Source organism: Acinetobacter sp. ANC 4779 (assembly GCF_004331055.1).
GTDB lineage: Bacteria > Pseudomonadota > Gammaproteobacteria > Pseudomonadales > Moraxellaceae > Acinetobacter.
Window position 1 is genome coordinate 57,672 of sequence record NZ_SJNU01000007.1, and the last position, 115,343, is coordinate 173,014.

Genomic DNA, 115,343 nt, shown 5'->3' on the forward strand with positions numbered 1-115,343 from the left:
GCTTCGGTTTCTTATGCAAAATTAAACAACAAAACGGATATAAAGGTCACTAACAACAATACTGGAGAGCAGCTTATTCATGCCTCTACCAAAATTGATGTAGATCCTCTTATTACTTATGTAGGTGTAGGTTACCGTTTTTAATTACTGATTTAAAAATTAATAAATATTCCTTGAGGCACTTTGCCACCACACTTAATAAGTGTGGTTTTTTTTACGTAGAGGAAAATATCTTCCAACTCCATCATATGCTCATGAATATATATTTTTGCTTTTATCAAAAAACACTCAGTCCATGTATTTAAAGACTGTGGGCAAAACTTGTAGCAAAAAATAATTCATCAATATTACCTTCTAATGAAAGGCGCCTTAAGATGAGATATTCTTTATTCATGGATCATATAAGCTAGAAATTTTCTTCCATTTCATACAGTATTTCGCTATTTACTACCGTTTTAGACAAATAATAAATTCAACAATGAATCAGGTCATTTATAAAAGGTAAAAGGATACTTTTATTACCAATGACGGTCTTCAATTTAAACAAAATTAATTTTATCTAATGATATTAAAATAGACTGTATTCACAAGCTATTTTAATATCTATATGGCTTACCTATTTATTTTTAATCTCATAATTAATTTGTAACTTTCCACAGTCTAAACCACTCCCTTGCAGCGGTAAAAATTGTGTGTATTTACTATGTTTGAGCATCCCATTTGAAGTTTTTGTAAATTTATAAACATAGTCACTAATATAGATATCATTTTTTTCTAAAACTGTGATTTTTTCTACATCACAACTCATATTCTTGATAGGTAATTCTTCTCCTAATTCTGCTAATTCGATTACATCATCACATGAAGGTTGAAAAACTGTTTTAGGATAATCGGATTGATTTTCCCAACGCAATTGTAAAATAACTTGACTCTCAATTTCATCAGTTGGGCTAACTTCAAGTAATTGATCGTTTTCTACAGTTTCTAGAGACAAAGGATTTAAAAATTGTAAGGTGCGTTTAATGCCTTGACAGTAATCAATTTTTGGCTTGGATAACCATATTGTATAATCCTGATGTAAAGGAACTTTTTCTATTACAATATTAATATCATGTTCATTGGGTTTTCCAGTCCCACTTCCACCTTTGGTGGCCCCAACTGAAAAATTTTCTCCACATCCTGAAAATAATGTAGTACAGACCACGGAAAATAAAATTCTTTTTTTATACATCACTTTGATATATCCCTAAACAAAATGTCTGATTGGCCTCAGATTGACCTTCATCTATTGTGCAACGTTCTATTGCCAGTTTTAATAGTGCTTCAGAATATTCCCCCCATAATTCAATAGAATATTGAGTAAGAATTTCAACCGATTCTTTAGTTAACTCATCGGCCCGTACACTTTCTTCTAAAAAACTCACTTGGTCATCGATAAAGATATTATGTAGTCCCGCCTTAAGATGACTTTGTAAATTTTGATTTAATAATTTGCGTAACTCTTGATTCAGTTGATCTGGAACAAAACTTCTTTTTTGTAAAATGACCTGCTTTCCATTCTGTCGCACAATTCCTAAACGTACTAATTCATTTAATACCGATCTTGGATGCATTTCCAATGAAATATTTTTGACTAAATTTACAAATGAAACTTGTTTGCAATTATAAAATGGCAGCTGTTCGGGCCAGTTTTCTGCAACCCAGAACCCGACGACTCTAGCAGGGATACTAAGAGATTTTTCCAGTTTAGCTTCTTTAATAAGTGTTTCTTCATCGATCATTTCTTTAAAAGCAGTTATATCCTTACGATGTAATCCTGATAACAAACTTATAGCGGACACTGTTGATTTATTCCCTAATCTTTCAATTTCATCAATTGCCTGTTGATAAAATATAGATTTTAGGGCAGCAGAAAAATCTGTATAACCCACTCCGGATCGAATGAGCCATTTTGTTAAGTAATTCATTAACAACAATACTTGTTGTAAATTAAATTCTGCATCATTGGCTGGTAAATTGCTCATAAGATGAATCTTTTCCAACTTCATAAAGTAAAATTTTCTTAATCTCCATCTTTGATGAGGTGTCTCGATTTACTTTAAGAAAGTATAGTGAATTTATCTAAAAACGTGAGCAACCACAATGAAATTTAATAAATATCCAGATTTATTGGATTTTTATAGATCATCTACTCAGCATTTTAATATTGAGTGCGTCCAACTACGTTAGTTATAGATCTGCATGACCACCGATTCTATAGACACTTTTTAACTAGATAAAGCTTGGAATAGTTCCCCCTATTTAACATGATGCAAGTTATACGAAGTCAAATTGTGAACCCGAAATAGAAATGTCCGCTTTTAGCATGTGCTCTTCTAGCCTTGTGTTTGCAACTTTTAGCATCTGTGCATACCTAAGTTGGAAGATCATCCCAAAGGTGAAGTAAGCCAGTACCACGTGCTACACAAATTCGCAGTGGATCGTTTTATATTCAATATATAGTGTATGAAATAAAAACTGCTCTCCTGCTGATTATTCATCGCTATACATGATTTAACCGATAACTGCTGAGTAGATTAAATAGACAGCGACTCCAATCACGGTTGTGGCAAAAATTTTCTGTACCTTATTGCTTTCAATCCGGTGGATTAGACTTCGCCCAATGAACATCCCCCCAATACAGGCCAGAACGAAAGTCAGCGTGACCGAAACAGGATATTGAAAGCCATCCAGCACATGTGCAGAAATACTGACACCCCCAATCATAAAAATAATCATCAGGGAGGTCGCAACGATAGTGCGCATATCCAGATTGGTGAATTTACGTAGTGCCGGGACAATCACAAAACCCCCACCCACCCCGAGCAAGCCAGTCAGCAAACCTGCCACTACGCCAATACCCGCAAGGAACGATGCAGTTTTCACATTCCAAATTAAACGACCGGTTATTTGATTGACCTTGCACGGTGCATTTTCATGATCATGGACTTTATTAAAAAATATCCGATAAGCCACAATCAGCATGACCAGACTAAACGCCAGTGTCAGCCAGACCGGAGAGACAATACCGGCCAGATGCACGCCATAACGTGCTGAAGGAATACTGATCAGCGCAATCCAGAGCGCAGCGCGATAACGTACAATACGCTTGAATAAACCCTCGAACGTTCCAACCAAGGCGGACAGAGTAACTGCAAGCAAACCCACAGGTGCAGCCTGTGCTACCGTCCAACCCTGACTCACCATCAGTGCCGGCACAGCTAGAATACCGCCACCTGCACCGGTCAAGCCTAACAGTCCACCGATCACCAGCCCTTCGAGTATCAATAGCCACATGGCTCCTCTCCATTTTGTACAAAAGTGATTAAATAAAAGTCGACCTTTTTTTTTAATCTCTAAGCAAACTTATTTGAAATAGTTGAGAGGAAGTTTTAAATAAGAAACTCCATTTTGTTCTGGCTCAGGAAACTGCCCTGCTTTCATGTTGATCTGAATCGCCGGTAGAATCAGTTTAGGCATGTTGAGTCCGGAATCGCGCTGGTTTCGCATCTGTGCAAACTCAGCCTTGCGAATGCCTTCGTGAATATGGATATTCTGAGTTTTCTGAGTCTGGATATCAGTTTCACAGACATATGCTTCACGTGTCTCGGGCAAATAGTCATGACATAAAAAGACCCGGGTAGCTGCTGGTAGCTGATATAGGCTTTGTACTGAATCAAAAAGCTTTTCTGCACTGCCCCGCGGAAAATCACAGCGTGCTGTACCATAATCTGGCATAAACAGCGTATCACCCACAAAAACCGTATCCCCAATGACATAGCTTAGACAAGCGGGTGTATGACCCGGCGTTGGAATGTTATAGGCTTTCAGGGTTCCGATCTGAAACGACTCATGATCCTCAAATAAATAATCAAACAGCTGCTGAGTATTCCATTGTTTGATATCCAGATTGTAAATAGCACCAAAAGTTTCTTGTACTATTCCAATTTTCTGGCTCATGGCAATCTTGCCCCCTAACTCCGCTTTAAGATACTGCGCTGCAGTCAAGTGATCCGCATGCACATGTGTTTCCAAAATCCACTCGACTGTTAAATCTTGTTGTTTGATATAGGCAATAATTTTATCGGCATGAAGGGTTGAAGTACTTGCTGATGCTGCATCGTAATCTAAAACGCTGTCAATAATGGCACAGGCTTTGCTCGCCGGATCACGCACGACATAACTAAAAGTATTGGTATCTGGGTGAAAAAAATCTTTTACTACAGGTAAATTTGACATCTTCAAGCTCCTGTCCATTTACGGTGAATCAACACGCCTACAAGCATTGCAACTACAAAATATAGTATTTGATAATGACCCAGACCGATCAGGGTAAAACTGGGTGCTGGACATACGCCGGCAATACCCCAGCCAATACCAAACAACAAACTGCCAGAGATCAGTTTAGGATCAATTTTCTGGTGACGGGGTAAATCAATGGGTTCAGCAAAAATAGTTTTAGGTGCCGAGCTTCGTAGCGCTTTTTGAAAAGGAATGAATGCAACAACGATTGCACCCAGCATGACAAAGCCAAGACTGGCATCCCAGTCACCAAACAGATCAAGGAAATCCAGCACTTTTTCTGGATTGGACATGCCCGAAACCATGAGTCCGACAGAGAAAAGAGCACCAAAAATAAAAGCTAACATCTTTTTCATTTTAAAATGCTCCAAGGATGTGACGAATAACATATACAGTAACAAAACCTGCAAACATAAAGACTGCCGTTGCGGCAATGGAACGTTTAGACAAACGACTGAGCCCGCAAATACCATGCCCACTGGTACAACCTGAACCCAATCGAGTACCGAAACCTACCAGCAGACCTGCAATGATCATCATGAATGGACTTGCATCAAGCTCAATTTCAGGCTGAACAAATAGACCATAAATAAATGGCGTGATAACAAGACCCAGCAAAAACCAGATTGCCGGCGTTTTAAACACCGTCTGCGGATTCAATACTTGTCCGATCATTCCACTGATTCCTGCAATGCGACCATGCACATACAGATACCCCACGACCGAGACACCGAGCATCAAGCCGCCTAAAAAAGCAATCAGAAAATCATGCATATTAAGTCTACTCATTTACAATATATTTATTTATAATATATATTATTAAATATTATTCAAGCAATTTATGATATTATTCTGTAATCACTTCTTAAGCATGCAGGATTGAAGGATAGTGTAATGAATAGTGTAATTAACCAGGCTAAAATTGATTTTTCAGAAGTGGGTATAGTCACAGATTGCTTAAAAGTCTTGTCAAACCCTGATCGGCTCAAAATTCTTTGTGTTTTGGTCGATGGTGAACTCAATGTGCAACAAATTGAGGATTGTACGGATATTCACCAACCGACGCTTTCCCAGCAACTGACGGTACTGCGTAAAAACCATATGGTGAGTACCCGTCGTGAAGGTAAACAGATTTTCTATCAGATTTATGATCCTAAAGTGCTTGTACTGATGCAAACCTTATATCAGCTGTATTGTGCTGCTTAAGCCCATTTTTCACTTCATCCTGGATCATCGAGTGATTTTATAAATTTATCGTTGCTCAAAATCCAACCGCAATATTCATGAACAAATCGGCTGAAGATCATGGCAATGCCCCCTCTACAGCATTCCCATTATTTTATTTAGACGACAGTTAAAAATATGAAGCAGATGAATGTATAAAATTTTTCATCCTTTAAGGAAATCCATAAAATCTCATCTGCACTTGCGAAATTTATTTTTCAAAAATTTCTTTCAGATCTTTGGGCATACCTTGAGTAGATTTAAAATTACCTTTGCTGTCTTTCCATACCACCGAGGGTGTGGAGAAGAATCCATATTTACCCATTAACTCCTGATTAAAATCAATTTTTTCTGAAATCTCAGTAGGTATGGTTGTGCTGGGTGCTAAACTTTTCTTGGCTTTATTCAAGTTCAGATCAGCAAAAGTGGCTGCTGGATCCTTCGACATCAATAAAGTAGCCACCTGACCACGACTTTCTTCACGTATTACGCCCACTTGAATATGACGTAATTGTACTTGGCCTGATTTAATCCAGGGGCGCGCCTGCTGCCAAAGCGTGTGACAATAGGGACAATTTGGATCTGAAAAAATATATACAATGCGTGGGGCCTTTTTGTCCCCATCCTGTATCCAGGTGGACTTTGCTAAAGTTTTCCATACATCCTCCAATACCACATCTTTAGAATGTTTATTCATGGCATCAATGGAAAGATTGCTTCCTTTGACATTGTATAAGTCGCCAACAATGTAATATTGCTCATCATTAGAAATAAATACGGTCCCAGGATGCTGATTGTTGTGTCCCACCCACCCTGTCATACCTGTGGGTGCAGGAATCTGTTTAATGAACTGAAATCCTTCTTGCTCAATTTGTTTTTTAATCGGGGTATTGGCTGAAGTCAATGTCGCACTCGCTGCAAGCAACATGGAAATAAGAATACGTTGTGTCAATGTGTTCATAAAAATTCACCAGAAACGATTAAGGTTGGGTTGATATCTTTTTTAAATATTGCTGCAATATCGCAGGTGTCAGTTCGCCCATATGACGCTCTATCAACTGCCCCTGCGCATTGAAAAACAAGGTGCTGGGCAGTCCAAACATATTCATTTGTTGTGGCATTGCTCCATAGGGATCAAGCAGTACATGTTTAAATTTAAGATCATAACGTGTTAAATAATCCTGTACGGTCCGCAGCTCTTCTCCCTGATTAAGCATGATGAAATTAATCCCAGGATATTGATCATGGGCCTGCTGTAAAACAGGCATTTCACGGTGACAAGGTGGACACCAACTGGCCCACAGATTGATCACGGTCGGCTGCCCGATAAACTGTTTGAGGGGAACTTTCGCTGATGTTTCAGCATTTTGAGTTAAAGAAGAAAAATTTAGCTCTGGAAAATGTAGCTTCGGTTTCAAATGAGTTTGAACAGCAATCCCTATACTCAGCAGCAGCGTAAAAACCAAGATGAAAATCGCTTTAGATTTACCGGGAAGTCGTTTATTTTGCCCAAGGAACCATGCGATACCGGTAACAACTCCCCCGATTAGGTGAAATCCTTTGTCCTGGATCTTTAAGATGTCAATCAGGGATATGGAATAGGCATCCCAATGCAACAATACAAAAACGATGCGTCCCCCAATAAGCCCAAGCAAAAAGCTGCTCCATAAGGCATCTTTAAAAGCTTGGATCACCGCGTTTTCCCATCCAAGCTTTCGACCCAAGATATGGCCCATCATCGCTACACTCATCATTGCAAGCAAAATAATGATGAGTGTCCAAGGCAACATCAATGGTCCAAGGTGTAAGAAATCATTCGCGTTCTCCTGCCTGAAGCTGCGCTAATCGTGTAATTAACTGTGCTGCGCTAAATGTCCCAGTGAGTCGAAGTTCACGCTGTTCCTGATGTGAAGCATCCAGCATGATCATGGTGGGAGGTCCCAGAATCTGCCATTTTTTTAATATCTCATCCTGACTGGAATGATAAGTGCTCAGATCAAGCTTGATTCTTGCGATATTCCCAACAGCCTTTTGTACATCTTCACGTGGTAAAACTTCATGCTCAATCGGCTGACATGCCACACACCAGTCCGCATAAACATCAATCATCACCGCTTGACCTTTAAAGCGAACAAGTGCCCTGCCGAGTTCATCCGCATTTTGAACACGTTGCCATGCTAAGGTCTGATCTGCTTTTGTCACATTCATTTGAACTAGACCCTGGTTAATATGCCATGCGCCTCCTGCGGCAATTATGATGCTCAACATAATCACCATGACTTTGGCTATGCCTCGAGATAGATGAGGCAGTATTTTGAACAGGTAATAGCCTGAAAGGAGGAATAGAATCCCACCGAGCAAAATAAAATACAGCACACTTGGAATTAAAGGGCGAACAAAATAAACCGCTAGAGCCAGCATGACAAAGCCAAAGCTAAACTTAAGACGATCCATCCATACGCCAGGTTTAGGTAAATACTGTGATCCAAATACCGAAGCAATAAATATGGGTAAACCAATACCCAGACCAAGTACAAATAAGTAAGTCGCCCCCATCGCAGGATAATTCAATTGGGAAACAAATAATAATGCTCCGGCAAGTGGCGCACTCATGCAGGGCCCCACAATTAATGCAGCGATCATGCCCATGAGCAGAGCCCCTAGCAAGGTGCCGCCTTTTTGTTTTTGTTGCCATTGATCAAGGCGATGTAACATGGCTTGTGGCAATGAGAGTTGGAAAGCGCCAAATAAGTTAAAAGCAAACAGAATAAACAGCACTACAAACAGGCTAATAAAAACTGGACTTTGAAACCATCGCTGAAAGCTATATCCCAGTTGAGAAACCGCCAGACCCATTACGGCATAAACCACTGCCATACCAACAACAAAAGCCGCTGCGATAAATGCCGCTCGATAGCCTCTTTGACGCTGAATCAAAATCCCCGAAAGAATGGGAATCAAGGGTAATGAACAGGGAAGAAAAGCCAACAAGATCCCGAGGCCTAAAAATACCAGTAAATTGACTAAAATATTCTGATTGGATAACAGGTTAAAAAAGAATTGGTCATTATTCCATTGAGCTTCAAGAGCAGTCGTCATTTGATTCTGTGGTATCTGAGGCTCGGATTGAGAACTGATTTCAGCTGTGGTCTGTCCCCGGTTTTCATCGATGGCTGGTTCAGCTGGTTGTACCGATAGCAGATCTTTTGGCTCTTCTACTGTATTTTTATGGGTGGAATTTTCTGGTTCTAAAGCGGGTATTTTTTCTTGGGTCGCAGTTGGCTCAGAGGCTGGGCTGGGTGGTAAAGCAGAGGCTGAAGTCGCAATTGCATTTAACAGTTTTTTAGTTGGCGTGAGTTTCTGAACAGGCAACAATCCCTCTGCATCAGTGTGTAGAGTGCTACGTTGTACCGGGTAGCATAGACCACTTTCTGCACAGCCCTGCCACTGAATATTCAGTGTCTGGTTCGGCTGTACAGTGATAGGCGTTTTGACCTGACCATAATGAACTTGGGTGCGCCCAAAGGTTGGATCATCTTTGTCTTGCGGTACTGGCAGGCTCAGTTGGAGTGCTTTTTGATCATGGCTAACTTTGAGTTGATCATGATAGAGATAATAACCATCCGCAATTTTCCACCTCAGTTCAGCACTCTCCTGAGTTGTTGAGATCGCCTCAAACTGAAAGGCCTGATCAGGTGGCAGGAAATCAGCATGGGCTGTTCTCATTAAAACAGCTAGCATGATCAAAAATATTCTCAACAGCCACATCATCAATTTCAACATCGTATTTAATCGTAGAGGTTCTATTATTCAAAAACTAAAATTAAGAGAGCATTAACAGTAGCAATCGCTTATAAAATAGATCAACAATCACTGGGAGTCCGCATGTTTGTTGTTTTGGTGGAAGATGATCCATATATTGCACACAGTATTTGTGCGGCGCTGGATTTTTTAAACATTTCTGTCGAACATGTCAGCACGGCAAGTGCGGCCGATTATTTTGTCCGGCATAGCGCTGTTGATCTGTGCCTGCTCGATTTAGGATTGCCGGATCAGGATGGTTTGGATTTACTTAAAAAATGGCGCCAGGATCAGATTCATACCCCGGTACTTGTACTCACCGCACGGATACAGACGCGGCAATGTATTGAAGCACTCAACTTAGGCGCAGATGACTATCTGACCAAACCATTTGAACTTGATGAGCTTATTGCCCGTCTTCATGCTCTCACGCGTCGTCATCGTGGTTTTTCATCCAATGTTCTACAGTTTGAAGAGTTGAGCTTAAATCGGGATACCCAAGAAGTATTTTATCAAAATCAGCCGGCCCAGCTTTCAAGGCGTGAATATAGTTTGCTTGAGACATTGATGAGACATCCCAATCAGGTTCTGAAAAATGAGCAATTGCTCGACAAACTTTATGGATATCAAGACAGTATCGAAAGTAATGCCTTAAATGTGCATATTTATCATTTAAGACAAAAATTAAATGCTGATTTGATTCAGACCATTCGTGGAGTCGGTTATATGTTTAAAGTGTCTGAGTGATAATAGATGCGAAGCTATAGTTTGAAATGGCGTTTGGTCACCAGCTTATTGCTGGTATTTCTATGCCTGTGGAGTATTGTTTTTTCCTGGTTGTATATCGACCTGCAAAAACGCCTACAAAACACCTTGGATCAACGACTTTCCGCTTCAGCACATATGGTCGCGCGTTTAATTCAGCAACTTCCTATGCAAGCGATGAGTAATCAACTGATCCAACAGCCGCATAAGTCTGCGGATGCTGAAAATCTCATTGCCTGCGAAGTATCTTTATTCAGCTCAGACATATCTGTAGGTCAACATGTTGTGGCAAAAACTCGAGGTGCGCCAGCTAACTTAAGTCAACAACAGCTCGGTTTTAGTACCTGGCGGCAAGGTGAGATCGAATGGCGCAGTTATGTGCTACGTAAGAATGATATCCAAGTGGTGGCTGCCGAACGCATGTTCTTACGTGATTCTCTGTTACAACAAATTCTGCAATCCGTCCTTATTCCACTCATTTTATCGCTGCTTATCTGTATTGGCTTCATTATTTTAATAATACGTAAAGAATTTAAAAGTCTGGATAGCATGGCACAGCATTTAAGTCAAAAAGAATTAACACTCAGTGAAGCCACAGAGTATTTGGTGCATCTTAATCCCAAGCATATTCCGCATGAAGTACAGCCATTTGTGGATAATTCAACCCAGTTGATTCAAAAATTGCATCATAGTCTGGAAAATGAAAAAGTCTTTACCGCATACGCTGCACATGAGCTCCGTAGTCCTTTAACCGCAATCAAAACCCATGTGCAACTTGCTCAACTCATGGCACAGCAACAACATACTGCGCAAAATTTACAGGATAATCTTCAACAAGCCAATATCAGCATCCGCAGATATGCACAATTACTTGAACAGCTTTTAGCCCTGACAGCGATAGATCAGGAGACGAGCCAGAAATTAGAAGCAACGGATATTAAATCCGTACTGCAACAAGTGATTGCGGATTTACAGCCCGTCTACCCTAAACTTGAACAAACTTTAGATATCCATTGGGCCAGTTTAACCCATATTGATCTTCCGGATTTTGCGCTTTATAGCGTGCTTAAAAACCTGATTGAGAACGCCGTACTACATGCACAAGCACAAATCATTTCTGTCAAAATGCAGAATAGCTCGCTTTTTATTCAGGATAATGGAAAAACCTTAACTGAAGATGAGCTGAAGCACTTGGGGCAACGTTTCTGGCGAAAGTCCGCAGAGCAACCAGGACATGGACTGGGACTCTCGTTGGTTAAAACAATTCTAAGCAAATATGATTATGAGATTAAGTTTTATAGGGCAGATGATCAGGGCTTAATTATAGAAATCTCCCCCTCTCATTCTTAACTATTTATCAAAGTTCTCTGCTCTGGGATGTGAATAGCCAGCGCTTCTATAGACACTTTTTAACTAGATAAAGCTGGGAATAGCCCCCAATTGCACAGAATGGTCGTTATTCGAAATTCCAGAAAAAACAATGACTAAGTACTACTATGTAGTACAATAAAACCACTACATAGTAGTAGATAGTATGGAAGCTTGATGTATACAATATGTGAAACATCCTTGTTCAGTAAGTTTGATTCAGACTAGTGGACAGAACAAGAATACAACGAGTTTAAAATTTTTCTTGCTTCCAATTCTGAAGTGGGTGATGTAGAACCGAACTCAGGCGGAATCCGTAAAATTCGCTGGGGATCGGGCAAGACAGGGAAAAGCGGTGAAGCTAGAGTAATCTATTACAACCGCTTAGCTAACGGACAAATAGGGTTACTGACCATTTATGGAAAGTCTGCTGTTGATCAACTTGATAAAAAAATACTACGTGCTTTAGTGGAAGCTAAATGAATCACTTAAATGATATTGAAAGCCGTGATACCGAACGAGATATTGGCGCTGAGTTACTTATGGCTGTAGATGAAATGCTTGCCAATAGCCCAGTCAAAACGTATAGCATTACTCAGATAGATGTCGCTTTAGCGCGCCAAAAATCAGAGTTAAGCCAACGTCAATTTGCCGATACTTTAGGTGTATCGGTACGTACTTTAGAAAGTTGGGAACAAGGTGTACGTAAACCATCTAAAGCAGCACAATCCTTAATTAAGCTGTTTATCAAAGATCCTGCTTTTGTCAGAGAAGCTCTTAGATAATTAGAATATATAGTGAAAATGGGAGCCTTAAGCTCCCAGTTTTTTAGCTTCGCATAAGCTGTATTATGGTAATTTTAGAAATATTTAGTGGATCAATTTTTAATTAAACCATTAAGATAGTGCTGGCCAATATTAAACTGAGCTTTTGTATTTCCATCATTTTTAGCTTTTAGAAACCATTTTTTTGCGAGAGCGTTATTCTTTTTTACTCCCAGACCTTTGGCATACATCACACCTAGATTATTTTGCGCTGCAGTGTTCCCCTGTGCAGCTGCCTTACTATACCACTCAAAGGCTTTCTTATAGTTCTGTGGAATGCCTTGACCATTGTCATACATTAAAGCAAGACTAAATTGTGCCGCAGCATCCCCTTGTGCAGCTGCCTCGCTATACCACTCAAAGGCTTTCTTATAGTTCTGTGGAATGCCTTGACCATTGGTATACATTAAACCTAGATTATGTTGTGCTGCAGCATCCCCTTGTGCAGCTGCCTTACTATACCACTCAAAAGCTTTCATATCACTCTGAGGGATACCCAAACCATTGTCATACATCACTGCTAGATTATGTTGTGCTGCAGTATCCCCTTGTGCAGCTGCCTTGCTATACCATTCGAAGGCTTTCTTATAATTCTGTGGAATGCCTTGACCTTGGGAATACATTATCCCAAGGTTATATTGTGCCAAAGCTTCCCCTTGTATAGCTGCCTTGCTATACCACTCGAAAGCTTTCTTGTAACTCTGTGCAACACCCTGTCCTTGGGTATACATCACACCCAGGTTATATTGCGCCAATGCCTCTCCTTGAGCCGCTGCCTTGCTATACCATTCAAAAGCTTTGACATCACTTTTAGTTACGCCCTGACCTTTTTCATACCTTACCCCCAAGTTATGTTGCGAAAGTGCATATCCTTGATTGGCTGCCTTGCTATACCATTCAAAAGCTTTGACATCATTTTTAGTTATACCCTCACCATAGGCATACATCATCCCAAGATCATGTTGTGCTAATGCAAATCCTTGAGCAGCAGCTTTGCCAAACCATTCAAAAGCTTTGGCATAATTTTGACTTACGCCATCACCATAGCTATACATTAATCCAAGGCTATATTGCGCAGGTGCAAGCCCTTGAATTGCTGCCTTGTTATACCATTCAAAAGCTTTAATATAATTTTGACCTGTGCCATCACCATTGGCATACATTACCCCAAGGCTATATTGCGCAGGTGCAAGCCCTCGAGCCGCCGCCTTACTAAACCATTCAAAAGCCCTGACATAATTTTGGGTTACACTCTCACCATCATAGTACGCATTTCCTAGCTTATTTTGAGCAGATACATCTCCTTTCTGGGCCATTTCCTGTAGTTTTTGAAAATTCTCTGTATCCGCAAATGTAGGTTTCATAAATAAGAATACCGTGAGCAATAATAATATTTTTTTAGTGAATTCCATTATCAAATTTCTATTTTATTTAAAGTGATAGAATTTTAGTATAGCTTTAAATCTTTTCCAGAATAACATTACTGAATTAATCAAATCTCTATTCATTTAACATAATGGCGCTTATACGAAATTTAGTTGTAAGCCCCAAGTAGAAATGTCTTAGATAAATAGATGAGCTAATTAACCAATATATTCGGCTCATTACTTGAGCTGAATATGTGCTATATTCAACTCATCTTAGATTTTCAGAGAAAGATTGAAAATGCAGGAATGGATTTGGCAAATACAAAACTGGACAAATTTCACATGGCAAGATTCAATTATCTTACCTAAAACTAGACAGATACATCAAAAAATAGGGATTCTTCTTGGACAAAGTGAGCATGATTTAGCAAAAGAACAATTCACTCTAGATACTCTACTTGCCAATCTTGTTGCTTCATCAGCAATTGAAAATGAAACCATCAATGTTTTTTCATTGCGATCATCTCTAGCTCAACGCCTGGGTGTCACGCTTGAACAGCCTTATCCAAGCTCAGATCGATCAGAAGGTTTAGCCAATATCATGCTAGATGCACTTAACGATGTTAAGCAACCACTGACTGTTGAGCGTCTCATGCAATGGCATCGTTGGCTTTTCAATGATCCAGACTGGACAATGCAACGTTTACGCATTGGTCAACTCCGGGGATCAGAGCCTATGCAGGTCGTTTCAGGTCGATTGGATTACCCTAAAGTACATTTTGAAGCACCTCCAAGAGAATGCTTAGAAGATCGCTTAAATGCCTTCATAGCGTGGTTTAATCAGAGTTTGAATGATTCCTTGCTTGATCCATTATTACGTGCAGGCATTACCCATTTATGGTTTGTTACTCTGCATCCTTTTGATGATGGTAATGGCCGTATTACACGTACACTTACAGACCTTGCTCTCGCTCAAATGGATGAACAGAGCATCCGTTTGTATGCAATGTCTACTGGGATATTAAACAAACGTAAAAGTTACTATGAAGTATTAGAACAAACCCAAAAAAATGATTCTGATATCACAAATTGGCTGATTTGGTTTCTAGACACATTGAATGATAGTCTGGAAAAAACCTTAGCGCAGATCAGTCGAACATTGTTTAAAAGTCAGTTTTGGCATAAATATTCAAATTTAGCCCTGGGTGAAGAACAGCGCAAAGTTCTAAATCGTTTATTAGACGGTGGAGAAAATGACTTTGAACATGGTATTAGTGCTTCACAATATCAAAAGGTTACTAAAGTCAGTAAGGCAACAGCTACTCGCCATTTATCAGACTTACTTGAGAAAGAATGTATCGTCAAATTGGAAGGTGGTGGACGTAATACACGCTATCAGATCAATACTCAGTTATAGATAAGCAATAAAAAACCCCGACATCCTGTCGGGGTTTTTCGTATTTGATGCTTAGATCTAACTCCTGTCGGATCTCACATTCCTTGTTCTGTACGTTGTTCTTTTTATTTGGAGCATCCTGCTCTCTATGTCCCCATAATATGAAATTACAGCGAAGTGGTATAGCAGCAAAGGGCCGAGATTGATGTGAGCAAATGCGTACAAAGCCGGCTAAAAACTGTCCCCTTTTTATCCGCAGAAATTGGGGATATTTTCTGCCCTGGGAAGACTGCTAACATTGAGGAAAGTTTCAATTTAATTAAAAATTAATCAATTTTATTGGCAGAATATATCAAAACAGTTCAAAAAAAAGCCGACTTGTTTCCAAGCCGGGATTCTGCTGATCTGTTAACTTTTTCTTTTAGCTTAACTTATTGATATTGCAGTATTATTACAATCTCGTTTCGTATAAGCGCCATTATGTTAAATAGACTAGGAATTTGATGAAAGCCAATTCTCAAGATCATTAATGAATGTAGGCCATACATCTTCGGGTGCTAATTTAGAAATACCGCCTAAAGCCAAATCAAATTCATCGTCATAGTGAACTATGAAGTCATATAAATCTTCATCTTCAGTGTATCTAGAAATTTCTAGCAATATTACAAATAGATTAGAAATTAGTTCTTTTGAATCTTCGATAGATAGAGGTCTCTCAACATATCTTTTTAATGCGTCACAAAAGATTTTCTTCTTAACAGTAGGCTCTATATTACTCTGTTCAATATTCATGTCATTAAAATAATCTAATATTTCTTTATCTTTAGAGAAAAAACAAATTTCCAAAGCTAATAAATCAGTTGGACTTTTATCTAATCTATTTACAGCCCAGTTTTGAATGTCATTAGTTGATTTTAAGTTTAATGCTAACTCTACTTTTAATTGAAATTTTTCTGCATCATTCATTTCTTATTATTCACTTTTCCTAAAATTAACATAATACAGCTTATACGAAATTAAAAAAAAAGGGAGCTTAGGGCTCCCTTTTTCTCTGATTTTTATTAAATTGCTAAACGTAAATTTAATGCTTCAACCACTTTAATAGCTCTATCAAAGCTTGGGTTTACATCACCTGAAAGTGCTTTATAAAGACTTTCCCCCCCTAAACCTGTGTCTTTTGCTAATTGTGTCATTCCTTTAGCTTTAGCGATATTTCCTAAAGCTTTTGCAATAAATGCTGATCACCATTAGATTCTTCGATACAAGCTTGTAGCTAAGCTTGCATATCTTCTTCTGTTTTAAGATCTTCAGCACTATCCCATTTACGAAGTTTAATAGCCATTTAAACTCCTATTCTAAATCTTGTGCGAATTGAAGGGCGAGTTTTATGTCTTTACTTTGTGTAAACTTACCTCCGCCAGCTAAGAGGATAACTTGCACTATTTGCAACAGGGCCAGTTTTTGCATATCGAGTTAGGTTTAACTTTGTAGGAGATGGCAAAGATTACCAAGTCCCCTAAACTTTACAGAAATTAGAATAGTAAGATAAAGATCCTATCCTCCTCTCTGTGTAAAGTTTTTCTATGCTATTGATTTAACTTTATGGATGAAACGCAATTTGTAGTTCGTTTAAGTGAAATTGATTAATACTTAGGCTATTTAATATGAACTGAATAGCTGAATATGTCATGACATTTTTAATCACGATTAAATCTGGCTTAGAAGTTAGCTGCAATTGTTATATACCCCATTTATTACTCGAGCTTCTAGATTGAGTACTGACGGATCTAGTAAATTCAGATGATGTAAATAGATTTATCATTTCTCAATTTTTTGCCATTACTTATTGGATCTTTTAGTTCATCCCTATTCTTTTTTATAATATTCAAGTTGAAATATTTCACAGAAATAAACCAATCAAAATTTAGGGATTATTTCTTCTGTATGCTAACTGATGAGAGCTGTACCCACACTCAACCTACGTATGCCCGAGGAAATATCTAGGATGAAAAACGTTTGGGTTTTAATCTTAAATTACCAGGTTGTTTAAGAAGCGAATGAATTGAATGAATACAGTGCAAAAGCTAAAATTTTAGTATGAAATGAATGTATCTCAATGAAGGTAGTTCAATAAGTTAAGGGTTTTAAAAAGTCTCAAAGCTAAGCGAGTCAATTTTGCATTTTATAATGTTCGTCGTTTAAAAGGGCGCTCTTAAAATGAAATAGCTTTAGCGAATGTAGTACTAAACTTGAACCTAAAATAGACAACATTAGAAATTCTTCTAAGTAGTCAACTTCTGTTTTTTGTTCTCACTTTTTTCTTCACAGATATTTCAGCGTCTATTTATTTATTTATTTTTCTTCACAAGAATAATGCTGATATTTATCAGCCCAGTATTTTCCCTTCATTTGCGCTTTAACGTATTGTTCTATATTTTAAACTTTTATGTGTAAGTTATGGAAATTGGTCTCTCGGGAGATAACTGCAGCAATATCTAGCCCACTTATACACAACTTTTTATTTTACTCACCTTCTTATCTATCTTGAGTCACAATAAAAAATTTTAAATTTGGTGGCATACCTAAATGATCAAAGTAGACTAAAAATTATAGAAGCAGCGATTTTTTCTAGCGATAATATTTTTAGATTATAGTGTGCTTCAATTGCTATCCTCGAAATTACCCTGCGGGTTTTAGCTAAAAAACAAGTGTAGCAATTTGCTACACTTGTTTTTTAGCTTGGATCAATATTTTTTTCAGCAGACTTTCCAGTTCTTGTAAGTTTTGATCATCAAATTCACTCATTTTTAACGACACTTTTAAGGTATTGTGATCAAATTTGATATTACCTGCGACCTTTCCATCATATTCAATTTTATGCACGATTGAGGTTTTAATCGGCTCTTTGGTTTCTGTTGACTTTAGAATTTTTTCAGCCAATAAGGCCAATTTGGTTTGTTCTACTTCTTTCTTCAGTAGTTTCGCCCAAGCTTCTAACAAAGCTTTTTTAGCATTACCGTAATTACTTTCATAGTCAGATAAAAACTTTTTTACAGCTGTGGCTGCAGTGCGTGCCAACAAGGTCGGTTGTTGCTCTAAATCTGCAATTAGTTCTTCAGGTAATTTTTCGAAAGATAAATATTTATACATATCCTCACGGTTCATACCTAAGGACTTTGCCAGTTTTTGCTTATTCTTTTTCAATTTTTCATTCAAAGAGCTTAAGCCGACATAGATTTCATAATCAGTTAAGTCTTCTCGTTTTAAATTTTCCGCTAAAGTTAACAGTGCAACTTCTTCATCTGATGCATCTATAACGATCACTTCAATGGTGTTTTTATTGAGAACCTGATGTGCTTTTAAGCGTCGTTCACCCGCGATCAACTCATATTTATCCTGTACTCGTCGAACTGCAATTGGCTGTAATAAACCGATTTCGTCAATCGAGGCAGCCAAATCTTCAATATCTTGTTGATTAAACATTTTTCGCGGCTGATTAGGACTAGGCTGAATATCTGTAATTTGTACATTTCGACGTAGTTCTTTTACATCATTAACATGTTCTTTTTGAGCTTGTTGATGCTTTTGAGTATTTTGCTGAAGACGTTGTGCCAATAGCTCTTTTGTACTTACCATAATATTCTCAGAGTGCTTTTATTCAACACGATTGATAATTTCTTTCGCTAATTCTTGAAAAGCTTTACGAACTTTAGCATTTTTATCTACCGCCAATAAGGGTTGTTGCAAAATTGCGGCTTGATTCACTTTGGTACTCATCGGAATTGTTGTTTTGAGCAACTCGCCGACCTGGCTTAATGCTTCATCCCGGATAAGTTTACAAACATTTTGACGTTCATCATGTTTAATTAATAAAGCGCCTAAAAGTTTTAACTCAGGATTGACCCGTCTTATTTTAGTTAAATGGTTAATTAAATCGGTGACACCATATAAGCCATATTGTGAACCTGATTCAATCGGTACCATGACATGTGTAGAGGCAGCCAATGCATTACTGGTCAGAAGTTTTAGACTTGGAGGACAGTCTATCAGGATGTAATCATATAATCCTTTTAACAATTCCAATTTGTTTGCCAGTTCTTCAGACGGTCTTGGAGAATCATCTTTAAGTAGGTCTTCAGTTTTACCTAAAGTAAGTGAACCATAAATTAAAGAAACATTTTTAAAATTGGTTTCTTCTTCTAAAGCTTCAGACAATAGACTTAAATCACCCACCAGTAATTCAGCAGACGTGGTTTCAACTTCACTTGGATGTCTTGATCCGATATGGAGACTTGCGTTCGCTTGGGGATCTAAATCAATCACCAATACTTTATTGCCCAAGTCTGCCAGCTCTGATGCCAGATGAACGACAGTGGTTGTCTTTCCACAACCACCTTTATGATTTGCCACAGCAATGATTTTAGTCGACTTACTTGTCATAATAGACCTCGCTTGAGTTATTGTAATATAAAGAACTTTGTAGCAAGTTGCTACACCTTCTTTATGCTACGTTGAAGTTATAATCTGAACTTGAATAAAAAACAAACAGATTCTTTTTTTTATTCAATATAGCTAGCTAATTATAATTAGTATTAATTTATATAATTAGTTAATTATAATTAGAGCACTTTTTTATCTTTATAAATCAATATTTTATGATTTTAAAAGTGGAAGCTTTGTCACTGAAAAGTGGAAGCTTTGTCACTGAAAGGTGGAAGACTTGTCACTGAAAGGTGGAAGACTTGTCACTAAAAGGTGGAAGACCTGTCACTGAAAAGTGGAAGACTTGTCATTATGGTGGAAGGCTTGTCACCGTGTTTAAATAAAACATGAATTTAAACTATAATTTTTTTTAAAAACAAGTTGTTAATCTGTTGATAAGTGAGTTTATTTGGCTTTAAAGGTGGAAGACTTGTCATTTTAATATTTTTATTCTGTGGATAACCTGTTTGTTCGTAATTTCATCAAGGATAGTGTCGGTTTTTATTTCAGAGTCTGCTAAAAGTGGAAGGTTTGTCACTATTAGGGTGCATTTTTAATTATTCTTTCCACTTTAACCAGTGGTTTGGCACACTTTTTGGCTTTTCATCCACTTTCAAATTGAGCGAAAAATACTAAAAGTGGAAGCTTTGTCACTAAAAAGTGCATATTTTGTTTTATTTTCCACTTTAAGTTTAAAAAGTGTTTTAAATAGCAAAACAAAGTGACATGGCTTCCACTCTTAGGCTTTGCTTAAATTATTTGTTGTTCATTTCTGAATAGGGTCGAATCAAAAGGGTGGATAATTTGCATAGGCTTCCACTTTTGTGTATAACATATAGAAAAGTACTTTTATTTTCCACTTATGAATAAGCTGAACGAAAAAGAAGAAATAGAATATTTACCTTATTGTATTGGGAATATTCGTCATAATGGCGTGGTCAGTACCAGCAACCGCCTGATACGACCGATTGAACTGTCATCCAATGAGTACAAGGCATTGCTTTATGCGATGGCTGTTGCGAATTACGGTGAGAAAAATAATCAGGATCGAGAAATTACCGAGCAAACCTATATTTATTTACATAAAGATGATTTAGGTGAGTTACTGGGTTTAGATAAAAAAAATTCAATCAATGTCGCAATAGACCGGATCTATAAAGAGCTGTCCTCCCGGGTTGCCCATTTTGTTATTGAGGAACCTTTGGATGACAGCAAACGGAAAGTAAAAAAAGTACATTCTGTGGTGCCTATTATTCGAGAACTGCGTTGGGAAGATGATGCCAAAAATGCATTACAGATTCGCTTTACCAGTGAAGTGCTGCCTTACTTTACCCGTCTGGCAAGTGGAAATTTCACCACCTATCAATTAAAAGATTTATTTGCTTTAGACTCGGTGACCAGTATGAGTCTGTATTCCTACTTTATTAAAAATGAATTCAAGTATGCCAATCAGGATTCATACGAAGTTGAACTGTCACTGGAAAATATTAAAGCACTAACCGATATCGGCGAGAAAAAATATGATCGTTGGGTTGATTTCAGACGGTATGTATTGGATAAAATTGTTGAAGAAATTAATGATAGAACCAGTCTGAAGCTGGAATATGACACCATTAAGAAAGGACGACCTATTGTGGGTGTCCGGTTTAAAATTACCAGTAGACATATTGAGGCGGTTATTGCTCAAAGCAATGAAAATACTCAAATCTATTTAGATGTGGATTTTGATGATAATGCCATCGTGAAAGAGCTGGGTGCAAAATTCGATATGACGGTTCGATCTTGGTATATTCACGCCAATGATCCGAATTATAAACAGTTCAGCAAGTGGTTTAAGGCTGAAGGCTGTTTAACCGATTCTCAAGCTAACCTGATTGTGAACGATATCATGTTTCAGATGGAGTTTGCGGTGGCCGGCGTATCCATGAATGATTTTAAAAAAGAGATGAAATACAAGCTAAAAAATGATCCTCACTTTGTTCAAGGAAATCGCGGACGTCTGAATGAAATTTTCGGCAAGGAGATTATTTAACCTGTGTAGCAACTTACTACACATTGTTGATCAAACGATCCCACTCAAGTTCGGTTACATATCCAATCACCGGAATTGAAACGACGTATCAGGCCAGCGGGTGAAAAAGGCTATTCATAGCTACACTACTTCAGGATTAAAATAAGTGTAGGTAGTTGAAATGACCCAGAGAGCATTAGCATAGCGACATAAATCACTTTGGAATATTGTCCATACTTTACACGGTATAATGAGAAGCAAATAAATTTTGGCGTAATTGGTTAATTTTGACAATGAATTGATGCCGCTGGAAGAGGTCAGTTTTCGTGAGTTGAATGGTTGAATTAAAGATACTGGTCATATGCCTTATAGCGAATAAATTAACAGGAATGCTGTTTTTTAGTTAGTAAATAGCCTAAGGATGTTTTTTTAATTTTTACTGTATCAGCCTGGCTTAAAAATATAATTAAGCATAAAAAGAGCTCGAAAATGGCATTATTATTTTTAATAAGCTGTTAATTTTTTAATCCCAAGGACGCGGGGCATATCCAGAAGGGTAGCTACAGCCATGAATAATTACTCTTATAATAGCTTAAAGTAATAGTACTGTTTCTGCAGAAGAAAGTGGGTTTTGTCCAGTCACGGGCCATCTATCCCTTCAGCATGCATTTGCCAATCATCTTCTTGGGATTAGTTATCCCATTTCCCTTAAGAATATCTTCAATTAGAAAAGCCACGCTTTCAATCAGGTTCACTTGGGTTTTTTGGTTAGCACTCAACCTGTGACTAAAAGGCTTGCCATTTCTTAATGACTGGTTCCATCAAAACAATTGGATCTTTATCTTTTGCTCAATCTCCAAATAAAGGACCATATTTTTTCTAAAAAATTTTATAGACTAAGTGAAAAGAGCAGCTTTCTTAAGATTAAGGTTGGAGAAAATATTGAACCTTAATCAATTAAGTTCGTAAAAAATTATTTAAAAGCAAAACAACAAAAATCATCTTAGCGATGATTTGTCAGTATTAAAACAATGCTCATCTATAAAAGCCAGAACGCAAAGGGTATGGTAGGTATACCGGCCAAATTTTTTCATCGGTGTTGAAAGTCGAATCGATTTATCTAATAAGAGGACGGATGTAGAGACAGTGGCTAGACTTTATCAAAGAGATTGAGAATTTTATCTGCAGGCCTTTATTTGGGTAGAAAGATTGAGATCTAAGAATCGCTGTCCTAAGTCTGGAAAAATGTAAGTTAAAACTTGATAAGGAGTTATAAAATGGGAAACATTAAGCAAGAAGTGAATCTAAGCGAGATAGATATTGGAATCTCTAAAGAGAATCGTGCGCAAATTGTCAAAGATCTTTCACGCTTACTCGCAGATAGTTATACCTTATATCTAATGACACATAATTTTCATTGGAATGTGACAGGTCCTCAGTTTAACAGTCTACACACCATGTTTATGACGCAATATACTGAACAATGGAATGCATTAGATGTTATTGCGGAGAGAATTCGTGCATTAGGATTTCCTGCTCCAGGCACCTATAAAGAATTTGCATCTTTAACGGCAATTAAAGAAGTCGAGGGTGTACCAAGAGCCCCAGAAATGGTCAAGCTTCTCGTCAATGCACATGAAACTGTCGCACGCACCGCCAGAGGAATTTTTTCAAATGTGGAAAAAGCAAATGATCAGCCGACTGCAGACATGTTAACGCAGCGACTTGATGTGCATGAAAAGACAGCTTGGATGCTCAGAAGTCTTTTAGAAGAGTAGAAACTTAGCGTCAGTCTGCCCATTATTTATAACTATGAGCAGACAGCTAATGTCTACTTTAATAAAAATGTTTAGCGTTTATTGTTATCTCATAGTCGAGATGGATAGGAAGAGGGCAGTTTAGTCTCACACATCGGGCAAATGAGTTAGGTTTATCCACTTAAGCTTATTTACGCCCTATTTTTATTCACTGATAAAATCACTTGTGAATTGCTATCACGCTTATAAATATCAAATCGTCAGCAAATAGAGCTAAGCTAGACGTTGGTCAGATGGGATGGGTTATTTTGCATCCCATCGACAATACGTGAAAATGAGATTGGAAATGACAACTGCGAATTTGGCTCAAAAACACCCTTTATATATTCCTTATGCGGGTAATACCCTGTTAGAACTGCCTTTGTTAAACAAAGGTTCTGCATTTACTGAACAAGAACGTAGTCACTTTAATTTGTATGGCCTCATTCCCCATGTAATTGAAAGTATTGAGGAGCAGAGCCAGCGTTCCTATCAACAGTATTGTGCTTTTAATGATGATATTAATAAGCACATTTATCTGCGTAATATTCAAGACACCAATGAAACCCTGTTTTATCACTTAATTGAACATCACTTAAGTGAAATGATGCCGATTATTTATACACCTACAGTAGGGGAAGCGTGTCAGCGTTTTTCTGATATTTATCGCCGCCATCGCGGGATTTTTATCTCTTATCCGGATCGCGCACATATTGACGACATTTTACAGAATGTGCATAAAAAGAATGTCAAAGTCATTGTGATTACTGACGGTGAACGCATTTTAGGTTTGGGTGACCAAGGTATTGGCGGAATGGGCATTCCGATTGGAAAATTGTCTTTATATACCGCTTGTGGAGGAATAAGCCCCGCATATACCTTGCCGATTACTTTAGATGTCGGAACCAATAATCAGCAGTTACTGAATGACCCTATTTATATGGGCTGGAAGCAACCGCGTATCAGTGGCGATGAATATTATAAATTTGTCGACCAGGTGATTGCAGCCATACAGCGTCGCTGGCCAAAAGCCCTGATTCAGTTTGAAGATTTTGCCCAAAAAAATGCCATGCCTTTGTTAAGTAAATATCGTGATCAAATCTGTTGTTTTAATGATGACATTCAAGGTACGGCTGCCGTGTCTGTAGGCAGCTTGATTGCAGCGTCGCATGCCGCAGGAAAACAACTGAAAGATCAGACCATTGCTTTCTTGGGGGCAGGATCAGCTGGTTGTGGAATTGCGGAACAAATCGTGGCGCAAATGGTAACAGAAGGCTTAACCGATGCACAGGCGCGTACTCGGGTTTATATGGTTGACCGTTTCGGCTTGATCACTGAAAATCAGCCGAATTTACTTGATTTCCAACGTAGGCTGGCGCAAAAACCTGAAAATTTGGCACATTGGGGTAATGCTGATGAGATCATTTCTTTATTGGATGTGGTTCAAAATGCCAAACCAACAGTGTTGATCGGTGTATCGGGTCAATCGGGTTTATTTACTGAAGAGATCATTAAGACGCTCGCTGCCAATTGTGAACGTCCGATTGTGTTGCCCTTATCGAATCCGACTTCACAAGTTGAAGCCGTGCCAGCAGATATTTTGCAATGGACCGAAGGCAGGGCACTCATTGCGACCGGCAGTCCATTTGCGCCTGTAAATTATCAGGGCAAGATTTACAACATCTCGCAATGTAATAACTCTTATATTTTTCCTGGCATTGGTTTGGGAGTAATTGCTTCAGGCGCAACTCGAATAACCGACGCTATGTTGATCGCATCGAGTAATACCTTGGCAGCATGCTCACCGATGTTACACAATCCAGAAGCAGATTTATTGCCTGATTTGAATGAAATACAACAGGTTTCTAAAATTATTGCGTTCAAAGTGGCTAAGGCAGCGATGGACGATGGTGTGGCACCTGTAATTTCTGATGAGTTGTTAACTCAAGCAATCGAGGCGAATTTCTGGAAGCCTAGCTACCGTACTTATAAGCGGGTGACATTCTGATTTGATGGAAGTAAAGCTTTAGATTACTCTACATAGATCGTTTTTAACATTAAACCGAGTTATAAAAATAGCTCGGTTTTCTAAACAGAGCGTAATTCATTGAGTTGAGGATTGAAGGTGAAATAAGAGGGGAATGCAAATATCGTGATATGTAAATTGCATTGAAATGAAGGATTAAGGTTTAAACATTTAAAGCAGATCAATCATGCTCTGTTTAAATATCTTAATGAATAGTTTAATCTTTTTGTGATTAAAAACATAAATAATCCAGTTTATTACAAATGAATTTGTTAACTAATTTTGCAAATATGTTATAAAGTGTAAACATGGACACAATAATGAGAGATTGAGTTTTTGAAACAGATTCTCCTAGCCCTTAAATTAAATCTGCGTAAACTGATCCTGATTTCGACTATTGTCAGTGTTTCGTGCTTATTTATTGTTTCTATATTTATTCTCAATTATGTAATAAAAGAGCAACTGATTCAGAACTCGCTTTCAGTCAATGAAAAATATGCCTCAAAGGTTGCCATCAGTGCAGGTGAGCATTTCGATGATATGCTGAGAGAACTAAAATATAGCGCTAATTTGTTGGGACAGGATTTTTCTAATCGCCAATTAACTCAAGAAGAAGCCAAGCGGCTTAAAAATCAATCCAATAAATTTAATAGTCTGTTAATTGTTGACAAGCAAAGGAGAGTCGTCTCTTTTGAACCACAGAGCTTGCATTTGAGTACCCATATTTCATATGACACCGTGGGTATTACTGAATCGCTAAAGCATAAAGCGACTTATATTTCTCCTCCTTATTGGTCAGTTAAACATAATCTGGTTGTAATTCTATCTCAACCTATTTATGACCAAAATAAAAATTATCAGGGCATGATTGGCGGCACGATTTATTTACAAAAAAATAATCTGATTCAGAAAATACTGTCCACTGAGTATGACTTTAAAAAAAGTTATATGTATGTTATTGATGAAAATAATCGAATAATTTTTCATCCTGACCCCACCCGAATTGGGGAAGAAATTATTCATAATAATGGTCTGGACTATATGGTGCGTAAACGGATGGGGAATATCCGGTTAATCAATAGTCGTGGGGTCGCAAATCTGGCCGGTTTTGCCTACATTCCGAGTGTAAATTGGATTGTAGTGTCGCAACAGCCGACAGAAGAATTGTTAAAACAGGCCAATCTTATTCTTTTGAAAGTTTCAGTCGGAATTTTTATTTTTTATTTTTTTATATTTTTTATTGTCTGGAAATTGTCGCGTTTTATTTCTTCACCTCTAAACAGTTTGGCTAAAATGGCCAGCATGCTTAATCAGCCTGATATTCAAGACAGAATCAGACAAGTTGATCCTTGGTATTTTGAAGTATTAAAGTTTAGAACATCTTTGCTGCTCAGTTCACACACATTCAGTGAAAAGATTAATGAATTGCGTCAACATGTAAATACGGATCCACTGACGGGTTTATATAATCGACGCGGTATGAATATTTTCTTAAAAGAGTTGGTCAATGTAAAAAGATCTTTTGCCGTTCTTGCAATTGATATTGATTTTTTTAAAAACGTCAATGATCGCTATGGTCATGCTCAGGGAGATGAGATTTTAAAGACACTGGCAAGTTTTATGAAAAGTAATTTCAGGGATGAAGATATTTGTTGTCGTTTTGGTGGAGAAGAGTTCATTGTATTAATGACGACTTCCGATCCTAATGTGGCCTATAATGCGGCTGAGCGCTTAAGAAAAACCATGGAATCAAGCAATATCAATTCTGTCGGTCCCATTACGCTATCTATTGGAATTGCATTCTGGCCTAAACACTCACATGATGTGAACGAGGTTTTTAAAATGGCGGATAATAAGCTTTATCAAGCTAAAAATAGTGGCCGGAACCGTATTTGTTATTAGAGCGTGGCACTGTATTTATTTTCAGCATAATTCAAGTTATTCATAACTTAGCCGGAGCTCAGTAAGGGGGGCCGGTTTAGCAAAATAGTAGCCTTGAAAATGGTCACATTGATATTCTCTGAGAAACTGAGCTTGAGCTGGCGTTTCTATGCCTTCAGCAATCACTTGTAACCCTAGTTTATGGGCCATGACAATAATTGCCGCAACAATAGCCCCATCCTTATCGTTTTCAGGTAAATGTTCAATAAAACTACGATCAAGTTTTATCTCATCAATAGGTAAAGTTCGTAGATAACTCAGACTGGAGTATCCTGTTCCAAAGTCATCCACTGAAACTCTTACCCCCAGTTCTCGGACTGTTTTCAAAATTTCTAATGAGCGATCAGCACCTGCAATTAGCATGGTTTCAGTAACTTCAACTTTTAGCAAACTCGCTGGTAACTGGGTTTCTGCGAGCGTTTGCTGGAGTTCTTGTAAAAAACCTGTGCGTCTAAATTGTAAGGGGGAAAGATTGACTGCTACATTGAGATGAGTCCCATGCTTGTTATTCCAAGCGACGATATCCAGACAAGCCTGCTGTAAAACCCATTGACCGATCGCTACAATTTGACCGGTTCTTTCGGCAAAAGGAATAAAGTCTAAAGGAGAAATAAGCCCTTTCTCAGGATGCTGCCAACGAATTAATGCTTCTACACTTTCAAGCTGCCCTGTACTGGCATTAACAATCGGTTGATAAACCAGTCTAAACTGTTTTTCCTCTAACGCGACCATTAATTCATGACGCATTAGCACATAATCAATTTTAGGGCTAAGGATTGAGGTAAACGCATACCAATGCCAAGTATTTCCACCTTCTTTTTTTGCTTCGCTCATGGCATGAATAGCTTGATGAAGCAATTGTTTAGATTTATCTACCTGAGGGTCATCGTCTGCAATGCCAACACTGGCGCTGATATGGACTTTATGGCCTTGAATATCAAAAGGCACAGATAAGCCTTTTAATATTTTTTCGGCAATCAGGATAACTTGTTTTAGGTCTTCACATTTATTCAGCAGGATAGCAAACTCATCGCCCGAAAAATGAGCGACTAAATCATCTTCTGGAATAAGATGCCGCAAACGATTGGCTACAGCAATCAGCAGTTCATCACCCACGACATGACCCAAGCTTTGATTTAAAGGTTGGAAATCGTCCAGATCCACATACATAATAATCAAAGATTGAGCACGGTCATGTTGTATGCAAAAAGCCTGTTCAAGTGCTTTTTCAAAAGCATGATGATTCATTAACCCGGTTAAACTGTCATGGGTTTGTTGATGCGCTATATATTCTATATTGGCTCGTTGCTGAGTAATATCTTGCTGAATTCCAATAAAATGCTTGCAACGTTGTTGTTCATCGAAAACGGGAGCCAGTACCAGCTGATTCCAAAACCAGCTGCCATCTTTGCGGTAATTTTTGATAGTGACCTGAATTTCTTGCTGATGCCGAATCGCATCTCGAATTTTATTTAGCGTTTCAGGATCGGTATCGGCACCTTGCAGAAAACGACAATTTTGACCCATAATTTCTTCTTTTTTATAACCAGTCAGACTTTCAAAAGCAGGATTAATATACTCAATAGCCTGATCACCGGAAGCTCCGGTTAATATTATTCCATGAGGATTAGCATCCACGCTGCGTTTAAGAAGATGCAGCAACTCTTCGCTTTCCCGCCGATTGGTAATATCACGTGCGATACTAAATATGCCAACCACCTGTTGAGCTTGTTTAATAGGTAAATAAGTCAGATCTACCCAGTAGTTCTGCCCTAAACTATTAACCGCATGTATTTCAAGATGTTGCCCTTCGCCTTGGACAGCTTGCTGAAAAGCACTTTGGGTTATTGCCAGATATTCAGGACAAACCAACTGGGAATAATGTAAGCCCTTACTTTGTTCAAGATCAAATTTGGTTAACTCTTTAGAGGCCAGATTATTATCAATAATAATCCCATTTAGATCGTGTTCAAAAATGGTATCAGGATGATAATTAAAGAAAGAACGATATTTATCATTCAATGCGAGAGTATGTTGACGTTCTTGATGCAAATCTATACTTAAGGCAATGAGCGATGCAGCATGACGAAGTAATTTAATGTCAATCTTGGTCGGGATTTTAGGGGAGGGATAATAAGTTCCAAAAGTACCATAGAGTTTGCCGTTTGCATTAATAATAGGCATCGACCAACAGGCATTTAGTTGATCTTGCTGCATAAATTGCAAAAAATAAAACCAGTTTGGGTGAGTAGCTAAATTTTCACAAATAATTAATTTTCGATAAAAAGCTGCAGCACCACAGGCACCCACCTTGGGTCCTATTTTTAGCTCCTTCATCGCGTCTTTATAACGATCAGAAAAATGTTGTTTACCCGTAATCAGATTTAAAGTTTGTTCAGCTTCTGAGTACAACATAATGGATACCATTGACTCTGGTATCCGTGCTTCTAACCATTGACTGACCGTATCAAAGATGACGGTTAAGTCAGCATGCTGCCCGATTAGATTAAAAATAGATTGAGTATCCAAATAATTCGCTGTTTGACTCATCTAGCATCCCATCCTTGAGTTGTATTACTCATATTTGATAGATTCTCAACTGAAATTCTTTAAATTAAATCCAAATATTGAGTACTCATCTCTGTTAAATAATATACCAAAATTGTGATAATACTCATATCTAATTATCTGTATGTTCGTATAAGGACCAATATAGGTGATAAAAATCATCATAGGCGAACGCTGCCGCGATCATCATCGTTGTCATCACGGCTGCGACCACGATCACCTGAATTATTATCATTTATATGGCTGCGCGTACCTGCTTCTTCTGAAGTGAACTCGTGAGTATATTCACTTTCATACGTGGCTTGGCGGATAAAGGCTATCAGGGGATTTATAATATTTACGCAAACAGTTTAGTTCCGCTGAAAGCAAAATAGGCTGTAAATTAGATCCCCAGCTTAAAACATACACTTGAGAAATCAATAGAACAAGAATAGGTATGGAGCGTTTTTTTGCTGGACTGAAGATCTTTAAAATACTTGCAGAGCGTTATCGAAATAGAGGTAAAAGACGCGGATTAAGATTCAATTTAATTGCTGGAATTTACAACATGGAATTGAGTAAAAAATAAGTTATTTAAGACGTCTATTCATTTAAATATTAAATGCTCAGTAATTTTATAGATGATCAAAAATATTCAAAAAAGTTTTCTCTGAAACAAGTCAGATTTTTTAACCAGAACTGAAATATTTTGCCAATAATATTGATCAATTTTTAACCAAAATAAGGCATTTTACAGTGTTTTCGCTATTTTCAGGGCAAAAACTATCCCCAATTTCTGCGGATAACTCTGGGGTAAAATTGACTTAATACTGGCAGCATTTACCTACAATAATTTTCGCTATTGGCCCCCTCACTGCAATTTTTCCAATGAAAACATGGAGAAAAGTATAGTTTGAATCGTCAGATTGACGATGACTGGCATGCATCAGACCTGAAACACCCGCTTGGTTGAGCTTCTGCAATAACCGGGAAATTTGACGGCTTGAAAGATTCAGGGTTCCTGTAGCCTGTTCTTGGGTCATACCTTGATCTCGAAGGTCTTAGAGCACGGCAAGATGTTGCGTTTTTTTGTGAGAGATAGACACTCCCTTATCAAACCGTCTACTTAGAGAATTACAAAAGCATATATTCTAAAAGCGGACATTTTTATTTGGGCTTACAAATATATTTTGCCTAACAAGGGGCTGAATGCTGAAGAAGCCTTTGGAATAGTACGGTTAGATTTGCTGCATTTAAACGAGTTATAGGGGGTTGTAGTTTTTGCACGAATCTAAACAAGCCCAGATCCAGGGTCTGTTGAGAAGTGACTCTTGTTAATTCTCAACAGACCCTAAAAATTTAATATTTAAGGCATTAAAATTGGGGCTAAGAAAGTTTCATTGACATTGATGCGGCATTTTATTCAGCCAGTTGCTCCACTTTCATACTCTCACGGTAATATTGACAGCCCTTATACAATAACAAGGAACCAATAACTCCAGCCACTGCATTCACAATTGAAATAGAATTTCCCACCATTACGCTGTTTTGAAAGTATTTATCAGTAATTAAAGCAACTGCGGTGGTTCCTATTCCAAGGGCAATCATATTTGAGATAAGCAGGAATTTGGCAGAAACTTGTGCACGTAGTTGGTTTGGTGTCAGCATTTGAGTTGCGGCTGCAGAGGCCGGAATCGGGAAGGTTGAGAAGAACATAGCCACAGAGATCAGGGCAAATGATAAATACATGTTGTCGACCTGGGTAAACAATACACTTGGAACAATCAAGGCCGCACAGCCGATTGCACCGGCACGGATAGCAGCATCACTGTATCCACGTTTAGAGAAGAAGTCGATCAGCCAGCCACAGAACAAGGCACCCGAAGTGTTGGCCACTAAAATGATGCTACCTAAGATATAACCGGTCTGGCTGGCATCAAGGCCGAAGTTACGCATGTAATAAGCAGGTGCCCAGCCCAGAAGTGAATACAACATCATGGTATAAAAAGAAAAACCAATAAAATGACAGAAGAAAGTCTTCTTATGCGTCTTGATAAAGCCAAGCGAGTTCTTGAAGGAAGCCTTAACCACCTGACCGTCAGAACCAACTTTCATCCCCTTACGCGCAGGTTCACGCACCGTCAGAACCATGAGGAGGGCAAGCAATACACCGGGTAGGCCCACAATCATAAAGGTGAGTTGCCAAGTCTTCACTTCACCAATCACCGGTAAGGCCACGAAACTGATATCTTTTAACAGTCCAATCACATAGCCACCAATCAGGAAAGCTAAACCCGAACCAATAAAGGCACCAATCGCATATACACCGAGTGCACGGCCCAATTTCTCCTTGGGAAATAAATCGGCAACAATCGAATAAAATGCTGGGGAAAGTGCAGCTTCACCTGCACCCACACTCAAACGTGCCATAAACATTTGAATGAAGTTTTTACTGAGTCCGCAAGCAGCGGTTGCCAGACTCCAGAAGGCGATACCGGTTGCAATAATTTTAATCCGAGATTTTCGATCAGCGAGCGCGGCAATCGGAAGACCCATAATGGCATAAAACAAGGAGAAGGCGAGTCCTTGCAACAGGCTAAACTGAGTATCACTGATCATTAAGTCGGCTTTAATCGGCTCAATCATTAACGATAAAATTTGACGGTCTACAAATGACAGAATGTAAGCCAGCATACAGATCACCACCACATACCATTGATAGGTACTGCTTTCTTGGGGTGGCTGAGTCTGTTTAGAAACAGGCGACACTGTTTCTATAGAGCTAGGCTCAAAACTTTGATTTTCGGGTTCAAGCGTCCTTTCAACTATTTCTATCGACTTATCATTCATCATGCAACATCCTATGTTGATTGTTTGAGATATTTTGATACTTGTAATATTGATATTATTTTTATTGTGTATCGTATTTTTTAAATCTAGAGTTTAAATTTCTTTTCGTCAATCAATTTCTGTAAAAGGATACATATAATTTAAACTGATAAAAAAAAGGAATCATAATGATTCCTTTTTAGCTAATTTAAAGTTTAGGCTTCACGTTCAACTAGGGTCAAAATATCATAAGTCGCGACCAGCTCATTGCGCTGATTTTTGACTTTAATATCCCAGACCACCACACCATGGGGCTTCTGTGCCGGATCACGCAATGTTTTAGGCGTTTTCTGCTTACAGGTCAGTTCAACCTGCAAGGTGTCGCCAATTTTCACCGGTTCGACAAAGCGCAGATTGTCCATGCCATAGTTGGCAATGACCGGACCTGGAGCCGCATCGACAAATAAGCCGGCCGCAGCAGAAACCACGAAATAGCCATGGGCGACACGTTCACCAAACAGCGATTCCGCCGCAGCGATTTTATCCATATGCGCATAGAAGAAGTCACCGCTCAGACAGCCAAAGTTGACCAGATCAGCTTCTGTAACGCTACGTCTTGCAGTCAGCAAACGTTCACCAATACGTAATTCATCAAATGATTTTTTGAAAGGATGTACTCGGTCTTCAAAGACTTGAGCACCGGCAGTCCAGCTATGTCCCACTTGGGTCATGGCATTTGGCGAGCCTTGAATCGCAGTACGTTGCATATAATGTTTGACTGCACGCAAGCCACCGAGTTCTTCACCCCCACCGGCACGACCCGGTCCACCATGAACCAGTAAAGGTAATGGAGAACCATGTCCGGTACTTTCTTTGGCACTTTCCGCATCCAGAATATGCACACGGCCATGCCAAGGCGCAATTTTGCTCAGCAGCTGTTCAATATTTTCATCGGTATTTCTTACGATGGAGGCGACCAGACTACCTTCACCACGTGCCACCAGCTCAGCAAGCTGCACCAGACCGCTATAAGGCATTAAGGTGACGACAGGGCCAAACGCTTCTACCTTATGAATATGCTGTGCCTGTTCGGGCGCTGTGCAGACTAAAACCGTAGGCGGATAACAGGCAGACTTTTCAGCGTTTTGTACTTGAAGAATAAAGTCCTGCCGCAAGTGACTACCGAATACAATCTCTGCATCCTGGCTGAGCTGTTCAACTTTTTCAGCGACATCATGTTTCTGTTTAACGCTGGCCAAAGCGCCCATGCTGACGCCTTCTTGAGCGGGATCGCCCACCACGACTTTTTTTAGTTTTTCAATCAGTCTGGTCTGTACGGTATGCAAAAGTGCGGCCGGAACAAAGGCACGACGAATTGCGGTACATTTTTGTCCGGCTTTGCTGGTCATTTCCCGGAAGACTTCACGGACAAATAAATCAATGCTTTCGTCATTGGCCTGTTCGGTCAAAATCGCGCTGTTGACCGAGTCGGCTTCCATGGTGAACGGAATCGAGTAGGCATTTAAGTGTGGATGAGAACGCAGTTTTTGCCCGGTTGAAGCAGAACCGGTAAAGGTGACCGTATCTTGAGGATTTAAATGATCAAACAAATCATAGATTTGACCGCAAATGAGTTGCAGTGCGCCTTCCGGCAAGAAGCCGCTTTCATGAATGGCTTTGACCACGGCATGGGTCAGCTCGGCACCTTCAGTGGCCGGTTTAACAATACACGGCACGCCCGCTAAAAGAGCAGGTGCGATTTTCTCCAGCATGCCCCAGATTGGAAAGTTAAAGGCATTGATATGGACGGCGACACCGGCTTTGGGACTGAGGAGATGTTTCGCGCCAAAGCTACCTTGCTTGGACAGTGGAATCCACGCATCTTCAACCCATGCGGTTTCATCACTCAGTTCACGGCGCACCAAACTCGAATAGGCATATAAGGTCCCAATCCCGCCTTCAATATCAACCCAGGCATCTTTACGGGTACAGCCTGTCGCCTTGGCCAGCTGGTAAAATTCTTCTTTGCGTTGCATCAAATACTGTGCCACTTGCTTTAGTGCATTGGCACGTTGATGGAAAGTCCAGCTGGCAATCGTTGCGCCTTTTTGTTTGGCATAGTTCACCACGGCTTGGGTATCGATACCCTGACTACCGACCTGATAAACCGCTTCACCGCTAATGGCATGATAAACCGTACGTAAATCAGCTTGAGCTGTGTATTCCTGACCATAGATCAGTGAGCTTAAGCTTTTGATGGCAATAGGATTATTTTGTGACTCAGTATCTTGATCATCCATTGCGCTTGAGCTGCTAGCTAACTCTAACATGGTAAAACTCCATTTATGATACGTTTTAAAAAGTATTTTGATTTTAATGTTTCATAATTTGTGTTGAAAAAGTAAAAATGTCAATCATAAATCTGTGTTTAAAAATGATTAGGAATAAAATAAAAAATATTAAATGATATAAAACAAATATTTATTAAAAATAAGCTATAAAAATTAAATGATACTAATAAATATATATTGATTTTAATTTCGTATCGTTTTAATTTGAATGTATCAACACTTGGGATAAGTGAGGGAACAATGAATAACCAACAACAAATCTTCGATCAAAAGATTAAAAAGGATATTTCCATCGAGCCGAAGGACTGGATGCCGGATGCTTATCGTAAGACCTTGATTCGTCAGATCGGTCAGCACGCACACTCTGAAGTGGTGGGCATGTTACCTGAAGGCAACTGGATTACCCGTGCACCGACCTTGAAACGTAAAGCCGTGCTGATGGCGAAAGTCCAGGATGAAGCCGGTCATGCTTTGTATCTCTATAGTGCTGCAGAAACTTTGGGTGCGGATCGTGACGACATGATGGATAAACTGATTGCCGGTCGCATGAAATATTCATCCATTTTTAACTATCCAACCCTGAGCTGGGCCGATGTTGCAGCGATTGGCTGGCTGGTGGATGGTGCAGCGATTGTTAATCAGGTTGCGCTGTGTCGGACTTCTTATGGTCCTTATGCACGTGCCATGGTGCGCGTCTGCAAGGAAGAGAGTTTCCATCAGCGTCAGGGCTTTGAGGCCATGATGCAATTGGCAAACGGTACGCCGGAACAAAAACAATTGGCACAGGATGCAGTGAATCGTTTCTGGTGGCCGGCACTGATGATGTTTGGTCCAAGCGACGATAATTCACCGAATAGTGCACAAAGTATGCAGTGGAAAGTGAAGTTGTTCAGCAACGACGAGCTCCGTCAGAAATTTGTCGATAACACCGTGTCGCAAGTCTTGCAGCTTGGGTTAACAGTTCCCGATCCAGACCTCAAGTTTAATGAAGCAACTGGACATTACCAATTTGGTGAAATCAATTGGGATGAGTTTTTTGCGATTCTTGCAGGCAAGGGACCTTGTAACCACGAGCGTATTGAAGCACGCCGCAAAGCTTGGGAAGGCGGCAAATGGGTACGTGATTCAGCGGCAATTTATGCGCAAAAACAGCAGCAACAGGCAAAAGCACAAAAAGTTGCTTAAAACAGTTTGATCAATATAAGGAAATTTGCTCATGAATAACAAAAACAACTGGTCACTTTATGAAGTGTTTGTCCGTAGTAAACAGGGTCTGAGTCACCGTCATGTCGGCAGCCTGCGTGCATCGGATGAGGAAGTCGCACTACAAAATGCTCGCGATGTCTATACCCGACGTAATGAAGGCATCAGTATCTGGGTGGTGAAATCCGAATTGATTACCTCTTCACAACCGGATGAAAAAGCAGAATTTTTCGAACCATCGATGGATAAGGTTTACCGTCATCCAACCTTTTATAACATTCCGTCTGGCATCGAGCACATGTAAAGGAACAGGTGAAGATTATGACAAATCAAGTATTGGCAGAATTTCTTTTACATGTGGGTGACAGTCAACTGATCCTGTCACATCGTTTGGCAGAGTGGTGTGGTCATGCACCTGAACTGGAACTGGATATTGCCTTGGCCAATATTGGACTGGATTTACTCGGTCAGGCACGTACTGCACTCAGTTTGGCGGGTGAAGTAGAAGGGCAGGGCCGTGATGAAGACAAGCTGGCTTATTTTCGTACAGAGCGTGAATACCGTAATTTGCTGCTGTGCGAACAGCCGAATGGTGACTTTGCCCAGACTTTGGTGCGCCAGTGGTTGATGGATCACTACCACGCTTTATTGTTTCGTGCCTTAAGTGCAAGCCAGCATGCTGAGTTGGCTGCCTTTGCAGTGAAGTCACTCAAAGAAGTGAAATATCACCAGCGTTTTTCCACCACATGGATGGAGCGCTTAAGTTTAGGTACAGCAGAAGCGCATGAAAAAACCCAGCAAGGTTTAAACCAGTTATGGCGTTTTACCGAGGAACTTTTTGTATTGACGGCTGAGGAAAAGCAGTTGGTCGAGACTGGGGTAATTCCAGAAATTGAAACCTTAAAAGCCCAGTGGCTGCAGACGATTACAGCTGAATTAGCCCGATTTGAATTAAGTCTGCCAGAGCTGGGCGCTTATCGTAGTGGTGCGAAACAGGGTTTACATACAGAGCATCTCGGTTTTGTTTTGGCCGAACTGCAATATATGCAGCGCTCATATCCAAACATGAACTGGTAATCTGACACAATCACAGGGAGTGAGTCGCATGAATCTGATTCGACACGTAGAAGATCAATGTTGGGACGTTTTGCAGCAGGTTTCTGATCCAGAGATTCCAGTATTGTCAGTGATTGATCTGGGCATGATTCGTGGCGTCGAGCTGAATCAGCAGGATGAAATTGTGGTGCGACTCACGCCGACCTATAGCGGCTGTCCGGCCACCGATGTATTAAAGGCAGAAATTACCCAGGCTTTCGAGGCGAACGGTTTGACGCCAGTCAAAGTGATTGTGGACCTGTCTGAAGCCTGGACCACGGACTGGATGAGTGAATCGGGCAAACACAAATTACAGCAGTATGGTATTGCACCGCCGCAAGGCCAGTCACATAGCTGCGGTACGCATGTCGCTTTAACAGATGGCATCACCTGTCCACAGTGCTTAAGTCATCACAGCAAATTATTAAGTGAATTCGGTTCGACCGCCTGTAAAGCTTTATATCAATGTCGGGACTGCTTAGAAACTTTTGACTATTTCAAATGTATTTAATTGTAACGATTGCGCGGTGGTCAGGGTAAACCAATAACAAGCCTGAACACCGCCAGCTAAAAGAAGGATTTTGCCATGAGCCAATTTATACCATTAACCATTAAATCGATTCAGCCACAAACCGAGCAGGCGATCTGCATTGCATTTGATCTCGCGCCCGAGCAGAGGGATGCTTTTCAATATCAGCCGGGTCAGCACCTGACCATTCGTCATTTAAGCGATGACGGCGAACTGCGCCGCTGTTACTCCATTTGTAGTGATACTCAGGAAGACATGAGTATTGCGATTAAAAAAATTGATCAGGGGCAGTTTTCAACCTGGGCCAATGCGCATCTCAAAGCGGGCGATGTGGTAGAAGTCATGCCACCACAAGGCGTGTTCTTCCAAAAAGCAGCCAAAACGGGTGGCCAAAATTATTTAGGCTTTGCCGCAGGCAGCGGAATTACCCCGATCTTGTCTATTGTCAAGTCGGTACTGAACTGTCAAGCGGATGCAACATTCACGCTGGTGTATGGCAACCGTTCCTGGAAACAGACCATGTTTTCTGAACAGATCATGGACCTGAAAGACCGTTTTAAAGCACGTCTGCAACTGGTGAATATTTTTTCCCGTGAACTGAATGACAGCGAGATCTTTAATGGTCGGATCAATGCGGACAAATTGCAGCAGCTGTTTCAGGCCAATCTGATTTCAGCCGATACTGATCACTGTTTTGCCTGTGGTCCTGAAGAAATGATGGCAGCGGTCGAAACGGTATTACCGACCTGGGGCATTCAGTCCAGCAAGATTCACACTGAACGCTTCAATACCGGTACTGCACCGCGAGCAAGCGCACAGCAAATTGAAAGCCGCAGTGAAGAACGCGTCAATATTATTCTGGATGGCCGTGAGCTGATGGTTGAAGTCTCCAAACAGGATGACAGTATTTTAGATGCTGCGCTACGTGCCGGGGCAGACCTGCCATATGCCTGCAAGGGCGGGGTCTGTGCAACCTGTAAATGTAAGGTGTTAGAGGGTCAGGTTGAAATGGCTGTGAATTACAGCCTGGAGGAAGATGAACTCCAGAAAGGTTATGTGCTGAGCTGTCAGGCACGTCCGATCACGGCCAATGTACGCCTGAGTTTCGATGAATAAAAGCTGAATTTACAGCACTGAGAACAGCAGGAGTTCAAGGATGACCTACATTAAAACCAGCTCACCCAAGCCAGGTGTGGTACTGATTGAGCTGAATCGCCCGGAAAAGCGCAATGCTTTAAACAATGCCACCTTGCAAGACATTGCAGCCTGTTTACAGGACTTGGAAACAGATGCTGCGGTGAAGGCCGTGGTCATCACCGGAAATACGCAATGCTTTGCAGCCGGTGCTGATTTAAATGAGCTGGCGCAGTTAGATGTGGTCAGCATCCAGCAGGATCAGCGTCCGCTGCTTTGGAAAAAAATTGATGAATTTTCCAAGCCTTTAATCATGGCCGTGAATGGCTATGCCTTGGGTGCCGGTTTTGAACTGGCTTTGCATGGCGACATGATCGTCACAGGGGAGAATGCCCAGTTTGCCTTGCCTGAAATTGCTTTGGGAATGCTGCCGGGTGCCGGTGGCACACAGCGTCTGGCCCGTCTGGTCGGGCAGCAATTGACGATGCGCTGGGCCATGACCGGTGAAATGATTTCGGCACAGAGCGCATTGCAACACGGTATTAGCAGCCAGGTCTGTCCGGCAGCTTTAACCGTGCAATACACCCTGGAACTGGCAGAGAAAATTGCCAAGCAGGCACCGCTGGCCATTCGTGCCATCAAGCAATCTTTAAAGTCAATTCATGAAGTGACTTTAAGTCAGGGACTTAAATTAGAGCGTCAACATTTTGTCTGGTTGGCTGCAACCCAGGATCGCCAAGAAGGCATTAATGCATTTTTAGAAAAAAGAAAACCAGAATTTAGAGGTGTGTAATGGAATATCAAACAATTATTGTCGAAGAAAAAAATGCAGTGGGCTACCTGACCTTTAACCGTCCCAAACAGCTCAACAGTTTTAATGAAACCATGCATCAGGAAGTCTCCAAGGTGGTTAAGGCCTGGGCCAAAGACAGTCAGATTCGTACCGTGGTGATTTCAGCTGAAGGTCGTGGTTTCTGTGCCGGTCAGGATTTAAATGACCGTGTGGTTGATCCGAATGCCCAGGCACCGGATTTAGGCCTGTCGATTGAAAAATATTATAACCCTTTGATCAAGCTGATTACCGAAATGCCAAAACCGGTGATTTGTGCGGTGAATGGTGTGGCAGCAGGGGCAGGCGCCAACATTGCCTTGGCCTGTGACATTGTGATTGCAGCAAAATCAGCCTCGTTTATTCAAGCCTTTTGCCGGCTTGGTTTGGTACCCGATTCAGGCGGTACTTGGTTCCTGCCGCGTCTGGTTGGCCGTGCCCAAGCGATGGGACTTGCCATGCTCGGCGATAAAATTCCGGCTGAGCGTGCAGTGCAACTGGGTATGATCTGGCAGGTGGTTGAAGATGAACAATTGCAAGCAGAAGCGAAAAAATTGGCAGAACATCTGGCACAGCAACCGACCTATGGTCTGTCACTGATTAAAAAAGCCATTCATGCTGCAGCTGACAATAATCTGGATCAGCAGCTCATTCTGGAGCGTGATTTACAGCGTTTGGCAGGTCGATCGAGTGACTATAAAGAGGGTGTACAAGCCTTTATGCAGAAGCGTACCCCTGAATATAAAGGATGCTAAATCATGCAACAGATCAATTTAGAAAAAATAAAAGTTGCTGTGGTCGGTGCTGGGACCATGGGGATTGGTATTGCGCAATTGGCCGCCATGCATGGGCATCCGACCTATGTGTTTGATCTCGATCGCAGCAAAGTTCAGAGTGCCTTAACCGCTTTAGAAGCACAGCTCGGCAAGCGGGTAGAAAATGGCAAAATGACCCGACAATTGCTGGAGCGAACCTTAGCAAACTTGATCGTGGCAGAGGATATTCAGCAGCTTGCCGATGCAGGCTTAATTATTGAAGCCATTGTCGAAAAGAAAGAAGTGAAACAAACTCTGTTTCAGCAGCTCGCTGCCATTTGCCCAGAACAGACGATTTTTGCATCCAATACTTCATCAATTTCCATTACCGCAATTGCTGCTGCAATTCCGAATCCGCAGCGGGTGATTGGCCTGCATTTCTTTAATCCAGCACCCGTGATGAAGCTAGTAGAAGTGATCCGAGGCTTAAAAACTTCAGCGGTCCTTGCCGATGCAGTATTTGAACTAATGAAACACTGGAATAAAGTTCCAGTTAGAGCCAAATCGACCCCCGGTTTTATCGTCAATCGTGTCGCGCGCCCTTATTATGCCGAAGCCTTTCGTGCCTTGCAGGAAAATGCCACCACACCGGAACAGCTCGATTACATCATGCGCGAATGTGGCCGTTTTGCCATGGGGCCATGTGAACTCACGGACTTGATTGGACAGGATGTTAATTTTTCGGTGACGCAAAGTGTTTATCAGGAGTTTTTCTATGAGCCGCGCTACCGCCCATCCTTGATTCAAAAAGAGCTGGTCGATGCCGGCTGTTATGGCCGCAAGTCCGGTCAGGGTTTTTATGATTACGCTCAGGCCAAGCCTGCACCAGCGTATGAATTGCCAGTGTGTTATGCCAAATCACTGAACAAATTAAAAGTTAAAGTAAAAGGTGACTGGCTGCATTCACCCGCACTGATTGAACGTTTAAAACAGGCATCTCATCTGGAACTGAGTTTTCAGGCGGCAGAACAGAATGAAATCCTGATTGGTGATCTTTCCCTGCGTTTATCGCTCGGCGAGTCAGTTGAACTGGCTTATCCGCATGACCCGGTGGTGTTGATGGACTGGCATGCAGACTGGGCCAATGCTCAGGCAATTCCGGTGGTGGCATCGCCGGCTTGTAAGGAAGAACAGCGCCAAGCGGCAGAGCTATTCCTGGTAGGTATGAATGTGATACCAATTTGGTCTAAGGATCATCCAGGTCTTTATGTTATACGTAGTCTCGCCATGCTGGTGAATGAAGCATGTGAAGCCGTTTTGCATGGTATTGCATCAGAACAAGATATTGATTCTGCTATGAAATATGGTGTGAATTATCCTTGTGGTCCATTTCAGTGGGCGGATAGAATTGGATATTACACAATTTTACAAATTTTAGAAAATATGTATCATATTTATGGTGAAGATCGCTATAGAACTAGTATATATTTAGCAAAGATAGCGGTGCAGGGACAGGCACAGAAAAATCAGCAGCAACCATTACGCGTCGCGGGCTAAAAGGAACAATCATGGAACAGGTTTATATTTTTGCTGGAATACGCACACCGATCGGACGCTATGCCGGTGGACTGAGCAGTATCCGTAGCGATGATCTGGCAGCGCTACCGATGCAATATCTCAAAGATCAGTATCCGGCATTGCCATGGGCAGAACTGGACGAAGTCATTTTAGGCTGTGCCAATCAGGCTGGTGAAGATAACCGTAACGTGGCCCGTATGGCGGCTTTACTCGCAGGCCTACCTGAATCTGTTCCGGCGCTCACCGTGAACCGCTTATGTGCCTCAGGTCTGGATGCGATTGGACTTGCAGCACGCGCTATTAAATCGGGCGAAGCACAATTTGTTTTGGCCGGTGGAGTAGAATCCATGAGCCGGGCGCCTTTTGTGCAGTCCAAACCCACCACAGCCTTTAGTCGTAGCCCTGAAATTTATGACACAACAATAGGCTGGCGTTTTATCAACCCAAAATTTAAAGCACAGTTCGGGGTTGACAGCATGCCGGAAACGGCAGAAAACGTCGCTGAAAAATACCAGATTAGCCGCGCAGATCAAGACCTGTTTGCCTATCACAGCCAGCAGAAAACAGCATTAGCACAGCAAAACGGTATTTTTGCCGAAGAAATTCTGCCGGTAGAGGTCAAAGGTCCGAAGAAAACTACGCTTATCATTTCGCAAGACGAGCACCCGCGAGCAGAAACGACACTGGAAAATCTGGCAGCTTTAAAAACCCCATTTCGTAAAGAAGGCGGTTCGGTCACCGCCGGCAATGCTTCCGGTGTCAATGACGGCGCAGCTTGCATACTGCTCGGCAATCAGCAGTTTGCCGAGCAGTATGGTTTGAGCCCGAAAGCCAAAGTGATCGGGATGGCCAGCGCTGGTGTTGAAGCCAAATATATGGGCATTGGGCCAGTGCCAGCCGTACAGAAAGTCTTAAAGCAGACCGGACTGCGTCTGGAACAGATGGATGTAATTGAGCTAAACGAAGCTTTTGCTGCACAGTCACTTGCCGTGATTCGTGAACTGGGTCTGCCAGATGATGATTCGAGAATCAACCCGAATGGTGGAGCCATTGCCTTGGGACATCCTTTAGGGATGAGTGGCACGCGTCTGGTGATCACAGCCATGCATGAACTGAAACGCCGTAATGGCAAATATGCACTCTGCACCATGTGTGTGGGGGTAGGACAGGGCGTTGCCCTGATTCTAGAAAATATGGATTAAGCACATCATTCAATTAATGAAATAAATCGTGGTCAGGATGACTGCGTCAGGAGTAAGAAGATGAATAACAATGCAATGGAAAAAATTGAAACGGTATCGGTTGATGAGTTACGCAGTGTCCAGCTTCAGCGTATGAAAAAGACCCTACAGCATGCGTATCAGAACAGTCCGGTTTATAAAAAGAAATTTGATGATGCGGGTGTGCATCCGGATGATTTCAAATCGCTGGAAGACCTGGCTAAATTTCCGTTTACCACCAAACAGGATTTACGCGATAACTATCCGTTTGGCATGTTCGCTGTACCCCAGGAACAGATCGTACGTGTGCACGCATCTTCTGGCACCACCGGTCAGCCTACTGTAGTCGGTTATACCCAAAATGATATCACTACCTGGTCGGATGTGGTGGCACGTTCTCTGCGAGCTGCCGGTTTGACCAGTAAAGATATTATTCAGGTGTCTTATGGTTATGGGCTGTTTACTGGGGGTTTAGGTGCACATTATGGCGTTGAACGCCTGGGCGCAACCGTAATTCCGATGTCGGGTGGTCAAACTGAACGTCAGGCGCAGCTGATTCATGACTTTAAGCCAACTGCACTTATGGTCACGCCATCTTACTGCCTGAATATTATTGAGGCGCTTGAGAAAAAATTCGGCACGGCAAAAGACTGTTCAATCAAAACTGGCGTATTTGGTGCAGAACCATGGACCAATGAAATGCGTAAGGAAATTGAAGAGCGTCTTGGTATTGATGCTTTGGATATTTATGGTTTGTCAGAAGTCATGGGACCCGGCGTGGCGATGGAATGTCTGGAATCCAAAGATGGTCCGACCATCTGGGAAGATCATTTTTATCCGGAAATTATCAATCCTGAAACCGGTGAAGTGCTTGAAGATGGTGAACTGGGTGAGCTGGTCTTCACCACCATTACCAAAGAAGGTATGCCGGTGATCCGTTATCGTACCCGTGACCTGACCCGTTTATTGCCAGGCACAGCCCGAACCATGCGCCGAATGGATAAAATTGTGGGACGCAGTGATGACATGATGATCATCCGCGGTGTCAATGTATTCCCCTCGCAGATTGAAGAACAGATTTTAAGAATCCAGCAGCTCATCCCGAACTACCAAATTCAGATTTGTAAACATGGACATATGGATACGTTGCATATCCGTACCGAAATGCGTAAAGATAGTAGCGATATTATGGCGCATCAACTGGCGACCCAGCTGAAGGGCCAGATTAAAACCATGGTGGGTATTAGTGTGAGTGTGGAAGTGCTGCCAGAAGGCACCCTGCCACGCTCTGAAGGTAAGGCACAGCGTGTATTTGATATCCGAAAGTCTGCATAAGCTCTACTGGATGATCGGTCGATGACTTATCATCCAGTTTTTAAAAGGTAAAGTTAAACGAAATGAATCCGAAATTAAAACAAATCATCGATGACTTTATTGGTAATGAAGCATTGAGCGGGACTTCATTAATCATGACCATTTTTGGGGACTGTATTTTTCACCGCGGTGGCATTATCAGTCTGGCCAGTTTAATCCAGTTGATGGATGTATTTGGTTTTAACGAGAGATCCGTTCGTACTGCGGTATTTCGCCTGGTTCAAAATGGCTGGCTGGTCTCGGAGAAAATTGGCCGCACCAGTTATTATCGGGTGACTGAAAGCAGCCGTCAGCGCTTTATGATGGCAGATCAAAAAATTTACAGTTTTACTCATCAGGAATGGAATCAGAAATGGGATCTGGTGCTACTGAGTTCGGTCGAACTGGAAAACAAACTGCTCCTAAAAAAAGAACTGGAATGGTTAGGTTTTGCCAATATTGCCAGCAATGTTATGGCCTATCCGGGCTGTGATCACAACAAACTGCAAAACTTGCTGTTAAATTTAAAAATGACAGAGCAGGTGGTGGTGTTTAAGGCAGAAACTTTACTGTTATGGCAGGAATCTTATCCAACCGTGAAACGCATGGTAGAGACGAATTGGCCGGTTCAGGAGTTGCATCAGCGTTATGAAAAATTCATCGGGGTGTTTAGGGAATTTTTTCATTTAGTGGAAAATGAAGATGAGCTCGATCCGGTACAGGCCTTTCAACTACGAATTTTACTCATTCATCAATATCGTCGCATTTTATTAAAAGATCCCAATCTGCCCTTTGAACTGTTACCCTCAAACTGGTTATCCATCAATGCCCGGAACTTGAGCAGTAACTTGTACCAAACCGTGGTGGCTGCGGGTGAAGAGTTTTTCATGGAGATTGCACGGACCTCAGAAGGCTCCATGCCGCCTGTACATCCGCAGTTCTATAAACGCTTTGGTGGTTTGCGTCAGCAAGAAATCAGCTATTAAAGCAATCATTTATTAAAGCAATCAGATTTTAAAGGAATAAAACGATGCCTTGCTATGCCATAGATGGGGTGATCCCTGTGGTCAGTCCTCAAGCTTATGTTCATCCGACTGCGGTGCTGATTGGTGATGTGGTGATTGAAGCTGGGGTCTATATTGGTCCTTTCGCGGCCTTAAGAGCCGATTTTGGCGGGATTCGTATTCAGAAAAATGCCAATGTTCAAGACTCGTGTACCATTCATGGTTTCCCAGACAGCGTGACCTTAGTGGAAGAATACGGTCATATTGGGCATGGCGCAATTTTACATGGCTGTATTATTCGCAAAAATGTGCTGGTGGGCATGAACAGCGTGATTCTGGATGAGGCTGAAATTGGCGAGAATACCATTATTGGTGCCAATAGCACGGTAAAAGCCAAGGCTCGGATTCCTGAAAACTCACTGGCATTCGGTAGCCCAGCCAAGGTGATCCGTAGCTTGGAAGCTAAAGAAATTGCTTGGAAAACCAAGGGTACCGAACAATATATTCACTTAACCCAGCGCTGTTTGTCTTCCATGCACGAAGTTTTACCCTTGTCGGAAGATTCAGCAGATCGGCTTACCTATCAACATTTCGCTGCAGAACATGTCATCAAATCTAACAGTTGATTTTTAACCACGGCGAAAACAACATTTCAACCGATACTTTTCAAGCTGTCCGGGTTAACTGACCACTTGGGTAGATTTATTCAGAACCCAAGCTTGATTAGCACGAAGCTGTATAATCAAGCTTGCTCTCACTTGAAAAGCGTTTTGTTGATCCGTCTAAATATATCCAGCATCCCTTATGTTGCATATCCATACTTGCTATCAAGCGATTTGAATAAAATTAACCAGGCTGAATATGCTGATGTTTTCTAAGTTTTAGATGAGGTAAATTCATTATTGAAGATTTTAACCGCTTTATAAGATTATGACTCTTGTGCGCAACGACCCAAATAAAAAAAGCCGATAAAGAAGTGTTTAAGTCAAAAACTGAATTTAATTGAGGCTCTTAAAATCACTTTTACACACCTATCTTTTATCTGAATTTTAAGACTTATATTTAATAAATTATTGTTTTTTATAATTTTTAAAAAAGAAACCCAGCTTTATTCTCAATCATTTCATACTAGCTTAACGGCTTTATACAATTACATATTGGGTAACCCGCTTTTCTGCCTTGCATTGCTGCTTACGAGAATAAAAATCATTAACATGAATTTTACTCATCTTTGAATTAGATAAAATCATTTTCATTCATGTATCCGTTCGAGTATAAATCTCCTCATTCAGAAATTTATATTTTCTCTCAGAGATTAGGGTAGCGGATTATCATGAGTAATAAGTTTGCATGTTCAATTAAGCGCATTCGTTTTGACGAAAACTACGAACCCGCTGACAATACACGTCAGACCACAAATTTCGCCAATTTAGCGCGTGGTGAAAGTCGCCAAGAAAACTTACGTAAAACTTTAGCGATGATCAACAACCGCTTTAATAGTCTGGCAACCGTCGATAACCCTAAAGGTGATCGTTATTCACTTGAAATCGACATTATCTCCGCTGAACTCGATATTGAAGGCAATGGAAATACTTTTCCATTCATTGAAACACTCAAAAGCACGATCATCGACCATCAAACTAATGAACGTATTGAAGGCATGATTGGTAACAGTTTTTCATCTTATGTACGTGATTATGACTTCAGTGTGGTATTGCCAACGCTTGGTTGCAAGTTTAATGAAAAGCCAGAAAATTTCGGTGATTTACATGGAAAATTATATAAACACCTGGTGAACTCAGAAGTATTCAAAGCTGAATTTAAAAAACAGCCTGTGATTTGCCTGAGCGTATCAACAACGAAAACATACTATCGCACAGCCAATGTACATCCAGTTTTAGGTGTGGAATACACCAACGATGACTATTCACGTACTGATGAATACTTTGCCAAAATGGGCTTAAGCGTTCATTACTTTAAACCTGAAAATGCGAATGCACCTCTTGCATTTTACTGTGCCGGCGACTTGCTTCGTGACTACACAGATTTTGAATTGATCAGTGCCATCAGCACCATGGAAAGTTTCCAAAAGATTTATCGCCCTGAAATCTATAACACCAATTCACCCGCAGGTGTGGTGTATCAGCCAAGCTTGAGTTATGGCGACTATTCTTTAACTCGCATCGTGTATGACCGTGTCGAACGTGGCGAACTTGCAGTTAAACAAGGTAAATGGACAGAAGAAAACTTCATCAAGCCATATAAAGAAATTCTTGATGAATGGGCTACTAATTTTCAAGAAGACACTGCTCAGCAAAATGCTGCTTAAGACACTGAACTTATCTACAGATTTATGACTTACAGAAAGAAGATAAAACATGGCGATTTTACTCCCAACATCTACTGCAGGCAGCTTACCGAAACCATCTTGGTTAGCAGAACCAGAAAAGCTTTGGTCAGCATGGAAACTTGAAGGGGAAGAACTTCTTGAAGCTAAACGTGATGCTTTAAAACTATCATTACATGAGCAAGTTCGTGCGGGTATTGATATTGTCAGTGATGGTGAGCAAACTCGTCAGCACTTTGTCACCACGTTCATTGAGCATTTAGAAGGTGTTGATTTCGAAAAGCGTGAAACTATGCGTATTCGTAACCGTTATGATGCAAGCGTGCCATCCGTAGTGGGCGAAGTTTCTCGTAAACAAGCAGTGTTTGTTGAAGATGCAAAATTCTTACGTAGCCAGACCGACCAGCCGATTAAATGGGCATTACCTGGTCCAATGACTATGATTGACACTCTCTACGATGGTCATTACAAGAGCCGTGAAAAGTTGGCTTGGGAATTTGCCAAAATTCTGAATCAGGAAGCACGTGAACTCGAAGCTGCGGGTGTGGATATTATTCAATTTGATGAACCTGCTTTTAACGTGTTCTTTGATGAAGTGAATGACTGGGGGGTTGCCACGTTAGAGCGTGCACTTGAAGGTCTTAAATGCGAAACGGCAGTACATATTTGTTACGGTTACGGCATTAAAGCCAATACAGATTGGAAAAAGACTTTAGGTAATGAATGGCGTCAATACGAAGAAGCATTCCCTAAACTGCAACAGTCAAAGCTCGATATCATTTCATTGGAGTGCCAAAACTCACGTGTACCGATGGATTTGATTGAACTGATTCGTGGCAAAAAAGTCATGGTTGGGGCGATTGATGTGGCGACCAATCAAATCGAAACGCCTGAAGAAGTCGCAAATACACTACGTAAGGTGCTTCAGTTCGTCGATGCAGACAAACTTTATCCTTCAACCAACTGCGGTATGACCCCTTTATCTCGTCAAGTCGCTCGCGGCAAACTCGAAGCATTAAGCGCTGGTGCTGCCATTGTTCGTCAAGAACTTGAGGCTTAATCCAACGTAGTCTAAAGCAAGGCAGGGTAAATGGCTGTTCATGAATTCTGCCTTAAGCATAAGCACGTTTATATATTTGAGATGAAAGAGATGATTGAAGCAACAGACTTTAGAAATGCAATGTCTTTGTTAACGACTGCAGTCAATGTGGTCACCACAGAAGGTGCATCTGGGGTTCATGGGTTTACTGCATCTGCGGTATGCAGTGTCACGGATACACCGCCGACATTGCTGGTGTGCATGAATCAGGCATCTCGCTCACATGCACATTTTATTGAAAATAAAATTTTAAGTGTAAATGTGCTGGGCGCGCAGCATGAACATATCTCTAATGCATTTGCATCCAAATTGAGTTCAGAAGAGCGTTTTAAACAGGGTTCTTGGACAATATTAGAAACCGGTGCACCTGTTTTAGAAGATGCTTTAGTCAGCTTCGATTGTGAGATTGAACAGATTCAAGAAGTTGGCACACATAGCGTATTTATGTGTCGCGTGGTTGCAATCAAACCAAGTCAACAGGATGAAAGTTTGGTTTATTTCAATCGTTCTTACCATCAGGTTGGTCAAATCGAAATCGCTTAAGTCAATTGTCTAATGATCATCAAACCATGAAGTAAGTATTTTGTGGAATTGATCAGTTTTTATTTGTTGCTGCATTAGCCGGATTCGCTGCTGGGCTGCTTTCTGCAACAAATTTATAAAGGATTAATAGTTTTTGTGTTCTGGGTTGCTTCTACGAGGTGGGTAGCTACAAAAAAGCGCGTAGGTTAGAACCAAGTACTTCCATTAATAACTAAACAAATTTTTTCAGGTAGGGGATAGAGGGGGTGAACAGCCACCGATTTTTTAGACACTTTTTAGTTAGATAAAATGACGAATTAACGAGGTGTTTATAAACAGCATTACACGATATCCAGAAGAATTCTAAGTTGATGTAACAGTGGTGCTGCGGTACATCGGTTCAAGTGATCTAAAAGAAATTTAAAATTGATTTCTACAGGATTTTTTGTCCTTACAGCTAAAGGTTATAAGGATACAAATGCATTTTAATACCGTACTGTATTCTGATTAAATTAAAAAAATACTGCGAGTTGGATTCTGAATTAAAATTTCATAATCGAGAGATCAGGAAATAAGCACAGGGAATGAGTATATATTCGGCAGGCTGAAAAAATTTCAAAAGATTTGCAGCACATAATCAAAACCGAAGGAAAAGATGGAAGCTTAGATTCAACTTCATGACCGACTTTATAATAGATGATGCAGTAAAATCGAGTTATGAAATAAGTTTAAGATGTAACCCTCTTTCAGAAAAAAGCACGAATAGAGATGTATAAGATACTCTTTTCGTTTATCTTTACAGGGACATATTCGGACTAGAATTCAGATTATCGTCAAACTGCGTCGTTAACTGTTTGGGTTTTAATAACTTTCAATAGAGCTTGATAATCAACTAAAATGAAAATTTATAGGCTAATGATACTTTCCCATTCAATATCCTAAGCTTTTAATTTGAACTGGAGATACTTCTTGCGTGCTAGCCGCTATAAATATTTGATCATCATATTGCTTGTACTTGCAGTAGGTTTTGCGTTATTTCGCTGGTGGCAGGGGCCAGTATTGCCAAGTTATACCGTAAGCTCCATGCCGCTGGTGCAGAATGTCGTCGCGACCGGGCGAGTGGCCACGGTTTCGCGTGCTCAGGTCGGCAGTGAAATTAGCGGTGTGGTTCTTCAACGGCTGGTACAGGAAGGAGACCAGGTTTCACCGGGTGACCTGTTGGTGGTTTTGAAATCGGATGAGCTGCTTGCCCAAGTGCGGCAGGCTGAGCTTAAACTAACCGAATTGGCAACCAGCACACGGCCACAGGCATTGGCAGAGTTGGCCAGTGCCAAAGCACAACTGGAACAGGCGAGTCGTGAAGCAGTACGTCGACGCAATGCAGCAGCGGGCATCCTGTCGGCTGAAGAAATAGAGCAGGCGCTAGAAGCAGAAAGAGTCGCGCGCAACAATTATGAAGCGGCGCGCTTAAAAGCGGCATCACTGGCGCCGGGGCAAGTTGAAGAAGCTTCACTTCGTCAGCAACTTGCAGTGGCGCAGGCTCAGTTGGCCAAGACAAAAATTCGGGCTGCGGTGACAGGTACTGTACTCACACGTGATGTGGAGCCGGGTGATTTAGTCCAACCCGGGCAAACCTTATTTACGATTGCATTGAAGGGTAATACAGAAATCCGGGTGCCGCTGGATGAGCGCAATTTACCCCAACTGGCCTTGCAGCAAAATGCAACGGTCATTACCGATGCTTATCCAGATCAATCTTTTCCGGCCCGTATCAATTTTATTGCACCGAGCATTGATCCTCAACGTGGCACAGTCGAGGTCCGATTAACTGTGAATCCCGTGCCCGATTTTTTACGTCAAGATATGACCGTATCGGTTAATGTCGAGACCGATAGACGAGCGCGGGCACTCACCGTTCCCAATGATGCTTTAAGCGCTATCAAGGGAAATAAGGCAGTGGTATTAAGGGTAAATGATGGAAAAATACAGCGTCAGCAGGTTCGTTTAGGCTTACGTGGTCTTGCCATGTCAGAAGTGGTGTCCGGTTTAAGTGCGGGTGATCAGGTACTGGCTGATGCAGAATCTTCATTAAAAGATGGAGCAAGAGTCCGTTTAAAGCCACAAAACACCTTATTGGTGAACCCTGCTGAGCATACCGACAACAAAAATGAATTACCGGTGAAATTCGATTGAAAAACTTTCTCGGACGGATTTGGACCGAATGGAAAATCGCGGTCAGTTTTTTGCGCGAGGGCCGTGCGCAGTCCATTATGATTACTGTGGGTGTTGCAGTGGGTGTGGCTGTGATTGTTTTTATTAGTGCTTTGATTCAAGGGTTGCAGTCGAATATTGTCGAACGTACTCTGGGCACCCAAGCCCATATCCGTTTGCTGTCACCGGATGAGGTGAACCGGATTGTACCGCCTCCTGCGGGAACTGTGCAATTGGTGCAGGAAGACAAGCGGGCACAGCGGCTACGTTCGATCAATAACTGGCAGCAAATTACCGAAACCTTGGATCAGTTGCCTGTACTGACGGCGGTATCTCCCGTCGTGTCTGGACCGGCATTTGTCCAGCGGGGCGATGCAGTGGAATCGGTCGCATTAGTCGGTATCAATCTAGAGCGTTATCAACAGATCATTCCGCTGAAAAAATATCTGCTGAGTGGTCAGCTACGAGTGGGTGCCGACGATGTATTGATTGGCAGCCAGTTAGCCAAAGATCTGGGGGTGCAAGTGGGTAGCAAGTTGCGCCTGGATACCGGTCAGCAAAATAGTGCATTGGTGAATGTTGCCGGAATCTTTGAACTAGGGGTACGGGAACTGGATGCACGCTATGTCTATCTGGACTTAAAACAGGCACAGTCCTTACTGGGTTTGCCAGGCGGGGTTACGGTCATTGACCTGACCATCGAAGATATTTTTGAGGCAGATCAAATTGCGGCACAGATAGGACGTTTGACCTCATTAAAAGCAGAAAGCTGGATCGAAACCAATGCACAACTCATGAATGCGATTACAGCCCAAAGCCTGTCAACCAATATGATTATTGTCTTTGTCGCGATTTCAGTCGCCTTTGGCATTGCCAGTGTCATGTCGGTCAGTGTGGTACAACGCACCCGGGAAATTGGCATTTTACGTGCTACAGGTGCAACTCAATCACAAATTTTAAGAATTTTCCTGTTCCAAGGGGCAATATTTGGCTTGCTCGGTTCGGTGCTGGGCAGTGTGGTCAGTTATGGTCTGGTCTGGGTATTTAATAACTTTGGCCCAGGATTATTCTATATTCCGATTTCGATCGAGCTGGTGATGCTGGCATTGTTATTGGCCACTGTGACTGGCGTTCTGGCTGCAGCGGTGCCATCGCGCCGGGCAGCAGCGCTCGATCCGGTGGAGGCGATTCGTCATGTCTGATCAGTTGCAGGAAGTGCTGCGCCTAGAAGGGTTGCGTAAATCTTATAATATCGGCCAGCCCAATGAAGTTGAGATTCTGCATGGCATTGATCTCTGTATTGGTCGCAACGACTTTGCTGCACTGATTGGTCCTTCCGGATCTGGCAAAAGTACCTTATTAAATATTTTGGGTCTGCTGGATAAACCTAGCAGCGGTGAACTTTATCTACTGGGACAACCGACCAGTACCATGGAGGACAGCGGACGTACTGCACTGCGCGGCAACAGTATTGGGTTTGTATTTCAGTTTCATCATCTGATTCAGGCATTTACGGCATTAGATAATATCTTAATGCCATTAATGATGACGCATGGTAAACCGAATAAACAAGGGTTACAACGAGCGCGTGATTTGCTCGCTGCCGTAGGTTTGGAAAAGTTCGCTGACCGGAAACCGAATGAGCTTTCAGGGGGTCAGCAACAGCGGGTCGCAATTGCCCGGGCGCTGATCACTGAACCGGCCCTACTCTTGGCCGATGAACCTACAGGTAATCTGGATACCCAGACCGCTGCTGAAATGTTTGAACTGTTTCGTAAAGTACATCGTGAACGTGATTGTGCAGTGCTGCTGGTGACGCATGATCCACGGCTTTCAGCCACGTGTGATCGTACTATTAATCTGGTTGACGGTCGGATCGAAAGTGATTCAGCCAATGGCTAAGCAGAGCATTTATCTTAAACGCCAGCTAATAAGAGCAAGAGTAAATATTTTATCAGACAGGTACATTGTTGTTAACGAGCTGGCATTCAATCAAAGTAAGAAGATTGAAGGCATACATGAAGATTAGCAAACTTACTTAGAACTTTTTCATCCATTAAAAAAATAAACAACTTTTTGATTTATCAAAGAAAGGGGATACATTATTTATTTTGTGAAGTTAAGGACACGTGACCTCTCTCTAATCTTCTAGGCACACTAGGGAATTATCTAAACTGACCTAACCTACCACCACATTTGGCAAGGATGAAGATATTGAAATAGCCTGCAATCGAATCAGGCAGCATTCGCATCTCGATAGGATGAGTGCAGAAGTATTTGAGGCGGCTCTACAATAAGGATGTCCTTGTCTCAGTGACCGCGAGTCGATCAAAAAGTACTAGAAAACAAAGATCTGATTTTTATCATGTGGATCTAATGCTTTCAGGCTAAAAGGAACCTAATCATAGATGCCTTTTAGCTGAGATAACAATTAATACGAATAATACGCACCAATGATTAAGCACATTGTTTAGGCTGTACCATATTGTTGATTGCTAGCACATCAGTCAAAACTTGATCTGACAGTAGATTTTCGGCTTTAATTAAAGCCAAAACGCTGTGGCCCGATTCATTGGCTTGTTTCGCAATACGGGTAGTTGTTTCATACCCTAAATATGGATTCAGTGCGGTAATAATGCCAATTGAATTTTCAACATTAGCCTGACAATGTTCAGCATTTGCACGTATATTTTCAATACATTTATTTTGTAACATTTGCATAGCTTTGCCCAGCAAATCAATCGATTCGAACAATTTGAAAGCAATCAAAGGCTCCATAGCGTTTAACTGCAACTGGCCTGCTTCTGCAGCCAAAGTAATGGCTAAATCATTAGCAATGACTTGATAACATACTAAATTCATGGCTTCTGGAATAACTGGATTAACCTTACCTGGCATAATGGAACTACCAGGTTGACGCGGTTCTAAATAAATTTCATTTATACCTGTGCGCGGGCCACTAGAGAGTAAACGCAAGTCATTGGCAATTTTTGATAGTTTGGTGGCTGTACGTTTTAATAAGCTGGATAATAAAACGAAATCGCCCATATCTGAAGTGGCTTCAATTAAATCAGGTGCGCTGCTAATTTCTCGTTGGGTAATTTCCGATAATGCGGCAATCGCATACTCACGGTACTTCGCTTCGGTATTTATCCCTGTTCCTATTGCAGTCCCGCCCAAATTCACCACACTTAAGGCATCCGGCATAATTTGATTAAGTTTGTTCAGATCATTTTGTAGCGTGGTTGCAAAAGCACCAAATTCTTGACCTAAAGTCATCGGCACAGCATCTTGCAACTGAGTACGACCCATTTTCAGAATATGAGAAAAATCATCTGACTTATGTTTAAAACTTTGAATTAAGTTTAAAAATGGGGTGTTTAATTGATCTATTGCAGCAATTAAACCGATTTTAATAGCGGTAGGGTAAACATCATTTGTAGACTGGGACATATTAACATCATTATTTGGATGTAAATATTGATAGTCACCTTTTAAGTATTCCAAATACTCTAAACCAATATTAGCAAGAACTTCATTAATATTCATATTGGTTGAAGTACCTGCGCCACCCTGAATCATATCTATCGGAAATTGATCATGGTATTTATAATCAAAAATTTGTTGGCAAGCATATTGAATTGCATTATTTTTATTTTCGTCCAGCTTATTAAGTTTAAAGTTAGCATGTGCACATGCAGATTTAACCATTGCAAGTGCATTGATAAAAACAGGAAACTGACTTAATTTGTTTTGACTTAAATTAAAATTTTCGACTGCTCTTAAAGTTTGGATACCATAATAACAATGAGCAGGAATTTCTTTATAACCCAATAAATCTTTTTCAGTGCGTGTATTGATTTTAATGTTCATTTAAATAGACTCTAATTTCCAATAAATCCATATTAGAGTGCAGCGTATTTTTTTGCTAATGTAAAAAAATATTACTGCATGCATTTTTTGCATAATAGATTATAATTTATAAAAGTATGCATTCAGGATTGATTATGACCTTGGAAATTCGATGGATTGAAGATTTACTTGCACTTGAGCAAGAAGAATCGATCTCCCAGGCGGCAGAAATACGACATGTCACTCAATCTGCATTTACACGTAGGATTCAAAATATTGAAAACGCGTTGGGTTTCCAAATTTTAAAACGCTATAGTAAAAATATTGATTTTACAGAAGCCGGACAAGTCTTATTGGCATCTTCAAAAAACATAAAAAATCAACTAGATACAACCCTTAAATATCTAGAGAGAAATGTAAAAAACAATGAGTTAACGGTCAAGTTTGCAGTGTCTCACTCCCTAATTACACAGTTTTTCCCTCGCTTTATTCATGAATTATCCATCAACATGGAAGATTTGAAATTAGAAATTATTGCCGCTAATCTCAAACAAGGAATGCGCTTACTTAAAGATGGTTCGTGTGATTTTTTAATTAGTTATTGTGATCAAAAAACTTTACAACAACTTGATCTATCTTTGTTCGTATTCCATAAAATCTTTGAAATGGAAATACTGCCTATAACTGCATTAAATGATAATGCTACTGCCAAATATTCATTCGAGCAGACCTTTCCCTTGTTGGCTTATAGTAAACAAGCCTACTTAAGAAACTGTGTTGATGAAGCGATTGAAAATAAATTAGATTATCGAACTTTATACGAAACAGATAATGCAAGTGATTTAAAAGAATTGGTTTTACAAGGTTTAGGTATCGCCTGGTTACCTAAATTATTGGTTGAAAAGGAGCTTGCTGAGAATAAATTAAAAATAATTGATTGTAATAAATATAATTTATTTCAAGATGTATATATTATTAGGCGTGAAATGGCATTCTCAAATAAAATTGATTATATTTGGAATACTTTAACAAGCCAGGCTAAGGAAATTTAAATTATTTGCTTGATGATTGAAATCATCTAGACGATTTCGCTCTCTATTAAGGAATTTTTTCTGATACTTAATTTAAGTAACCTAAATAATTTTATATCTTTTTTAGAGTTATAAATATTTGATTTTAAATATATCAAGCTGGGTGTTCAAATCACCTATCCTTAATAATACCAGGTGATTTTAAGAACCTCTAGCACAATGAAACTAGGCTCATTTTTTTTAAAATCACCTTTTAATATTATTTGCTAAAATTTTATAGATGCTTTATTGAAGTATGTTAACTATTATCGGCCAATCGATTTACAGGGATAAGCGGATCTACAACAACCCCTTCTTGTTCAGGAAGATCATGCTTATTTCCTTCAGTACGGGCAATCACCGCTGTAGCGATACTGTTCCCAATAACATTGGTGGCAGTACGTCCCATATCTAAAAATTGATCAACTGCCAAAATTAATAAAATACCCGCTTCAGGAAGTTTGAACATAGCAAGCGTTGAAGCAATCACCACAATAGATGCACGAGAAACCCCAGCAATCCCTTTACTGGTGATCATCAATGTCAGTAATATCAAAGCCTGTTGGGCAAAACTTAAATCAATATTATAGGCTTGTGCGATAAACAATACGGCAAACGCCATATACATCATCGAGCCATCCAGATTAAATGAATAACCCAATGGAAGCACAAAACTGGTAATACGTTTGGGTACACCAAACTTATCTAAAGCTTCCATGGTTTTTGGGTAAGCCGACTCACTACTGGCGGTTGCAAACGCCAACATGGTCGGTTCACGTACCATTCGCATTAATCTGAAAACATCTTTTTTCAAAAAGATATAACCGAAAGCAATTAAAATTGTCCACAGGATCAGCAATCCAACATAGAACTGTCCAATAAAAATACTGTAATCAAGAATTAACTTCGGTCCTTGAACAGTAATGGCGGAGGCAATTGCGGCAAAAACTGCAATAGGGGCAAAAGCCATCACATAGTCGGTGATACGGAACATGACTTTACAAAGTTCGTCAATAATTCGGCCTATCACTGTAGCTTCATTATGGTGCTGAACATATGCCAAGGCTGAACCAAAGAAAATTGAAAAAACTAAAATTTGTAATATTTCATTATTCGCCATCGCTTCTGCAAAGCTGCGCGGGAATATATGCGTAATAAATGTTTCTAAGCTTAGACTTGTAGCACTCACCCCGACATCTACCAGCTCTTTCTGGATGCTCAGGTTCATACCCGATCCGGGCTGAAACAAATTTGCTAAGCCCATTCCAAGCAAAAGTGAGATAAACGATGCACCAATAAACCAACTCATCGCTTTTAGTGTAATTGATCCCAAAGAAGATGATTTTCCCATTGAGATTAAACCAGAAACAATCGTTGCAAAGACTAGCGGTGCAATAATCATTTTAATTAATCTTAAGAATACATCGGTAACGATTTTGAAGTAGGCTGCTATTTCCGTTACTTGAGCAGTCGTTAAAATATTATGAAAGGCCCAACCCACGAGTATTCCTGAGATCATTGCAAGCAGGATATATTTGAGCAATTTTTTCTGGTTCATGAAAATAGTTCCTTCTTTAATCTTCTGTACATCAAGTTGATTGCTTTCATAGCAAGGCATTGATGACATTCCATGTTGATCAATTTATATAGGTTTTGTTTTAACAAGCTGGATGCAAAATCATTGATTAAGCAATTAACTGCAGCAAGTGTCACTTTTTTTCGGGCAAAACGATAATGCAAAATTTAATTATGCTATGCAAAAAATGCATGGAATTATTATTTAATTTTAATTTATAAATACTAATATTATTTTTGAACCAGAAGAAGTTTTCGAGTTTTTTCTTTTAATTTTAAATATTTAAGGAGTTTTATTCGGAGTCATAATTAAACGCTTAACGAAGCAAATAGCACAGGCAGCTTAACCAATGGACCAATGACTATTGTAAATGAAATATCTGATATTAATTCAAAAGTGAAGATGTCAGCAGCAAATGTTAAGTTAAAATTATTTCCCGCAACGCTAAATATTCAATAATAAGCGTAGACCATGAACCCTCATAAAAAGTGCTCTACCTTCGAATTCCATGTCAAAACACATAGTACAAGCAACCCTTTTTAGCTCCATTTTCCCTGTCTTCGGCACTTTCAAATCCGTTGTCTGTATCGGAGTCGCACTTGATAAAAGCGATATGATGCTTTAACAGGATAAATATTTGCATTCTAAAGGAAGATTGAAACGTCGACACCTGACTCAATCAGGGTGTGCATGACTTCGCCTGAACACGGCGCACAGCAGGCAGCAGTTTGTCATAACCTTGTGGGAGAATAAGTTTTTGACCTTCGAGTTTGTTTGACATAATAATAAGCTTTAACTCTAAACCCGATATTTTATCGTTTATAGCCAAACACAAACTGCTGATAGGCTGATATTTTCTAAGGTTCAGCAGAGAGCAGTCATATTTGCTATAAATGTTCCAAATAAGAATTCTAAAAACAGATAGGGCTCTAATGAGCAACGTTCTCTATTAGCGGATAAGAAGTGCCATCAAAAGATAGTTGTGTGTCTATAATTTTTGTGGCTATTCAAATTGTATGAGCGTGATGTGTGCAACTTTATTAGGCCACGACATTTGCTAAACTTAAAGAGAGTGAGAATTGCATAAAAATAAATAAATTTTTGAATATTTAAAGTCCAAATAAATATATTCAATAGCAGCTTAGGAAAACGAGAGAGTAATGACTATGGATGCAAGTAAATTTGAAAATGACTACGTCACAGGACAGAAAAATAACAACTATAATGAAGTAATGGCTAGAATTGAGGAATTAAATCGGCTCGTACTGATCAGTAAAGAATGGAAAAAAGATTGCCATTACGGCTTTCATGCACGCGAATGCTTTGATGTCTGTTATGCAGTAGGTAAAGCAAAAGCAATTTTGGTTTATTTACATGCGGGATATTGGCAATCAAGAGATAAGAATCAATTTTATTTCATTGCCGATCAGCTCGCTGAACTGGGATATCATATCGCCATTATGAATTATCCTCTTTGTCCAGAAGTCAGTATTGAAAAAATAACAACCTCATTAAGTTATGGACTGTTAACGGTTAAAACCTACTTAAATGCTTCTTCTAACAACTTGCCTATGTATATTTGTGGTCATTCTGCCGGTGCTCACTTAACAACAGAGCTGGTATTAAATGCCAAAGAGAGAGTTCAAGATCAGTTAAATATTAAGGGGATTATTCCTATTAGTGGAATATATGATTTAGAGCCTCTAATATCTACCAGTTTAAACATCAATATTAAATTAAATCACATTCAGGCAAGAAATAATTCCCCGATATTAAGAGTAGCTAAAGACATGGTGCCTGCCGAATTTTTTGTTGGCAATAATGAAACGCCTGCTTTTATTCAACAATCACAAGCAATGAAAAATCAATGGGAACTTAACGGAAATTCTGCAAATTTTACCATTCTTAAGAATAGCGATCATTTTAGCTTGCTGTTTCACTTCCTTAAAGATGGAGAAATCGTAGAATCGATTGAACGTTTGTATGGTTCTACAACTGTATGATTTTAGATAGTATACAAAAACCATTTTTCAAAATGGTTTTTTTATAAAAGAATAATATAGACAGATAAGATGGCTAAAATAATGGTGAAAACACCAGAAGACAATAATATAAAACGGTGAAGCAATGAATTTTTACTCTTGCTACTAAGTGTGGTTATTTTTTTGAAATTGATCAAAATAGTCAAATAATAAAAATTAATGACCAAGGCAATAAAAACAGCAATATAAAATAGGCTAGAGGGTTTACTCATCAAAATTTTAAAGAAAGTAAAATTGATTATGATATAAGAAAATAAACTTCTTTCTAAGGATAAAAAAGTTCTTTCGGGTTGAAGTCCATTATCTTGCATTTTCATTGCTATTTCATATGAATAAAAATAAATATGATCAAAATTAAGCTAAAAATTGATAAGAATGGAGCCATACAGGGATAGGGAAGTGACTGTTTTGTTCTAAGTGCATATTCAATTCTGAACCAACGAAAAATCGCACTTATGCTAAGAATAATTGAAAGTAAAATCAAAGCGATAAAAATCTGATCTGCGATGACTTTTTCAATCATTCCATTATTAAGGGTAATAAATGCAACCGCACCCACTAATATTGCAAGTGCGGTTCTATTCCATGCCAAAAACGTTCTTTCATTGGCGAGCGTAAAACGAGGATCCGGATCCTCACCGTCGGTTAATTTTAGAATTTTAAATAGATTTTTCATAAATTTTTTTGATCAATTAAAATTTTAAATATATAGAGATTAATAATCAGGAATATGCATTTTTTATTTTTGTGTATCTGTTTCATACATTTTTTTGCATACCTTGTCATGAAAAAATGAATAGTGAAAATGCCAAAAAATTGTTTGAATGATAAAAAAGGGAGAACCACAATGGAAATGCTAAATCAGAAAAATTTATCGTCTTTAGTGTTCAGTGAATCACGTTTAAGTAAAGAACTTAAAAATATTGAATGGAATATATTGGGTCATGTATATGAACCGATTTTAGGCGGAGATCAACAGTCAAGTTTTGCCTGGATTTCGAATGACCCTGCGGGTACCTTTGTTCCGCCTCATATGCACCCCGTACAGGATGAACATGCTTATATTCTTGAGGGAGAGTATTCACTTTATCTCGATGGTGAATGGACAACCGCAAAAGCGGGCGATTACCTTTACTGGCCACGTGGCACTACACATGGTTATAAAGTCACTTCGGCAGGGCCTGCCAAAGGTATTTTTTGGGTAAGTCCAGGTAATGATTTAGCCAGTCTATTCTCGGAATTGCATAATTTAACCGATCCAGAAAAAGTGGTTCAGGTATCCGCGGCTCGTAATATTCGCTTTATTGATCCAGCACGGCTGCCGAATTGTGAGTTTTAAACGCTGAAAATAGTATAGTTATCTAAAAAGCTTTCAAAATTTTGAAAGCTTTTTTATTTTTTTAGAAAGAATATTGGGGCTTGATTTTATATTTTAACAAGATGATCTCATTCTAAAAGACTTTTATTTTATTAAAAAAAATAATTTAAATTACGCATAGTGAATTTTTAAAAATTGCATATTGGCCAGTGAATCTACTCAATTATATTAATAACGTGTTATTAGCATAAATTAAAAAGGACGATTCAATGACAATTAATAATCAACAGGGAATGAAAATTATTGCTTTAGGTACCGGTGGTGGTCCAATCGTATCCCGTTCTAGAGCAGGTATTTCAACGGCCATCTGTGTCGATAATGCGACTTATATTGTGGACTGTGGTATGGGCAGTATTCGCAATTACAGAAGTCATGCCACTTGGGGTGAGTTACGGGGTATTTTTCTCACCCATCATCATTCTGATCATATTTATGATCTAGGTTCTTACTTGTTCACGGGCTGGCAAGTTCCTGGCGAATCTTTCAGTCAACCTATTCAAATTTATGGCCCTGGCAAGCCCCTACAAAATCCAGCGATGCCTGCTCACTCACATCCTAAAATTAAAGGCTGTTGTGGTGGCGATCATCCGATGGTGGGTACAGCCGCTATGGTCGATGCTTTAATACATAATGTGTTTGCTTCCGATATTGCCATTCGAATGGCAGATGAAGGACGTTCAAGCCCAACAGAATGGATTAAAGCATTTGATATTCAAATTCCAGAAGAGGCCAAAGCCGATCCGGTTCATAACCGACATCCGGAAATGGAACCTTTTGTCATTTATGAAGATGAACTGGTCAAAATCAGCACCATCTTGGTTGATCATCGTTTGTGTTTTCCTGCTTTTGGTTTCAGATTCGATTCTAAATATGGTTCCGTGGTCATTTCGGGTGATACGACTTATTCTAAAAACTGTATTTTATTGGCCAAAGATGCAGATGTGTTAATGCATGAGGTCATCGACCTGGATGCAATTTTAGCCACTTTCCCTGAAGGACCCACCCGAGATGGGATTGCTGTTCATCTTGAAGAATCTCATACCTCTTATGAAAAAGTAGGTCTGGTTGCTCAAGAAGCAAATGTTAAGGCACTTATTTTGCATCATATTGTACCAAATACCCCTGACTCAGCTGATGTCCAAAAAATGGTAAATGTCGCTCAAAATGATTTTGATGGCTTGGTATTGGCAGCAGAAGACAATGATACTTTCAATGTGATGGATATTGTTAAATCTCGTTTAGAAGAGGGCAAAGCGCGTGAGTTAATTCGGGAGGCCAATATATGAAGAGTCAAAGCAAAAATTTTCCCACTTCACTGGTGCAGTCGCTTGAAACAGGGAAAATTACTAACCGGGCGTGGTTAATAACGGGAATGCTGATCATATTCCAGATGGTTAACTTTGCCGATAAAGCGGTATTAGGACTGGTGGCTGAACCTGCAATGCGTGAACTGGGGATGTCGAGTAGTCAATTTGGTTTTATAGGAAGTTCTTTTTTCTTCCTGTTTGCCATTTCCTCTATTGTGGTGGGATTACTGGCGGCAAAAATACAAACCCGCTGGATTCTTCTGACTATGGGAATTGCCTGGGCCGTTTTACAATTTCCCATGCTCTTGGGAGGGGGCATAACGCTCTTGTTGGTGACACGAATTATTTTAGGGGCTGCAGAAGGGCCTGCAACACCCATTACTTTGCAACATATTCATGGATGGTACGAGCCCAAGGAACGTGGCTTGCCAAGTAGTTTGGTTGCCATAGGATCGACCTTAGGCCCGATTATTGCTGCACCCATTCTCGCGGCTATTATTGCTCATCCGTCTTATGGATGGAGATGGGCATTCGGTTTTTTAGGAATGTTCGGTCTGGTCTGGAGCCTGTTATGGTTTTTAATTGCAAAAGAAGGACCCTATAGTCATCTCAAGGCGAAACAGCAACTGACTCAACCTAAGCCATTGGTTCATCCAAATACAAGTTATATCAGTAATAAAAGTATTGCCGAATTTGCAGACTCATTAAAAGTAGTCCCTTTATTTAAAGTCTTTTTCTCACCCATGTTTATCTCTGCTTTTTTAGCCGGTGCTGGATGTTTCTGGGCAATGGGCTTTTTAACAACGTGGGCACCTCGTTATTTGTCGGCAGTACTAAACACTTCTCCACAGATGATCGGAATGATTTCGACATTTCCCTGGATATTTGGTGCTCTGACCTTGCTGGTGGCAGGTTGTCTGTCGAAAATTTTAATGAAAAAAGGCAGTTCGGTACATATATCGATGGGTTGCGTATTCGGATCCTTAATTTTGATGTCAGGTATTTTCTTTCTAATATTATCTTATGCTACTGGAGTTACAGCCGTTTTAGTCCTGACTATTGCAGCAGGTTTGGCAATGACATTCCCACTGGCCCCTATTACTTTAGCCTATAGTATCTGCTCTAAACAACGAGCAGCCGTTATGGCGACAGTCACCGCATTGGCATCGTTAGGGGGAATGATTTCACCGACTATGGTGGGAATGTTTATGGAATCGGCAGGCTATATTCAGCCTATGAAAGGAATACTTCCAGATACTGCAATGTTAGGCAAACTGGTTACAGGAATGAATCTAAGTTTTTCATATATTGGGATCTATTTATTAATTGTAGGATTAGCTGCAATTGTATTTCTTAATCCAGATAAAACTGCAAAAAAATTGCAAAAAGATATCGAAGTCAATAATGATTAAATAATGTGGCTAAGTCAGTTTTTAAAATCTTAGATAAAGCGATAAGAAGAGTACTTGATTGATAAAGTGCTCTTTTTATTTGAATTAATTTTAAAATATGTTTATAACAACTATGAAGCTCGCTAAAAAATAAATAAAATAAAATAAAATAAAATAAAATAATTTTAATTCATATGATTATTTTTCATCTGCAAACCAACTGTATTCTTAAAACAGTTGGTTTAAAACGCATTATATTATTTATTGTTTTTCAGTGTTTCAGACGGAAATTCGCCAAAACGGCTTTTATATTCTTGGGAGAATCGTCCTAATTGCTGGAAACCGCAGTCCATGGCAATACTTGAAACATTTTCCCAGGGCTTGATTCCTTTTAAACGCTTATAGGTTTCTTCAAAGCGTAAATTACGCAAATAAGCCACTGGGGATTGGCCAAAATAGGTATGAAAATCACGATATAATCTTTCACGAGAAATTCCCAGAATTTTCTCAAGTTCGCTTAATTTCAAAGGTTGCGATAAATTTTCTTTAAATAAACTTTCAATATAATTTAAATAAGAGGGTTTCCCTTGTAAGCGGCGTTCAAGTTCTAAACTGTAATTGTGTGGTTGAGAAGTGAGTAAAAGAGCAATCAGATTAATTTCAAAATTATTCCAAATCCCTTGTAAATCCACAACAGAATCATATTCTAATAAAAATTCTTGCAAACTCATGGCCAAATTGAACCATTGTTTAATTGAACCTTGCATGGGGGCTTGGATATCAAAAATTAACGGTCGAGTAATTTTATAGCCTAACATCCGCATAAGATGATTTTCCATATTTTTTTTAGAAATACGAATCATTTGCTTTTGGCAGTTTGGTTCTAAAACCATCGAAAAGGGTTGATCAGGTGAAAATATCGCAGCAACATCATTACTAGAATATATCGTTGAAGATTTAATTTTAATTTCTTGTATGCCCTCAATGGGCACATTAAAAATATAACAATGCTGTAAATTATCAATATTAATATTTACAAGTGTTGAGTACTGAATTTTACCAAAAGTGGTTTCACCAATTTGGATGCCTTCATGTAAAAAATCAATTTGTTGTGGATTTGGAATATGTAAATGGTGAGGGCCATTTGCTTTGATTGTCCAGTCTAAAACTTCCTGAGATTGATGAAAATGAGCAAAAAATTTTCTAGGCAGCCAATTTTCACTTTTTCCTAACTCAATCATTTCTATATCCTTATATCTTGATCAGAGAGAACTATTATTTTAGTATCTTAAATAATCTGTTTTTTAAGTTATATTAAAAAAAATATAAGAGCAATGAGTATATATAACAAAAAAACTGTTTCATCCACGAAGGATGAGGTAAGAAAAAAATTATAAACAATATATTTGATTGATAGAGAGGTTTAAAAAAGAATCCAAAAACAATATGCTTTATTGATAGGGTTATAATACCTTTCGAGTATGAATAGATTGTTGAGAGTGATCAGATATTGTTTAATTATAAAACGAAGAAAAAATAATTTTTAGAATAAATATAGATTGTCTAGATGATTATTAATCCTGAATTAGATGATTTTACCAAATCATAAATTACCTGGATAAGTTGATTTTAAAAACCTAAAAATGCGATAAATCTATTCAGTAGGAGTATTTAGCTGATATATTGATACAGATAATAAATTTTAGCTAGGTGAAAATGGAATGCAATCACTAAGCCAACAAGATATTGAATTAAATCACTATTCTAATAAAGCTGATTTTGCTCAAAACTTGATGTCAACCATTTGTGGTGAACATCGTTTGGATACCAGCTGTCGGGACACTTTGAATTTTCATTATGATGGCATGCGCTTACCCCATAAACGAATGACGATTGGTACTATTTCTTATGGTGCTAATGTTGCAATTAATACCTCTAATCTTAAAGCGTATAGTATTAGTCTTCCTTTGAAGGGCAAACAAATTTTGAATATGCGAGGGGAACGCTATTTATCAGATCAAAAAAATGGCCTGATTCTCTCCAATGCAGATTTACAAGATTTAACTATTGATAAAGATTGCAAGAAGCTACAAGTGGTGGTTCCTGAACAAAGTTTACAAATCGTTTTAGCTGATTTGCTTCATCAACCGGTGGAAAATCCGGTTGTTTTTAATCCGGAAATGCATTTTGACTCAGAGTATTTAATTACCGCATGGTGGAATAATATTCAGAATTTCTTACAGTTTAAATCACAATATACCGGGTTTTATGGCTTGCCTTTACTGGCTGAAGATTATGAAAATTTTATAATTAAAGCTCTATTGTTATCTCAAGAAAATAACTATTCAGAACAGCTTAAACAATTATCTACTCAATCCCAGCCTGCTTATATCCAAAGAGTACAAAAATTTCTCCTTAGCCATGCCCAAGAAGAGATTTGTGCTGATAATTTACAAGACTTGGCCGGTGTTTCAAAATCGAAACTGTATGAAGAGTTTCAGTATTACTATGGGACTAGTCCGATGGCGTATTTAAAAAAACATCGGTTACAGCAAATTTATAAAGTGTTAAGTACAGCTGGCCTCAATCGAAAAATATCGATTTCCCATTTGGCTTCTCAATGGGGATTCAACCATTTAAGTCGATTTTCTCAAGAGTACCGTGAGGAATTTGGTGAAAAACCAAGTGAAACTAAAAACAAATGTATCAACATTACTTAATTTATTAAAAAGTAAAGAATAAACCACCTAATTTAAATCATTTAAATTAGGTGGTTTGATTTCAAATTAGCCTAAGCTAATTCTTGAATTTTAGCTTGATTTTGGGCTTTAGATTTTTCACTTCGCACTTTTAAACTTAGCGCAATAAATGAAACAAAAGTAGGGATCGCAAGAATATAGAATAAACCACTTAAACTTAGCTCAAATGTAAAAATCAGGGAGCCAAAGAAAGCCCCTAAAATTGCTCCAATTCGACCAATTCCATGCATCCATGAAACGCCTACCGCTCGACAGGTTGAAGGGTAGGAAATAGCGGCCAAAGGCAGTAAAGATGATTGGGCACCTGCCAGCAAGGCACCAATTAAGAAGATGGTAATGCCAAAAAATAACAGATCTGAGCTTAAAAAGCCCGCTACAATAAACAAGCCAAAAGCAATCAGATAAGAATAGCGAATGACTTTGGTTGGGTTGGTTTTATCCATATACCAACCCATAATTATGGCACCGATTACGCCCCCAAAAGGGAAGATAGCGGCAATTAAGCTAAATTGCTGAGTGGTGAAACCTGCGGTCTTTAAAATGGTTGGCATCCAACTGGTTAAAAGGTAAAACACCAGTAAGCTCATGAAACAGCAAAGCCACAACATACTCGAGCTGACTAAATATTTCCCCAATACTTGTTTAACCGGACTTTGGGCAGATTCAACTTCAGTTTGAGCAAGTTTGAGGGTGACTGCTTCGGCAAAAGGTTGACCTTGAATGCTTTCTAAAATACGCTGTGCTTTTAAAGATTGATTGTTTTTGATTAAATATTGAGTAGATTCAGGTAATTTAAGAACCAGTATGATGACCAGAATAAGTGGAATAACGCCCCCAATAATAATGACTTTAGCCCAACCCAGATTTTCCAATAAATAAGCAGATAATAGCCCGCCACATGAAATTCCGAGCATAAAGCCACAACCTGCTAGTCCGGTTAAGAATGCTTTACGTTTAGCAGGCATATATTCTGAAACAATAGTACTGATATTCGGCATGGCAGCACCCAAGCCAATACCGGTAATGAATCGGAAAATCATCAGCTCTTGTGTAGACGTGGCAAAACCACAAAGTACGGTAAATGTTGCGAAAAGCAAAGTAGTGGAAGTAATGACTTTCTTGCGCCCCAATTTATCGGCAAGCGGGCCAGACAGAATTGCGCCAATCGACATACCCACTAAAGCCGCACTGAGTACGGGTGCAAGTTGAGGTTTGCTGATGCCCCAATCATCCAGTAATGCAGGCGCAATAAAACCGATAATCCCGGTATCCAATCCATCACAAAAAAACACTAAGAAGCCAAGTGCAAATACCAGCCATTGTAACGGCGATAGTTTTTCGCGGTCTATCACCGTGTTGATCTCAATTGTTTTCATTTTTATTCCTTTAAAAATTTTAGAATGTTTTACCGTAATTTATGAAAAATCTATTTTTAGTAAAATCAGTACCCTACTTGACGTTGTAGTCAATTAACAGGTATTGCAAAGCCAGTCCTTTAAGATAGGGCAGTTGAAATGCATAGTTGCCCATGAAATTGGCTTCACTTTCTTTGTTTTCGCAACTATCAGCGTTAATAAAATAAGTTTCTGGTCAAAAACCCTCTGGCAAAGGATAGGCAGATTCACCAATAATCTGCTGATACCCGATATGGATACTGTGATTGCTGATTTTTACAGTTTCAAGCCCACCCATATTCTGCGCATCAATATTGAATTGGTCATTGTCCTCTGGCGTATTAAAATATTTTAGTCTTGAATTTAAAGAGAAATCACCGGCTTTCCAGTTATGCTCAATTCCTAAGTAATGTGGGTTATAAAGGCGGAGTTTCTCTCATTTTAGAGATATAAAAAAGTGATGCTGACGGCGACCAACTGCCGAAATTTTTTACTACAGAAGAGTCAAAATCTCGTTCAATATAAGCATTTTTGAGGGTAAATTTCCATTCTGGCTCTGCTGTCTGGCCTGACTTGATAAGCTTATTTCGCTTAAAATACTCAATAATATAAATGATTTTTTTGATTCTACTTTTGACCCTGTCCGATATTTCATCTCATGCCTTCCTTTGAGAAATTACTTATTTTCTGTTTTTAATTTATTAACTTTAAGAACTATTCCATAGTTTTGATTGAACTCTTTTTAGTGGTTTTAAACTATCCAAAAATTCCTGATATTCATCCATTTTTTCCAAATTGGATCAATAGCTATATGATCTAAGCGAGTGAAATCAGGCTTTAAATTTGAATGATTTTTTTTAAGGTTTTTTAGGGATTTTTGAGTAAATGGTTAACTGAGAAGACGATTAGCTTTCATTAATAAATCATTCAGCTTTAATCCAAATATGCTGGGACATAGCCTGGATTTATAAATATTAGAAGAATAAATAAGCAATAAGATCACTGATTTTTAACTATTTTTTAGAAAAATAATGATGAGGGGGAAGGAATGAAAATGGAGTTTCTTGAGCGGAAATATCCTTGAACCAAGATAAATCAATAGTTCAAGGATAGTTTTAGCAAAAGAAGATTATGCACATAAGCGACGACGTTCAACTTCTGCTGAAGGTGCCGCAACACTGTCTTTGACCAGGACAATATTAAAGGTAATGTGTTTAAACGCTTTATCTAAGCCATAACGTTCAATTTCGCGTGAATCGGTAACGTCCACTGCAGTTGCGACTAAACCATCACGTGTTGCGAAAGCAAAGTCATCCCATAAATATTGATCACCTTCAATATTAAATTGGGTGGTGAGCTTTCGGAAATCAGGGGCAGAGGCAAAGTAATGGACATGCGAGGGACGATTACCATGACGACCTAATTTGTTCAGCAAGGCTTGAGTGGTACCCTCTGGAGGACAACCATAACCGACCGGCATAGTGGTTAAAGCGGTATATTTCCCATTTTTATCGGCAAAAATTGTACGACGTAAATTGAATTCGGATTGAGCTTTATCAAAGAAAGAATAGTTTCCTAAGCTGTTTGCATGCCATATTTCGACCTTAGCATTTTCAATCAGGTTGCCTTGTGTATCGGTTACTGTACCTTCAATAATGAGGGTATCAATTTGGTCAGATTCAGAACCATCATCCATACGGGCAAAACCCACAGACTCCGGTGCACCCGCTACATACAGAGGACCTTCAATGGTACGTGGCGTTCCTCCGCTAATACCTGCTTTAAGGTCAGTTTCATCAGCCCGCAAGTCTAAAAAATGTTCCAGCCCCAAACCTGCCGCTAATAACCCCAGTTCATTGGCTTGACCTGCATCAGTAAAATACTCAAGTCCTTTCCAAACTTCAGAAGGCTGAATATCGAGTTCATCAATGGCCTGAAATAAGTCAGTCACTAAACGTACAACAATTTCCTGTACCCGTGGATCTACAGGTCCGGTTGCTGTATCTACATTCATTTGTTTGACGAGGGCGCTAATTTGTTGGCGGTTCATACTACGTTCCTTAAGTATATTGTTTTAGAGTGATTTAAAACTGCGCATATCATGATGAAGAGTTTCAGTACTACAAAATTCAAGCCTTGAATGACCAGGCTTGTTGTTAAAAGCGGCTGGTATTGCTTTGCAAGAATTTTTCACTGTAAATACGGTAATTTTGCAAGGCCTGATCACCTAACCAGCTTTTCACTGCTTCAATCATTGGCGATGGGCCACACAAATACATATCGAAAGCTTGTTCTGCCAGTTGATCTTTATTCAAATGATCCTGAATGAAACCTGTTTTACCTGTCCAGCTGTCTGAAGCCTGACTAATAATCGGTTGATAATTAAAATTAGGCATCCGTTTGCTATAGGCATGTAAACGTTGTTGCTCACACAAATCGGCTTCTTGGCTTACGCCATAATACAATTGCACTGCTGGGGCGTTGGGTTGTTCAGCGATATTATCCAGCATGCCTAAAAAGGCAGATAATCCCGTACCCCCGGCAATAAACACCAAGGGACGCTCGACTTCACGCAAGTAGAAACTGCCTAAAGGGGCTTCCATATAAATGGTCTGTCCGACTTCACAGCACTCACGCAAGTAATTACTCATTACACCGTTTGGTAGCAGGCGAATTAAGAATTGCAGCTGGTTGCTTGCATTGGGCCTGTTGGCAAAAGAATACGAGCGCCATTCCTCAGAATTTGGAATTTGCAGGCGTGCATATTGACCTGGTAAAAAGTGTAGGGGCTGCTTATAACTGCTGGCATCAACATGCAAAATGGCAGTGGTGTCAGAAACCAGTTCTACCGCAGTCACGGTGGTGGCAATTTTTAAAGACTCGCCGGCATTACAAATATCTGAATGATGGTCGAAATAAAATGCAGCATTGGATTTCACCCGGGTTTGGCAAGCCAATATTTTTCGCTCTGCCAAATCACGTTCACTGAGTGCCTCTTCATCGACATATTCCTGCTCATAAGAGCCGCTTTCGCATTGGCCTTGGCAGGTTCCACATACCCCTTCACGACAATCCAAAGGCAGGGTAATCCCTTGACGAATGGCTGCATTGAGCAGCAATTCGTCATTATGTACAGCAATGAAAAAGGTTTTACCATCAGCAAAATTGAGCGCTACTGAATGAGTCATACGATTGATCCATTAAACATGGTAAAAGTCTAAGACCGAGTCAATTTTGTCATTCAGTAATACTGTATGTTGACGACGGATGCGGAAGCTCTCTTGCTCTTTGCGTAAGGTATAAGTGGCATGACCATAAAAACTGCCTTCTAAGCCTTGACGGTTATACAAGGTGTGCCATGCTACTTTTGCTTCAATTAAACCATCGTCGAGCTCTTTTACACGCACATTTTTAATCATGTGCAAAGTGCGGGGTAAGGGGGTGGCAGAAGCTGCCTTACCGGTACGGATACGAAAAATTCGGTCTTCCAATCCTGTACGGTCTTCGTAATAAATATAAGACAAGCCCTGATTTGGATCCTGAACATAGTTATGGTCATCGATCCACTGCGGAATATGGTATTCACTATCTTCATCATACAGTTCAAGATAGGCATCCCAATCATAGGTGTCACAGAGTTCAGCTTTTTTAATGAGAAACTGAGAAACAGCGAAATTAAGTTCAGCAGTCATGATTACACCTCTTCCTTGGCAATGGGTTGCTCAAAAGTCACATCTTGCATTTTTAAGGCTTTTTTATTTAAGCCGTTGAGCATTAAACGCTGCCATTGACCGTGTTGGTTGACATATAAGCCTTCATGGGTAAATTCACGACCGGTAATGACCGGCTTAATGTTTAAATCCTGAGCATTTTCGGTGGTGCCATATTCCCAGGTATGGTGACCTCGAGAAATATCACTCCAGCGTTCAAGACGCGCTTGAAAGCCTTTTTGTTGTTCACGAAATTCTACCAAGTCATCAGGGGTGCCTAAACCAGACACGTTAAAGAAGTCTTCAAACTGGCGAATACGGTTACGGCGTGCTTCGGCAGACTCACCTTTAACGCCAATACACTGGCTAATAACTTCTGTTTTATTCCAAGCTACAGGACGGATAATGCGTAATTGCGAACTGATTTGATCCATAAAGAACAGGCTAGGATACAAATTCAGGTTTCTTAAACGATGCATGGCCCATTTCGCATGTTTTTCTCCGTATTTTTCTAAAAGGTATGGCATGACGGTGCTATAACCTGGACGCACCGCTGGATTGGGCATATCACTAAACAGTACGCTATGACCATTTTTAAAGCTGAACCAGCCGTCATCCGTCTCAGCATCACCGGCGCCTAATTTGCTGTAATCCAGCGTATCTAAGTCAGCCCCTTTTTCGATATTCACTTGCTGACGATGTTGAACAGTCGATACATAGTTATAGTGCACTGTACTGACATGATAACCATCTAAACCATTTTCATTTTGGAGTTTCCAGTTGCCTGCAAAAGTATAGGCGGACTTACCTTGTAATACTTCAAGCTCACCTGTAGGTGACTGGTCAACCATTAAATCAAGGAAGACTTTGGCGTCACCTAAGAAATCTTCTAAAGAATCGGTAGCCTGGCTGTCTAAACTAACAAATACGAAACCGCGATAACTGGCAATACGACCTTGTTTAAGGCCACGCGTGGTTTTATCGAAGTGTTCGCAATATTCACCTGGTGCTTTGACTTTAATCAAGCGACCATCTGACTTATAGGTCCAAGCGTGGAATGGACAGGTGAAAGTAGACTGGTTTCCTTTACTGACACGGGTCAAGGTTGCACCACGGTGTTCACATGCATTGACCATGGCATGAAGCTCACCCTGACTATCACGGCTGATAATCAGGGGTTGTCGGCCAATTTGAACCGTCACAAAATCGTTATTATTCGGAATTTCACTTTCATGACAGGCGTAAATCCAAACTTTTTCGAAAATTTGCTCCATCTCTAAATCGAACAGCTCAGCTTCAGTGAACATTTCTCGAGCAATACGATATACGCCATCGTCCGGGCGAAAATCAATACAGTTCTTAACGAAGTCTTGCCATTCTGTAATGCTGCGTGAGGTCATTGTTTTATCCTCTAGTCCATTAGGGTATTTCCCTCATTGAAGCGAAATTTACCCTTCATGGCTATCCGAATTCTCCAGATCTTTATCCGTTTTTTAATGTTGTAAGTCTTTATCTTCTATACGGTGAATAGTATTGATTTTATAGATCCTGCTTAGATAGATAAAATGGCTCATTCACCAGCTGTCTAATGAACCACTTCTAATAACCGAAAGTCTTCAAAATGTTGCACATCTTAAGAAGTCATAGACTTTGAAGCAGGATAACTTGTAGCAATATGAGATAGCGTCCAATATTTCTACCCAGTGCTCAGACAGTGACAAACCTGATTGTGCCAGCTTAATTCAAACGGTCTGCATTTGCGGGGAATGGTCATTTTTAAGCATCCAAGTATTAAACCATGAGATGCCAGAGTGCCTAAACTGAGGAAGGATAAGTTTGTTTAAAAAGATGTATTACAGATCAGAATTACGCAGAAATATTACAAAAAATACGATTCAGATATTTCAAAAAAATCACTATGTTTTATTTAAAATATCTTGCATATACATATTATTTTTAATTAATTAATTAATTAATAAATAGAAAGCTGAAATTTTATATTTAATAAATTTTTATAAAATATTAATATCATAGAGTCATGATTTAAAATAATCCTTAGATCTTTTATATTTGTAAGGTATAAATAAATTATTGAGCTTCTAATTATAGCCATGTCCGTACTTCTGATCATTTTTTATACTTTGACTATGTTACTACATCATTTATTTTCTGTTACCACATCAAAACCTGCATTTTAATAGTTTGTTACCACATCAAAACCTGTATTTTTAGTAGTCTGTTACCACATCAAAACTTGCATTTTTTATTCTTTAATACCTTATAGGTATGAAAAAAATGAATTATTATATAAATATTAAATTAATAATTTATTATTTTTGTTGTGAAAATTATTATAAGTCAAAAATATATAAATTTAATATTTAAATTTAGAGTAAATAAAAACCAATAAAATAATTTTATTCATTTAATATAAAGTTAATTGAGTAGGGATGATTTAAGTTAATATAAAGAAAAGATTTAATAGCTTTAATGATAAGATCCAGATGAATGATGAGATTCATTTGGAATGGATGTGTGGTGAAAATACTGGAGACTCTAACTTGGGAGATTCTATACCGCTAACTGATAAAATTTAGCTGCCATTTGATTCGGTGTTTTAAAATTTATACCTTTTTGAATTTTTCACTGATTATAAAATAATTCAATGTATTTTGTTATGTCAGCTTTAGATTTTTCCCTTGTTTGATACGGGTGATGATAAACCAACTCATTTTTAAGTATTCCTCATAAGCTTTCAATGGGTGCATTATCGAAACAATCACCTTTTTTACTCATTTAACCCAAAAAACGATATTCATGAATCATTTTACGGTAATCGTGACCACAATATGTGAGCCTCTATCTGCATGAACAATTAAGCTTTTAGGCGGTTTCTGATTCAGAATAGCCATTGATAACGCATCACAAACAAGTTCAGCAGTCATGTCTTTATTTAAGCTGTAGTTTACAAATTGCTTGGTATACAGGTCTAACCAGCCCTCTGTGGTCCAAATATAAGCAATATCGCTAAGCTAAGCTTGCTTAGGCAGTATCATCTTAAACTGTTGATTGAGTAGGTTGTCATAGACTGATCGCTTATGATTACTGTTCGTCGTACGTTTAAAACGTCTCTGTCTTTTACAATATAACGGGTTGATCCTATTTTTTACGCACTGTATACGGGCTGATTTCGATGCTTGGGGCTTGTAAATGTTTAGTCAAGCGAACATAGCCAGAGCTTTATTAAGTTTCTTGATGTACTAATTTAACAAAGATTGAATTCTGGTTGAATTGTAGAGCTCGTCGGTTCAATCGGTTACGTAGCCAATCATAAAAACCAGAAACAGAGAGGTTTAAATGCTGAGCCATAAAGCGACCAGGCAAAGCGGGTTTATACTTTTTCATTAGCACATACTTCACTGGCTTTCTTTGGCAAAGTACATTGCCTCTTTTTTTAAGAATTCTCGCTTCATTTCAGCAATTATAAGTTGATTCTTTAGTTTTTTATTTTCTTCTAATAGAGCAACAAGCTTTGGATCATATGGTTCTGTATCTGCTAACTTTCCAGACTTGGCCTTGTTGCACCAGTTTGAAAGCATCTGCATACAAAGTTCAAGTTCACGTGCAGTTATACTGACCTTACCATTGTTCTGCTCAATCAATTTAGGGGCTTCAGCCCTGAATTGAGCGGTGTAAATATTTGGTTTTTTACTCATGGTACACTTCTGATGAGTATGATTAGTTTACCAAGTAAAAGCCTACGTTTTTATCGGCATACATCAATATGGACCCGGCTTATACCCTGCAGTGGGCACTTGCTGGAATATTGCTAATCGTGAGTAGTAATAGTCAAAATGTTACAGATGATACAAACAATAAAAATGAAAATGACGGAACGGCCAAAATTAAGACAATTTTAAAAGAACTGTTATCGCAACAGGAAAAATCACTGTACTTTGGAATTAAAATACAATAATGGGTTAATTTTTTAGTCGATTACTCTCTTTATACTAGATTCGAGACATCTGTATTGTTAGGTTGCCTCAACCACATCTGCAATAGCCATTTCTTCTGTTTATCCATTCGCTACTTTCATTATCTCTTATCAAAACTACTTAATATTTACAGTGATCTGGCTTAAGTCTGGACATGGCCGTTTAACTGCCTCATTTGTATATATGAATCTTCATTAATTAAATATCCAAGTTTCCAATAAAAATAAATTAGATCTCGAGTCAGCACTTCACCAGATTATTTTCAGGGTTGCTAAGCTGGTTACTAGCTTGGTTACTAAAATTATTTAATACTTAATAAAGTCGTTAAATAACAATAAATTATACTTTTATATGATGCGTATCATACGCATCATATAAAAGTATGTAAATTTTGATATAATCCAACTCTCCAGTGTCATTAGTGGTTCCATGCAATTTTATGAGTCTTACAGAATTTAAGGTTCGCCAAGCCAAGCCAAAGGATAAAATCTACTTTTTAGCAGATGATGAAGGCCTGAGCCTGAAAATTGAACCGAATGGACGCAAGTCATGGAGCTATCGATATTCTGTAGAAGGATCAAGCAAGCGATCAAGAATAAAACTTGGTATGTATCCATCATTGTTATTAAAAGATGCAAGATTTGCACGAGACGAATATAAATTAAATAACTACACTCTTAAAAGTGTAAGTAATAAAAAAATAAAATCCTTCCAAGATATTTGTGAGGAATGGTTAGAATTTAAAATAAGGAATTCTTTTAGTGATGAACCACGTTGTGGGGTTATTCAGTTGGCAAGAAAATGTTTATTCAATGATATATATCCAGAATTAAGTGATATAGCTTTTGACGAAGTGAAGCGATATGATTTAGTAACAGTAATAAAAAAAATTGAATTTAGAGAAGTAAAAGAACCAGTTAAAAAAGCTTATAGTTATTTAAATCAAATTTATGATTATGCTGTGGCGATGGGGTATTGTGAATATAATATCGCAAATGGTTTAAATAAAATATTGGTAAATAATAAGATTAAGAGAAACTATCCTTATTTAAAATCGCATGATATTCCAAAATTCATAAATAAATTAGATCAGGTGAATACCCATACCCTTATTAAAAAAGCCTTATGGCTTAAATTATATACAGGAGTTCGGGGCACTGAATTACTTCTTAGTGAGCCACATCACTTTGATATAGAAAATAAAATATGGAGCATCCCAGCATTACATATTAAGCAGTTTAGACGTAAAGTCATTTTAGGTCATGAGGTTCCTGATTTTTTGGTGCCTTTATCAGATCAGGCTATTTGTATTGTAAAATCAGCACTTGAGTGGTCTCATGGTGAAAAGTATGTATTTTCAAGCCCGCGATATAAAGACAAACCGATTCATTTTAATACGCTAAATACAGTAATACGTAAAATGGGATATAGTAAGAATGAATTGTCATCTCATGGTTTAAGATCGACATTTAGTACTATATTAAATGAATCGGGTTTATTTCAACAAAATTGGATTGAAGCACAGTTGTCGCATACAGATAAAAATAAAACCCGCGCAAGTTATAATCATGCCGAATATATTAAGCAGCGTAGAGAGATGATGCAGTGGTGGGGAAGTTATATACATGAATATATAGAAAGACCAGGTGTAAATTTCGGATAGATTATATTAAACCTCTTTCATCAATCATTTTTTTATTAATTAAGTGTGACGAGTTCTAGTAATTAAATTGAATCTGAGCCTGTAAACTAATTTTTCTACCTCTATTTCAATAATGGTCTTCCAAGGATTTTGAAGGTTTTCAGACTGCCAAATACCTATTCAACTCCTATTCTTGTTTTATTGACTTTCTGATTGCCTTTATCAGTTGAAATAAAGGAATTTTAATATTTTAGCTTTAAATTTCGTTAAAATAACTCACAACCCTGTACAACACTACGACCGGTACATAAACTCGGTACTTGCTGAGTTTTATAATAAATTAAGGTCTGTATCTTGAAGGTGTGGGTCTTTTTCTGGTCGCGATAGCTTTTTATGTCTTTCTAGGCCTTTGAATTGGAATTTCTATGATCATAACATTCCAGTCAATCCCTTTACCGTCTGACAAACTCGTCGCAATAGAAATAAAGTTCTCAATTCCCGCCACTAGCTCAGACAAAGCATAACTTGATTTTCCCAGTTTATCCGTGTTGTTCACTTGTGGAATTTGCCACTTCTTCACATGATTTAAATTTTTCCAAAAAAACACTATGCTAAATTCCTACCACGTTCGGCAAGCATTTCCTCAAGTTCACGATAGCTGATGCCATAGTTACAATAACAGCGCACAGCCCAAAGAATGGTCTTGCCCTGAAAATTGCCGACCATGGACGGTATACATATGCTGAACCTTGAGCTAAAAACTATTTAGCTTACCATCAGCGGCTATTTGCAATAGTGCCGTAAATTTTTGGTATAGAAAGTCGTCTGAAAAATTCTTATCTTTTGATTTATAAAATATGCCTAAAAAATATATTGAATTTTACATGTAATTTTGTTTTATTGTACAGGTCAACATTAAATATAAGGAAATTGATATGACACTTTCTGCAGAGAAAGCCATTGAAAGCATTCATACCATGCATGTACTGATTGAAAAAATTTTCAGCGGGGTAAATAGCGCTGAAGATTTACCTTTATTAATTAAACATTTTTCTGAAGATTTTGAAATGGTGGGGGCGGCTGGTAAAAAATTTAAATTTGAAGAAGTGAAGCAGCTGTTCGCAAACAATCAAGGAAAAATGCCTGATATCAAAATTGAAATCTATGATGAAGAAATTATTTCACATAATGAACATACCATCGTTTTGACCTATACAGAGAAGCATACCAAAGAATCCGGGATATTAATTCGTCGTTCTTGTGCATTGATTGAGGAAATTCAGGACCAAATGCTTTGGCGCTTTCTGCAGGAAACATTTACAGCTTAAAATTTATTTTAATTTTTTAAAAAGCATAGGCTTATGTTGTTTTACCTTTTTAAACTACATAAGTCTAGCTTTGAAGTTCTGGAATTAATGCATCGAAGTGAGTCAAACCGATTAGACCTGCCATCTCTCCCATTTTATTATTGGCAACTTAGCTGGAAATAACAGGTTTTATATAAGCAAATTTAAAATACCAGTCAGTCTAACCGCAATAAAGCAGTAGGCTTAAGGTTTGCTTTAGCGGACTTAAGGCTACAGTGCGGTAATTTAAGTGCTGAATTAATCAATTTTTTAATTTGATTGAACAGTGATTTTTTTAACTGATTTATATTCAATTTCTCCGCAGAAATCGACAGGGAGTAATCTAAAGGTATAAGTTTATACTTAAAAAGTTATGGAATATTACACGTAAAAGTAAATATAATTAAATTAAGAATGTAAAAAGTTTTGCAGGATTCTAATCGAAAAATAAGCTTGAATAGAAGCAAAATTTGGCTAGATGTAAAACATTTCTGATAATAGTGATCAAGAATATTTTCCCTGTCAAGGGGGTAGGAAATAGGGGCTTATGAGGAATATAAGCCGTCGTACAAGGATTAAGTGACATGAATAGTTCTATCAATGATCAGGCTGCCGCGGTCAGTAAAAAATCAAATGTATATGCATGGTATGTGGTATTGCTATGCATGCTGGCTTATATTTTTTCGTTTATTGACCGGCAAATTTTGGCATTGATGATTGAGCCGATTAAAGCCGATTTAAATTTATCAGATACCCAGTTCAGCTTATTGCATGGTTTAGCATTTTCCTTATTTTATGCATTTATGGGATTGCCTTTAGCTTATCTGGCAGACCGTTTTTCACGTCCTAAAATTATTGCTGTTGGAATTGTATTTTGGAGTATTGCGACTGCAATTTGCGGGTTAAGTAAGAGCTTCATTCAACTTTTCTTCAGTCGGATGGGGGTAGGCGTGGGAGAGGCAGCATTATCACCAGCCGCATATTCGATGTTCAGTGATATGTTCAGCAAGGATAAACTAGGGCGTGCTGTCGCTGTTTATTCCAGCGGGTCATTCGTGGGTGGAGGGATTGCCTTTTTGGTTGGCGGCTATGTGATTGGCTTATTGAAAAATATGAGCTTGATCGAAGTACCACTGTTAGGTGCAATCAAAGCATGGCAAATGGCATTTATTCTTGTGGGTTTGCCAGGTATTTTCATTGGCTTGCTGTTTATTTTAACGGTACGGGATCCGCAACGTAGCGGTCAGCGTTTAAATGCGCAAGGCCAAGTTGAAAAAACCAGTATGAAAAAAGCGTTTAAGTTTATTAAAAAACATCGCACTACTTTTGGCTGTCATTATTTTGGTTTTACCTTTTATGCCATGGCGCTGTACTGTCTCATCAGTTGGACACCAGCGTTTTATATGCGCAAATATGGCTTAACTCCAACAGAAGCTGGCTATATGCTAGGGACGGTCATGCTGGTGGCAAATACCTTGGGCGTATTTTGTGCAGGCTGGTTAAATGACTGGTTTATTCAAAAAGGTAGAAAAGATTCGCCAATGATCACCGGTGTTATCGGTATTGTAGGTTTAATCATCCCGATGATTGCTTTTACCCAAGTGTCTGAACTGTGGCTGTCTGTGACGTTATTGGTTCCAGCGATGTTTTTTGCATCTTTTCCCATGCCAATTTCCACCACAGCCATGCAAATGCTGGCACCTAACCAGCTGCGTGCGCAGATTTCGGCGGTATTTCTGCTGATCAGTAATTTAGTCGCTGTTGGAATCGGGACGACTTTGGTGGCATTAATTACAGATAAAATCTTTGCAAACCCGCTGATGGTGGGGATGTCATTGTCGATTGTTGGTGCTTGCGCATGTGTATTGGCCTTTATTTTATTGAAAAAAGGGTGCAAAGCCTTTAGCGCAAGTATGCAGCAGGAACACCCTATTTAAGCCCAGCCCTTAGAAGTTAACAGTCAAGCAAGAGCTTATTCGGTCTAATGAGCTCTTGCCTTTTAATTCTGAAGAATGGAATCAATGGAGTGCAGAGATGAATCAGCGTTTAAATTTGAGCCTTTTGCATTATCTGGATGAGTTTTTACTTTTTAATTCAGATGACTATCACATCATTAAGGATAAAATCAGTCATTATTTGTGCCCCCATCAATTTGATGTAGAGGCAGATTCCAGTTTGAATACTCGCCTGAATGGATTTAGCTTTGGAAATTCGGCTTTATATGATCTTAAATACAGCGCGGCTGTGGTAATCACGATCGATGAAACATCTCCTCATTATTTGTTTCGCATCAATCTTGAAGGACAATGTAAAGTTGAACATGAACAAAATCAGGTGCTGCAGTCACATGGCATTATGACGGTGACACATCCGCATATCCAAAACCGAATCATGACCAATCACCGCTGCCGCAATATTATTCTCAAACTGACACAGCAGGATGTTGAAACACAGCTGTGTAAAATGTTGGGCTATACCGGTACAGAATCCTTAGTATTTGATAGCGGGTTATCATGTACAACAGAAGCTCTGAACTCAATTGTTGAAACACTGAATTACCTCTGTCACGCATATTATAATATTCAAAACTGGAGCTTTATTTCAGCCAGTTTTACCCAGTATTTGATTGAATTAATTTTACGGAAAGTTCCTAATAATTACAGTCATCAACTCAATGAACGCAGACAAGAAGTCATGCCCAGCTATATGCGAAAAGCACAGCAATATATACAGCAACATCTTCAATCACAGATTTCACTTGCTGAACTGAGTATTTTTTGCGGGGTTAGCAGCCGTACTTTGCAAAAAAGCTTTAATCAGTACTGTCAACAAACGCCGCTGGAATATATTCGAGATCAGCGTCTGCAAGGGGTGCATCAAGCCTTACTGAACAGCCAATTCAGCGATACCGTGACGGATATTCTTTTTCAAAACGGCATTCAAAGCTTGGGCCATTTTTCCAGTCGGTATAAAAAACGCTATGGTTGCCTACCGTCGCAAACCTTGAAAATGAAAGTGGTCTAAATTCTAAAAGTATTCGTATATCGAACAGCCTATTCGCATACGGAGAGGTGAGCTTCATTTTAATCTTCTAAAGTTAATTCAGTTAATCAGGAGGATTCAAAATGAAAATTACAGTACTGGGTGGGGGCATGGATGTTATGCAGCAGCCGTGGAAATGGCAGAAAATGGTCATGAGGTGGTGTTATGGCGCCGGGATGCCGATGCATTAAAAGCATTAGCAGAAACGGGTGAACTGTTCATTTTGGATTATCAAGGTGAGCGTTCTGTGACGGTTGGCTGGAATAACAGCCAGATCAATTTACAGGAGTCTTTAGCGCAGGCAATTGCAGGCACTGAGCTGGTTATTATTCCTTTGCCGGCGACCACGCATCTGGATTTGGCGCAGCACACGGCACCTTATTTCAAAGATGGGCAAGTGATTTATTTACCGCCAGGCACTTTTGGCAGCTTTGTCTTTGCTCAAGCCATGAAAGATGCTGGAAATCATGCACAGGTCGCCTTCGCTGAAACCGGCACATTGCCGTATTTAGTGCGCAAACATGGGTTAAACCGCATTGTAGTGAGCGGGTATGCGACTCGTTTACCTACCGGTGTTTTCCCCAGCAATTTATCTGAACATGCATTCCAGGTTTTACAGCAAGCCTATCTGAGTGTAGAGCCGATAGAGGACAGCTTAAGCGGGGCATTGATGAATGCAGGCCCCATTATTCATCCACCGTTAATTATGATGAATGCCGGCCCGCTAGAGCACTTCGATACGTGGGATATTCACAACGAAGGCACCCAGCCATCCATCCGCAATGTCACCTCTCAATTGGATGCCGAACGGATGCAAGTGCGTGAAGCCTTGGGTTATGCAGCTCCACATTTTCCGCTGGCTGATCATTATAATAAAGCAGATGAAGGCGATGAGTGGATGTATGGCCGAGGTGCTCATGGCAAACTCACAGATAGCGGTGACGGGCGTGAGGACATTGATTTGCAGTCACATCGCTATATGCTTGAAGACACCCGTTTAGGTTTATCCTTAATTGTTTCTGCAGGCCGTTGGGCTGGCGTCAAAACCCCTGTGGCTGAAGGCTTGCTGAATATTGCCTCTGCTGTTGCAGGCAAAGATTTATATGCCGAAGGCCGGACATTTGAAAGCTTAGGTTTGGCAGATAAATCCAAACATGAATTACAAATGATCTTGCATCAAGGAGTCTAAGATGCCCAAAATTCAGCACACTGCGGTGGTAGGGGCCGGGCGAATGGGCAAAGCGATTGCCATTGCTTTTGCCTATGCCGGACTGCAAGTCAAACTGATTGATGCTAAAGAGCGTTCAATTCATGATTTTGTACAATATCAGCGACAAGTAGAGCAGGACATTGCACAAGAACTGATGCTGTTAAGTCAAATTCAATTCATACAACCGGAGCAAATTTCAGCGATTCAAGCCAATATACAGCTAAGCGACAAATCTGCCTCCATTGAATATTTAAAACAATGTGATTTAGTTTTGGAAGGTGTGCCGGAGAAACTACAGGTGAAGCAGGATATTTTTGCTTGGCTGGATCAACATATTGCACCTGATTGTATAGTGGCTTCAACCACCTCCACCTTTTTAGTGACAGATATCGCCAAGATGCTTTCCTATCCTGAACGTGTGGTCAATGCACATTGGCTCAACCCGGCTTATTTAATTCCATTGGTTGAATTAAGCCGCTCAGAACAGACTTCAGATCAAATAGTGCTGGCGCTTAAATCTTTTTTGACCTCGATGGGCAAAGTAGCAGTGGTATGCAATGCCAAAGCGGGCTATATCGTACCCAGAATTCAAGCTTTGGCGATGAATGAAGCGGCACGAATGGTAGAAGAAGGGGTTGCATCGGCAGAGGATATTGATATTGCCATTCGCACCGGTTTTGGGCTGCGGTTCTCGGTCTTGGGTCTGCTTGAGTTTATTGATTGGGGTGGAGGTGATATTTTGTATTATGCGTCGCAGTATTTAGAGCGGGAGCTGGGCGAAAGGTACAGTACAGCAGAGATTGTGGCAGAAAATATGCGCAATGGTCGAAATGGCTTAAGAGAGCAGCAAGGTTTCTATCAATATGAAGATGTAGATATTTCGTCCTATAAACAACACGTGCTGCAAACTTTTTTGAACAGAATAGAGGCAGCCGGCTTAAAGCCTGGATTTAATATGATTTCTTCTAGAAGGTAAAATGTATTCAGCAATAAGCCCATTCGAATGTATGGGCTTTTTGTTTAATGGCTAATTTTTTAGTTTTCAGCTGGATGGCATAAGATCGAATATTTTTTTCATCTGGGCATTCAGCTGAATCAATTCCTCATCATTAAAAGCATTTAAAATCCCTGAAAGAGTGACTTGGCTGATTTGATTAATCTGCTCAACCAGTTTTTTTCCTTTATCTGTCAGCTTGACCATTGAAATACGTTCGTCGAATTCAGAAGAAAAAACCTGAACAATGTCATCTTCCACCAAGCGGTAAATGGCTTTGGTTGCAGTGGTCAATTTGAGTGTAGATAAATTGGCAATCTCGGTAATGCTGGCTTGCCCCAATGCATTGGTACTTAAGATAATTTTGCGGCGGGTATTATCTATTCCTAGTTTTTTTATAGACTTCTCAATCAGCTGCGTATATTTCCCGTTGACTTGGGAGACCCAGAAAAAAGGGTAGCTTTGTAGACTGCTAGGTTCATTGTTAGGCAGAAAATTTTCTAAATGAGTAAGCATGGCAAAGTGATAACTTTGTGAAAATGGATAGTCCATTATACAAAAATTAAAAATATTTTCTTCGTTCTCTGTTAGGAAAAACACTTGACAATCACATGGCTTTTTCAGATATTAGTCTTAGTTATAAAAATACATGGAAAAGTGAATGAATATTGTGGCACAGGATGTTCATCTAGGCTCAGGAAAGCTCACCGTCATGGTGAAAGACTCTATCGATATTCAAGGTTTTCAAACTGTCTCGGGAAGTAAGGCGCTCGAGTGTATCCCTGCGGCAGAGCAGAATGCCGTTGTGGTTGAGCGTATTTTGGCTGCGGATTGTCAAATTACCGCAAAAACAAATTTGCATGAATTGGCTTTTGGCATTACGGGCATTAACCGTGCATTCGGTACGGCGCTTAATCCCAAATATCCAGCGCTGATTCCTGGCGGATCATCGAGCGGCTCGGCTGCAGCTATTGCAGCCAAACTGGCCGATTTTACTTTAGGAACAGATACCGGTGGCTCAATCCGCATGCCTGCTGCCTGTTGCGGAATTTTTGGTTTAAAGCCGACTTTTGGCCGTGTGAGCCGCGAAGGGGTACATCCGGAAAATAGTTCATTGGATTGTGTTGGCCCCTTTGCCAATTCCGTCAGCATGATTGAAACCGCTATGCAGATTATTGATCCGAGTTTTCATCCTGCAAAAGCCTTGGAGCAAACGCCTAAACTTGCGGTGCTGAATGTAGAGGCGAGTGATGACGTGAATCAATGTATTGCTGAATACCTTGCAAAAGCTGGGTTGGTTTTGACCCCGGTAGAGATTGCATCTTTTGAGGAAGCATTTGATGCCGGTATGCAAATTATTAATTTCGAAAACTGGCAGGCGTATGGCGCTTTAACTGAAACAGGACTGTTGGGTGCCGATGTCAATACGCGTTTGCTGAAAGCCTCAGAAACTACACGCCAGCAGGTTGCAGAAGCAGAAAATGTAAAAGAAAGGTTTACCCAAGAAGTAGATGCTTTATTGAATCAATATGATGCATTGCTGTTGCCGACCCTGCCGCAGATTCCACCACAAGTTGCGGATGCAGAAAATACAGCCGCATTTTTAAATTTAACAGGGTTGGTCCGTCCATTTAATTTGTCTGGGCATCCGGCAATATCAGTGCCATTAGAGACAAAAGAGGGCTTACCTGTGGGCTTGCAGATTGTTGCTAAAAAAAATGCAGATGAACAGCTCTGTGCAATTGCAAAATTTGTCGTGAAGGCGGCGCAATAAGTTACAAGGAGTTAACGAATGAATCATTTATCTGCAAAGGATTTTGTCATGGATAATACCGCAGTGGACTTGACTGCATTGTGTCAGGAAATCCGGGAACGCGCATGTACTGGCGAATTTGATAATCAGGCCTATGTCAGTCAAGACATCATTGAAAAATTAAAAAAACTGGGTGTATATCGGGCATTTGTTCCAAAGCGTTTTGGTGGTTCGGAAGTTTCGCCGCGTGAATTTTGCGAGCTGATTGAAAAATTATCGATGGCGGATGGCTCTGTGGGATGGGTGGCCAGCTTTGGCATGAGTCCAGCTTATTTAGGCAGCTTGCCGGAAGAAACCCTGAAAGAGCTGTATAAAAATTCACCGGACATTGTTTTTGCGGGCGGTATTTTTCCGCCGCAACCCGCAGAAATTACCGATGAAGGAGTTATGGTTACAGGGCGCTGGAAATTTTCCAGTGGCTGCATGGGTGCAGATATTGTGGGTGTCGGTATTGCGCCGCAAAAGGGTAATGAAGCGCAGGGTTTGCCACGGATGGCAGTCATGCCTGCAAAACAAGTAAAAATTGAAATGACTTGGGATACCGTGGGCTTAAAAGGAACGGGAAGCCATGATTTAGTTGTTGAAAATGTTTTGGTGGCTAAAGAGTGGACATTTGTACGCGGAGAGCCGTCTAAGCTTCCAGAGCCATTTTTTAAATATCCTTCCTTATCACTTGCAACACAGGTTTTGACAGTGGTGGGTATAGGTGTGGCGGCAGCGGCTTTAAACGAATTCAAGCTCCTTGCGCCAGGCAAGGCTTCTATTACGGGCGGTTCCGAAATTGCCAACCGTCCAGTCACACAATATCAATTTGCGCAAGCTGAAGCAGAGTTTAAAGCGGCGCGTACCTGGTTTTATGAAACGATGGATGCCGTTTGGAGTGAGGTTACTGCAGGCCGTACACCAACCGCAGAACAAATCAGTGATATGCGTCTGTCTTGTACACATGCTGCCCGCGTTGCTGCCCGTGTTGCCCGCAAAATGCAAATGCTGGCAGGTATGACCGCCATTTATACCAACAATGTGTTTAGCCGCTTTGTGAACGATACCAATGTGGTGACACAGCATGCCTTTATGGGGGATGCCACCTTGCAGAATGCAGGTTTAATCAGCTTTGGCTTAAAACCGGCACCGGGTTATTTATAAGCAGATTGACTTCAGACGTGAGTATTAAGAATGAATGACAAAATGGATTTGAGTGCAATTCTACAGCGTTTGGCACAGTTGGAAGCGCAAGCCGCAATTCGAAACTGCATTAACCGCTACATGGAAATTTGTGATGCTTTAGATGCCAATACTGACTTGAATGAATTAATGGATTTGTTTGATGAAGACAGTATTTGGGAAGGCATAGGCGAAAAATATGCACAGTCTTTTGGTCACTTCAGCTCACGGCAGGCGATTCACGACATGTTCAAGGGGTATACCCAAAAAGAATCGCATTTCGTGATGAATGCGCATTTTGTCAGTTCAGAACAAATTTATGTTGAGGACATGCACGCAAAAGCAGCTTGGTTGATGTTGCAAACTTCAACTTTTCAAGATGGCCGCAGCCATATGAATGCAGCCAAACTCACAGTGACATTTAAACGGCAGCAGGACGATAGCTGGAAAATCAGACATTTTCAAACGGAAAATATTTTCAGTCGTCCAGTCTCTCATTGGCACAGTACAGCAGAATTGCCAGTACCGTCTCAGACATAACCCAAGGATAAATTTAAAAGGATAGTTGACATGAATAGTATCATTCCACTTCAAAATATTGATATTGACTACAATGAGCTAGTTCAATCAGACCGTGCGCATACTTCACTTTATAAAGATGAAAAAATCTTTGAAGATGAAATGGAAAAAATCTATTACAGCAATTGGGTCTGGGTGGCGCATGCCAGCGAAATTCCAGAAGGCGGCAGCTATAAGACCATGAATATCGGTAAGCAGCCAGTGGTTGCGGTGCGTGACCGTAAAAAGAAAGTTCATGTGCTGCTTAACCGTTGCCGTCATCGCGCTGCAACACTATGTGAACATAAAAAGGGAAAAACCAACAGCTTTGTATGCCCTTACCACGGCTGGAGCTATGCTTTGGATGGCAGTTTACGCGGTGTGCCGTCTCCTGAAAGCTATGGCGAATGCCTGGATAAATCTGAATTCCCTTTGGTCAGCCTGCGCGTTGAAGAATACAACGGTATGATTTTCGCCTCTTTTAATCATGATGTTGAACCGTTGGAAGATTTTCTCGGTGCGGCGAAAAAATGGATTGACCTGTTCATTAAACAGGGTGCGGGCTATCCAGTGAAAGTTCTGGGTGAGCACCGTTTTACCTTCCCCGGTAACTGGAAAATCCAGCTGGAAAATACTACAGATGCCTATCACTTCCCATTGGTGCATAAATCATTCTTAAGTTCAGTCGATGAAAAAACCGAAGAACTATTTAATTTTGATAACCAGCCGGGCTATGTCGAAGATTTAGGCAATGGTCATAGTGTCATGGTGATGATTCCTGAACTGGTCGATTTGGAAGAAGAATTGATGGAACGTCCTATTCAGGAACGTTTTGAAGATTTGGCTCAGGCATTGCGTGATGAAGGCCATGCAGAATTGGAAGTGCGCCGTATTGTCCGTGCTGTAGGCGGTTCTGGTTTTAACCTGAACTTGTTCCCCAATATTGCCTGTTCAATGGCTTTCTTCCGTGTCATGCAGCCGATCTCTGTAAATAAAACAGAAATTCATCACTCGGTTATTACTATGGATGGTGGCCCGCAAATTGCCAATCAGTACCGCTTGCGTTTGCATGAGCATTTCCAGGGCCCATTTGGTTTTGGTACACCGGATGATGCAGAAGCATGGGAGCGGGTACAAAAAGGGGCAGATGCAGGTAATGATTTATGGATCATGCTCAATCGCGGTTTACCGGGCGAAGTCAAAACTGCAGATGGCTTAAAAAGTGATGTAAGTGCTGAAACTGGCATGCGGGCTGCGTATCAGCAGTGGAAAAAGTTGATGACGGCTTAAGGAGAGAGCAATGAAAATCGATTTAAATTTATTGAATGAAGTGACTGCTTTTATTTGGGCTGAAGCGGACATGCTGGATCATTACGAACATGCAGAATGGTTAAAGCTGTGGAATGAAACTGGCGTTTATATTATTCCGATTGATCCAGCATTAACGGATTATGAAAATAATTTGAATTATGCCTATGACAATCATCACATGCGTCAATTACGGGTAAACCGTTTAGACAATGGCGAGGCCATCTCCACTTCTCCAAAAGCAAATACAGTGCGCAGCGTATCGCGTGTGCGGATTGTCAAAGATGACAGTGATGAAATTATTTTACGTTGTGCGCAAAACCTGCGCGAATTCCGCAAAGAAAGTCTGAAGCATTATACCGCAGATGTCACGTTTCACTTGATCCGCGATGCTGAACAAGGTTTTAAAATTAATCGTAAAATTATTAACTTGGTCAACTCTACCGATACGTTAGCGGGTATCAGTTACATTCTTTAGGAGAAAAAAATGAAACAGATTGTTTTAGTGACGGGCGCCGCATCGGGTTTAGGTAATGTTGTTGCAGAATACTTTGCCAGCCAAGGTCATCAAGTTATTTTATCTGCAAGCACACTGGAAAAAGCTGAAGCTGCAAAAGAGCGCAGTGTAAATGCGAAAAATATGTTTCCTCTGAAGCTGGATATTTCTGTTGAAGCAGATTTTCATGCTGCTGTGCAATGGATTGAAGAGAAATTTTCAAAACTGGATGTACTGATAAATAATGCGACGGTCACCAAAGCAACGCCTGTTTTAGAGATTACTGCGGCTGATTTTGACTGGATTACCCAAGTTAATCAGCGCGGTACATTTCAGTCGTGTCAGATTATCGGCAAGTATATGGCAAACAAAGGTTTTGGCCGTATTGTCAATATGGCGTCCTTGGCAGGGCAAAATGGCGGCACAGCAACGGGCGCGCACTATGCAGCGACCAAAGGTGCCATTGTGACCCTGACGAAAATTTTTGCCAAGGAATTTGCTGCGAAAGGTGTCACGGTCAATGCGGTTGCACCAGGGCCCATGGAATCACCGATTGTGCACAGCGTGGTATCTGAGGAAAAGATGGCACAATTTATTCAGAATATCCCTGTCAAAGCTTTGGGCAGTATGCAGTTTATTGCTGAAACGTGTGCGTTATTGGCAAGTCCAAATGCCGGTTTTGTGACGGGTGCAACGTGGGATATCAACGGCGGATTATTTATGCGTTAAGCCGCGAGCTTGATGCATAACGGGGAGATGAATTATGACTGCACTTTATAATGTTGTTGTCAAAAACCGCCATGTAGAAGGCGAAAATATTGCAGTCATGGAATTTGAATCTGCAACATCTACAATGCTGCCTAAAATCGAAGCAGGTGCACATATTGATGTGCATTTACCCAACGGTATGGTACGTCAGTATTCACTTTGCCAAAATCCAGCTGAAACGGGTATTTTCCGTTTAGGAATTTTACGTGATCCTGAATCCAGAGGCGGCTCTATATCCGCTTTTGATGAATTAAAAGATGGTATGCAGATACAAGTCAGCGCACCGAAAAATCTTTTTTCTTTGGTGAAAGCCAAGCATTCGGTATTGATCGGTGGCGGTATCGGCATTACCCCACTTATTACCATGGCGTATCAGTTGGCTGATCAAGGTGAGTCTTTTGAGTTGCATTACTGTGGGGCAAGTCCAGAACGTTGCGCCTTTGTAGATGAAATTAAAAATGGTGCGCTGGCTCAATTCACCACCTTTCATTTTAAATCGGAAGGCGCGAGCCACCGTGAATTTTTTCAATCTGCGATACAGAATATTGATGCTGAAAGCCATATTTATACATGTGGTCCAAATGGATTTATGGATTGGGTCATTAATCTAGCGCAGACCCGGGAATTTCCTGAACATCAGATTCACAAAGAATATTTTCAGGTAGAGGTGGAAACGGGTGGTGATGCTTTTGAAGTGGTGGCTGAACGCAGCGGCAAAATCATTATGGTGAATGCCGAGGAAACCATTTTACAGGCTTTGGCACGTGAAGGCATTGAGATAGAAATGTCGTGTGAGCAAGGGGTTTGTGGGACATGCATGTGTGATGTGCTTGAAGGTGAGCCGGATCATCGCGATGTGTATTTTACCGATGAAGAGAAAGCCAGCAATGAGCAAATACTGGTGTGCTGTTCTCGCGCTAAATCGGCACGCCTAGTGTTAGATATTTAAATAAACACCAGTCATATTGAAATTGCACAGTATTGGGTCCGCACAGGAATAGGACTTTAAAATTCAGGAGAGAAGCATGAACGCATTACATACGATGGATACTATAAAAATTGATCCAATCAAATTTAGACGCGCATTAGGCAATTTTGCTACAGGCGTCACCATTATGACTGCGCAAAATGAACAGGGCGAAAAAGTAGGAGTCACAGCAAACAGTTTTAACTCTGTTTCTTTAGATCCCGCTTTAATTCTCTGGAGTATCGATAAGAACTCTTCAAGCTTTCATGTATTCGAGCAAGCCACACATTTTGCAGTCAATATTTTGTCCGGTTCGCAAATTGAACTTTCCAATAAGTTTTCACGCCGTAATATCGATAAATATGAAGGCACCAGTTTTCAGGAAGGCGCAGGACTAGCACCAGTTTTAGACCACTGTTCGGCTGTTTTTGAATGTGAGCGCCATCAGATCATTGAAGGTGGAGATCACTGGATTATTATCGGCAAAGTGGTAAATTTTCATGATGAAGGCCGCAGTCCGCTGGTTTACCATCAAGGGGCTTATTCAGGTGTGACACCGCATCCTTTATTGCAGGTGAAAGAGTCTGCTGAAGTTGAAGATGTCGGTGAGATGCATCACGGGCATTTACATGGCAATGTCTGCTATTTGATGAGTCGCGCCTTTAAATTCTATCAAAATGATTATATTCCTAAGCAGCTGGTGACGGGTTTCCGTACCAGTGAAGCACGGCTTTTACTGGTGCTAGGCAGTGGTACGGCTTCAAGCAAAGCGGATTTACCGCGTGATATTGCTATGCCAATGCGTGAAGTAGAACGATCCGCTGCAATTCTGGAAAAAGACGGTTTGCTGATTGAGACCGACGGCTTCTATAAATTGACAGAGAAAGGCAAGAAAACCGCGCATTATTTGTTTGATATTGCAGACAGCCATCAGAATGAAGTATTAGAAAAATATTCAGACAGTGAAAAAGACAGTTTCATTAAAATTTTAAGAGATATTGCGGGTATTAACTAAATGAGATGGAGAGGCAACTAGTGCAAAATAAGCAATAGTTGCCTCCTACTTTTTGTTTTTCACCCTGATATTTGACCGCTAATAGTCACTGACTATTAGTTTTTTTTAATAAATAAACAAAAAAATAAGAAAAATAATCTATCTTTAAAATCTCATTCCACTGGATTTTTGTGCTTAAGCACGTTTTGATAGAATTTTTAAATAGATGCATAAGATTTTATTTTCTTCATTTAAACTGCCTCATTTAGTAAAACCCACCCTATTGTAGAATCCTCAAGAAACTCAATATAAGTTCTGGATTTTCTGAAACTTTCTAAAAGGGTCAGATTTTATCGACCTTGTGAATGATTGAAAATATTAATAGATCATTTTGAAAAAAGATGTTGATACGGTCAGTAATGCGCAATAGCGACCTGTCATGAATACCATGACAGGTCGCTATTAAAAAAAGAAAGATCCGAATGCTAAAGATTAATAGTTCAAAGTCACACTATGTTTGCTGCTTTGGTCAATTTTCTTTTGATCGACTGCATCTTCTTTACATTCATAGTTTTCAAACAATGGTAGTTGATCGGCAAAATGAGCATCGGGTTTACCATTTTTATCAATAAAACCACTTTGACCTGGGGCTAAAATTGAACACATGGTGACTTGATTCGGGTTCAAAACAACTCTAAAAGAGGCACTTCCTGTATTGCCATAAGTACTCAACTTTTGCTGGTGTGCCAGATCAGCCCAAGGGATACCCACGGAATTTTTGGCCGAGAATCCCATTGTTGCAACAGGAAGTTTCCAATCATTCGGCTCTGTTGAGTTATATTGCTTTGACAGTGTTGCTAAAGCATTCTCAAGGGCAGTTAAAACCACTTCATCAGGAGACTGTCCCTTCAAAAAATCGACCTGTTGAGCAACAGCTGACTGTTTTCCCTGAAGTGCATTCCAGATTAACTTTGATGCGCTTGCTGGCTGAGTGCTCCGCGGATCCAAATTGACCGGGTAAAGCGTATCGGTATAACGACTGTAAATACTTTCTGATAGGTTGGGTTTTAACACCAGTTCAATCATTTGATTAAGCCATGCACGCATAATGGCAGGAGCTGCGCCTTCATAGTACTTAGCTTGATGATCTGGGCGGAGTTTATAATCCCAAGAGGCCAATAAAGGTACGATTTTTTTTGCAGCTTCAGACGCTTTTGGGCTTTGGGCTGCTTTAACCATAGAGGGAATAAAATAGCGTGCGTTGAGATCAGCCCATGCGCCGGTTTTGTTCATGTCCCAAATTTCTTGCTGGCTCAGCTTCTGTTTACTTTCAAGCGGTTCAAGCAATTCATTGACGCGGTCCACATGAGAAAAATTAGATGAGTCTGAACGTAAGCCTGCATATGCTTTATTGTTCCAGCTTGCGATATAGCCTTTTTCTGGATTGTATTCTTTCGGATTATGCGAAAAATCATAAAAACCTTGCCATTCCATCGAGCCGTCACCTTGAGCAGGAAGCTGCGGATGCTGATTTTCTGGGCGGATAGGTAAACGGCCTAAGGCTGCAACACCAATATTATTATCCGTATCGGCATAGAACCAAGTGATGGATGCTGCGACCCGTTTGGCTTGTTGCATAAATTCATCCCAATTAGACGCTTTTGCAGCATTCGCCCAACCTAACAAGGTTTCGACTTCAACACCTTCCCAGCTGCGTCTTTGCGCATAAGCTGTTTGGTTTTTCTCATCCCATGCAGTGACAAAGCCTTGTTTACTTTTATAAACATCTAAAATGTGATCTGCTTGTTTACGGACCTTAATTTTGACTTGCCGATGTTCGAAAGGAATATATGCACCTTGGTAGAAATATTCTTTAGGATTACTGGGGTTTATCTTTAGCTGATAAAAATCATTGGTATCGAGTGAACCCACGGTTGAACCCCATGCAATTTTACCATTAGTCCCAAATAAAATAGCAGGCAGGCCGACAGGAGTAATACCTGTTAAATTATAGCCAGCGCCATGTAAGCCAATACTGTAGGTAATGGCAGGGGTATACCATCCTTGCTGAGGGCCATTATATAAAACAGCTTGTCCTTCAACAGTTTTATCCCCCTGTAGAACCCAAGCGTTGCTTGCAGTCGGTACACCATCAATGACCCCTTTGCCTAAGGCAATACGGGCTTGAGTTAAATAGTTATCTGCCGCTTGTTTTGAAATAGGTCGAGCTTTGGTGAAGGTTTGCTTTTGACGTGCTGAAAGCTGAGGTTTTTGTTCTGACTGGATAATGGTGGGAGCGCTAGGATCGTCTAGCCAACGCAATTGTTGATAAACCTTTAAGCCTTCGTCTTGGCCCTTTTCTTTTTGTAGTTGGGTGAGCAGGTCTAAATTAGAAATTTCTGAACTTGCTGCAAAAAAGCGATTTAAAATCAAACCGACCCAAATCATGGCAATATCTTCGGACTGCCAAGTGGACGGCTTGAAATCATAATCGAGAAATTCTTTTGGCATCAGTTCAGGGTTTTCTAGAATTTCTTTGATTCTCTGATTGAAACCAGCGGCATAACCCTCAAAAATTGCCCGGTCTTCGGGGGACAATAGCGCAAGTTGCTGTTTAATATTTTCAGGATTAAAGCGACTATGGGTTGCAATATCATATTGCAGATAGTCTGCTCCCAGAACTTCAGCTACAGTACCTTGACCGGTTCGCTTAGACATTTCCATTTGGAATAAACGGTCCGTTGCTACAGCATATCCATATCCATAAAACAGTCCGAATGTATTGTCTGCATAAACATGGGGTGTCCCAAAATTATCGCGTTTAATGGTGACCTGTTTTGGCGTGGATACTGGCTCTAAAGTTGAGGATGAGTTGCAACCTGCGAGAAACATGCAGCTTAAACTCAAGACACTGTATCGAATCAATACATTTTTATAATGAGACTGATTATTGATCATCTGGCTTTTCAATTTAGATCTCCTTGCTTTCATTATGATTTAGAAGTGAATTCATTAACTGGCAACCACGTATTCAAGGTGGCTACATTCACTTATGAACATGCCTTGTTCATTACTTTAATTATTACTACTTATCCATGTAATTTTCCACTGATGGCAAGGTATATCGTTATACTTTCTTTAATCTAAGCGAGCAAAAAATACAGATATTGTAATAAATTTAGGCAAAGAGGGGGTTTTAAAATATACTAAACCCTTGTATTTAAATATAATTATAAAATTAAAAGATTTAAAATAAGACTGGCTGAAATTTTTTTGCTAAAACCTGCTGTTTTAGCTTCGCTATTTTTGAATAAAATACACTCGTAGGATTAATTTTCAGAATAAATGATATTTTTTTAAAATTAACAAGAAAATTACATGTATTTATGTTATAAAAAATAAAGTCGTGAGACTCATCAATGAATGATAAATGGAGTTTGTCATATGGAAATCAATAAAATATTGCTTGTTTCTGCTCTAGCAGCAGGTTCAGTGACCAGTCATGCCGATGTACGCATTGGGGTGGTTAGTTCATCTACAGGCCCCGTGGCGATGGTGGGAATTCCACAGAAGAATACAGTTGCGTTACTTCCTAAAACCATTGGTGGTGAAAAAGTCACTTATATTTCCTTGGATGATGCCAGTGACCCAACCGCAAGCGTAAAAGCAATTAATAAATTGATCAGTGAAAGTAATGTAGATGCCATTATTGGGCCTTCTGGATCACCAAATGCCAGTGCAGTCATTGGTATTATTGCCAAGGCTCAGGTCCCTTTACTGGCGCCTGTCGGAACATCCACTGTTGTTTTGCCAATGAATCCGCAAAAAAAATGGGTATTCAAAACCACACAAAATGATGATTTGATCGCCCAAGCCTTAGTTGAGGACATGGTTAAGCGCAAGATTAAAACGTTAGGCTTTATTGGTACAGCAGATCCTTATGGAGAGAACTGGAGTAAAGTCGTTGCTCATTTAGCAGCCAGCAAGGGCATTAAAGTTACACAAAAAGAGTCTTTTCAGCGTCAGGATACCTCATTGACTGGGCAGGCCCTGAAACTGATTGCCGGCAAGCCACAAGCCATTTTAATTGCAGCCCCGGGCGGTGCCGCAGTAACACCGCAAGTTGCTTTATATGATCGCGGTTATCGTGGACAAATTTATCAAACCCATGGTGCGGCCTTAGATCAGTTTTTAAAGTTAGGGGGCAAAAAAGTAGATAACACGATTTTGGCGGCTAGCTTGATGCTGGTCATTAATGAAATTGACAATAAGCATCCTTCCAAAGCCATTGCTTTGAAATACATGAACAATTACAAAAAAATCTATGGTGAATACCCGGCGACATTTGGTGCGAATGTCTATGATGCTGGACTGCTGTTAGAAAAGGCGATTCCGGTGGCATTAAAGCAGGCGAAACCAGGAAGTGTGCAATTCCGCCAAGCATTGCGCACAGCATTGGAACAAACCAAAGAAGTGGCAGGGACACAAGGTGTTTATAACATGACGCCAATGGATCACAGTGGTTTTGACAAGCGCGGACGGGTCATGGTCACTGTAAAAAATGGACAATGGAAATTGCTGAAGTAATAAATTTTTTAAATTAATTAATCTGCTATTCAATTCAGGGTGCAATTGCTCTTAGAGAGCTTTTGCCTCTGAAAAATAGCGAGGATCTGGCGGTCATGGATTTAGACATCGCATTAATTCTTGGGCAGGATGGCATTACCAGTGGTGCAATCTATGCATTGCTCGCCTTATGTATTTTATTGGTTTTTACTGTCACCCGAATTTTACTCATTCCTTTAGGTGAATTTAGTGTTTTTGCTGCACTGACACTTGCCTCTATTCAAGCTGGAACACCAAGCCGTATTGTATGGCTGTTGGTAATATTCTTTGCTGTTCAATTGCTTCTGGATCTTTATGCGAGTTTTAAAAATAAGACTCCATTTAATTTAAGAAGCCATAGTCTGTGGGCGATTTACATTGCGTTAATTGTTGGAGCGATGTATTTACTGCCATTGGCAAGCCTGCCGATGTTTATTCAAATTTTACTTGCTTTGGCTGTTATTACACCGCTTGGCCCGCAAATCTACCGTTTATTCTTTCAGCCTTTGGTGGCTGCCAAATCATTAGTGCTACTGATTGTTTCTATTGCAGTGCATGTGGCTTTGGTGGGGATTGGCCTGTTAGTTTTTGGCCCAGATGGTGCGCAAACTCAACCATTCAGTGATGCTGTATATCAATGGGGGAGTTTAGCTGTTAATAGCCAGACCCTTTATATTATTGCCGCGTTTTTCAGCATGATTCTTATGCTGTGGTATTTCTTTGGAAAGACACTTTACGGCAAAGCATTAAGAGCCACTGCGGTGAATCGGGTTGGGGCACAGCTGATGGGAATTTCTCCCATTTTTTCAGGCAAAATCACCTTTGCAATGGCGGCTTTTATGGGAGCATTTGCGGGTATTTTAATTGCACCAATTACCACACTGTATTATGACTCTGGTTTTATTATCAGCCTTAAAGGCTTTGTTGGCGCAATTATTGGCGGCTTAGCAAGTTTTCCAGTGGCAGCAGCAGGTTCGGTGGCCGTTGGTATTATTGAAGCATTTTCTATGTTTTGGGCCAGCGACTATAAGGAAATTATCGTCTTTACCCTCATTATTCCATTTTTGCTTTGGAAATCTTTAACGTCTCGTCACATTGAGGAGGACCATGAATGAAGTCTAAATATTTATTTCTGGGCTTTGCTGCGCTTATGGCCCTTAGCCCTTTAATTTTACCTGCTTATCAAGTCACGCTACTTAATTATATTGGGCTGAATGCTTTAGTCGTTTTAGGTTTAGTGCTATTGACAGGTGTGGGCGGCATGACCAGTTTTGGTCAAGCGGCATTGGTGGGAATTGGCGCTTACTCGACCGCTTATTTAACAGTGACCGAACAGTTGCCCCAGTTCTTGATGTGGACAGGCGGCAGCCCATGGGCAGGGCTAATTTTAGGTATTGTTTTAACGGTTACTTCTGCATTTCTTGTGGGTGGCCTCACCTTAAAACTGTCTGGACATTATTTGCCTTTAGGCACCATTGCTTGGGGAATATCGCTCTATTATTTCTTCTCCACCATTGAAAGTCTAGGCGGTCATTCAGGTATTTCTAATATTCCGAGCATTTCTATTGCGAGCTATGCCTTAGACACCAGCAATAAAATGTTTTATCTCATTTGGCTGATTTTATTTGTGGCCATTATTTTGACCAAAAATATTTTGAACTCTAGGGAAGGCCGTGCGATACGGGCACTCAAAGGCGGACAAGTCATGGCGGAGTCTATGGGGGTAAATACCTTTAGATCTAAAATGGTGGTCTTTGTTATTTCCTCTGTTTTTGCCTCTATTTCGGGCTGGTTATATGCGCATAATCAATCATTTATTAACCCGACACCTTTTGGTTTACAAATGGGGATTGATTATTTGTTCATGGCCTTGCTGGGCGGTGTAGGCAGTATTTGGGGCGCAATATTTGGAGCAGGCATATTCACGATGCTGCGCCAATGGCTGCAAGACTTAATGCCGGTTATTTTTGGCAATAATGGACAGTATGAAACTATTGTTTTTGGTTTAATGATTGTATTGTTGATGCAAAAAGCCCCCTCTGGCTTATTGCCAATGCTGGTCAAGCTGATACCGCCGCGTTTTAAAGCTAATGATTTGCATACGGAGTTGACCGCACCCACACAAGCACTTCCTACTCTGGCGTTGCCTCCAAAAGGAACGCTTATTCTAGAAGCGAAGAATGTGACGAAAAAGTTTGGCGGTTTGGTCGCCAATAACAACATGAATTTAAAAATTCATGCAGGCGAAATTCTGGCATTGATTGGCCCGAATGGCGCAGGCAAGAGCACCATGTTTAACCAGTTGTCCGGTGTCGATGTTCCAACCAGCGGTGAAGTCATCTTTTTAGGTGAAAAAATCAATGGCATGTTATCGCGTGAGATTGCTAAAAAAGGACTGAGCCGAACCTTTCAGCACGTCAAAATTTTGCCAGAAATGACGGTGTTGGAAAATGTGGTGATTGGCGCGCATTTACGCGGTAAAAAAGGCGTTTGGGCCTCGCTATTCAGGCTGGATCGTGAGGAAGAAAACAATTTATTGAATGAAGCTAAATTTCAGTTAGAGCGGGTCGGTCTAGGGGATTATCTTTATACCGAAGCTGGAAATCTGGCACTAGGGCAGCAGCGAATATTGGAAATTGCGCGTGCTTTATGTGCCCACCCAAGCTTATTGTTATTGGATGAACCTGCTGCCGGCCTACGTTTAAAAGAAAAGCAGGCTTTGGCTGAGCTTTTAATGAAGCTGAAGGCAGAGGGTATGGCGACTTTATTGGTTGAGCATGATATGGACTTTGTGATGAATTTGGTCGATCACGTTGTAGTAATGGAGTTTGGTGAAAAAATAGCAGAAGGCCTGCCAGAAGATATACAAAAAAACGAAGCTGTTCTAGAAGCCTATTTAGGAGGTGCAGCATGAGTACGATCACAGAAAATACGCAAGGCAAATGCTTATTAGAAGTCAGTAATTTAAGCGTGGCTTATGGCAAAGTTGATGCACTGATGAATTTCAATATGCGGGTAAATGAGGGGCAGATTGTATCTGTCGTTGGCCCCAATGGTGCAGGCAAGACCACCTTGCTTTCTGCAATCATGGGAGTTCTTGCTTCAAAAGGTGATGTGGAATTTGATGGCAGTGTAGAGCAATGCCCGCCCATAGAGCGAATGGTCGTACGTGGACTAGGTTTAGTGCCTGAAAAAAGGGAATTGTTCGGCAGCATGAGTATTGAAGATAATCTCATGCTGGGTGGCTTTCAGCGTTATCGGCATGGCGACCGCAGTCTAAAAGAAACGCTGGATGAAGTTTATAGTATTTTCCCGCGTTTAAAAGAACGCCGGATTCAGGAAGCCGGCACGTTGTCTGGTGGTGAGCGGCAAATGCTTGCTGTGGGCCGTGCACTGATGGCAAAGCCTAAACTGTTGATGCTGGATGAACCGAGTCTCGGTTTAGCACCTTTAATTACCCGTGAGATTTTTAAAATTATTGATCAGCTGCGCGGTCAGGGCGTGTCTATTTTATTGGTAGAACAAAATGCACGTGCAGCCTTGAAGTTGGCAGACTATGCCTATGTGTTGGAAATGGGTGAATTGTCTATGCAAGGCACTGGTCAAGATTTAGTGGAAGATCCAAGAATTATTGAAAGCTATTTAGGGATTAACAGTAAGCATCAGGACATTCTTTCTATTTAATTTTCCTTTTAAGCGGGAGCGCCTTATGAAAAAAGAGACCAAAATTTCTATTTTAGGCGCCGGTGCAATTGGCTGTACCTTGGCAGCTCGCCTGATTTTAGCAGGCTGTGAACAAGTCAGTTTAATTGCACGTGGGGAGAATTTTCAGGTGTTGTCCACTCAAGGTATTCAGCTAACCGATTTAACAGGCGAATATCAGTTGACGCCCTATCGTGTTGTGCAAGACCTCACAGAACTTGATCCGCAAGATATTATTTTTATTGCGACCAAATCAAATGCCCTTCATCAGATCACTGCTGCTGTTCAAGATGCAATACATGCTGAAACCGTGATTATTCCGCTGATGAACGGCATTCCATTTTGGTATTTTTATCAAGGGCAAAGCAACGATGATATACAGGCCATTAAGTGCCTAGATAAAGATAGGCAATTGATTGAGCGCTTTCCTTTGACACATTTAATTGGTTCTGTGGTGTTTATCACAGCAAAATTGAAGGCCTATGGCAAAGTGGAGTCGGATAATCCATATCTGCTGATTTTAGGTGAGCCGAAGAATCAAATCACAGAGCGTATACAGGCAGTTCAAGCCCTTTTTGCAGATACCGGTATTGAGTTAAGGGTTACCGACCAGATTCGAGATCAGATTTGGACCAAAGTGATTGCTAACTTAAGCTCGAACCCACTTTCTGTAGTCACGGGCGCTCCTTTAAAAGACATCTACGCACATCCGCACTTACATGAAATGGCGCTGCAAATTACCCAAGAAGTCCGGCAGGTGGCGGCCAGTTATGGTGCCCGAATTGCTATTGATCCCCTAACCTTTTTACAGTTAGGCAGCAATATGGGAAACGTGTACACCTCCATGTGGCATGACTATCAAAAGAAACAACCTTTAGAAATGGCAGGAATAGCAGAAGCTGTTTTTGAGCTGGCCGAGCAATTTAATTGTCCTATGCCTGTCACAAAGCATATTTGCAATTTAACTGCATATTTGAGTGAGCAATCACGGAAGATTTAAAAAAGGATTCTTATGAACACCAGCATTCAACCTTTGAATTTCAGTCAGCAGGAATGGGAACTGCGTGTAAAGTTAGCAGATTGTTATCATTTGGTGGATTATTTTGGTTGGACTGAAACAATCTTTAATCATATTTCAGCACGGTTACCAGGGGATGAACAGCATTATTTGGTCAATCCTTTTGGATTAAATTATACTGAAGTCACGCCAGAAAATTTATTGAAAGTTGATTTAGCCGGAAATAAGGTAGAACCTTCCGAATATGATGCGAATCCTGCGGGTTTTGCATTGCACAGTGCCGTTCATGGCGCAAGGCATGATATCCGCTGTTTGATTCACACCCATACCACACCGATTAGTGCTGTGGTACAGAAAAAAAAGGGTTTCTCGTCTGATAGCTTCTATGGTGCACAGCTCTATGGGCGAGTGGCTTATCATGCTTTTGAGGGCATCACACTTTTTCCAGAAGAAAAGCTGCGGATGATTCAAAATCTTGCAGATAAACATATTTTAGTATTGCGAAATCATGGCATTGCAGTAGGAGAAAGCAGTATTGAAAAAGCATTTTTTTTACTCTGGACCGTGCAGCGTGCTGCTGAAATTCAGTGCCAAGCGGGTGCTTTGGGCGGCGAAGATTTTCCGCTCAGTGAAGAGGTTAAGCAAAAATGCACAGATTTAACCGCAATGCTGATTGGTGACAGCGGATTTGCAGATAAATTCTTTAATGCAATGGTGCGTAAAATGCATGAAGCGGATTAAAAATACACCATTTTCATGCATTTTTTGAATTTCCAGCAGGAATGGCCGTGTAGTGAAAGCCAGTTAAACCGGCAGTCTTTTGAACAGTCATAATAAATTGACGGTTAGGACTTACGGTATCATGTTTATTTCTTTGGATCTGCTAATGAAACTCAGCGGAGTGGGCAGTGATTTTATTGAGGGTCATGGTTAACCTTGATTTTCTCTGTCCGTGACCAAAATATAAAATGAGTACTTAAAAAAAAGATGCAATACGCGCGTATTGCATCTAAAGAGGAACACTCAATTAATTAAAAGCAGTACCTAAAACATGTATAAATTCTTTTGGACGTTCAATATTTGAAATATGCGAGGCATTAATTTCAAACATCTTCGCATTCGGAATACGCTCTACCATAAATTGATCCTCTGCAACTGTCGTTACAGGATCTTGTATTCCTGCCACAATAAGAACAGGAACAGTAATATCTTTTAACTGTTCATCCAGGTCCGCTTTAGCCCAAGCTTCACAACAACTTGCATAACCTCAGCGCTGCCCGGCCATTTTGCAAATTTTCAACTTCTGCTGCATTGCCTTGAATTAAATTTATCCGTAAACCAGAGCTCGGCTGCAGTTGAAGCGATAGGGCTGTAAACCTTTAATGAGCAATAAGCAAATTTTTAGCGTTAAATTAATGGAAAATTTAACGCTAGAAATCTGAAGTGCTGCAAGGCATTAGTAATGCTATGCAGCACAGATAAATGCGTTAAGCGCTGACGCGGCGACGGTCAATTTCTGTTGTTGGCGCCTGTGCAGACTCTTTGACCAGTTCAACATTAAAGGTAATCTGTTTGAATGGTTTATCCACATTGTGTTTAGCCATTGCTTCTGTATCATTTACCTCTGTTGCAGTGGCGACCAGACCTTCGCGTGTTGCAAAAGCAAAGTCATCCCAAAGGTATTGATCGCCTTCAATATTAAATTGAGTTGTCAGTTTGCGGTAACCTGGCGCTGAAACAAAATAATGCACATGAGAAGGACGGTTGCCATGACGGCCAAGTTTGTTTAAAACAGCTTGGGTTGTGCCTTCTGGAGGACAGCCATAACCGACGGGCATTGTAGTCTGAGCAACATAATGGCCGGCATGATCGGCAATGATGGTACGGCGTAAATTAAAATCAGACTGAGATTTATCAAAGAATGAGTAATTACCTAAACTGTTGGCATGCCAAACCTCCACTTTAGCGCCTTGAATTACATTACCGTCAGTATCAGTGACTGTACCTTCAATGAATAACGTATCGATTTTGTCTGATTCAGTTCCGTCATCCATTCGCGCAAAACCCACCGATTCTGGCGCGCCTGCAACATAGAGCGGACCTTCAATGGTTCGCGGTGTGCCGCCAGTAATGCCTGCTTTGGCATCCGCTTCATCTGCACGGAGATCTAAATAGTGCTCAAGTCCAAGCCCCGCTGCTAAAAGGCCTAATTCATTGGCCTGACCTGCGTCGGTAAAATACTCTAAACCTTTCCAGAGTTCAGTTTGAGAGATATCCAGATCCTCAATGGCCTGGAATAGATCTCCCATTAAACGGACAACAATTTGTTGTACACGTGCATCAACTGGCCCTGTAGCTGTATCCACGTTCATGTGTTTTACTAATTGATCAATCTCTTGACGGTTCATACTCATTCTCCTGTAGCACGATATGTTTTGTACGTGGCTCGCTGTGCTGGCTGAATTCAGCTGGCTCCTTTGCTCGCCACATTTCCCTGTTAATTTTTGTCAGATGTTCTGTCTAGAACATGGTGTAGATTAAAAAAGTCAGCTGTCATCATCACGAGTAGAAGACGGGTGGCGATTCAATGCCATTACTTCAATATTCATATAGGGATAAAGCGGTAGACCTTGCAAAATAGTGTGCAGTTCTTCATTGCTTTCTACATCAAAAATGCTGATGTTTGAATACTGTCCTGTTACACGCCAAATATGGCGCCATTTGCCTTGATGCTGTAAGTCCTCTGAATAGGCTTTTTCAACAGTTTTGATTTCATTGGCTTGCTCGCTTGGCAGATCCAAAGGGATATGCACATCCATACGGACTTGGAAAAGCATTCTCAGCTCCTTTAATTACAGACGACGTAAGTGATCAATTTTGTTTTCATCCACCTCAATACCAAGTCCAGCACTTTGAGGGATTTGTAATTCAAAATTTTGGTATTGAAGCGGGGTTTTTAAAATTTCTTCTGTCAGCAGCAATGGGCCGAACAGCTCGGTTCCGTAAGCCAGATTGTCAAAGGTTGAAAAGACATGTGCAGATGCAATTGTCCCAACAGGACCTTCCAACATCGTGCCACCGTATAAATCAATGCCAGCAAGTCTGGCAATTTTTCCGACTTCACAGCCTTCAAGCAGCCCGCCGGATTGCGCCACCTTAACGGCAAAAACAGAGGCAGCATTTTTCTTCGCAAGGCGATATGCACTATCAGGGCCCATCAATGATTCATCTGCCATAATGGCAATATCAAACCTGTGGCTAAGGCGCTGCATTGCATCAATATTATCAATCGCACAAGGCTGTTCAATCAGGTCAACGCCGCCATCTTGGAGTATTTGAATTCCTTTAATTGCTTGCAGTTCAGACCATGCACGGTTGACATCTACACGAATTGAAATACCTGGCCCTAGTGCTTTTTTAATGGCGAGTACATGTTCAACATCTGCTTCAACTGCATGAGAGCCAATTTTAAGTTTGAAAATATTATGCCGTTTCACTTCAATCATTTTCTGTGCCTCAGCAATATCTTTGTCTGTATTGCCGGATGCCAGTACCCAAAGTACCGGAATACTGTCACGCAAGCGTCCGCCTAAAATTTCACTCAGCGGCAAACCTAAACGCTGGGCATGAATATCGAATAAGGCAGTCTGTATGGCGCACTTGGCAAAACGATTGCCGTTAATATTTCTTTTTATCGTCTGTAGGGTTTTGGCCATATTGAGCCCGTACAGTGATTTCAATAACGGACTAAAATATGTCCCAATATTGGTTTTAATACTTTCAGGGCTTTCTTCCCCATAACCTAAACCGCCAATAGTGGTCGCTTCACCCCATCCGATGAAACCATCACTGGTGGTGATTTTGACCAAAACCAAGGTCTGTGTCTGCATTATCGCCACCGCCATTTTATGAGGCCGGATGGTGGGGATTTCGACAAGTATCGTTTCTATTGACTGGTACATAATCATTTTAATGGAAAAATACATATAATTTTAAACTATATTATTTTTATTGTTTATACTATGACTGAAAAGGTATTTTTAAATACCAAAAAGGAATATTAAAAATGGAATTAAAACATCTACGTTATTTTGTTACGGTGGTAGAAGAGCAGAGTATTACCAAAGCTGCAGATAAATTATGCATTGCACAGCCGCCGTTAAGCCGACAAATTCAAAAGTTAGAAGAAGAATTAGGTATTACTTTATTTGAACGTGGTTCTCGGCCCATTAAAATGACCGAAGCAGGTCAGTTCTTTTATGAACATGCTGTGCAAATTTTAACCCATACCACACAAGCAATTTCTATGGCACAGCGGATCAATGCGGTGGATCAGACCGTCCGCATTGGTTATGTCAGTTCACTGCTTTATGCTTTACTGCCACAAATTATTTATTTATTTAGACAGCGTAATCCGGATATGCACGTTAAATTAATTGAATACGGCACGTGTGATCAAATTGAAGCACTTAAAGCAGGAAAAATAGATCTAGGTTTTGGCCGGCTTCGACTCATTGATCCGTCTATTAAGCGCCGCCTCCTCAGAAAAGAACGTTTATTGCTGGCCATTCATAAGCATCATCCTCTAGCCGAATTTATTGAATCTGGTCTTTATCTGTCACAAATTTTAGAGGAAGCTATTTTTTCCTATCCCCAAACACCAAAACCCAATTTTGCTACGGCAGTACAAAGCATCTTCACCGAATTAGGTTTAGTACCCAAAAAACTGATAGAAGTACGTGAAATTCATATGGCACTTGGCTTGGTGTCTTCAGGAGAGGGGATTTGCCTGATTCCAGAAACAGCCAGTGATATCGGTATGAAAAATTTAGCTTATATCCCGATTCTGGATGTGGAAGCTCACAGCCCAATTTCTTTATCTGTGCGTAATATGGATCAGAGTAGCTACATTCCAAAAATTCTAGATTGTATTCAAGACGTTTTTAAAAATGAAAATACTGATCTTCATATGGACAATATATAAATCGATTGAATAATCCAGGAATAACCCTCTCAAACAATTTTAAAATGATAGAAAAGGTATGACTATATACTTAATTAGATATGGAAAATTACATTAATAATTCAAATAATACAAGGTATTCTAATTTTCCTTTTTAGTTCTGAAATTATCTTAAATTTTAATATTAAAAAGTTTCTATTGGGAAATCAGCATTCAGATCAAACAGGCAGATCATGATGTTTGCATCGTGGATGAGAAAACAATACCGATGTAGGAAAGGATTTCCATGTATAACTTATCTTCAAAACGTACTGCTCAAAAAGCAGTGCTATTTTCATTTTTTAGTATTGCAGGGTTGAATGCAGCGCATGCCAATTTTTTCGAGGACAGTCAAAAGTCTGTTTACCTCAGAAATTTTTATGTTGAACGCGACTTTGAAGGAACAAATCAGGATTTAGGCAGCTGGTCTCAAGCTATCAGTGGCCGTTTTGAATCCGGCTATAGCGATACGCCGCTTCAGGTGGGTCTAGACTTAGGATTTCAATATGCTGTGAGATTGAATGATCATAATGAAGAGCGTTTAGATACAGTCTTTAAGTATGATCAAGCCGCAAAGCGTCAGGAACGGGATTATTTAAAACTGGGCGCGACCTTAAAGTTGAAATATCAGAATACTGAACTCAAAATCGGTGAATTGTTGCCTAAAACGCCGGTGCTATTTATTGATGATTCCCGTCAGCTGCTCACCACCTTTGCAGGTGCCATGCTAGAAAGTAAAGAAATAAAAAATTTAAAAGTCTCCGCAGGGCGCTTTACGCATATTAATGCACGTGACGACGATGAATTTAGAAAAATGAGTCTGGGCGGTAATAAAGATCCGAATAAAGAAAGTGACGGAATGAATTTTATTGGGCTGGATTATAATTTCACTCCGAAAGTGGCAGGATCGTATTGGTTTGGCCAGCTGGAAGATATTTACCAGCAGCACTATGTAAATGCCACTTATTCAGAGCTGATCAATACCACTAAACTAAAAGTGGATGCCCGCTATTTTAACTATACAGAAGATGGCGATGCTTATTTCGGCAGTATTGATGCGCAGTCCGCAGGATTGCAGGTGACAGTTCAAAATGGGGGCAGCTCATTCACTGCCGGTCTCCAAAAAAATATGGGAGACGATGCGATTCCTTTATTGGTGGGTTATGTACCACAAGCTTATTTGCAAACCTGGTCAAACTTGGCATTTTATAAACCGAAAGAGTTGACATGGCATGCGCTATACAGCTATGACTTTAAAAATGCGGGTGTGCCAGGTCTGAAATTAGGATTGCGCTATTTAAACGGCAGTGAAATATACCGCACTGGCTTTAAAGACAACCAGGAAACTGAAAAGAATGTGATTGTAAATTACACCGTTCCTGAAGGAAAACTGAAAGGTTTAGCTCTGGAATGGCGACACATTCGTGCGGATATTAAATATGGCGTAGGAGATACTCCTGGAAAAGATTTTGTAGAAAACCGTATTATTACGAGCTATACCTTTAAATTTTGATTTCATTCAAACTCAAGAAAAATATCAGGTAGTTTTGCTGTAAAAAGTTATGTGATGATCTTCATCTTAAAGCTTCAGCCAAGTGCTTATTATAGATGCTGAATGCTAGATTAAATCATCTTCGGCATTTAGAACTGTGCAAAACTTTGATAATTCAATTAAAGTTTTGCACAGGTCTCTTGTAGCTAAATTTAATCTATCAATTGCTGGGGTTTTAAGTTCTTGCTTTTAAATTTCTCATTGCTTTAATCAAACCGTTCACTGTAATAGTTAATTTTTTCTTCAAAAACCCCTATCTAATTTAGAGTTTAAGTAAAACGATAACTAAAAAATGAAATAAGACTTAGTAAATAATCTGGCTAAAAGATCAATTTTATAAATCATTTTTACTTAATTCGAGATGGTAAATTCTAGCAATGAATTAAATCTCCAACCGATTCTTTTTGCTCTATTTGTAATAATGCTCAGCAAGGATTTTAAACATTTTCAGACTGCCAGCTCCATGCTTGCTGTAGATTCTTGTTTTATTTATTTTTTGATTATAAATTTTAAGTTCAGACTTCACTGTACAACGGCTTCTCGTTTTTTAACGGCACTAGACTGTTACGATACTCTGCCTCCACTCCCTGAGCCTGTATCTATGACGATAAAAACATCTTAATGTTTCAGATTCAAGTTTCGTTGGCATAACTTAAACCATGCATAGCAGCATAACTGTTACATAAACCCAGAATGCACTGAGTTTATGTAGTAAACAGTCCTTGTACGCTAAAAGACAGGTTTTAACGAAGACTTCTTTCTATACCCATAGCTACTTATTTTAGTGATTTTAACAGTGCTTCTGCGGTAGCAGCAGAAGATGCCGGGTTTTGTCCAGTAATCAGTAAGCCATCTTGCTGTACATGGACCTGCCAATCATCAGCTTTAGAGTACTGGCCACCGTTTTCCTTGAGCATGTCTTCGACCAAAAAGGGAACAATTTCGCTCAGGCCTACAGCATTTTCTTCCGTATTGCTAAAGCCTGTGACTGATTTGCCTTTTACAATGGCTTGCTCATCACTGCCTTTCACATGACGTAGTACGCCCGGCGCATGACAAACCAAAGCAACCGGTTTATTTGCTTGCAGGGTTTGCTCAATCAAGGAAATCGAGGTCTGATCTTCGGCCAGATCCCATAACGGACCATGACCACCGGGATAAAATACTGCATCAAAATCGGCAATCGACACTGCACTTAATTTCTTGGTATTCGCCAGTGCTTGCATGGCCGATGCATCCGCTTCGAAACGGTGTGTGGTTTCGGTTTGAGCATCTTTTTCATTACTTTTCGGATCTAATGGTGGTTGACCACCTTGAGGAGAGGCCAAGGTGACTTCTGCACCGGCATCGATAAACGTATAATAAGGGGCTGCAAGTTCTTCCAGCCAGAAGCCGGTTTTTTTGCCAGTTTCACCTAACTCGCTATGTGAAGTCAGTACCATCAAGATTTTCATATTATTTTCCTGTATCTGATTAAATATTGTGAATGATCGAATGTTAATTTAACAAGTCGCGAGCGGCAGAAATGTTGTGATACGTTCGTTTGCTGTATCGATACGTTGTGATTTAATTTTCAAGTTAATTTAACTAAACTGCCTAACTGCGCCAAGTGAACAGCCTGTTCACGAACAAGATCATTCATTCACCCATTAACAGCGCTTGCTGAATATCCGCCTGTTTACGCAAAAAATCCCAGACCAGTTTAATCCGGGGTTCATGTTGTAAATCAACTAAGGTTAGCATCCAGAAAGTGTGTGCAAAACTGACCTGATCACTGAGGACCTCTTCAAGTTCAGGTTTATCCTGGGCAATAAAGCGCGGCAAAATCGCCAGTCCGGCACCTGCACTGACCGCAATTTGCTGGGCCAGAATACTGTTACTGCGAAAACAGGCAGTCAATTGCAGCGGCAAGCGTTCCAGCGAATACAGCGCTGAGCTATAGACCAGATCATCAATATAATCGACAAAACGGTGCTGGGCTAAATCTTCTACCCGATGAATTTGGGGGTTTTGTTGTAAATAATTTTTACTGCCATACAGCTTTAAACAGTAATTGGATAGACGGGTAATGATATAGGGTCCAGATTTGGGTCGGTCAATCGCGATCACAATATCGGCTTCACGATGTGACAATTTAATGGTCTTCGGAACAGGAATCAAATCGATGATTAAGGAGGGATAATACTGAGAAAATTCAGCCAGTAACCGCGCTAAAAATGCAGTTCCAAATCCTTCTGGCGCACCTATTCGGACCCGACCATGCAAGGGATCGTGGCGTTTGTCAATCTGGATAAAGGACTGTTCCATTTGTTCCACACGCGGCACCAGTGCCAAACCTTCCGATGTCAGCTCATAACCTGTCGCTTCGCGCTTAAACAGTTGCGTACCCAAGGTATTTTCCAGAGCCTGAATCCGCCGTGCCACGGTACTGTGTTCAACCCCAATCAAGCGTGCTGCATTGGTGAGCGTTTTAGCACGCGCCAAAACCAAAAAGAAACGTAAATGATCCCAATCCACTTTCATCTTCTATTTAACATCCTGTTAAATCCCTGTGCAAATTTGCACAATCATCGTGCACCAATTTCTATTGGTGGTCAAAGTGTTCTTTGTTAGTCTGCTGAAACAGCGTAAAAATAATCCGCTGAATAAAGCCAGTAAAGGCAGATACAACGACAATAACAAACCAGCACGGAGCGATCATGAACGCCATTTCTCATCCCCAGCAAAGTACCGGATTCACCACCGCAAAACTCCTCATTAATGGTGAATTTGTCGAATCAAAAACCAGCCAGTGGCAGGATATTGTCAATCCTGCCACTCAGGAAGTCTTGGCTCAGGTGCCCTTTGCTACCGCAGAAGAAGTCAATGCCGCCATTGCTGCCGCACAAAATGCCTTTGCCAGCTGGCGCCAAACCCCGATTCAGGCACGGATGCGGATTATGCTGAAACTGCAGGAGCTGATTCGTACTAATTTAAAAAACATTGCCCAAGTATTAACGGCAGAACAGGGCAAGACCCTGGCCGATGCCGAAGGTGACATTCAGCGTGGTTTAGAAGTGGTGGAGCATGCCTGTTCTATCGGTTCACTACAAATGGGTGAGTATATTGAAGGGGTGGCACGCGGTGTCGATACCTATACCTTGCAGCAACCGCTGGGGGTCTGTGCAGGAATTACACCGTTTAACTTCCCGGCCATGATTCCACTGTGGATGTTCCCGATGGCGATTGTTTGCGGCAATACTTTTGTCTTGAAACCTTCGGAACAGGATCCGTTGTCGACCATGATGCTGGTGGAGCTGGCAATTGAGGCAGGAGTGCCTGCAGGCGTACTAAATGTAGTGCAGGGTGGTAAAGAAGTGGTCGATATGTTGTGTACGCATTCAGATATCAAGGCGATTTCTTTTGTCGGTTCGACCGCTGTCGGTACGCATGTTTACAACCTGGCTGGACAACATGGCAAACGTGTGCAGTCGATGATGGGCGCGAAAAACCACGTTGTCGTCATGCCGGATGCCAATAAAGAACAGACCTTAAATGCGTTGGTGGGTGCAGCTTTTGGCGCAGCCGGTCAGCGTTGTATGGCGCTTTCGGTGGCCGTGATGGTCGGTGATACCAAGCACTGGGTCGATGAACTGGTCAATAAAACCAAAACGTTGAAAGTCAATGCAGGCCATGAACCAAATACCGATGTTGGCCCGGTGATTTCAAGCCGCGCCAAAGCTCGTGTCATAGATTTAATTAACAGTGGCGTTGAACAAGGCGCTGAGATGCTGCTGGATGGCCGTGATGTACAGGTTCCAGGTTATGAAAAAGGCAATTTTGTCGGGCCAACGATTTTTAACCAGGTCACGACCGATATGCGCATTTATCAAGAAGAAATATTTGGTCCGGTACTGGCGATCATGCATGTGGATACTTTAGAACAAGCCATTGCACTGATTAATGCCAATCCATTGGGCAATGGTGTGGGATTATTTACCCAGAATGGCAATACTGCACGTACCTTCCAGAACCAGATTGATATCGGTCAGGTGGGTATCAACATTCCCATTCCTGTACCTGTACCTTTCTTCAGCTTTACCGGGTCACGCGGTTCAAAACTCGGTGATTTAGGTCCGTATGGCAAACAGGCGGTGCAGTTTTATACCCAGACCAAAACCATTACCAGCCGCTGGTTTGAAGATGATCAGGAAACCACAGGTGTAAATACCACGATCAGTCTGCGATAAGGAGTATCAGCATGAAGATTGCATTTATTGGTTTAGGCAATATGGGCGGCTCCATGGCACAAAACTTACTCAAGTCCGGTCATCAGGTGTTTGGTTATGACTTGAGTGCAGTGGCTTTACAGCATTTTGCAGAAGCGGGCGGCGTGGTTTGCGACAGTCCACAAGCTGCCGCGAAGCAGGCAGATATTGTGGTCAGCATGTTGCCCGCAGCCAAACATGTGCGTGAAGTCTATTTAGGTGAACACGGTATTCTGGAGGTACTTCAAGCGGGCAGTTTGTGTATTGATAGCAGTACCATTGACCCGCAAACCATTCAGGATATTGCCGCAGCAGCTCAGGCCAAACAGATTCGCGTCTGTGATGCACCGGTATCCGGCGGCACTTTAGGTGCCAAAGACGGAACCTTAACCTTTATGGTAGGCGCAGATGCAGCAACCTTTGAGGCGGTAAAACCGGTACTCAGCTGTATGGGTAAAAATCTGGTGCATTGTGGTGCTGTGGGAACAGGACAGGTGGCAAAAATCTGTAATAACCTGATTCTGGGTATTTCCATGACCGCCGTGGCAGAAGGGATGGCACTCGGTGCCAAGCTGGGCATTGATCCTCAGGCCTTGGCTGGGGTGATCAATAGTTCAACCGGACGTTGCTGGAGTTCGGAAATTTATAATCCCTGGCCGGATATTTGCGAGAATGCGCCGTCATCGCGGGGTTATACCGACGGTTTTGCAGCACAACTGATGCTCAAAGATTTGGGCTTAGCCATCGATGCAGCGCAACAGGTTGACCAGCCCATTGTACTCGGCAGTATGGTACAGAAACTCTATCAACAGCTCTGTCAGGAAGGTAATGCCCATCTGGATTTTTCCAGCATCATGCATCAATACACCACGCCACCTGCTTAAAACTTAAAACATCTAGATGGAGCAAGGAGAGACTCCATCAAAATACCCTGTCAGTAATAACGATAAATTCAGGCTGAGGTTTATTAACATGCTCAATTATCAAAAAACGGTTCAAGATTTTGATTTAAATACGGTTGCAAGTCAGTTTATATCCGGCTCCATGCAGGCACTGAATGCCTGTTATGAGTGTTGCGATCGCCATGCAGACTCAGATCAGATCGCCTTGTTCTGGTACGGTAAAGATGGCCGCAAAGAACAGTATAGCTTTGCCGAACTCAAAAAATATTCCAGCCAGTTTGCAAATTTCCTAAAGTCTCAAGGCATTGGCAAAGGCGACCGCGTTTCCGGATTATTACCGCGTACGCCTGAACTGATCATTACCATTTTGGCAACCTGGCGGATTGGCGCGGTATATCAACCGTTATTCACCGCCTTTGGTCCCAAAGCCATCGAGCATCGTATTCAACTGGCCCAGAGCAAACTGGTGGTGACTGATCTGGCGAATCGGGACAAACTCTCTGATCTGGTTGACTGTCCAAGCATTGTCACTGTACATGCCGAAACCGAGGCAGAACGCTATCCGCAGGATCTCAGTTTTTGGACGGTACTCAACCGTCAGGCTGAAGGTTGTGAGCTGGAGATGCTGAATATTGATGATCCTTTTTTATTGATGTTTACTTCAGGTACGACCGGACCGGCGAAACCGCTTAAAGTACCGCTGAAAGCCCTGATTGCTTTTGCCAGCTATATGCAAAATGCCATTGGTTTAACCCCTGAAGACGCTTTCTGGAATATTGCTGATCCCGGTTGGGCTTACGGCTTGTATTACGGTATTACCGGTCCCTTAATGCTCGGACACTCGACCTTATTTTATGAAGGGGGCTTTAATGCTGAAAGTGTCTGCGAAATTGTCAAGCAATATGGCATTACCAATCTGGCTGGTGCACCAACCGCTTACCGCATGATGATGGCAGCCGATACTGCTCAAATGGCACAGCTGCGCGGTAAATTACGCGTAGTCAGCAGCGCCGGCGAACCTTTGAATCCGGAAGTGATACGATGGTTTAAAGAGGTGCTGGATGTGCCGATTTATGACCATTATGGTCAGACCGAAGTCGGCATGGTGGTGTGCAATCATCATGCACTGGAGCATCCGGTTCATGCAGGTTCGGCCGGCTTTGCCAGTCCAGGTTACCGAGTTGCAGCCGTTGATGAACAGGGCAAGGAACTCCCTGCAGATACCCCGGGGATTCTGGCGGTCGATATCAGCCAGTCCCCCATGATGTGGTTTTCAGGTTATGAAGAAAGCCGTAAATCTCCATTTATCGGACATTATTATTTAACTGGGGATACGGCAGAAATTCATGCCGATGGCAGTATGAGTTTTGTCGGACGTAGTGATGATGTCATTACAACGTCCGGCTATCGGGTCGGCCCATTCGATGTAGAAAGTGCCTTGCTGGAACATGATGCCGTCATTGAAGCAGCGGTGATTGGCGTACCTGATCCCGAGCGTACCGAAGTCATCAAAGCCTTTGTGATTCTGGCGAATAATTTTACAGCTTCGACTCATCTCGAAGAAGAACTGGGTCAATTTGTGAAAAAGCGT

Annotated in this window: 93 protein-coding genes and 10 pseudogenes (2 of these 103 cut by a window edge); 61 read left to right on the forward strand and 42 right to left on the reverse strand. The window is 40.4% G+C overall.

Going from position 1 to position 115,343, the window contains the following annotated elements; translation table 11 throughout:
• On the forward strand, nucleotides 1-144 hold the 3' portion of the coding sequence (locus tag E0H80_RS09555; RefSeq protein ID WP_131365250.1) for an OmpW/AlkL family protein. The gene continues 981 nt to the left of window position 1, outside the view; 144 of the gene's 1,125 nt are visible here — the last part of the coding sequence; the start codon falls outside the window, past its left edge; its stop codon occupies nucleotides 142-144.
• Between the two features lie 472 nt (nucleotides 145-616).
• Here E0H80_RS09555 and E0H80_RS09560 read toward each other — a convergent pair whose 3' ends face one another.
• The 6 genes from E0H80_RS09560 to E0H80_RS09585 all read right to left on the reverse strand — a co-directional run bounded on the left by E0H80_RS09560 (nucleotide 617) and on the right by E0H80_RS09585 (nucleotide 5,115).
• Entirely contained in the window at nucleotides 617-1,234 is a 618-nt protein-coding gene (locus E0H80_RS09560) for a hypothetical protein (protein ID WP_165494302.1), read from the reverse strand.
• Nucleotides 1,224-2,024, reverse strand: coding sequence for a DUF6502 family protein (locus E0H80_RS09565; RefSeq protein WP_131365254.1), 801 nt, complete (start codon nucleotides 2,022-2,024; stop codon nucleotides 1,224-1,226). Before E0H80_RS09565 ends, E0H80_RS09560 begins: the two co-directional genes overlap by 11 nt.
• A gap of 529 nt (nucleotides 2,025-2,553) precedes the next feature.
• Nucleotides 2,554-3,336: a sulfite exporter TauE/SafE family protein gene (locus E0H80_RS09570; protein WP_131365256.1), complete on the reverse strand. Its 783-nt coding sequence runs from the start codon at nucleotides 3,334-3,336 to the stop codon at nucleotides 2,554-2,556.
• A gap of 69 nt (nucleotides 3,337-3,405) precedes the next feature.
• Nucleotides 3,406-4,278, reverse strand: a complete 873-nt coding sequence (locus E0H80_RS09575) for an MBL fold metallo-hydrolase (RefSeq protein WP_131365259.1) — start codon at nucleotides 4,276-4,278, stop codon at nucleotides 3,406-3,408.
• Between the two features lie 2 nt (nucleotides 4,279-4,280).
• On the reverse strand, nucleotides 4,281-4,697 hold the full coding sequence (locus E0H80_RS09580) for a DUF6691 family protein (RefSeq protein WP_131365262.1): 417 nt from the start codon (nucleotides 4,695-4,697) through the stop codon (nucleotides 4,281-4,283).
• Between the two features lies 1 nt (nucleotide 4,698).
• Complete coding sequence (locus E0H80_RS09585; RefSeq protein ID WP_131365264.1) at nucleotides 4,699-5,115, reverse strand: YeeE/YedE family protein; 417 nt, start codon at nucleotides 5,113-5,115, stop codon at nucleotides 4,699-4,701.
• Nucleotides 5,116-5,235: 120 nt separating this feature from the next.
• Here E0H80_RS09585 and E0H80_RS09590 point away from each other — a divergent pair, with 120 nt between their 5' ends.
• The gene (locus E0H80_RS09590) at nucleotides 5,236-5,547 is read left to right on the forward strand and encodes an ArsR/SmtB family transcription factor (RefSeq protein WP_131365267.1); all 312 of its coding nucleotides are present in this window, start codon (nucleotides 5,236-5,238) and stop codon (nucleotides 5,545-5,547) included.
• A gap of 229 nt (nucleotides 5,548-5,776) precedes the next feature.
• On the opposite strand, the gene dsbG is transcribed toward E0H80_RS09590, so the two are convergent.
• From dsbG to dsbD, 3 genes and pseudogenes are all read right to left on the reverse strand, one after another.
• Nucleotides 5,777-6,526, reverse strand: coding sequence for a thiol:disulfide interchange protein DsbG (gene dsbG, locus E0H80_RS09595; RefSeq protein ID WP_131365269.1), 750 nt, complete (start codon nucleotides 6,524-6,526; stop codon nucleotides 5,777-5,779).
• 19 nt (nucleotides 6,527-6,545) lie between these two features.
• A pseudogene (locus E0H80_RS09600) lies at nucleotides 6,546-7,385 on the reverse strand (prolipoprotein diacylglyceryl transferase family protein); the annotation flags it as partial.
• Nucleotides 7,378-9,291, reverse strand: coding sequence for a protein-disulfide reductase DsbD (gene dsbD, locus E0H80_RS09605; RefSeq protein ID WP_416224586.1), 1,914 nt, complete (start codon nucleotides 9,289-9,291; stop codon nucleotides 7,378-7,380). The pseudogene E0H80_RS09600 and the gene dsbD, both read right to left, overlap by 8 nt.
• 159 nt (nucleotides 9,292-9,450) lie before the next feature.
• Between dsbD and E0H80_RS09610 the strand changes: the two genes are divergently transcribed.
• The 3 genes from E0H80_RS09610 (at nucleotide 9,451) to E0H80_RS09625 (ending at nucleotide 12,284) form a co-directional block, all read left to right on the forward strand.
• A complete protein-coding gene (locus tag E0H80_RS09610; RefSeq protein ID WP_131365274.1) occupies nucleotides 9,451-10,113 on the forward strand; it encodes a response regulator transcription factor in 663 nt (220 codons plus the stop codon).
• Nucleotides 10,114-10,119: 6 nt separating this feature from the next.
• On the forward strand, nucleotides 10,120-11,481 hold the full coding sequence (locus E0H80_RS09615; protein ID WP_131365277.1) for an ATP-binding protein: 1,362 nt from the start codon (nucleotides 10,120-10,122) through the stop codon (nucleotides 11,479-11,481).
• 497 nt (nucleotides 11,482-11,978) lie between these two features.
• Nucleotides 11,979-12,284 (forward strand): helix-turn-helix domain-containing protein, encoded by a 306-nt coding sequence (locus E0H80_RS09625; protein WP_131365279.1) that lies wholly within the window; start codon nucleotides 11,979-11,981, stop codon nucleotides 12,282-12,284.
• A gap of 92 nt (nucleotides 12,285-12,376) precedes the next feature.
• Here E0H80_RS09625 and E0H80_RS09630 read toward each other — a convergent pair whose 3' ends face one another.
• Nucleotides 12,377-13,687 (reverse strand): SEL1-like repeat protein, encoded by a 1,311-nt coding sequence (locus tag E0H80_RS09630; protein ID WP_165494303.1) that lies wholly within the window; start codon nucleotides 13,685-13,687, stop codon nucleotides 12,377-12,379.
• A gap of 301 nt (nucleotides 13,688-13,988) precedes the next feature.
• Between E0H80_RS09630 and E0H80_RS09635 the strand changes: the two genes are divergently transcribed.
• Nucleotides 13,989-15,107 carry a Fic family protein gene (locus E0H80_RS09635; protein WP_131365283.1) on the forward strand — a complete coding sequence of 373 codons (1,119 nt, stop codon included), beginning with the start codon at nucleotides 13,989-13,991 and terminating at the stop codon, nucleotides 15,105-15,107.
• Nucleotides 15,108-15,578: 471 nt separating this feature from the next.
• Here the strand turns inward: E0H80_RS09635 and E0H80_RS09640 are convergent, their stop codons facing one another.
• The 5 genes and pseudogenes from E0H80_RS09640 to E0H80_RS09655 form a co-directional block, all read right to left on the reverse strand.
• Nucleotides 15,579-16,052, reverse strand: a complete 474-nt coding sequence (locus tag E0H80_RS09640) for a hypothetical protein (protein ID WP_131365285.1) — start codon at nucleotides 16,050-16,052, stop codon at nucleotides 15,579-15,581.
• A gap of 95 nt (nucleotides 16,053-16,147) precedes the next feature.
• A pseudogene (locus E0H80_RS09645) lies at nucleotides 16,148-16,428 on the reverse strand (addiction module antidote protein).
• An 8-nt stretch (nucleotides 16,429-16,436) separates the two neighbouring features.
• Nucleotides 16,437-16,520, reverse strand: a pseudogene (locus tag E0H80_RS16870) (type II toxin-antitoxin system RelE/ParE family toxin); the annotation flags it as partial.
• 1,287 nt (nucleotides 16,521-17,807) lie between these two features.
• On the reverse strand, nucleotides 17,808-18,722 hold the full coding sequence (locus tag E0H80_RS09650; protein WP_131365287.1) for a ParB/RepB/Spo0J family partition protein: 915 nt from the start codon (nucleotides 18,720-18,722) through the stop codon (nucleotides 17,808-17,810).
• An 18-nt stretch (nucleotides 18,723-18,740) separates the two neighbouring features.
• Nucleotides 18,741-19,526 (reverse strand): ParA family protein, encoded by a 786-nt coding sequence (locus E0H80_RS09655; RefSeq protein ID WP_067869887.1) that lies wholly within the window; start codon nucleotides 19,524-19,526, stop codon nucleotides 18,741-18,743.
• Nucleotides 19,527-20,430: 904 nt separating this feature from the next.
• Here E0H80_RS09655 and E0H80_RS09660 point away from each other — a divergent pair.
• From E0H80_RS09660 to E0H80_RS09675, 4 genes are all read left to right on the forward strand, one after another.
• On the forward strand, nucleotides 20,431-21,600 hold the full coding sequence (locus tag E0H80_RS09660; protein ID WP_131365289.1) for a replication initiation protein: 1,170 nt from the start codon (nucleotides 20,431-20,433) through the stop codon (nucleotides 21,598-21,600).
• 1,256 nt (nucleotides 21,601-22,856) lie between these two features.
• A complete protein-coding gene (locus E0H80_RS09665) occupies nucleotides 22,857-23,357 on the forward strand; it encodes a Dps family protein (RefSeq protein WP_131365291.1) in 501 nt (166 codons plus the stop codon).
• 325 nt (nucleotides 23,358-23,682) lie between these two features.
• On the forward strand, nucleotides 23,683-25,383 hold the full coding sequence (locus tag E0H80_RS09670) for an NAD-dependent malic enzyme (protein WP_131365293.1): 1,701 nt from the start codon (nucleotides 23,683-23,685) through the stop codon (nucleotides 25,381-25,383).
• A gap of 354 nt (nucleotides 25,384-25,737) precedes the next feature.
• Nucleotides 25,738-27,303 carry a sensor domain-containing diguanylate cyclase gene (locus E0H80_RS09675; protein WP_131365294.1) on the forward strand — a complete coding sequence of 522 codons (1,566 nt, stop codon included), beginning with the start codon at nucleotides 25,738-25,740 and terminating at the stop codon, nucleotides 27,301-27,303.
• A gap of 36 nt (nucleotides 27,304-27,339) precedes the next feature.
• Here the strand turns inward: E0H80_RS09675 and E0H80_RS09680 are convergent, their stop codons facing one another.
• Nucleotides 27,340-29,892: an EAL domain-containing protein gene (locus E0H80_RS09680; protein WP_131365296.1), complete on the reverse strand. Its 2,553-nt coding sequence runs from the start codon at nucleotides 29,890-29,892 to the stop codon at nucleotides 27,340-27,342.
• Between the two features lie 475 nt (nucleotides 29,893-30,367).
• On the opposite strand from E0H80_RS09680, the pseudogene E0H80_RS09685 reads away from it, so the two are divergent.
• Nucleotides 30,368-30,478 (forward strand): annotated as a pseudogene (locus E0H80_RS09685) (IS5/IS1182 family transposase); the annotation flags it as partial.
• Between the two features lie 235 nt (nucleotides 30,479-30,713).
• Here E0H80_RS09685 and E0H80_RS17135 read toward each other — a convergent pair.
• The 3 genes from E0H80_RS17135 to paaZ form a co-directional block, all read right to left on the reverse strand.
• Nucleotides 30,714-30,932 carry a hypothetical protein gene (locus tag E0H80_RS17135; protein ID WP_131365298.1) on the reverse strand — a complete coding sequence of 73 codons (219 nt, stop codon included), beginning with the start codon at nucleotides 30,930-30,932 and terminating at the stop codon, nucleotides 30,714-30,716.
• 376 nt (nucleotides 30,933-31,308) lie between these two features.
• Nucleotides 31,309-32,742, reverse strand: a complete 1,434-nt coding sequence (locus E0H80_RS09695; RefSeq protein WP_131365300.1) for a spinster family MFS transporter — start codon at nucleotides 32,740-32,742, stop codon at nucleotides 31,309-31,311.
• Nucleotides 32,743-32,933: 191 nt separating this feature from the next.
• The gene (gene paaZ, locus E0H80_RS09700) at nucleotides 32,934-35,048 is read right to left on the reverse strand and encodes a phenylacetic acid degradation bifunctional protein PaaZ (RefSeq protein WP_131365302.1); all 2,115 of its coding nucleotides are present in this window, start codon (nucleotides 35,046-35,048) and stop codon (nucleotides 32,934-32,936) included.
• A 261-nt stretch (nucleotides 35,049-35,309) separates the two neighbouring features.
• Here paaZ and paaA point away from each other — a divergent pair, with 261 nt between their 5' ends.
• The 18 genes from paaA (at nucleotide 35,310) to E0H80_RS09790 (ending at nucleotide 53,850) form a co-directional block, all read left to right on the forward strand.
• Nucleotides 35,310-36,254 carry a 1,2-phenylacetyl-CoA epoxidase subunit PaaA gene (gene paaA / locus E0H80_RS09705; protein WP_131365304.1) on the forward strand — a complete coding sequence of 315 codons (945 nt, stop codon included), beginning with the start codon at nucleotides 35,310-35,312 and terminating at the stop codon, nucleotides 36,252-36,254.
• 31 nt (nucleotides 36,255-36,285) lie between these two features.
• Nucleotides 36,286-36,576 carry a 1,2-phenylacetyl-CoA epoxidase subunit PaaB gene (gene paaB, locus E0H80_RS09710; RefSeq protein WP_067869854.1) on the forward strand — a complete coding sequence of 97 codons (291 nt, stop codon included), beginning with the start codon at nucleotides 36,286-36,288 and terminating at the stop codon, nucleotides 36,574-36,576.
• Nucleotides 36,577-36,590: 14 nt separating this feature from the next.
• Nucleotides 36,591-37,349 (forward strand): 1,2-phenylacetyl-CoA epoxidase subunit PaaC, encoded by a 759-nt coding sequence (gene paaC / locus E0H80_RS09715; protein ID WP_323052967.1) that lies wholly within the window; start codon nucleotides 36,591-36,593, stop codon nucleotides 37,347-37,349.
• Between the two features lie 28 nt (nucleotides 37,350-37,377).
• Nucleotides 37,378-37,878, forward strand: a complete 501-nt coding sequence (gene paaD, locus E0H80_RS09720) for a 1,2-phenylacetyl-CoA epoxidase subunit PaaD (protein ID WP_131365308.1) — start codon at nucleotides 37,378-37,380, stop codon at nucleotides 37,876-37,878.
• A 75-nt stretch (nucleotides 37,879-37,953) separates the two neighbouring features.
• The gene (locus E0H80_RS09725) at nucleotides 37,954-39,012 is read left to right on the forward strand and encodes a 2Fe-2S iron-sulfur cluster-binding protein (protein ID WP_131365310.1); all 1,059 of its coding nucleotides are present in this window, start codon (nucleotides 37,954-37,956) and stop codon (nucleotides 39,010-39,012) included.
• A 40-nt stretch (nucleotides 39,013-39,052) separates the two neighbouring features.
• Nucleotides 39,053-39,823, forward strand: coding sequence for an enoyl-CoA hydratase-related protein (locus E0H80_RS09730; protein WP_131365312.1), 771 nt, complete (start codon nucleotides 39,053-39,055; stop codon nucleotides 39,821-39,823).
• Complete coding sequence (paaG, locus tag E0H80_RS09735) at nucleotides 39,823-40,614, forward strand: 2-(1,2-epoxy-1,2-dihydrophenyl)acetyl-CoA isomerase PaaG (RefSeq protein ID WP_131365314.1); 792 nt, start codon at nucleotides 39,823-39,825, stop codon at nucleotides 40,612-40,614. The genes E0H80_RS09730 and paaG overlap by 1 nt, the downstream gene beginning before the upstream one ends.
• 3 nt (nucleotides 40,615-40,617) lie before the next feature.
• The gene (locus E0H80_RS09740; protein WP_131365316.1) at nucleotides 40,618-42,171 is read left to right on the forward strand and encodes a 3-hydroxyacyl-CoA dehydrogenase; all 1,554 of its coding nucleotides are present in this window, start codon (nucleotides 40,618-40,620) and stop codon (nucleotides 42,169-42,171) included.
• A gap of 11 nt (nucleotides 42,172-42,182) precedes the next feature.
• Nucleotides 42,183-43,394: a 3-oxoadipyl-CoA thiolase gene (pcaF, locus tag E0H80_RS09745; protein WP_131365318.1), complete on the forward strand. Its 1,212-nt coding sequence runs from the start codon at nucleotides 42,183-42,185 to the stop codon at nucleotides 43,392-43,394.
• Nucleotides 43,395-43,454: 60 nt separating this feature from the next.
• Complete coding sequence (gene paaK / locus E0H80_RS09750; protein ID WP_131365320.1) at nucleotides 43,455-44,747, forward strand: phenylacetate--CoA ligase PaaK; 1,293 nt, start codon at nucleotides 43,455-43,457, stop codon at nucleotides 44,745-44,747.
• A gap of 62 nt (nucleotides 44,748-44,809) precedes the next feature.
• Nucleotides 44,810-45,751, forward strand: coding sequence for a phenylacetic acid degradation operon negative regulatory protein PaaX (gene paaX / locus E0H80_RS09755; protein WP_131365323.1), 942 nt, complete (start codon nucleotides 44,810-44,812; stop codon nucleotides 45,749-45,751).
• Between the two features lie 44 nt (nucleotides 45,752-45,795).
• A complete protein-coding gene (locus E0H80_RS09760) occupies nucleotides 45,796-46,395 on the forward strand; it encodes a DapH/DapD/GlmU-related protein (protein WP_131365325.1) in 600 nt (199 codons plus the stop codon).
• 707 nt (nucleotides 46,396-47,102) lie between these two features.
• Nucleotides 47,103-48,098, forward strand: a complete 996-nt coding sequence (locus E0H80_RS09765; protein WP_131365327.1) for a putative oxygenase MesX — start codon at nucleotides 47,103-47,105, stop codon at nucleotides 48,096-48,098.
• Between the two features lie 49 nt (nucleotides 48,099-48,147).
• A complete protein-coding gene (locus tag E0H80_RS09770; protein ID WP_131365329.1) occupies nucleotides 48,148-49,176 on the forward strand; it encodes a methionine synthase in 1,029 nt (342 codons plus the stop codon).
• A 90-nt stretch (nucleotides 49,177-49,266) separates the two neighbouring features.
• Nucleotides 49,267-49,758 carry a flavin reductase gene (locus E0H80_RS09775; protein ID WP_131365453.1) on the forward strand — a complete coding sequence of 164 codons (492 nt, stop codon included), beginning with the start codon at nucleotides 49,267-49,269 and terminating at the stop codon, nucleotides 49,756-49,758.
• Nucleotides 49,759-50,706: 948 nt separating this feature from the next.
• Complete coding sequence (locus E0H80_RS09780; protein ID WP_131365331.1) at nucleotides 50,707-51,930, forward strand: efflux RND transporter periplasmic adaptor subunit; 1,224 nt, start codon at nucleotides 50,707-50,709, stop codon at nucleotides 51,928-51,930.
• Nucleotides 51,927-53,150, forward strand: coding sequence for an ABC transporter permease (locus E0H80_RS09785; protein WP_131365333.1), 1,224 nt, complete (start codon nucleotides 51,927-51,929; stop codon nucleotides 53,148-53,150). Before E0H80_RS09780 ends, E0H80_RS09785 begins: the two co-directional genes overlap by 4 nt.
• A complete protein-coding gene (locus tag E0H80_RS09790; protein WP_131365335.1) occupies nucleotides 53,143-53,850 on the forward strand; it encodes an ABC transporter ATP-binding protein in 708 nt (235 codons plus the stop codon). Before E0H80_RS09785 ends, E0H80_RS09790 begins: the two co-directional genes overlap by 8 nt.
• A gap of 555 nt (nucleotides 53,851-54,405) precedes the next feature.
• On the opposite strand, the gene E0H80_RS09795 is transcribed toward E0H80_RS09790, so the two are convergent.
• Nucleotides 54,406-55,821 (reverse strand): aspartate ammonia-lyase, encoded by a 1,416-nt coding sequence (locus E0H80_RS09795; RefSeq protein WP_131365337.1) that lies wholly within the window; start codon nucleotides 55,819-55,821, stop codon nucleotides 54,406-54,408.
• A 134-nt stretch (nucleotides 55,822-55,955) separates the two neighbouring features.
• On the opposite strand from E0H80_RS09795, the gene E0H80_RS09800 reads away from it, so the two are divergent.
• On the forward strand, nucleotides 55,956-56,852 hold the full coding sequence (locus E0H80_RS09800; RefSeq protein WP_131365339.1) for a LysR substrate-binding domain-containing protein: 897 nt from the start codon (nucleotides 55,956-55,958) through the stop codon (nucleotides 56,850-56,852).
• A 277-nt stretch (nucleotides 56,853-57,129) separates the two neighbouring features.
• Here E0H80_RS09800 and E0H80_RS09805 read toward each other — a convergent pair whose 3' ends face one another.
• Together E0H80_RS09805 and E0H80_RS16880 are read right to left on the reverse strand one after the other, a co-directional pair.
• Entirely contained in the window at nucleotides 57,130-58,428 is a 1,299-nt protein-coding gene (locus E0H80_RS09805; protein WP_131365341.1) for a dicarboxylate/amino acid:cation symporter, read from the reverse strand.
• A gap of 474 nt (nucleotides 58,429-58,902) precedes the next feature.
• Nucleotides 58,903-59,227: pseudogene (locus E0H80_RS16880) on the reverse strand (epoxyqueuosine reductase QueH); the annotation flags it as partial.
• A 379-nt stretch (nucleotides 59,228-59,606) separates the two neighbouring features.
• Between E0H80_RS16880 and E0H80_RS09815 the strand changes: the two are divergent.
• Nucleotides 59,607-60,449 (forward strand): alpha/beta hydrolase, encoded by an 843-nt coding sequence (locus tag E0H80_RS09815; RefSeq protein ID WP_228259977.1) that lies wholly within the window; start codon nucleotides 59,607-59,609, stop codon nucleotides 60,447-60,449.
• A gap of 41 nt (nucleotides 60,450-60,490) precedes the next feature.
• On the opposite strand, the gene E0H80_RS09820 is transcribed toward E0H80_RS09815, so the two are convergent.
• On the reverse strand, nucleotides 60,491-60,805 hold the full coding sequence (locus tag E0H80_RS09820) for a DUF202 domain-containing protein (RefSeq protein ID WP_228259978.1): 315 nt from the start codon (nucleotides 60,803-60,805) through the stop codon (nucleotides 60,491-60,493).
• Nucleotides 60,806-60,807: 2 nt separating this feature from the next.
• The gene (locus E0H80_RS09825; protein WP_131365343.1) at nucleotides 60,808-61,164 is read right to left on the reverse strand and encodes a YidH family protein; all 357 of its coding nucleotides are present in this window, start codon (nucleotides 61,162-61,164) and stop codon (nucleotides 60,808-60,810) included.
• A 171-nt stretch (nucleotides 61,165-61,335) separates the two neighbouring features.
• On the opposite strand from E0H80_RS09825, the gene E0H80_RS09830 reads away from it, so the two are divergent.
• The 3 genes from E0H80_RS09830 (at nucleotide 61,336) to E0H80_RS09840 (ending at nucleotide 64,585) form a co-directional block, all read left to right on the forward strand.
• Entirely contained in the window at nucleotides 61,336-61,827 is a 492-nt protein-coding gene (locus E0H80_RS09830) for a cupin domain-containing protein (protein WP_131365345.1), read from the forward strand.
• A gap of 248 nt (nucleotides 61,828-62,075) precedes the next feature.
• The gene (locus tag E0H80_RS09835) at nucleotides 62,076-63,152 is read left to right on the forward strand and encodes an MBL fold metallo-hydrolase (protein ID WP_131365347.1); all 1,077 of its coding nucleotides are present in this window, start codon (nucleotides 62,076-62,078) and stop codon (nucleotides 63,150-63,152) included.
• Nucleotides 63,149-64,585, forward strand: coding sequence for an MFS transporter (locus E0H80_RS09840; protein WP_131365349.1), 1,437 nt, complete (start codon nucleotides 63,149-63,151; stop codon nucleotides 64,583-64,585). The genes E0H80_RS09835 and E0H80_RS09840 overlap by 4 nt, the downstream gene beginning before the upstream one ends.
• A gap of 236 nt (nucleotides 64,586-64,821) precedes the next feature.
• Here the strand turns inward: E0H80_RS09840 and E0H80_RS09845 are convergent, their stop codons facing one another.
• Nucleotides 64,822-65,805, reverse strand: coding sequence for an AraC family transcriptional regulator (locus tag E0H80_RS09845; RefSeq protein WP_131365351.1), 984 nt, complete (start codon nucleotides 65,803-65,805; stop codon nucleotides 64,822-64,824).
• Between the two features lie 480 nt (nucleotides 65,806-66,285).
• On the opposite strand from E0H80_RS09845, the gene E0H80_RS09850 reads away from it, so the two are divergent.
• Complete coding sequence (locus E0H80_RS09850; protein ID WP_131365353.1) at nucleotides 66,286-67,284, forward strand: AraC family transcriptional regulator; 999 nt, start codon at nucleotides 66,286-66,288, stop codon at nucleotides 67,282-67,284.
• A gap of 71 nt (nucleotides 67,285-67,355) precedes the next feature.
• Here the strand turns inward: E0H80_RS09850 and E0H80_RS09855 are convergent, their stop codons facing one another.
• From E0H80_RS09855 to E0H80_RS09885, 7 genes and pseudogenes are all read right to left on the reverse strand, one after another.
• Nucleotides 67,356-68,699: an MFS transporter gene (locus E0H80_RS09855; RefSeq protein WP_131365355.1), complete on the reverse strand. Its 1,344-nt coding sequence runs from the start codon at nucleotides 68,697-68,699 to the stop codon at nucleotides 67,356-67,358.
• A 73-nt stretch (nucleotides 68,700-68,772) separates the two neighbouring features.
• A pseudogene (locus E0H80_RS17140) lies at nucleotides 68,773-69,141 on the reverse strand (OprD family outer membrane porin); the annotation flags it as partial.
• A gap of 705 nt (nucleotides 69,142-69,846) precedes the next feature.
• Complete coding sequence (catA, locus tag E0H80_RS09865; protein WP_131365357.1) at nucleotides 69,847-70,767, reverse strand: catechol 1,2-dioxygenase; 921 nt, start codon at nucleotides 70,765-70,767, stop codon at nucleotides 69,847-69,849.
• A gap of 106 nt (nucleotides 70,768-70,873) precedes the next feature.
• Nucleotides 70,874-71,905, reverse strand: coding sequence for an anthranilate 1,2-dioxygenase electron transfer component AntC (antC, locus tag E0H80_RS09870; protein WP_131365359.1), 1,032 nt, complete (start codon nucleotides 71,903-71,905; stop codon nucleotides 70,874-70,876).
• 12 nt (nucleotides 71,906-71,917) lie between these two features.
• A complete protein-coding gene (gene antB / locus E0H80_RS09875) occupies nucleotides 71,918-72,409 on the reverse strand; it encodes an anthranilate 1,2-dioxygenase small subunit (protein ID WP_131365361.1) in 492 nt (163 codons plus the stop codon).
• A gap of 2 nt (nucleotides 72,410-72,411) precedes the next feature.
• Entirely contained in the window at nucleotides 72,412-73,827 is a 1,416-nt protein-coding gene (gene antA, locus E0H80_RS09880) for an anthranilate 1,2-dioxygenase large subunit (RefSeq protein ID WP_131365363.1), read from the reverse strand.
• A 1,171-nt stretch (nucleotides 73,828-74,998) separates the two neighbouring features.
• Nucleotides 74,999-76,143 (reverse strand): annotated as a pseudogene (locus E0H80_RS09885) (IS3 family transposase).
• A gap of 68 nt (nucleotides 76,144-76,211) precedes the next feature.
• Here E0H80_RS09885 and E0H80_RS09890 point away from each other — a divergent pair.
• Nucleotides 76,212-76,403, forward strand: coding sequence for a hypothetical protein (locus E0H80_RS09890; protein ID WP_228259979.1), 192 nt, complete (start codon nucleotides 76,212-76,214; stop codon nucleotides 76,401-76,403).
• A gap of 458 nt (nucleotides 76,404-76,861) precedes the next feature.
• Complete coding sequence (locus E0H80_RS09895; RefSeq protein WP_131365365.1) at nucleotides 76,862-78,085, forward strand: tyrosine-type recombinase/integrase; 1,224 nt, start codon at nucleotides 76,862-76,864, stop codon at nucleotides 78,083-78,085.
• Between the two features lie 370 nt (nucleotides 78,086-78,455).
• Here E0H80_RS09895 and E0H80_RS09900 read toward each other — a convergent pair whose 3' ends face one another.
• Nucleotides 78,456-78,671 carry a hypothetical protein gene (locus E0H80_RS09900; protein WP_131365367.1) on the reverse strand — a complete coding sequence of 72 codons (216 nt, stop codon included), beginning with the start codon at nucleotides 78,669-78,671 and terminating at the stop codon, nucleotides 78,456-78,458.
• A gap of 14 nt (nucleotides 78,672-78,685) precedes the next feature.
• A pseudogene (locus E0H80_RS09905) lies at nucleotides 78,686-78,803 on the reverse strand (IS6 family transposase); the annotation flags it as partial.
• Nucleotides 78,804-78,999: 196 nt separating this feature from the next.
• Between E0H80_RS09905 and E0H80_RS09910 the strand changes: the two are divergent.
• From E0H80_RS09910 to E0H80_RS09930, 5 genes and pseudogenes are all read left to right on the forward strand, one after another.
• Nucleotides 79,000-79,392 carry a DUF4440 domain-containing protein gene (locus tag E0H80_RS09910; protein WP_131365369.1) on the forward strand — a complete coding sequence of 131 codons (393 nt, stop codon included), beginning with the start codon at nucleotides 79,000-79,002 and terminating at the stop codon, nucleotides 79,390-79,392.
• A gap of 602 nt (nucleotides 79,393-79,994) precedes the next feature.
• Nucleotides 79,995-81,347 carry a spinster family MFS transporter gene (locus E0H80_RS09915; protein WP_131365371.1) on the forward strand — a complete coding sequence of 451 codons (1,353 nt, stop codon included), beginning with the start codon at nucleotides 79,995-79,997 and terminating at the stop codon, nucleotides 81,345-81,347.
• A 97-nt stretch (nucleotides 81,348-81,444) separates the two neighbouring features.
• Nucleotides 81,445-82,434 carry an AraC family transcriptional regulator gene (locus tag E0H80_RS09920; protein WP_131365373.1) on the forward strand — a complete coding sequence of 330 codons (990 nt, stop codon included), beginning with the start codon at nucleotides 81,445-81,447 and terminating at the stop codon, nucleotides 82,432-82,434.
• A gap of 101 nt (nucleotides 82,435-82,535) precedes the next feature.
• Nucleotides 82,536-83,641: pseudogene (locus E0H80_RS09925) on the forward strand (NAD/NADP octopine/nopaline dehydrogenase family protein).
• Between the two features lies 1 nt (nucleotide 83,642).
• Complete coding sequence (locus tag E0H80_RS09930) at nucleotides 83,643-84,638, forward strand: 3-hydroxybutyryl-CoA dehydrogenase (protein WP_131365375.1); 996 nt, start codon at nucleotides 83,643-83,645, stop codon at nucleotides 84,636-84,638.
• Nucleotides 84,639-84,704: 66 nt separating this feature from the next.
• Here E0H80_RS09930 and E0H80_RS09935 read toward each other — a convergent pair whose 3' ends face one another.
• A complete protein-coding gene (locus E0H80_RS09935) occupies nucleotides 84,705-85,172 on the reverse strand; it encodes a MarR family winged helix-turn-helix transcriptional regulator (protein ID WP_067870068.1) in 468 nt (155 codons plus the stop codon).
• Between the two features lie 145 nt (nucleotides 85,173-85,317).
• Here E0H80_RS09935 and E0H80_RS09940 point away from each other — a divergent pair, with 145 nt between their 5' ends.
• From E0H80_RS09940 to E0H80_RS09975, 8 genes are all read left to right on the forward strand, one after another.
• Nucleotides 85,318-86,430 (forward strand): amidase, encoded by a 1,113-nt coding sequence (locus E0H80_RS09940; protein WP_131365377.1) that lies wholly within the window; start codon nucleotides 85,318-85,320, stop codon nucleotides 86,428-86,430.
• A gap of 18 nt (nucleotides 86,431-86,448) precedes the next feature.
• The gene (locus E0H80_RS09945) at nucleotides 86,449-87,615 is read left to right on the forward strand and encodes an acyl-CoA dehydrogenase family protein (protein WP_131365379.1); all 1,167 of its coding nucleotides are present in this window, start codon (nucleotides 86,449-86,451) and stop codon (nucleotides 87,613-87,615) included.
• Between the two features lie 30 nt (nucleotides 87,616-87,645).
• Entirely contained in the window at nucleotides 87,646-88,173 is a 528-nt protein-coding gene (locus E0H80_RS09950) for a nuclear transport factor 2 family protein (protein ID WP_131365381.1), read from the forward strand.
• Nucleotides 88,174-88,203: 30 nt separating this feature from the next.
• Nucleotides 88,204-89,481, forward strand: a complete 1,278-nt coding sequence (locus E0H80_RS09955; protein ID WP_131365383.1) for an aromatic ring-hydroxylating oxygenase subunit alpha — start codon at nucleotides 88,204-88,206, stop codon at nucleotides 89,479-89,481.
• 10 nt (nucleotides 89,482-89,491) lie between these two features.
• The gene (locus E0H80_RS09960; RefSeq protein ID WP_131365385.1) at nucleotides 89,492-89,977 is read left to right on the forward strand and encodes an aromatic-ring-hydroxylating dioxygenase subunit beta; all 486 of its coding nucleotides are present in this window, start codon (nucleotides 89,492-89,494) and stop codon (nucleotides 89,975-89,977) included.
• Between the two features lie 9 nt (nucleotides 89,978-89,986).
• Nucleotides 89,987-90,724, forward strand: a complete 738-nt coding sequence (locus E0H80_RS09965) for an SDR family NAD(P)-dependent oxidoreductase (RefSeq protein ID WP_131365387.1) — start codon at nucleotides 89,987-89,989, stop codon at nucleotides 90,722-90,724.
• A gap of 34 nt (nucleotides 90,725-90,758) precedes the next feature.
• Complete coding sequence (locus E0H80_RS09970) at nucleotides 90,759-91,712, forward strand: PDR/VanB family oxidoreductase (protein ID WP_131365390.1); 954 nt, start codon at nucleotides 90,759-90,761, stop codon at nucleotides 91,710-91,712.
• Nucleotides 91,713-91,788: 76 nt separating this feature from the next.
• Nucleotides 91,789-92,745 carry a p-hydroxyphenylacetate 3-hydroxylase reductase component gene (locus E0H80_RS09975; RefSeq protein WP_131365392.1) on the forward strand — a complete coding sequence of 319 codons (957 nt, stop codon included), beginning with the start codon at nucleotides 91,789-91,791 and terminating at the stop codon, nucleotides 92,743-92,745.
• Between the two features lie 471 nt (nucleotides 92,746-93,216).
• Here the strand turns inward: E0H80_RS09975 and E0H80_RS09980 are convergent, their stop codons facing one another.
• Entirely contained in the window at nucleotides 93,217-95,682 is a 2,466-nt protein-coding gene (locus E0H80_RS09980; RefSeq protein ID WP_131365460.1) for a penicillin acylase family protein, read from the reverse strand.
• A gap of 486 nt (nucleotides 95,683-96,168) precedes the next feature.
• Between E0H80_RS09980 and E0H80_RS09985 the strand changes: the two genes are divergently transcribed.
• From E0H80_RS09985 to E0H80_RS10010, 6 genes are all read left to right on the forward strand, one after another.
• On the forward strand, nucleotides 96,169-97,311 hold the full coding sequence (locus E0H80_RS09985; protein ID WP_131365394.1) for an ABC transporter substrate-binding protein: 1,143 nt from the start codon (nucleotides 96,169-96,171) through the stop codon (nucleotides 97,309-97,311).
• A 95-nt stretch (nucleotides 97,312-97,406) separates the two neighbouring features.
• Entirely contained in the window at nucleotides 97,407-98,444 is a 1,038-nt protein-coding gene (locus E0H80_RS09990; protein ID WP_131365396.1) for a branched-chain amino acid ABC transporter permease, read from the forward strand.
• Nucleotides 98,441-100,243, forward strand: a complete 1,803-nt coding sequence (locus tag E0H80_RS09995; RefSeq protein WP_131365398.1) for an ABC transporter permease subunit — start codon at nucleotides 98,441-98,443, stop codon at nucleotides 100,241-100,243. The genes E0H80_RS09990 and E0H80_RS09995 overlap by 4 nt, the downstream gene beginning before the upstream one ends.
• Entirely contained in the window at nucleotides 100,240-101,013 is a 774-nt protein-coding gene (locus tag E0H80_RS10000; RefSeq protein WP_067869693.1) for an ABC transporter ATP-binding protein, read from the forward strand. Before E0H80_RS09995 ends, E0H80_RS10000 begins: the two co-directional genes overlap by 4 nt.
• Nucleotides 101,014-101,038: 25 nt before the next feature.
• Nucleotides 101,039-102,031 (forward strand): ketopantoate reductase family protein, encoded by a 993-nt coding sequence (locus tag E0H80_RS10005; RefSeq protein WP_131365400.1) that lies wholly within the window; start codon nucleotides 101,039-101,041, stop codon nucleotides 102,029-102,031.
• Between the two features lie 12 nt (nucleotides 102,032-102,043).
• A complete protein-coding gene (locus tag E0H80_RS10010; RefSeq protein WP_131365402.1) occupies nucleotides 102,044-102,790 on the forward strand; it encodes a class II aldolase/adducin family protein in 747 nt (248 codons plus the stop codon).
• 286 nt (nucleotides 102,791-103,076) lie between these two features.
• Here E0H80_RS10010 and E0H80_RS10015 read toward each other — a convergent pair.
• The 4 genes and pseudogenes from E0H80_RS10015 to E0H80_RS10030 all read right to left on the reverse strand — a co-directional run.
• A pseudogene (locus E0H80_RS10015) lies at nucleotides 103,077-103,417 on the reverse strand (alpha/beta hydrolase); the annotation flags it as partial.
• Between the two features lie 119 nt (nucleotides 103,418-103,536).
• On the reverse strand, nucleotides 103,537-104,457 hold the full coding sequence (catA, locus tag E0H80_RS10020) for a catechol 1,2-dioxygenase (RefSeq protein ID WP_131365405.1): 921 nt from the start codon (nucleotides 104,455-104,457) through the stop codon (nucleotides 103,537-103,539).
• A 138-nt stretch (nucleotides 104,458-104,595) separates the two neighbouring features.
• Nucleotides 104,596-104,886, reverse strand: a complete 291-nt coding sequence (catC, locus tag E0H80_RS10025) for a muconolactone Delta-isomerase (RefSeq protein WP_131365407.1) — start codon at nucleotides 104,884-104,886, stop codon at nucleotides 104,596-104,598.
• A gap of 15 nt (nucleotides 104,887-104,901) precedes the next feature.
• A complete protein-coding gene (locus E0H80_RS10030; RefSeq protein ID WP_131365409.1) occupies nucleotides 104,902-106,011 on the reverse strand; it encodes a muconate/chloromuconate family cycloisomerase in 1,110 nt (369 codons plus the stop codon).
• Nucleotides 106,012-106,115: 104 nt separating this feature from the next.
• On the opposite strand from E0H80_RS10030, the gene E0H80_RS10035 reads away from it, so the two are divergent.
• The gene (locus E0H80_RS10035) at nucleotides 106,116-107,033 is read left to right on the forward strand and encodes a LysR family transcriptional regulator (protein WP_131365411.1); all 918 of its coding nucleotides are present in this window, start codon (nucleotides 106,116-106,118) and stop codon (nucleotides 107,031-107,033) included.
• A 265-nt stretch (nucleotides 107,034-107,298) separates the two neighbouring features.
• A complete protein-coding gene (locus E0H80_RS10040; protein WP_131365413.1) occupies nucleotides 107,299-108,564 on the forward strand; it encodes an OprD family outer membrane porin in 1,266 nt (421 codons plus the stop codon).
• A gap of 815 nt (nucleotides 108,565-109,379) precedes the next feature.
• On the opposite strand, the gene E0H80_RS10045 is transcribed toward E0H80_RS10040, so the two are convergent.
• Nucleotides 109,380-110,057 carry a type 1 glutamine amidotransferase domain-containing protein gene (locus E0H80_RS10045; protein WP_131365415.1) on the reverse strand — a complete coding sequence of 226 codons (678 nt, stop codon included), beginning with the start codon at nucleotides 110,055-110,057 and terminating at the stop codon, nucleotides 109,380-109,382.
• A 184-nt stretch (nucleotides 110,058-110,241) separates the two neighbouring features.
• Nucleotides 110,242-111,126 (reverse strand): LysR family transcriptional regulator, encoded by an 885-nt coding sequence (locus E0H80_RS10050; RefSeq protein WP_131365417.1) that lies wholly within the window; start codon nucleotides 111,124-111,126, stop codon nucleotides 110,242-110,244.
• A gap of 176 nt (nucleotides 111,127-111,302) precedes the next feature.
• On the opposite strand from E0H80_RS10050, the gene E0H80_RS10055 reads away from it, so the two are divergent.
• The 3 genes from E0H80_RS10055 to E0H80_RS10065 form a co-directional block, all read left to right on the forward strand.
• Nucleotides 111,303-112,832: a CoA-acylating methylmalonate-semialdehyde dehydrogenase gene (locus E0H80_RS10055; RefSeq protein WP_131365419.1), complete on the forward strand. Its 1,530-nt coding sequence runs from the start codon at nucleotides 111,303-111,305 to the stop codon at nucleotides 112,830-112,832.
• An 11-nt stretch (nucleotides 112,833-112,843) separates the two neighbouring features.
• Entirely contained in the window at nucleotides 112,844-113,734 is an 891-nt protein-coding gene (gene mmsB, locus E0H80_RS10060) for a 3-hydroxyisobutyrate dehydrogenase (RefSeq protein WP_131365421.1), read from the forward strand.
• An 88-nt stretch (nucleotides 113,735-113,822) separates the two neighbouring features.
• Nucleotides 113,823-115,343: the 5' portion of an AMP-binding protein gene (locus tag E0H80_RS10065; RefSeq protein ID WP_131365423.1), read on the forward strand. It continues 129 nt past the right edge of the window; the window shows 1,521 of its 1,650 coding nt (coding positions 1-1,521); it begins with the start codon at nucleotides 113,823-113,825; the stop codon falls past the right edge of the window.

What these genes read in the sequence shown, in the direction of transcription:
- E0H80_RS09565 (WP_131365254.1), bottom strand. Translation starts at nt 2,024, where the DNA reads ATGAGCAATTTACCAGCCAATGATGCAGAATTTAATTTACAACAAGTA.
- E0H80_RS09570 (WP_131365256.1), bottom strand. Translation starts at nt 3,336, where the DNA reads ATGTGGCTATTGATACTCGAAGGGCTGGTGATCGGTGGACTGTTAGGC.
- E0H80_RS09575 (WP_131365259.1), bottom strand. Translation starts at nt 4,278, where the DNA reads ATGTCAAATTTACCTGTAGTAAAAGATTTTTTTCACCCAGATACCAAT.
- E0H80_RS09580 (WP_131365262.1), bottom strand. Translation starts at nt 4,697, where the DNA reads ATGAAAAAGATGTTAGCTTTTATTTTTGGTGCTCTTTTCTCTGTCGGA.
- E0H80_RS09585 (WP_131365264.1), bottom strand. Translation starts at nt 5,115, where the DNA reads ATGCATGATTTTCTGATTGCTTTTTTAGGCGGCTTGATGCTCGGTGTC.
- E0H80_RS09590 (WP_131365267.1), top strand. Translation starts at nt 5,236, where the DNA reads ATGAATAGTGTAATTAACCAGGCTAAAATTGATTTTTCAGAAGTGGGT.
- dsbG (WP_131365269.1), bottom strand. Translation starts at nt 6,526, where the DNA reads ATGAACACATTGACACAACGTATTCTTATTTCCATGTTGCTTGCAGCG.
- dsbD (WP_416224586.1), bottom strand. Translation starts at nt 9,291, where the DNA reads ATGAGAACAGCCCATGCTGATTTCCTGCCACCTGATCAGGCCTTTCAG.
- E0H80_RS09610 (WP_131365274.1), top strand. Translation starts at nt 9,451, where the DNA reads ATGTTTGTTGTTTTGGTGGAAGATGATCCATATATTGCACACAGTATT.
- E0H80_RS09615 (WP_131365277.1), top strand. Translation starts at nt 10,120, where the DNA reads ATGCGAAGCTATAGTTTGAAATGGCGTTTGGTCACCAGCTTATTGCTG.
- E0H80_RS09625 (WP_131365279.1), top strand. Translation starts at nt 11,979, where the DNA reads ATGAATCACTTAAATGATATTGAAAGCCGTGATACCGAACGAGATATT.
- E0H80_RS09630 (WP_165494303.1), bottom strand. Translation starts at nt 13,687, where the DNA reads ATGAAACCTACATTTGCGGATACAGAGAATTTTCAAAAACTACAGGAA.
- E0H80_RS09635 (WP_131365283.1), top strand. Translation starts at nt 13,989, where the DNA reads ATGCAGGAATGGATTTGGCAAATACAAAACTGGACAAATTTCACATGG.
- E0H80_RS09640 (WP_131365285.1), bottom strand. Translation starts at nt 16,052, where the DNA reads ATGAATGATGCAGAAAAATTTCAATTAAAAGTAGAGTTAGCATTAAAC.
- E0H80_RS09650 (WP_131365287.1), bottom strand. Translation starts at nt 18,722, where the DNA reads ATGGTAAGTACAAAAGAGCTATTGGCACAACGTCTTCAGCAAAATACT.
- E0H80_RS09655 (WP_067869887.1), bottom strand. Translation starts at nt 19,526, where the DNA reads ATGACAAGTAAGTCGACTAAAATCATTGCTGTGGCAAATCATAAAGGT.
- E0H80_RS09660 (WP_131365289.1), top strand. Translation starts at nt 20,431, where the DNA reads ATGAATAAGCTGAACGAAAAAGAAGAAATAGAATATTTACCTTATTGT.
- E0H80_RS09665 (WP_131365291.1), top strand. Translation starts at nt 22,857, where the DNA reads ATGGGAAACATTAAGCAAGAAGTGAATCTAAGCGAGATAGATATTGGA.
- E0H80_RS09670 (WP_131365293.1), top strand. Translation starts at nt 23,683, where the DNA reads ATGACAACTGCGAATTTGGCTCAAAAACACCCTTTATATATTCCTTAT.
- E0H80_RS09680 (WP_131365296.1), bottom strand. Translation starts at nt 29,892, where the DNA reads ATGAGTCAAACAGCGAATTATTTGGATACTCAATCTATTTTTAATCTA.
- E0H80_RS17135 (WP_131365298.1), bottom strand. Translation starts at nt 30,932, where the DNA reads ATGACCCAAGAACAGGCTACAGGAACCCTGAATCTTTCAAGCCGTCAA.
- E0H80_RS09695 (WP_131365300.1), bottom strand. Translation starts at nt 32,742, where the DNA reads ATGATGAATGATAAGTCGATAGAAATAGTTGAAAGGACGCTTGAACCC.
- paaZ (WP_131365302.1), bottom strand. Translation starts at nt 35,048, where the DNA reads ATGTTAGAGTTAGCTAGCAGCTCAAGCGCAATGGATGATCAAGATACT.
- paaA (WP_131365304.1), top strand. Translation starts at nt 35,310, where the DNA reads ATGAATAACCAACAACAAATCTTCGATCAAAAGATTAAAAAGGATATT.
- paaB (WP_067869854.1), top strand. Translation starts at nt 36,286, where the DNA reads ATGAATAACAAAAACAACTGGTCACTTTATGAAGTGTTTGTCCGTAGT.
- paaD (WP_131365308.1), top strand. Translation starts at nt 37,378, where the DNA reads ATGAATCTGATTCGACACGTAGAAGATCAATGTTGGGACGTTTTGCAG.
- E0H80_RS09725 (WP_131365310.1), top strand. Translation starts at nt 37,954, where the DNA reads ATGAGCCAATTTATACCATTAACCATTAAATCGATTCAGCCACAAACC.
- E0H80_RS09730 (WP_131365312.1), top strand. Translation starts at nt 39,053, where the DNA reads ATGACCTACATTAAAACCAGCTCACCCAAGCCAGGTGTGGTACTGATT.
- paaG (WP_131365314.1), top strand. Translation starts at nt 39,823, where the DNA reads ATGGAATATCAAACAATTATTGTCGAAGAAAAAAATGCAGTGGGCTAC.
- E0H80_RS09740 (WP_131365316.1), top strand. Translation starts at nt 40,618, where the DNA reads ATGCAACAGATCAATTTAGAAAAAATAAAAGTTGCTGTGGTCGGTGCT.
- pcaF (WP_131365318.1), top strand. Translation starts at nt 42,183, where the DNA reads ATGGAACAGGTTTATATTTTTGCTGGAATACGCACACCGATCGGACGC.
- paaK (WP_131365320.1), top strand. Translation starts at nt 43,455, where the DNA reads ATGAATAACAATGCAATGGAAAAAATTGAAACGGTATCGGTTGATGAG.
- paaX (WP_131365323.1), top strand. Translation starts at nt 44,810, where the DNA reads ATGAATCCGAAATTAAAACAAATCATCGATGACTTTATTGGTAATGAA.
- E0H80_RS09760 (WP_131365325.1), top strand. Translation starts at nt 45,796, where the DNA reads ATGCCTTGCTATGCCATAGATGGGGTGATCCCTGTGGTCAGTCCTCAA.
- E0H80_RS09765 (WP_131365327.1), top strand. Translation starts at nt 47,103, where the DNA reads ATGAGTAATAAGTTTGCATGTTCAATTAAGCGCATTCGTTTTGACGAA.
- E0H80_RS09770 (WP_131365329.1), top strand. Translation starts at nt 48,148, where the DNA reads ATGGCGATTTTACTCCCAACATCTACTGCAGGCAGCTTACCGAAACCA.
- E0H80_RS09775 (WP_131365453.1), top strand. Translation starts at nt 49,267, where the DNA reads ATGATTGAAGCAACAGACTTTAGAAATGCAATGTCTTTGTTAACGACT.
- E0H80_RS09790 (WP_131365335.1), top strand. Translation starts at nt 53,143, where the DNA reads ATGTCTGATCAGTTGCAGGAAGTGCTGCGCCTAGAAGGGTTGCGTAAA.
- E0H80_RS09795 (WP_131365337.1), bottom strand. Translation starts at nt 55,821, where the DNA reads ATGAACATTAAAATCAATACACGCACTGAAAAAGATTTATTGGGTTAT.
- E0H80_RS09800 (WP_131365339.1), top strand. Translation starts at nt 55,956, where the DNA reads ATGACCTTGGAAATTCGATGGATTGAAGATTTACTTGCACTTGAGCAA.
- E0H80_RS09805 (WP_131365341.1), bottom strand. Translation starts at nt 58,428, where the DNA reads ATGAACCAGAAAAAATTGCTCAAATATATCCTGCTTGCAATGATCTCA.
- E0H80_RS09815 (WP_228259977.1), top strand. Translation starts at nt 59,607, where the DNA reads ATGACTATGGATGCAAGTAAATTTGAAAATGACTACGTCACAGGACAG.
- E0H80_RS09820 (WP_228259978.1), bottom strand. Translation starts at nt 60,805, where the DNA reads ATGAAAATGCAAGATAATGGACTTCAACCCGAAAGAACTTTTTTATCC.
- E0H80_RS09825 (WP_131365343.1), bottom strand. Translation starts at nt 61,164, where the DNA reads ATGAAAAATCTATTTAAAATTCTAAAATTAACCGACGGTGAGGATCCG.
- E0H80_RS09830 (WP_131365345.1), top strand. Translation starts at nt 61,336, where the DNA reads ATGGAAATGCTAAATCAGAAAAATTTATCGTCTTTAGTGTTCAGTGAA.
- E0H80_RS09835 (WP_131365347.1), top strand. Translation starts at nt 62,076, where the DNA reads ATGACAATTAATAATCAACAGGGAATGAAAATTATTGCTTTAGGTACC.
- E0H80_RS09840 (WP_131365349.1), top strand. Translation starts at nt 63,149, where the DNA reads ATGAAGAGTCAAAGCAAAAATTTTCCCACTTCACTGGTGCAGTCGCTT.
- E0H80_RS09845 (WP_131365351.1), bottom strand. Translation starts at nt 65,805, where the DNA reads ATGATTGAGTTAGGAAAAAGTGAAAATTGGCTGCCTAGAAAATTTTTT.
- E0H80_RS09850 (WP_131365353.1), top strand. Translation starts at nt 66,286, where the DNA reads ATGCAATCACTAAGCCAACAAGATATTGAATTAAATCACTATTCTAAT.
- E0H80_RS09855 (WP_131365355.1), bottom strand. Translation starts at nt 68,699, where the DNA reads ATGAAAACAATTGAGATCAACACGGTGATAGACCGCGAAAAACTATCG.
- catA (WP_131365357.1), bottom strand. Translation starts at nt 70,767, where the DNA reads ATGAACCGCCAACAAATTAGCGCCCTCGTCAAACAAATGAATGTAGAT.
- antC (WP_131365359.1), bottom strand. Translation starts at nt 71,905, where the DNA reads ATGACTCATTCAGTAGCGCTCAATTTTGCTGATGGTAAAACCTTTTTC.
- antB (WP_131365361.1), bottom strand. Translation starts at nt 72,409, where the DNA reads ATGACTGCTGAACTTAATTTCGCTGTTTCTCAGTTTCTCATTAAAAAA.
- antA (WP_131365363.1), bottom strand. Translation starts at nt 73,827, where the DNA reads ATGACCTCACGCAGCATTACAGAATGGCAAGACTTCGTTAAGAACTGT.
- E0H80_RS09890 (WP_228259979.1), top strand. Translation starts at nt 76,212, where the DNA reads ATGGACCCGGCTTATACCCTGCAGTGGGCACTTGCTGGAATATTGCTA.
- E0H80_RS09895 (WP_131365365.1), top strand. Translation starts at nt 76,862, where the DNA reads ATGAGTCTTACAGAATTTAAGGTTCGCCAAGCCAAGCCAAAGGATAAA.
- E0H80_RS09910 (WP_131365369.1), top strand. Translation starts at nt 79,000, where the DNA reads ATGACACTTTCTGCAGAGAAAGCCATTGAAAGCATTCATACCATGCAT.
- E0H80_RS09915 (WP_131365371.1), top strand. Translation starts at nt 79,995, where the DNA reads ATGAATAGTTCTATCAATGATCAGGCTGCCGCGGTCAGTAAAAAATCA.
- E0H80_RS09920 (WP_131365373.1), top strand. Translation starts at nt 81,445, where the DNA reads ATGAATCAGCGTTTAAATTTGAGCCTTTTGCATTATCTGGATGAGTTT.
- E0H80_RS09930 (WP_131365375.1), top strand. Translation starts at nt 83,643, where the DNA reads ATGCCCAAAATTCAGCACACTGCGGTGGTAGGGGCCGGGCGAATGGGC.
- E0H80_RS09935 (WP_067870068.1), bottom strand. Translation starts at nt 85,172, where the DNA reads ATGCTTACTCATTTAGAAAATTTTCTGCCTAACAATGAACCTAGCAGT.
- E0H80_RS09940 (WP_131365377.1), top strand. Translation starts at nt 85,318, where the DNA reads ATGAATATTGTGGCACAGGATGTTCATCTAGGCTCAGGAAAGCTCACC.
- E0H80_RS09945 (WP_131365379.1), top strand. Translation starts at nt 86,449, where the DNA reads ATGAATCATTTATCTGCAAAGGATTTTGTCATGGATAATACCGCAGTG.
- E0H80_RS09950 (WP_131365381.1), top strand. Translation starts at nt 87,646, where the DNA reads ATGAATGACAAAATGGATTTGAGTGCAATTCTACAGCGTTTGGCACAG.
- E0H80_RS09955 (WP_131365383.1), top strand. Translation starts at nt 88,204, where the DNA reads ATGAATAGTATCATTCCACTTCAAAATATTGATATTGACTACAATGAG.
- E0H80_RS09960 (WP_131365385.1), top strand. Translation starts at nt 89,492, where the DNA reads ATGAAAATCGATTTAAATTTATTGAATGAAGTGACTGCTTTTATTTGG.
- E0H80_RS09965 (WP_131365387.1), top strand. Translation starts at nt 89,987, where the DNA reads ATGAAACAGATTGTTTTAGTGACGGGCGCCGCATCGGGTTTAGGTAAT.
- E0H80_RS09970 (WP_131365390.1), top strand. Translation starts at nt 90,759, where the DNA reads ATGACTGCACTTTATAATGTTGTTGTCAAAAACCGCCATGTAGAAGGC.
- E0H80_RS09975 (WP_131365392.1), top strand. Translation starts at nt 91,789, where the DNA reads ATGAACGCATTACATACGATGGATACTATAAAAATTGATCCAATCAAA.
- E0H80_RS09980 (WP_131365460.1), bottom strand. Translation starts at nt 95,682, where the DNA reads ATGATCAATAATCAGTCTCATTATAAAAATGTATTGATTCGATACAGT.
- E0H80_RS09985 (WP_131365394.1), top strand. Translation starts at nt 96,169, where the DNA reads ATGGAAATCAATAAAATATTGCTTGTTTCTGCTCTAGCAGCAGGTTCA.
- E0H80_RS09990 (WP_131365396.1), top strand. Translation starts at nt 97,407, where the DNA reads ATGGATTTAGACATCGCATTAATTCTTGGGCAGGATGGCATTACCAGT.
- E0H80_RS09995 (WP_131365398.1), top strand. Translation starts at nt 98,441, where the DNA reads ATGAAGTCTAAATATTTATTTCTGGGCTTTGCTGCGCTTATGGCCCTT.
- E0H80_RS10000 (WP_067869693.1), top strand. Translation starts at nt 100,240, where the DNA reads ATGAGTACGATCACAGAAAATACGCAAGGCAAATGCTTATTAGAAGTC.
- E0H80_RS10005 (WP_131365400.1), top strand. Translation starts at nt 101,039, where the DNA reads ATGAAAAAAGAGACCAAAATTTCTATTTTAGGCGCCGGTGCAATTGGC.
- E0H80_RS10010 (WP_131365402.1), top strand. Translation starts at nt 102,044, where the DNA reads ATGAACACCAGCATTCAACCTTTGAATTTCAGTCAGCAGGAATGGGAA.
- catA (WP_131365405.1), bottom strand. Translation starts at nt 104,457, where the DNA reads ATGAACCGTCAAGAGATTGATCAATTAGTAAAACACATGAACGTGGAT.
- catC (WP_131365407.1), bottom strand. Translation starts at nt 104,886, where the DNA reads ATGCTTTTCCAAGTCCGTATGGATGTGCATATCCCTTTGGATCTGCCA.
- E0H80_RS10030 (WP_131365409.1), bottom strand. Translation starts at nt 106,011, where the DNA reads ATGTACCAGTCAATAGAAACGATACTTGTCGAAATCCCCACCATCCGG.
- E0H80_RS10035 (WP_131365411.1), top strand. Translation starts at nt 106,116, where the DNA reads ATGGAATTAAAACATCTACGTTATTTTGTTACGGTGGTAGAAGAGCAG.
- E0H80_RS10040 (WP_131365413.1), top strand. Translation starts at nt 107,299, where the DNA reads ATGTATAACTTATCTTCAAAACGTACTGCTCAAAAAGCAGTGCTATTT.
- E0H80_RS10045 (WP_131365415.1), bottom strand. Translation starts at nt 110,057, where the DNA reads ATGAAAATCTTGATGGTACTGACTTCACATAGCGAGTTAGGTGAAACT.
- E0H80_RS10050 (WP_131365417.1), bottom strand. Translation starts at nt 111,126, where the DNA reads ATGAAAGTGGATTGGGATCATTTACGTTTCTTTTTGGTTTTGGCGCGT.
- E0H80_RS10055 (WP_131365419.1), top strand. Translation starts at nt 111,303, where the DNA reads ATGAACGCCATTTCTCATCCCCAGCAAAGTACCGGATTCACCACCGCA.
- mmsB (WP_131365421.1), top strand. Translation starts at nt 112,844, where the DNA reads ATGAAGATTGCATTTATTGGTTTAGGCAATATGGGCGGCTCCATGGCA.